102 protein-coding genes, 9 tRNA genes, 1 other RNA gene and 1 riboswitch (2 of these 113 cut by a window edge) are annotated in these 115,343 nt (G+C 43.6%); of the genes, 64 read left to right on the forward strand and 48 right to left on the reverse strand.

Features of this window, described 5'->3' with window-relative positions:
- Positions 1 to 622, reverse strand: the 5' portion of a protein-coding gene (locus H0913_RS05455) for an amino acid ABC transporter permease (protein ID WP_006662330.1). 119 nt of this gene lie to the left of the window's left edge; the window shows 622 of its 741 coding nt (coding positions 1-622); its start codon is at positions 620 to 622; its stop codon lies off the left edge, out of view.
- Positions 623 to 736: 114 nt separating this feature from the next.
- Positions 737 to 1,630, reverse strand: a complete 894-nt coding sequence (locus tag H0913_RS05460) for an amino acid ABC transporter substrate-binding protein (protein WP_154604617.1) — start codon at positions 1,628 to 1,630, stop codon at positions 737 to 739.
- A gap of 521 nt (positions 1,631 to 2,151) precedes the next feature.
- On the opposite strand from H0913_RS05460, the gene H0913_RS18970 reads away from it, so the two are divergent.
- From H0913_RS18970 to H0913_RS05475, 4 genes are read left to right on the forward strand one after another with little or no spacing between them, the layout of a single operon-like run.
- Positions 2,152 to 2,565 carry a metal resistance protein gene (locus H0913_RS18970; RefSeq protein WP_420720238.1) on the forward strand — a complete coding sequence of 138 codons (414 nt, stop codon included), beginning with the start codon at positions 2,152 to 2,154 and terminating at the stop codon, positions 2,563 to 2,565.
- Between the two features lie 47 nt (positions 2,566 to 2,612).
- Positions 2,613 to 4,691 carry a protein-disulfide reductase DsbD family protein gene (locus H0913_RS05465; protein WP_181478113.1) on the forward strand — a complete coding sequence of 693 codons (2,079 nt, stop codon included), beginning with the start codon at positions 2,613 to 2,615 and terminating at the stop codon, positions 4,689 to 4,691.
- Complete coding sequence (locus H0913_RS05470; RefSeq protein WP_154604619.1) at positions 4,688 to 5,416, forward strand: DsbA family protein; 729 nt, start codon at positions 4,688 to 4,690, stop codon at positions 5,414 to 5,416. Before H0913_RS05465 ends, H0913_RS05470 begins: the two co-directional genes overlap by 4 nt.
- Positions 5,417 to 5,423: 7 nt before the next feature.
- On the forward strand, positions 5,424 to 5,924 hold the full coding sequence (locus tag H0913_RS05475; RefSeq protein ID WP_181478114.1) for a protein disulfide oxidoreductase: 501 nt from the start codon (positions 5,424 to 5,426) through the stop codon (positions 5,922 to 5,924).
- 66 nt (positions 5,925 to 5,990) lie between these two features.
- On the opposite strand, the gene H0913_RS05480 is transcribed toward H0913_RS05475, so the two are convergent.
- Complete coding sequence (locus tag H0913_RS05480) at positions 5,991 to 6,704, reverse strand: NUDIX domain-containing protein (protein ID WP_154604621.1); 714 nt, start codon at positions 6,702 to 6,704, stop codon at positions 5,991 to 5,993.
- Between the two features lie 171 nt (positions 6,705 to 6,875).
- Here H0913_RS05480 and H0913_RS05485 point away from each other — a divergent pair, with 171 nt between their 5' ends.
- Both H0913_RS05485 and H0913_RS05490 read left to right on the forward strand, forming a co-directional pair.
- Entirely contained in the window at positions 6,876 to 7,898 is a 1,023-nt protein-coding gene (locus H0913_RS05485) for an SPFH domain-containing protein (RefSeq protein ID WP_154638172.1), read from the forward strand.
- The gene (locus tag H0913_RS05490) at positions 7,895 to 8,818 is read left to right on the forward strand and encodes a sugar kinase (protein ID WP_154638171.1); all 924 of its coding nucleotides are present in this window, start codon (positions 7,895 to 7,897) and stop codon (positions 8,816 to 8,818) included. Before H0913_RS05485 ends, H0913_RS05490 begins: the two co-directional genes overlap by 4 nt.
- A gap of 64 nt (positions 8,819 to 8,882) precedes the next feature.
- Here H0913_RS05490 and lnt read toward each other — a convergent pair whose 3' ends face one another.
- From lnt to miaB, 5 genes are all read right to left on the reverse strand, one after another.
- Positions 8,883 to 10,418, reverse strand: a complete 1,536-nt coding sequence (gene lnt, locus H0913_RS05495) for an apolipoprotein N-acyltransferase (RefSeq protein WP_154604624.1) — start codon at positions 10,416 to 10,418, stop codon at positions 8,883 to 8,885.
- Positions 10,418 to 11,302, reverse strand: coding sequence for a CNNM family magnesium/cobalt transport protein CorC (gene corC / locus H0913_RS05500; protein ID WP_036947644.1), 885 nt, complete (start codon positions 11,300 to 11,302; stop codon positions 10,418 to 10,420). Before corC ends, lnt begins: the two co-directional genes overlap by 1 nt.
- Before the next feature lie 190 nt (positions 11,303 to 11,492).
- The gene (gene ybeY / locus H0913_RS05505; protein ID WP_132494232.1) at positions 11,493 to 11,960 is read right to left on the reverse strand and encodes an rRNA maturation RNase YbeY; all 468 of its coding nucleotides are present in this window, start codon (positions 11,958 to 11,960) and stop codon (positions 11,493 to 11,495) included.
- Positions 11,961 to 12,959, reverse strand: coding sequence for a PhoH family protein (locus H0913_RS05510; protein ID WP_225577265.1), 999 nt, complete (start codon positions 12,957 to 12,959; stop codon positions 11,961 to 11,963). It abuts the gene before it with no gap.
- 86 nt (positions 12,960 to 13,045) lie between these two features.
- A complete protein-coding gene (miaB, locus tag H0913_RS05515; RefSeq protein ID WP_036947639.1) occupies positions 13,046 to 14,476 on the reverse strand; it encodes a tRNA (N6-isopentenyl adenosine(37)-C2)-methylthiotransferase MiaB in 1,431 nt (476 codons plus the stop codon).
- A 337-nt stretch (positions 14,477 to 14,813) separates the two neighbouring features.
- Between miaB and ubiF the strand changes: the two genes are divergently transcribed.
- Entirely contained in the window at positions 14,814 to 16,001 is a 1,188-nt protein-coding gene (gene ubiF, locus H0913_RS05520) for a 3-demethoxyubiquinol 3-hydroxylase (RefSeq protein ID WP_154638186.1), read from the forward strand.
- A gap of 76 nt (positions 16,002 to 16,077) precedes the next feature.
- On the opposite strand, the gene H0913_RS05525 is transcribed toward ubiF, so the two are convergent.
- The gene (locus tag H0913_RS05525) at positions 16,078 to 16,458 is read right to left on the reverse strand and encodes a winged helix-turn-helix transcriptional regulator (protein ID WP_181478115.1); all 381 of its coding nucleotides are present in this window, start codon (positions 16,456 to 16,458) and stop codon (positions 16,078 to 16,080) included.
- Positions 16,459 to 16,557: 99 nt separating this feature from the next.
- Here H0913_RS05525 and nfsB point away from each other — a divergent pair, with 99 nt between their 5' ends.
- Positions 16,558 to 17,211, forward strand: a complete 654-nt coding sequence (nfsB, locus tag H0913_RS05530) for an oxygen-insensitive NAD(P)H nitroreductase (RefSeq protein ID WP_181478116.1) — start codon at positions 16,558 to 16,560, stop codon at positions 17,209 to 17,211.
- A gap of 58 nt (positions 17,212 to 17,269) precedes the next feature.
- Here nfsB and H0913_RS05535 read toward each other — a convergent pair whose 3' ends face one another.
- The 10 genes from H0913_RS05535 to nagB all read right to left on the reverse strand — a co-directional run bounded on the left by H0913_RS05535 (position 17,270) and on the right by nagB (position 23,189).
- Positions 17,270 to 18,613: a dicarboxylate/amino acid:cation symporter gene (locus tag H0913_RS05535; RefSeq protein ID WP_154604628.1), complete on the reverse strand. Its 1,344-nt coding sequence runs from the start codon at positions 18,611 to 18,613 to the stop codon at positions 17,270 to 17,272.
- 378 nt (positions 18,614 to 18,991) lie between these two features.
- Positions 18,992 to 19,066, reverse strand: a tRNA-Gln gene (locus tag H0913_RS05540).
- Positions 19,067 to 19,081: 15 nt separating this feature from the next.
- Positions 19,082 to 19,158, reverse strand: a tRNA-Met gene (locus H0913_RS05545).
- 48 nt (positions 19,159 to 19,206) lie between these two features.
- A tRNA-Gln gene (locus H0913_RS05550) sits at positions 19,207 to 19,281 on the reverse strand.
- Positions 19,282 to 19,333: 52 nt separating this feature from the next.
- A tRNA-Gln gene (locus tag H0913_RS05555) sits at positions 19,334 to 19,408 on the reverse strand.
- A gap of 32 nt (positions 19,409 to 19,440) precedes the next feature.
- Positions 19,441 to 19,525 (reverse strand) — tRNA-Leu (locus H0913_RS05560).
- 7 nt (positions 19,526 to 19,532) lie between these two features.
- Positions 19,533 to 19,609, reverse strand: a tRNA-Met gene (locus H0913_RS05565).
- 254 nt (positions 19,610 to 19,863) lie between these two features.
- A complete protein-coding gene (gene nagC / locus H0913_RS05570) occupies positions 19,864 to 21,087 on the reverse strand; it encodes a DNA-binding transcriptional regulator NagC (RefSeq protein WP_154628697.1) in 1,224 nt (407 codons plus the stop codon).
- 7 nt (positions 21,088 to 21,094) lie between these two features.
- Positions 21,095 to 22,261 carry an N-acetylglucosamine-6-phosphate deacetylase gene (gene nagA, locus H0913_RS05575; RefSeq protein ID WP_181478117.1) on the reverse strand — a complete coding sequence of 389 codons (1,167 nt, stop codon included), beginning with the start codon at positions 22,259 to 22,261 and terminating at the stop codon, positions 21,095 to 21,097.
- 124 nt (positions 22,262 to 22,385) lie between these two features.
- Entirely contained in the window at positions 22,386 to 23,189 is an 804-nt protein-coding gene (gene nagB, locus H0913_RS05580; protein ID WP_108479370.1) for a glucosamine-6-phosphate deaminase, read from the reverse strand.
- 354 nt (positions 23,190 to 23,543) lie between these two features.
- Here nagB and nagE point away from each other — a divergent pair, with 354 nt between their 5' ends.
- The 4 genes from nagE (at position 23,544) to glnS (ending at position 29,417) form a co-directional block, all read left to right on the forward strand.
- Positions 23,544 to 25,571, forward strand: a complete 2,028-nt coding sequence (gene nagE, locus H0913_RS05585; RefSeq protein ID WP_181478118.1) for an N-acetylglucosamine-specific PTS transporter subunit IIBC — start codon at positions 23,544 to 23,546, stop codon at positions 25,569 to 25,571.
- Between the two features lie 314 nt (positions 25,572 to 25,885).
- Positions 25,886 to 26,647: a hypothetical protein gene (locus H0913_RS05590; RefSeq protein WP_154604631.1), complete on the forward strand. Its 762-nt coding sequence runs from the start codon at positions 25,886 to 25,888 to the stop codon at positions 26,645 to 26,647.
- A gap of 139 nt (positions 26,648 to 26,786) precedes the next feature.
- Positions 26,787 to 27,602, forward strand: coding sequence for a sulfite exporter TauE/SafE family protein (locus H0913_RS05595; protein ID WP_181478119.1), 816 nt, complete (start codon positions 26,787 to 26,789; stop codon positions 27,600 to 27,602).
- 147 nt (positions 27,603 to 27,749) lie between these two features.
- Positions 27,750 to 29,417, forward strand: coding sequence for a glutamine--tRNA ligase (gene glnS, locus H0913_RS05600; RefSeq protein ID WP_108479374.1), 1,668 nt, complete (start codon positions 27,750 to 27,752; stop codon positions 29,415 to 29,417).
- Positions 29,418 to 29,612: 195 nt separating this feature from the next.
- On the opposite strand, the gene H0913_RS05605 is transcribed toward glnS, so the two are convergent.
- The 9 genes from H0913_RS05605 to kdpF all read right to left on the reverse strand — a co-directional run bounded on the left by H0913_RS05605 (position 29,613) and on the right by kdpF (position 42,253).
- Positions 29,613 to 31,175: an esterase family protein gene (locus H0913_RS05605; protein WP_181478120.1), complete on the reverse strand. Its 1,563-nt coding sequence runs from the start codon at positions 31,173 to 31,175 to the stop codon at positions 29,613 to 29,615.
- Between the two features lie 90 nt (positions 31,176 to 31,265).
- Positions 31,266 to 33,380, reverse strand: coding sequence for a TonB-dependent siderophore receptor (locus H0913_RS05610; protein ID WP_181478121.1), 2,115 nt, complete (start codon positions 33,378 to 33,380; stop codon positions 31,266 to 31,268).
- Between the two features lie 478 nt (positions 33,381 to 33,858).
- Positions 33,859 to 34,254, reverse strand: a complete 396-nt coding sequence (locus tag H0913_RS05615; protein WP_181478122.1) for a DUF5329 family protein — start codon at positions 34,252 to 34,254, stop codon at positions 33,859 to 33,861.
- Between the two features lie 115 nt (positions 34,255 to 34,369).
- A complete protein-coding gene (kdpE, locus tag H0913_RS05620; protein WP_006660467.1) occupies positions 34,370 to 35,053 on the reverse strand; it encodes a two-component system response regulator KdpE in 684 nt (227 codons plus the stop codon).
- 16 nt (positions 35,054 to 35,069) lie between these two features.
- On the reverse strand, positions 35,070 to 37,769 hold the full coding sequence (kdpD, locus tag H0913_RS05625) for a two-component system sensor histidine kinase KdpD (RefSeq protein WP_181478123.1): 2,700 nt from the start codon (positions 37,767 to 37,769) through the stop codon (positions 35,070 to 35,072).
- Positions 37,770 to 37,777: 8 nt separating this feature from the next.
- On the reverse strand, positions 37,778 to 38,371 hold the full coding sequence (gene kdpC / locus H0913_RS05630) for a potassium-transporting ATPase subunit KdpC (RefSeq protein ID WP_181478124.1): 594 nt from the start codon (positions 38,369 to 38,371) through the stop codon (positions 37,778 to 37,780).
- Positions 38,372 to 38,381: 10 nt separating this feature from the next.
- Entirely contained in the window at positions 38,382 to 40,445 is a 2,064-nt protein-coding gene (gene kdpB / locus H0913_RS05635) for a potassium-transporting ATPase subunit KdpB (RefSeq protein ID WP_154638163.1), read from the reverse strand.
- Positions 40,446 to 40,458: 13 nt separating this feature from the next.
- Positions 40,459 to 42,162 carry a potassium-transporting ATPase subunit KdpA gene (gene kdpA / locus H0913_RS05640; protein WP_181478125.1) on the reverse strand — a complete coding sequence of 568 codons (1,704 nt, stop codon included), beginning with the start codon at positions 42,160 to 42,162 and terminating at the stop codon, positions 40,459 to 40,461.
- 1 nt (position 42,163) lies between these two features.
- A complete protein-coding gene (gene kdpF / locus H0913_RS18855; RefSeq protein ID WP_071524944.1) occupies positions 42,164 to 42,253 on the reverse strand; it encodes a K(+)-transporting ATPase subunit F in 90 nt (29 codons plus the stop codon).
- Between the two features lie 451 nt (positions 42,254 to 42,704).
- Here kdpF and H0913_RS05650 point away from each other — a divergent pair, with 451 nt between their 5' ends.
- The 3 genes from H0913_RS05650 (at position 42,705) to H0913_RS05660 (ending at position 45,626) form a co-directional block, all read left to right on the forward strand.
- A complete protein-coding gene (locus H0913_RS05650) occupies positions 42,705 to 42,911 on the forward strand; it encodes a YbfA family protein (RefSeq protein WP_006660462.1) in 207 nt (68 codons plus the stop codon).
- A gap of 280 nt (positions 42,912 to 43,191) precedes the next feature.
- Positions 43,192 to 44,688, forward strand: a complete 1,497-nt coding sequence (locus tag H0913_RS05655) for a C69 family dipeptidase (RefSeq protein ID WP_181478126.1) — start codon at positions 43,192 to 43,194, stop codon at positions 44,686 to 44,688.
- Positions 44,689 to 44,882: 194 nt separating this feature from the next.
- Complete coding sequence (locus H0913_RS05660) at positions 44,883 to 45,626, forward strand: type 2 GTP cyclohydrolase I (protein WP_154639008.1); 744 nt, start codon at positions 44,883 to 44,885, stop codon at positions 45,624 to 45,626.
- Between the two features lie 230 nt (positions 45,627 to 45,856).
- Here H0913_RS05660 and H0913_RS05665 read toward each other — a convergent pair whose 3' ends face one another.
- Positions 45,857 to 46,981 (reverse strand): Bcr/CflA family efflux MFS transporter, encoded by a 1,125-nt coding sequence (locus H0913_RS05665; RefSeq protein WP_181478127.1) that lies wholly within the window; start codon positions 46,979 to 46,981, stop codon positions 45,857 to 45,859.
- A gap of 110 nt (positions 46,982 to 47,091) precedes the next feature.
- Here H0913_RS05665 and H0913_RS05670 point away from each other — a divergent pair, with 110 nt between their 5' ends.
- The gene (locus H0913_RS05670) at positions 47,092 to 47,868 is read left to right on the forward strand and encodes an AraC family transcriptional regulator (protein ID WP_181478128.1); all 777 of its coding nucleotides are present in this window, start codon (positions 47,092 to 47,094) and stop codon (positions 47,866 to 47,868) included.
- Positions 47,869 to 47,936: 68 nt separating this feature from the next.
- Here the strand turns inward: H0913_RS05670 and H0913_RS05675 are convergent, their stop codons facing one another.
- Positions 47,937 to 49,223, reverse strand: a complete 1,287-nt coding sequence (locus H0913_RS05675) for a citrate synthase (protein ID WP_036947815.1) — start codon at positions 49,221 to 49,223, stop codon at positions 47,937 to 47,939.
- A gap of 652 nt (positions 49,224 to 49,875) precedes the next feature.
- Here H0913_RS05675 and sdhC point away from each other — a divergent pair.
- From sdhC to H0913_RS05790, 23 genes are all read left to right on the forward strand, one after another.
- The gene (sdhC, locus tag H0913_RS05680) at positions 49,876 to 50,265 is read left to right on the forward strand and encodes a succinate dehydrogenase cytochrome b556 subunit (RefSeq protein ID WP_004909059.1); all 390 of its coding nucleotides are present in this window, start codon (positions 49,876 to 49,878) and stop codon (positions 50,263 to 50,265) included.
- Positions 50,259 to 50,603 (forward strand): succinate dehydrogenase membrane anchor subunit, encoded by a 345-nt coding sequence (gene sdhD, locus H0913_RS05685; protein ID WP_036947812.1) that lies wholly within the window; start codon positions 50,259 to 50,261, stop codon positions 50,601 to 50,603. Before sdhC ends, sdhD begins: the two co-directional genes overlap by 7 nt.
- 1 nt (position 50,604) lies before the next feature.
- Entirely contained in the window at positions 50,605 to 52,371 is a 1,767-nt protein-coding gene (sdhA, locus tag H0913_RS05690; RefSeq protein ID WP_108479381.1) for a succinate dehydrogenase flavoprotein subunit, read from the forward strand.
- Positions 52,372 to 52,406: 35 nt separating this feature from the next.
- Positions 52,407 to 53,123 carry a succinate dehydrogenase iron-sulfur subunit gene (locus tag H0913_RS05695; RefSeq protein ID WP_036947808.1) on the forward strand — a complete coding sequence of 239 codons (717 nt, stop codon included), beginning with the start codon at positions 52,407 to 52,409 and terminating at the stop codon, positions 53,121 to 53,123.
- 378 nt (positions 53,124 to 53,501) lie between these two features.
- Positions 53,502 to 56,309 (forward strand): 2-oxoglutarate dehydrogenase E1 component, encoded by a 2,808-nt coding sequence (sucA, locus tag H0913_RS05700; RefSeq protein WP_154639005.1) that lies wholly within the window; start codon positions 53,502 to 53,504, stop codon positions 56,307 to 56,309.
- Between the two features lie 14 nt (positions 56,310 to 56,323).
- Complete coding sequence (odhB, locus tag H0913_RS05705) at positions 56,324 to 57,532, forward strand: 2-oxoglutarate dehydrogenase complex dihydrolipoyllysine-residue succinyltransferase (protein ID WP_036947796.1); 1,209 nt, start codon at positions 56,324 to 56,326, stop codon at positions 57,530 to 57,532.
- Between the two features lie 132 nt (positions 57,533 to 57,664).
- The gene (gene sucC, locus H0913_RS05710; RefSeq protein WP_154604643.1) at positions 57,665 to 58,831 is read left to right on the forward strand and encodes an ADP-forming succinate--CoA ligase subunit beta; all 1,167 of its coding nucleotides are present in this window, start codon (positions 57,665 to 57,667) and stop codon (positions 58,829 to 58,831) included.
- Positions 58,831 to 59,703, forward strand: coding sequence for a succinate--CoA ligase subunit alpha (sucD, locus tag H0913_RS05715; protein WP_036947794.1), 873 nt, complete (start codon positions 58,831 to 58,833; stop codon positions 59,701 to 59,703). Before sucC ends, sucD begins: the two co-directional genes overlap by 1 nt.
- Before the next feature lie 827 nt (positions 59,704 to 60,530).
- Entirely contained in the window at positions 60,531 to 62,099 is a 1,569-nt protein-coding gene (cydA, locus tag H0913_RS05720) for a cytochrome ubiquinol oxidase subunit I (protein ID WP_154604644.1), read from the forward strand.
- Positions 62,100 to 62,113: 14 nt separating this feature from the next.
- Positions 62,114 to 63,253 (forward strand): cytochrome d ubiquinol oxidase subunit II, encoded by a 1,140-nt coding sequence (gene cydB / locus H0913_RS05725; protein ID WP_154604645.1) that lies wholly within the window; start codon positions 62,114 to 62,116, stop codon positions 63,251 to 63,253.
- Positions 63,254 to 63,265: 12 nt separating this feature from the next.
- Positions 63,266 to 63,388, forward strand: a complete 123-nt coding sequence (gene cydX / locus H0913_RS05730) for a cytochrome bd-I oxidase subunit CydX (protein WP_006660445.1) — start codon at positions 63,266 to 63,268, stop codon at positions 63,386 to 63,388.
- A 5-nt stretch (positions 63,389 to 63,393) separates the two neighbouring features.
- Positions 63,394 to 63,681 carry a cyd operon protein YbgE gene (gene ybgE / locus H0913_RS05735; RefSeq protein ID WP_132494279.1) on the forward strand — a complete coding sequence of 96 codons (288 nt, stop codon included), beginning with the start codon at positions 63,394 to 63,396 and terminating at the stop codon, positions 63,679 to 63,681.
- Between the two features lie 135 nt (positions 63,682 to 63,816).
- Positions 63,817 to 64,212, forward strand: coding sequence for a tol-pal system-associated acyl-CoA thioesterase (gene ybgC / locus H0913_RS05740; protein WP_036947785.1), 396 nt, complete (start codon positions 63,817 to 63,819; stop codon positions 64,210 to 64,212).
- Positions 64,209 to 64,892, forward strand: a complete 684-nt coding sequence (gene tolQ, locus H0913_RS05745; RefSeq protein WP_036947783.1) for a Tol-Pal system protein TolQ — start codon at positions 64,209 to 64,211, stop codon at positions 64,890 to 64,892. Before ybgC ends, tolQ begins: the two co-directional genes overlap by 4 nt.
- Positions 64,893 to 64,910: 18 nt before the next feature.
- Complete coding sequence (gene tolR / locus H0913_RS05750; protein ID WP_154604646.1) at positions 64,911 to 65,336, forward strand: colicin uptake protein TolR; 426 nt, start codon at positions 64,911 to 64,913, stop codon at positions 65,334 to 65,336.
- A 70-nt stretch (positions 65,337 to 65,406) separates the two neighbouring features.
- Positions 65,407 to 66,549: a cell envelope integrity protein TolA gene (gene tolA / locus H0913_RS05755; RefSeq protein ID WP_181478129.1), complete on the forward strand. Its 1,143-nt coding sequence runs from the start codon at positions 65,407 to 65,409 to the stop codon at positions 66,547 to 66,549.
- Positions 66,550 to 66,693: 144 nt separating this feature from the next.
- Positions 66,694 to 67,986: a Tol-Pal system beta propeller repeat protein TolB gene (tolB, locus tag H0913_RS05760; RefSeq protein WP_036947763.1), complete on the forward strand. Its 1,293-nt coding sequence runs from the start codon at positions 66,694 to 66,696 to the stop codon at positions 67,984 to 67,986.
- Positions 67,987 to 68,029: 43 nt separating this feature from the next.
- Positions 68,030 to 68,527, forward strand: a complete 498-nt coding sequence (pal, locus tag H0913_RS05765) for a peptidoglycan-associated lipoprotein Pal (RefSeq protein ID WP_006660438.1) — start codon at positions 68,030 to 68,032, stop codon at positions 68,525 to 68,527.
- 22 nt (positions 68,528 to 68,549) lie between these two features.
- A complete protein-coding gene (gene cpoB, locus H0913_RS05770) occupies positions 68,550 to 69,332 on the forward strand; it encodes a cell division protein CpoB (RefSeq protein ID WP_154600186.1) in 783 nt (260 codons plus the stop codon).
- 205 nt (positions 69,333 to 69,537) lie between these two features.
- Positions 69,538 to 69,613 (forward strand) — tRNA-Lys (locus tag H0913_RS05775).
- 170 nt (positions 69,614 to 69,783) lie between these two features.
- Positions 69,784 to 69,859 (forward strand) — tRNA-Lys (locus H0913_RS05780).
- 34 nt (positions 69,860 to 69,893) lie between these two features.
- Positions 69,894 to 69,969, forward strand: a tRNA-Lys gene (locus H0913_RS05785).
- Positions 69,970 to 70,113: 144 nt separating this feature from the next.
- Positions 70,114 to 70,242, forward strand: a non-coding RNA gene (locus H0913_RS05790) — RtT sRNA.
- A 58-nt stretch (positions 70,243 to 70,300) separates the two neighbouring features.
- Here the strand turns inward: H0913_RS05790 and H0913_RS05795 are convergent.
- On the reverse strand, positions 70,301 to 71,176 hold the full coding sequence (locus H0913_RS05795) for an aminoglycoside 6-adenylyltransferase (RefSeq protein WP_181478130.1): 876 nt from the start codon (positions 71,174 to 71,176) through the stop codon (positions 70,301 to 70,303).
- 239 nt (positions 71,177 to 71,415) lie between these two features.
- Between H0913_RS05795 and nadA the strand changes: the two genes are divergently transcribed.
- From nadA to aroG, 3 genes are all read left to right on the forward strand, one after another.
- Positions 71,416 to 72,456, forward strand: a complete 1,041-nt coding sequence (gene nadA / locus H0913_RS05800; RefSeq protein ID WP_181478131.1) for a quinolinate synthase NadA — start codon at positions 71,416 to 71,418, stop codon at positions 72,454 to 72,456.
- A gap of 95 nt (positions 72,457 to 72,551) precedes the next feature.
- Positions 72,552 to 73,274, forward strand: coding sequence for a nicotinamide riboside transporter PnuC (gene pnuC, locus H0913_RS05805; RefSeq protein WP_154604649.1), 723 nt, complete (start codon positions 72,552 to 72,554; stop codon positions 73,272 to 73,274).
- 332 nt (positions 73,275 to 73,606) lie between these two features.
- Positions 73,607 to 74,662, forward strand: a complete 1,056-nt coding sequence (gene aroG, locus H0913_RS05810) for a 3-deoxy-7-phosphoheptulonate synthase AroG (protein WP_154628668.1) — start codon at positions 73,607 to 73,609, stop codon at positions 74,660 to 74,662.
- 69 nt (positions 74,663 to 74,731) lie between these two features.
- Here the strand turns inward: aroG and H0913_RS05815 are convergent, their stop codons facing one another.
- From H0913_RS05815 to modE, 4 genes are all read right to left on the reverse strand, one after another.
- The gene (locus H0913_RS05815; protein ID WP_181478132.1) at positions 74,732 to 75,472 is read right to left on the reverse strand and encodes a hypothetical protein; all 741 of its coding nucleotides are present in this window, start codon (positions 75,470 to 75,472) and stop codon (positions 74,732 to 74,734) included.
- A 176-nt stretch (positions 75,473 to 75,648) separates the two neighbouring features.
- A complete protein-coding gene (gpmA, locus tag H0913_RS05820; protein ID WP_036950561.1) occupies positions 75,649 to 76,401 on the reverse strand; it encodes a 2,3-diphosphoglycerate-dependent phosphoglycerate mutase in 753 nt (250 codons plus the stop codon).
- Positions 76,402 to 76,774: 373 nt separating this feature from the next.
- A complete protein-coding gene (gene modF, locus H0913_RS05825; RefSeq protein WP_181478133.1) occupies positions 76,775 to 78,253 on the reverse strand; it encodes a molybdate ABC transporter ATP-binding protein ModF in 1,479 nt (492 codons plus the stop codon).
- 133 nt (positions 78,254 to 78,386) lie between these two features.
- The gene (gene modE / locus H0913_RS05830) at positions 78,387 to 79,175 is read right to left on the reverse strand and encodes a molybdenum-dependent transcriptional regulator (RefSeq protein ID WP_154604653.1); all 789 of its coding nucleotides are present in this window, start codon (positions 79,173 to 79,175) and stop codon (positions 78,387 to 78,389) included.
- 190 nt (positions 79,176 to 79,365) lie between these two features.
- Here modE and H0913_RS05835 point away from each other — a divergent pair, with 190 nt between their 5' ends.
- The 4 genes from H0913_RS05835 (at position 79,366) to modC (ending at position 82,353) form a co-directional block, all read left to right on the forward strand.
- Positions 79,366 to 79,518: an AcrZ family multidrug efflux pump-associated protein gene (locus H0913_RS05835; RefSeq protein WP_154604654.1), complete on the forward strand. Its 153-nt coding sequence runs from the start codon at positions 79,366 to 79,368 to the stop codon at positions 79,516 to 79,518.
- 277 nt (positions 79,519 to 79,795) lie between these two features.
- Positions 79,796 to 80,572, forward strand: coding sequence for a molybdate ABC transporter substrate-binding protein (modA, locus tag H0913_RS05840; RefSeq protein ID WP_036950547.1), 777 nt, complete (start codon positions 79,796 to 79,798; stop codon positions 80,570 to 80,572).
- 22 nt (positions 80,573 to 80,594) lie between these two features.
- Positions 80,595 to 81,284, forward strand: coding sequence for a molybdate ABC transporter permease subunit (gene modB, locus H0913_RS05845; protein ID WP_036950542.1), 690 nt, complete (start codon positions 80,595 to 80,597; stop codon positions 81,282 to 81,284).
- Position 81,285: 1 nt separating this feature from the next.
- Complete coding sequence (modC, locus tag H0913_RS05850; RefSeq protein ID WP_154604655.1) at positions 81,286 to 82,353, forward strand: molybdenum ABC transporter ATP-binding protein ModC; 1,068 nt, start codon at positions 81,286 to 81,288, stop codon at positions 82,351 to 82,353.
- Positions 82,354 to 82,546: 193 nt separating this feature from the next.
- On the opposite strand, the gene H0913_RS05855 is transcribed toward modC, so the two are convergent.
- The gene (locus H0913_RS05855) at positions 82,547 to 83,365 is read right to left on the reverse strand and encodes a pyridoxal phosphatase (protein ID WP_154604656.1); all 819 of its coding nucleotides are present in this window, start codon (positions 83,363 to 83,365) and stop codon (positions 82,547 to 82,549) included.
- A 212-nt stretch (positions 83,366 to 83,577) separates the two neighbouring features.
- Between H0913_RS05855 and pgl the strand changes: the two genes are divergently transcribed.
- Positions 83,578 to 84,558 carry a 6-phosphogluconolactonase gene (gene pgl / locus H0913_RS05860; RefSeq protein ID WP_154604657.1) on the forward strand — a complete coding sequence of 327 codons (981 nt, stop codon included), beginning with the start codon at positions 83,578 to 83,580 and terminating at the stop codon, positions 84,556 to 84,558.
- A gap of 46 nt (positions 84,559 to 84,604) precedes the next feature.
- Here the strand turns inward: pgl and bioA are convergent, their stop codons facing one another.
- On the reverse strand, positions 84,605 to 85,876 hold the full coding sequence (gene bioA, locus H0913_RS05865) for an adenosylmethionine--8-amino-7-oxononanoate transaminase (protein ID WP_181478134.1): 1,272 nt from the start codon (positions 85,874 to 85,876) through the stop codon (positions 84,605 to 84,607).
- A gap of 93 nt (positions 85,877 to 85,969) precedes the next feature.
- On the opposite strand from bioA, the gene bioB reads away from it, so the two are divergent.
- The 6 genes from bioB (at position 85,970) to H0913_RS05895 (ending at position 93,473) form a co-directional block, all read left to right on the forward strand.
- Positions 85,970 to 87,007 (forward strand): biotin synthase BioB, encoded by a 1,038-nt coding sequence (gene bioB / locus H0913_RS05870; protein ID WP_181478135.1) that lies wholly within the window; start codon positions 85,970 to 85,972, stop codon positions 87,005 to 87,007.
- Entirely contained in the window at positions 87,007 to 88,164 is a 1,158-nt protein-coding gene (gene bioF, locus H0913_RS05875) for an 8-amino-7-oxononanoate synthase (protein WP_181478136.1), read from the forward strand. The genes bioB and bioF overlap by 1 nt, the downstream gene beginning before the upstream one ends.
- Complete coding sequence (gene bioC / locus H0913_RS05880) at positions 88,142 to 88,957, forward strand: malonyl-ACP O-methyltransferase BioC (protein ID WP_154604660.1); 816 nt, start codon at positions 88,142 to 88,144, stop codon at positions 88,955 to 88,957. The genes bioF and bioC overlap by 23 nt, the downstream gene beginning before the upstream one ends.
- Positions 88,950 to 89,624 carry a dethiobiotin synthase gene (gene bioD, locus H0913_RS05885; protein ID WP_181478137.1) on the forward strand — a complete coding sequence of 225 codons (675 nt, stop codon included), beginning with the start codon at positions 88,950 to 88,952 and terminating at the stop codon, positions 89,622 to 89,624. Before bioC ends, bioD begins: the two co-directional genes overlap by 8 nt.
- A gap of 624 nt (positions 89,625 to 90,248) precedes the next feature.
- Positions 90,249 to 92,267, forward strand: a complete 2,019-nt coding sequence (gene uvrB, locus H0913_RS05890) for an excinuclease ABC subunit UvrB (protein WP_154604662.1) — start codon at positions 90,249 to 90,251, stop codon at positions 92,265 to 92,267.
- 222 nt (positions 92,268 to 92,489) lie between these two features.
- Entirely contained in the window at positions 92,490 to 93,473 is a 984-nt protein-coding gene (locus tag H0913_RS05895) for an Rpn family recombination-promoting nuclease/putative transposase (RefSeq protein WP_181478138.1), read from the forward strand.
- Between the two features lie 85 nt (positions 93,474 to 93,558).
- Here H0913_RS05895 and pgtP read toward each other — a convergent pair whose 3' ends face one another.
- Positions 93,559 to 94,938, reverse strand: coding sequence for a phosphoglycerate transporter PgtP (gene pgtP / locus H0913_RS05900; RefSeq protein WP_132494322.1), 1,380 nt, complete (start codon positions 94,936 to 94,938; stop codon positions 93,559 to 93,561).
- Positions 94,939 to 95,338: 400 nt separating this feature from the next.
- On the opposite strand from pgtP, the gene H0913_RS05905 reads away from it, so the two are divergent.
- From H0913_RS05905 to pgtA, 3 genes are read left to right on the forward strand one after another with little or no spacing between them, the layout of a single operon-like run.
- Positions 95,339 to 96,568, forward strand: coding sequence for an ABC transporter substrate-binding protein (locus H0913_RS05905; protein ID WP_181478694.1), 1,230 nt, complete (start codon positions 95,339 to 95,341; stop codon positions 96,566 to 96,568).
- Entirely contained in the window at positions 96,565 to 98,571 is a 2,007-nt protein-coding gene (pgtB, locus tag H0913_RS05910; protein ID WP_181478139.1) for a two-component system sensor histidine kinase PgtB, read from the forward strand. The genes H0913_RS05905 and pgtB overlap by 4 nt, the downstream gene beginning before the upstream one ends.
- The gene (gene pgtA / locus H0913_RS05915; protein ID WP_181478140.1) at positions 98,564 to 99,811 is read left to right on the forward strand and encodes a two-component system response regulator PgtA; all 1,248 of its coding nucleotides are present in this window, start codon (positions 98,564 to 98,566) and stop codon (positions 99,809 to 99,811) included. Before pgtB ends, pgtA begins: the two co-directional genes overlap by 8 nt.
- A 63-nt stretch (positions 99,812 to 99,874) precedes the next feature.
- Here pgtA and H0913_RS05920 read toward each other — a convergent pair whose 3' ends face one another.
- A complete protein-coding gene (locus H0913_RS05920; RefSeq protein ID WP_154604381.1) occupies positions 99,875 to 100,783 on the reverse strand; it encodes a gluconeogenesis factor YvcK family protein in 909 nt (302 codons plus the stop codon).
- 481 nt (positions 100,784 to 101,264) lie between these two features.
- Positions 101,265 to 101,400: riboswitch (molybdenum cofactor riboswitch) on the forward strand.
- On the opposite strand from H0913_RS05920, the gene moaA reads away from it, so the two are divergent.
- The 5 genes from moaA to H0913_RS05945 all read left to right on the forward strand — a co-directional run bounded on the left by moaA (position 101,390) and on the right by H0913_RS05945 (position 104,434).
- Positions 101,390 to 102,370, forward strand: coding sequence for a GTP 3',8-cyclase MoaA (moaA, locus tag H0913_RS05925; protein ID WP_181478141.1), 981 nt, complete (start codon positions 101,390 to 101,392; stop codon positions 102,368 to 102,370). It overlaps the preceding riboswitch by 11 nt.
- Before the next feature lie 26 nt (positions 102,371 to 102,396).
- Entirely contained in the window at positions 102,397 to 102,876 is a 480-nt protein-coding gene (gene moaC / locus H0913_RS05930) for a cyclic pyranopterin monophosphate synthase MoaC (RefSeq protein ID WP_154604379.1), read from the forward strand.
- Positions 102,873 to 103,118: a molybdopterin synthase sulfur carrier subunit gene (gene moaD / locus H0913_RS05935; protein WP_181478142.1), complete on the forward strand. Its 246-nt coding sequence runs from the start codon at positions 102,873 to 102,875 to the stop codon at positions 103,116 to 103,118. Before moaC ends, moaD begins: the two co-directional genes overlap by 4 nt.
- Positions 103,119 to 103,120: 2 nt before the next feature.
- Positions 103,121 to 103,573: a molybdopterin synthase catalytic subunit MoaE gene (gene moaE, locus H0913_RS05940; protein ID WP_181478143.1), complete on the forward strand. Its 453-nt coding sequence runs from the start codon at positions 103,121 to 103,123 to the stop codon at positions 103,571 to 103,573.
- Between the two features lie 153 nt (positions 103,574 to 103,726).
- Entirely contained in the window at positions 103,727 to 104,434 is a 708-nt protein-coding gene (locus H0913_RS05945; protein ID WP_036949765.1) for a Bax inhibitor-1/YccA family protein, read from the forward strand.
- 81 nt (positions 104,435 to 104,515) lie between these two features.
- Here the strand turns inward: H0913_RS05945 and H0913_RS05950 are convergent, their stop codons facing one another.
- The 5 genes from H0913_RS05950 to cecR all read right to left on the reverse strand — a co-directional run bounded on the left by H0913_RS05950 (position 104,516) and on the right by cecR (position 110,290).
- Positions 104,516 to 105,622, reverse strand: a complete 1,107-nt coding sequence (locus H0913_RS05950; RefSeq protein WP_181478144.1) for an ABC transporter permease — start codon at positions 105,620 to 105,622, stop codon at positions 104,516 to 104,518.
- An 8-nt stretch (positions 105,623 to 105,630) separates the two neighbouring features.
- Complete coding sequence (locus H0913_RS05955) at positions 105,631 to 106,770, reverse strand: ABC transporter permease (RefSeq protein ID WP_181478145.1); 1,140 nt, start codon at positions 106,768 to 106,770, stop codon at positions 105,631 to 105,633.
- A complete protein-coding gene (locus H0913_RS05960) occupies positions 106,767 to 108,524 on the reverse strand; it encodes an ATP-binding cassette domain-containing protein (RefSeq protein ID WP_181478146.1) in 1,758 nt (585 codons plus the stop codon). Before H0913_RS05960 ends, H0913_RS05955 begins: the two co-directional genes overlap by 4 nt.
- 8 nt (positions 108,525 to 108,532) lie before the next feature.
- On the reverse strand, positions 108,533 to 109,525 hold the full coding sequence (gene hlyD, locus H0913_RS05965; RefSeq protein ID WP_181478147.1) for a secretion protein HlyD: 993 nt from the start codon (positions 109,523 to 109,525) through the stop codon (positions 108,533 to 108,535).
- A 66-nt stretch (positions 109,526 to 109,591) separates the two neighbouring features.
- A complete protein-coding gene (gene cecR, locus H0913_RS05970) occupies positions 109,592 to 110,290 on the reverse strand; it encodes a transcriptional regulator CecR (RefSeq protein ID WP_154604372.1) in 699 nt (232 codons plus the stop codon).
- Positions 110,291 to 110,579: 289 nt separating this feature from the next.
- On the opposite strand from cecR, the gene rhlE reads away from it, so the two are divergent.
- From rhlE to H0913_RS05985, 3 genes are all read left to right on the forward strand, one after another.
- Positions 110,580 to 111,983: an ATP-dependent RNA helicase RhlE gene (gene rhlE / locus H0913_RS05975; protein ID WP_154604371.1), complete on the forward strand. Its 1,404-nt coding sequence runs from the start codon at positions 110,580 to 110,582 to the stop codon at positions 111,981 to 111,983.
- Positions 111,983 to 112,942, forward strand: a complete 960-nt coding sequence (gene dusC, locus H0913_RS05980; RefSeq protein WP_181478148.1) for a tRNA dihydrouridine(16) synthase DusC — start codon at positions 111,983 to 111,985, stop codon at positions 112,940 to 112,942. Before rhlE ends, dusC begins: the two co-directional genes overlap by 1 nt.
- Positions 112,943 to 113,109: 167 nt before the next feature.
- Positions 113,110 to 113,358, forward strand: coding sequence for a GlsB/YeaQ/YmgE family stress response membrane protein (locus tag H0913_RS05985; protein ID WP_036949742.1), 249 nt, complete (start codon positions 113,110 to 113,112; stop codon positions 113,356 to 113,358).
- 110 nt (positions 113,359 to 113,468) lie between these two features.
- Here the strand turns inward: H0913_RS05985 and H0913_RS18860 are convergent, their stop codons facing one another.
- From H0913_RS18860 to H0913_RS06005, 4 genes are all read right to left on the reverse strand, one after another.
- Positions 113,469 to 113,837 (reverse strand): hypothetical protein, encoded by a 369-nt coding sequence (locus H0913_RS18860; protein ID WP_181478154.1) that lies wholly within the window; start codon positions 113,835 to 113,837, stop codon positions 113,469 to 113,471.
- 10 nt (positions 113,838 to 113,847) lie between these two features.
- Complete coding sequence (locus H0913_RS05995) at positions 113,848 to 114,312, reverse strand: hypothetical protein (protein WP_181478156.1); 465 nt, start codon at positions 114,310 to 114,312, stop codon at positions 113,848 to 113,850.
- A 133-nt stretch (positions 114,313 to 114,445) separates the two neighbouring features.
- Entirely contained in the window at positions 114,446 to 115,285 is an 840-nt protein-coding gene (gene sseA, locus H0913_RS06000) for a 3-mercaptopyruvate sulfurtransferase (protein WP_181478696.1), read from the reverse strand.
- A 36-nt stretch (positions 115,286 to 115,321) separates the two neighbouring features.
- A protein-coding gene (locus tag H0913_RS06005) for a hypothetical protein (RefSeq protein WP_165906914.1) crosses the window boundary here: on the reverse strand, positions 115,322 to 115,343 show its 3' end. The gene runs 140 nt beyond the window's last position; the window shows 22 of its 162 coding nt (coding positions 141-162); its start codon lies beyond the right edge, outside the window — the gene reads right to left on this strand; its stop codon occupies positions 115,322 to 115,324.

Raw genomic sequence — 115,343 nt, forward strand, 5'->3', positions numbered from 1 at the left:
CATGGGCGGAGTAATCGAGTAATTTTCCTGCTTGTGCCGCCATATCCACTAACCCGATAGTGGATGCGATAGCAGAGTTTTTTACCAAGTTCAGCATTTCCGAAGTCATCGGTGGTAAAATGACGCGATAAGCATTCGGTAGCAGTACATAGCGATAGGTTTGTGGCAGAGTTAGCCCCATCGCAAGCGCGGCATTACGTTGCCCTCTTGGTAGAGATTGAATGGCAGCACGAACTTGCTCAGTCATTCGCGCAGCCGTAAACAAGCCAAGGCATAGCATGGAAGAGAGGAAAAACTGGTAGTTAGGATCTAACTCCATTTTAAACCAATCTCCGATGGATTGTGGTAGCAGTTCAGGGATCACTAAATACCAAGTGAAGAACTGAACAATCAGCGGAACGTTACGGAATAATTCAACGTAAGCAGTCCCTAAAAAGGCTAAAAAGCGATTAGGTACTGTGCGTAAAATACCGAAAAATGAGCCAACTAGAAAGGCGATGATCCAAGCGCAGATGGATAGCGTGACAGTGACTTCTAGGCCAGATATTAGCCACCCTAAATAGGTGGTATTCCCAAATGGGGCATTCTCAAGGAATATCCCCCAGTTCCAATTAATTGACATAATATGACTTCCTGTGGGCAATTTGATTGTCCCGAATACCGCAATAAGAGAAAGCAAGGCGGGAACGACCGCCTTGCGACTCCTACTTCAGTAACACCCTGTTTGTCTTTTTTATTAGTTTAATGCTTTATCGTTTGGTGATTTGAACAGCGCTTTCATTTCATCAGATAACGTAAACTTCAGATTCAGGTTCTTCGGTGGGATTGGTTGATTAAACCAGCGGTCGAATGATTTTTCCGCTGCGCCAGATTTTTGTGCAGTTGAGATAGTTTCATCAACTAATGCTTTGAATTGTGGGTCATCTTTACGCAGCATACAGCCGTAAGCTTCTTCAGTTTGCGGTTTTGCTACGATTTCCCAGATATCCGGTTGTTTCGCTTTTGCGCGCTCACCAGCTAATAGGGCATCATCCATCATAAAGGCAACCGCACGACCAGATTCTAAAGTACGGAATGAGTCACCGTGGTCTTTAGCACTGATAATGCGCATCTTCATGTTTTTCTCATCATTTAACTTATTCAGGATCACTTCTGATGTGGTTCCTGAAGTTACAACCACATTTTTGCCAGCTAAATCAGCAAAGTCTTTGATACCGGAGTCTTTTTTCGCCAGCAGGCGAGTTCCGACCACGAAAATAGTATTAGAGAAGGCAGCTTGCTTTTGTCTCTCTAGGTTATTTGTTGTGGAGCCACATTCGAAATCAAATGTGCCGTTTTGCAGTAATGGAATACGGTTCTGCGAGGTGATAGGGATCAATTTCACCTGTAAATCAGGCATATTGAGTTTCTTTTTCACTGCATCAACAATGAGGTTGGAATAGTCTTGTGAGTAGCCAACAACTTTCTGATTATTATCATAGTAAGAGAATGGCACTGATGATTCGCGGTGACCCACGACAATCACACCGTTATCTTTGATTTTTTTCAGAGTACCGTTTAATTCTTCTGCTTGAACTGCGCAGGTTGCACCCAAAAGCATCATTGTTAAAACAAGCTTGCTAATACGCATAATTACAGCTCCTTTAGAACATCGGTGTCAATCCGCCATATTTCGAGGTGTGTGTTTTAACGATACATTGCTCGATTTATTTTGGTTTTGTGGTGTTGTGTTTGCAGATGTTTCGTGAGGTTTTCATCATGACACGATCATCGGCTGTATGTTTTATTATTGTTAAAAAGTAATTAAAAAATATGTGTTTTGAAAACAAATTGTTTTAAATTCGGGAGCTGTCTCGCATATTATTTAGGCAGCTGTGAACTGCGACACCAATAAAGAGACAAACTGCCGAAACTCGACTATCGTGCACCGAAAGTGTGCAAAATAGTTTCGTTTTGCTATTTATTAAGTAAGTAGCAAGTTCTGTGCCGCTTTTCGGATAAAATGCAAAAAATAGTGAATTTTATAGATGAGAACTGTTTGTAAAGTTAGATGATGGTGCTTGTGTTGCTTATTTGCCTGTGTAAGATGTAACCTGTTATTAACTTAATTAGCTAATTATTGTGAATTCAGGAAGATAATCTGAGACAGACATGACGAGGTCGATGAAGCTAGGTAAAGGATTAGTGCTGTTTGCCTGTCTGATGGTGTTGATTTGTATGAATCAAAGAGCCGTCGGGGAGCGTCTATTCGCCTCAATGTTGACATCTACTTCGACACAAGCTTCTGCGGTAGCGAATCAAATCCAGCTTTCCTCAGAGCATTATCTTTCTGATATAAATGAACAAAATAGCAAGCCCGTTAAACTTTCAACGTGTGAATTAAGTTCCAAATCACTCCTTACTCTTGTTCCTGCTGTGATAGAGCCTCTCTTTTTTATATTTCTTTCTTTAGCGGCATTCGCTATCTTTTGCACTAGGCTATTTATATATAGAGCAAACCGTGAAGAGAGCCATTCCCCACCTGGCGTTCGGCGTCATCTACAATTCTGTAATCTTCGGGATTAGAAAGCCGCGGCTTATTGTTCGTCGCTGTTATTTATTCTGGAGGGATCATGCGTTTTTTTATTAATGCGTTAATTGTTTTATTCACTGTATTTTCTAGCAGCTTACAGGCTGCGGATACAGGCTGGTTGCAACCTGCAAACACGGGTTTTATGACCGCAAACACACCGAGCCATGTGCAGGTTCGCTTGCTGAGCTCTGCACAAAAAGAGGGCAAGGTCGATATTTTACTGGATGTAAAACTCGATGATGGCTGGAAGACTTATTGGCGCTCACCGGGAGAAGGGGGCGTTGCTCCAGAAATAAGCTGGTCGTCACCCGTCAAAACCGTGGAGTGGCTATGGCCCACACCGGGGCGTTTTGATGTCGCTGGCGTGTCGACACAAGGTTATATGGGAGACGTGGTTTTCCCTATTACAGTCACCAGCAGTGAGCATCTTGATAAATTATCAGGCACACTGACATTATCTACGTGCAGCAATGTTTGTATTTTAACTGACTATCCTTTTGAATTAGATCTCACTGAACCGGCTCCTGCGGATTTTAGCTGGGCATTTAATCAAGCAAAAGGCAGCGTGCCTGCAGCTAGTGGGCTTGTTGAACAGGCGCAATTTGGCTTTGCTGGCAATAAATTGACGGTAGAGTTACAAAAAGCCGCCGATAATACGTGGATTGACCCACATCTGTTTACCGATGTTGTGGATGGCGCGAGCCTTGGGGTTCCATCCCTAAAATATTCTGGCAACAAATTAACCGCCACCATTGATGTTAGCGATGACTGGGGCGGCGAAGCGCCTAATCTTGTGGGTAAAACGGTTTCATTTGTCGTAGCGGACGGTGAGTTATCTCAGCAAATTCATGGCAATGTCGTGCCTTATACCGGTTCTGCATCTGGGGATGACAGTGGGCACGCGCTGGGTTTATGGCAGATAGTTCTATTTGCGCTACTTGGCGGTCTGATCCTGAACTTAATGCCGTGTGTCTTGCCTGTACTGGCGATGAAACTCGGCTCTGTCTTATTGGTTCCTCAAGGTGAACAAAATACCATTCGTCGGCAATTCTTGCTCTCTTCATCGGGGATCTTGGTCTCATTCTGGTTATTAGCCTTGTTGATGACATTCTTGCGATGGGGTCAGCAGGTTGTTGGTTGGGGAATTCAGTTCCAAAGCCCGTGGTTTATTGGCTTTATGGTGCTAATTACGGCGCTGTTTACCGCGAATTTATTTGGGTTGTTTGAAATTAACCTAGGCAGCAAAGCAAATACACGCTTAGCCACTGCTGGTGGACAGGGTAATAGTGGGCCTTTCTGGCAAGGGGTCTTCGCGACACTCTTAGCTACACCTTGTTCTGCACCCTTTTTGGGCACGGCTGTCGCCTTCGCATTGGCTGCGCCGATGTCGCAATTGTGGTTGATTTTCACTGCATTAGGTATCGGGATGAGCCTCCCATGGCTTCTGATTGCGGCATTCCCTGTGATTGCGAAAGCGTTACCAAAGCCGGGAACATGGATGCTGAAATTGCGCGCTGTACTGGGCTTAATGATGTTGGTTTCTTGTTTATGGCTAATCAGCTTATTAATTCCCCATTTTGGTGCAATGACCGCGACCGTTATCGCCGTACTGTTTTTATTAATCTTAGTGTTATTTATTCTTAAGAATCGAGGAATACGCGCGGCAATTTTCCCATTCCTATTATTCTCGGCACTGGGGGCTGGGTTTGCTTGGATGGCGATAGACCAACAGCAAGGTCACCAAACGCTAGCTTCCGATAAGGTTCAATGGCAAACACTGTCTGAAGACGCAATCACACAAGCGCTGGCAGATAATAAACGTGTGTTTATTGATGTGACCGCAGACTGGTGTGTGACGTGTAAGGCGAATAAATATAACGTCCTACTTAATGACGAAATTCAGCACTTACTGAGTGAGCCGGATGTCGTCGCGCTACGGGGTGATTGGACAAAACCTTCACCGGAAATCTCGGCATTTTTGCAACGTCGAGGACAAGTAGCAGTGCCATTTAACCAGATTTATGGCCCTAATCTGACAGAGGGGAAAATACTGTCAACAATACTTGATCGTGAAACTTTATTATCAATTATGACTGAGGCCAAAGGAGCCGAAAAATGAAAAAGACGATATTAGCTGTTTTATTTTCCTCACTAGTATTAGGGGCCACAGCACATGCAGCGCCACTGACTGCCGACCAAGAAGCACAAGTTCGTAAGCTGGTACGCGATACATTAGTTGAGAATCCAGAGATCCTTGAAGAAGCGATTGTGGCTTTACAAGCGAAGCAAGGCGAAAAACAGCAAGCGCAAATGAAACAGGTATTAAAAGATCAGCATGATGCCCTGTTTAATGACCCGACTAGCCCACGCATTGGTTCGAAAGACGCAAAATTAGTCTTGGTAAACTTTACTGACTTTAACTGCCCATACTGCAAACGTTTTGACCCACTGTTAGAAGATATTGTGAAGAAAAACCCGGATGTTGCAGTTGTCATCAAGTACCTGCCATTTAAAGGGGAAACCTCGCTGGAATCTTCGCAATTAGCGATGACTTTATGGCAAGAAAATCCAAAAGCGTTCTTAGCGCTGCACCAAAAACTGATGGCGAAACAGGGTATGTTATCTGATTCAAATATCAAAGAAGCGCTGCAAGCAACCGGCAATGGTAAGTTAAAAGCGAGTGATAAGAGCCGTGCGGCTATCCGTAAAAACCTTGAGCTGGCTAATATGCTGGGCGTGAATGGTACGCCTGCGACGTTAGTGGGTGATGAAATGATCCCAGGCGCTGTAGATGCACAAGAATTTGAACGCATCGTGAAAGAACAGCTCAGCAAAGCGAAATAATGGCGTGATGGGGAGACTCAAAAAGTGGTCGAAAGAGCTTCTCGTATTAGCGGTGATTTTGGTGATCGCTTTTACGGTGATGGACTTTTGGCGTAAACCGCAAAGCCTTGCCCCCGTGTTATTAGAACCTCTCACCCTTGCAACGGGTGAGGTGGTTTCTATTGCTGAACTCAGCCAAAAACAGCCAGTATTAGTCTATTTCTGGGCAACATGGTGCGGTGTTTGCCGATTCACATCACCAACCGTTTCTGATTTAGCAAAATCAGGGGTTCCGGTGGTGACGATAGCGCTGCGTTCGGGGGAATCTTCTCGACTTTTAGCCGGAATGGAAAAAAAGGAATTAAATTTTCCTGTCGTGAATGATACCAACGGTCAGTTGGCTGCACAGGTTGGCGTGGCAGCAACACCGACCTTTATGATTATCAATAAAGGTGAAATGGTGAGTTTTACTTCTGGCTGGACGAGTTATCTGGGGCTGAAAAGCCGTTTATGGCTCGCTTCGTTTTAATTAAATGCCCTTGGTATCAGCATCAAGGGCATTTTTCTTATCAAACTCTAATCTTAAACTCTCTCATCAAAATTCGAGATTACGAATAAACCGATAGTCAGCCGATTGTGATTTTAAGCGATAAAGATTGGCTGGGCGCCCGCGTTCTTGGCGTTTTTCCCCTGTATCAATCAGTAAATCAGCTTGGTCTAAACGGCGGCGGAAAGATTTATTCTGTATGGCTTTGCCGATTAAAACCTCATGAACATGTTGTAGCTCGGCTAAGGTGAATACTTCCGGTAGCGCAAATCCCGGCACAATGGAATAAAGGGATTTCTGGCGTAAGCGTTCACGGGCTTGTAAATAAAGCTGGTAGTGATCGAAAGCCAGTGTCATGCCTTCAATTTCTTCAATGGAGGCCCATTTAACGGAATGAACACTTTCAATGTGCGCTTCGCAGGCTTGGTGAGCAATAAGTGCGGTATAGCAGACTGTTACGGACCAGCCTCGAGGATCTCGATCTGAATTTCCTACGGTACATAACTGCTCGATATAAGGAGGAACAACCCCCGTTTTCTCTTTTAATTTGCGATATACCGTATCGTCTAACGTAGCATCACAATTTTCATCAACGAACCCACCTGGTAACCCCCATTGACCTTTCTGCGGGTAATTAGCGCGCTCCACGAGCAGCACTTTTAAGGTGTTTTCATGATAAGTGAATAATACGGTATCCACCGTGAGCAAAGGAGTTAAATAATCTCGTCGATCATAATTAGATAAAAACTCTTTTTCTGTCATGTGATTAAGATCCTTTCCCCCGTTTTTAGTCTTGCGTTAAATCATACGCGAAAATTTATTTAGTGTCATTAAGACATTTAATTGTTGACTTGTTTGTGTCTATAGGACAATAATTATTTAAGGTCATAAAGACACTAATTGATTTCACAAAGACACTAAGTGGGGTAGACCATGTTAAATTTTAAATATTTCAAATCAGATTCATCGACATTCATTATTCAATCCATTAATGGTGCAGTACGTAAGCAAGGTAAAGGATTAAGTTTTTGGTATAACGCAGATAAAACGTCCATTGCGGCATTACCTTTGAACGCTCAAGAAGCGCCATTTATTTTTAATCTACAGACGGCGGATTTCCAAAGCTTACGTATTCAAGGGCAAATTTCATTTCAAGTGAAATACCCAGAAAAAACAGCGGATGTCTTGAATTTTAACCTTGCTCAAGATGGTAAATCTTATGCGTCAGAAGACCCGTTAAAGCTGAGTGATAGGGTGGTTCGTAGTGCGCAAACTGTCATCCAAGCAAAAACGCAAAGTACCAATTTGCGAGATGCATTACTCATGGGGCAACCATTGGTGATGTTGGTTTCTCAGCAACTGTCTGAGCATCCTGCTCTTGAATCGTTAGGTATAGAAATTTTGGATGTGGCGATCTCCGCTATTACACCATCCCCTGAAACGCTAAAAGCATTGGAGGCTCAAGCTCGGGAATCGATTTTGAAAGAAGCTGATGATGCGATTTATGCGAGACGCAAATTCTCCGTTGAGCAGGAAAGAACCATTAAAGAGGCTGAATTAGAAACGGATTTATCAGTACAAGCCAAACAGCAGCAAATCGAAGAAGCTCGGTTGGATAATGAGCGCACATTGCTGCGTGAACGTGCTGAAATTGAACAAGAAGAGTTGATCGCTCAGGTTAACTTGGAAGCTAAACGCAACGAGCTGGTGGCGCTAAGTGTTGAAAACCAACGTACTCAATCAGAAGCGGATGCTTATGCCATCGAAGCTAAAATGAAAGCGTATAGCCAATTGCCAGTGGAGAATTTGAAGGCGATGGCATTGGCGAAAATGAACCCAGAGCAGTTGATGGCGATGGCGTTTGAATCCTTGGCTCAAAACGCAGGTAAAATTGGTGAAATTAACTTCTCGCCAGATTTATTTGGTCAATTGATGAAAAAAGGAGCCAAACAATGAGCCAGCATGATGATGTTCGCTTTGTGTTGGTGATGCGTAAAACGCGCATGCAGGAGTTAATTGAGCGTTTCAATACCTGGTCGCAAGCAAAATTTTACCTTGAACATAATGATGTTGAAGTGAGTGATTACCTACTTGAACATGATGTGTATCAGCGGCAGTTAATCCAAGCCGAGTCGGTGCTAAAAGGGATAGGGCGCTTTCAATTACTGGAAAGAAAACTGTTACCTAGCTACCAGTTTTCAGCACGAGATATCGTGGTGGTCATAGGGCAAGATGGTTTAGTGGCAAATACCCTAAAATACCTTAATGGGCAGCCTGTGATTGCCATAAACCCGGAACCGACACGCTGGGATGGTAAATTACTGCCCTTTGAAATTGGGCAGCTATCGGATGTGGTGACGCGTACACTAACTGGAAAAGTGAATCAAAAATCCGTTACTTTTGCGCAAGCTACAACCAACGATGGGCAAACGCTATTAGCCGTTAACGACCTATTTATAGGCCCTAAAAGCCATACATCCGCACGCTATAGAGTGAAATGGCAAGGACAGCAAGAATTTCAATCGTCATCAGGGATTATTGTCTCGACAGGGTTGGGGTCGACGGGATGGTTTCAATCTATTATTGCTGGGGCTCAGGCGATAGCAGGGACTCACTCTCATCCGTTATCGCAGGGATTTGGTTGGGATGAAAAACGGTTACAGTTCAGCGTAAGGGAACCTTTTCGCAGCCGAATGACAGGAACGGAATTAGTGTTTGGTACCATTGAGCAAACCTCGCCATTACAATTAGAGTCTTTAATGCCTGAAAATGGCGTAATTTTTTCCGATGGTATTGAAGATGATTATTTGAATTTCAACGCAGGTTGTATTGCCTCAATTGGGATAGCAGAAACACAGGGGTTATTAATTGGTTAGATTAAAAAAATCCCCGAATCATCAATCGAGATGTCGGGGATTTTTAATCGGTTTAACGCATTAATTAATGGCGTTTTTGACGACGATTAAGGGTAAATCCGACAATACCGAATATAGCGACCATACCCCACATCGGCCAGTTACTCCAACGAGCATAAGGGGTTAATCCCGTTGTTGGTGTGACTTTTTCAGCCAGTACCGCATCTTGGAACTGTGGCAGAATACCTTGAATGGAACCATCCGCACTGATGACCGCCGTTACGCCATTGTTGGTGGCACGTAACAGTGGGCGACCGAGTTCTAATGAGCGCATTCTTGCCATTTGGAAATGCTGCCAAGGACCAATCGATTCACCAAACCAAGCATCATTTGAAATTGTCAGTAAGTAGTCACTGTCAGGTTTGAAGTTATCTCTAACTTGAGTACCCAGAATAATTTCATAGCAAATGGTTGCTGTTAGATGAATATTACCAATCGCTAATTGAGGCTGTTGATAATCTCCACGGCTAAAGCCCGACATTGGTAAATTAAAGAATGGCGCAAGCGGACGAAGTAAATCTTCCAATGGGACGAACTCACCGAATGGGACTAAGTGATGTTTGTTATAGCGATTCTTAGTTGGGTAGAGATACGGTTTTCTATCACCCAGAACAATGATGGAGTTATAGAATACCGAATCGCCATTGACCGGTTTTGCATCGACAGTACCTGTAATTAACCGCGTCTTAGTTTCATTCAGTAATGTGTCCAGCGCTTTGAGCCACGGCTGATTTTCCAATTCTACCACGGGAATGGCTGATTCAGGCCAAATAATCATATCGGCTTTGCCAATATAAGGGCTGGAAAGCTTGATATAGCGATCTTTGGTTTGCTGCAAAAAGCCTGCTTCCCATTTCATCGATTGAGGGATATTTCCCTGTACCAATGCCACTTCCATGGTTTTATCATTCAGAGGCGTGAACCACTGGACGTTTTTAGCTAACAGTGGAACCAGCAACAGCGCCGCCGCACAAACCAGAGGGATAAAACGGCGACGAATGACGGTCAGGACGAGTAAGCCGCTGATGCTAAATAGCAGCAGGGTTATCATCTCAACACCAAAAATTGGCGCTAATGATTTCATCGGCCCATCAATCTGGGTATAACCAAACTGCAGCCATGGGAAGCCAGTCAGTACCCAACCCCGCAGAAACTCAGTTACTTGCCATAGCGCGGGTGCCATCAACACTAGGCGCCAAACATTGGCATTGGGGGTGAGTTTATTGAGCAGCAGACCAAATAGGCCGGGGTACAGCGACAGATAGGCAGCCAGCAAGATAACGATAAATACGTTAACGGCATCCGGCATCCCGCCAAAATCGGCGATACTGACATACACCCAGTTGACGCCGCTGCCAAATAAGCCAAATCCCCACGCGAACGCGATAGCAAAAGCTTGCTTGGCGGTTCTGTGTAGGGTTAATAGCTGGAGAAAGAAAATAGAAAGGAGAGCGGCGGGCCAGAAGTCAAAAGGCGAAAAAGCCAGTGTACCACTGGCTCCGAATAGTAAAGCCAGCAGCAGGCGTAGCCACTGGCTTTGATAAGTAGAGGATAAGTTCATTAACTCTGTTCTTCATCCAAAGTAGGCACTGGGGCATCGTCAGGAATTTTTACTTGAAGCAGTAAAATTCGACGGCTATCCGCCATGGAAACTTTAAACTGATAGTTATCGATGGTAATGGTTTCACCACGGGATGGTAAGTGACCAAAGGCTTGCATCACTAAGCCCCCAACGGTATCTACCTCATCATCACTAAAATGCGTGCCAAAGGCGTCATTAAAGTCTTCGATTTGAGTCAAGGCGCGAACAGAGTACGAATGACGGCTCAGCTGGCGGATATCCACATCATCTTGGTCGTCATACTCGTCTTCAATCTCACCGACGATCAGCTCTAAAATATCTTCAATAGTCACTAAACCAGAGACACCGCCGAACTCATCAATAACGATGGCCATGTGGTAACGCTGGGAACGGAATTCTTTGAGTAAGCGGTCTACTCGTTTACTTTCAGGAACAACAACGGCCTGACGTAACACTTTATCAATACTGAATGGTTCTGCGTCGGTACGCATAAATGGCAGTAAATCTTTTGCCATCAATAGCCCTTCAATATGATCTTTATCTTCGCTGATAACAGGGAAGCGAGAGTGGGCAGAATCGATGATGACATCGAGGCACTCATCAAGGCTTTGGTTACGTTTTAAGGTAACAATTTGAGAGCGAGGGATCATGATGTCACGTACCCGCTGATCGGCAATATCCATGACGCCTTCCAGCATTTCACGGGTATCCGGGTCAATTAAATCGTTTTGTTCAGAATCACGAATTAATTCGACCAAATCATCACGGTTTTTAGGTTCACCATGGAAAAGTTGGTTTAACAATGCAAAAAAACCTTTCTTAGGCCCAGGGGTGTCACTACTCGAAGAGTTATCGTCGCTCATGGCGTTTAATTTATTATTCCTCAGTTAATTAGAAAAATCGCTAACCCATAGAGTTAGGTATGAATTGTTTAGCTTAAAACATTTTGTTTAGCGAAACAATTTATGGGTTAGCGTTGAAGCATATTCTTTACGTTTACAGACATCGTTTTACGTCTAAAAATGCTTGTTAACGTTAAAAATTATAGAGAGCTCACTCTTTTTCCGCAAGGTACGGATCGGCATAACCCATTTCTGCGAGGATCTCGGTTTCTAATCCTTCCATTTCTTCAGCTTCATCATCTTCAATATGATCATAACCAAGTAAATGCAGGCAACCGTGAACCACCATGTGCGCCCAATGTTCTTCTTCACTTTTTTGCTGCTCGGCGGCTTCTTGCTCCACCACTTGACGGCAAATAATTAAATCCCCTAACAGTGGAAGTTCCACTTCAGGTGGTGCTTCAAATGGAAATGACAGCACGTTAGTCGGCTTATCTTTTCCACGATAAGTCAGATTTAATTCATGGCTTTCGGCTTCGTCAACAATACGAATAGTGACTTCACTTTCAGCTTGAAACTTGGGTAATACCGCATTGACCCAGCGCTGGAACATCGCTTCAGAGGGTAAGCCGTCGGTATTTTCGCTCGCTATTTGTAAATCGAGAATAACATCGCTCATTTAGTGATTTTCCTGCTTTTCAAGCTCACGTTGTTGCTCTTTTTCTTCTTTCAATTGCTGGCGACGTTTGCTGTCTTGCTCTTCCCATGCTTCATAAGCCATGACAACTTTCGCCACTACAGGGTGACGCACCACGTCTTCGCTATGGAAGAAATTAAAGCTTAAGTCATCCACGTTCGATAACACTTCGATGGCGTGTCTTAAACCGGATTTGCTGCCTCTTGGCAAGTCGACCTGAGTGATATCCCCAGTGACGACAGCTTTAGAGTTAAAACCAATACGGGTTAAAAACATTTTCATCTGTTCGATGGTGGTGTTTTGGCTCTCATCTAAAATGATAAACGCATCGTTCAGTGTGCGACCGCGCATGTAAGCCAGCGGAGCCACTTCAATCACATTACGTTCAATCAATTTTTCAACTTTTTCAAAACCGAGCATTTCAAACAGCGCGTCGTATAGCGGGCGTAAATAAGGATCCACTTTCTGGCTTAAATCACCCGGCAAGAAACCCAATTTTTCGCCGGCTTCAACCGCTGGGCGGGTGAGCAGAATTCTGCGTACTTCTTGGCGTTCTAATGCATCGACGGCTGCTGCAACAGCAAGGTAAGTTTTACCCGTTCCCGCAGGACCAATCCCAAATGTAATATCGTGATCTAAGATATTGGCAATGTACTGCGCTTGATTTGGGGTACGAGGTTTGATCACGCCGCGCTTGGTTTTGATATTCACGGCTTTACCATAGTCAGGTACGCTTTCTGCGGATTGCTCAAGCACTCGGCTATCGACAATGGCAAGGTGAATATTTTCAGGATCAATATCAGGGATCACTCCGCGGATTGGCGCGGTATCAACGTACAGCTGGCGTAAAATCTTACTGGCAGCTTGGATATTAAGTGCTTTACCCGAAAGCTTAAAACGGTTGTCTCGGCGATTAATTTCAATGCCAAGACGACGCTCTAATTGCTTAATATTGTCGTCAAATGGCCCGCAAAGGCTCATTAAACGCTGATTATCTGCGGGCTCTAAAAAAATCTCTTGTGTTGCGATTTGCAAAGGTTTGTTATCGGTCACTGAGTATCCTATCTTTAGGGTTGGAAGTTACCAACGCCAAGTTCATCTTCTTTACGGGTACGTGCAATCACGGATTCTGGGGATTCATGAACACGCAGATCCATTTGATCTTCAGTACGAATTACTTTACCGCGTAAAGAGTTGGTATAAACATCGACGATTTCGACATCAACAAATTTACCGATCATGTCCGGAGTGCCCTCAAAGTTCACTACACGGTTATTTTCGGTACGACCTGAAAGCTCCATCACATTTTTACGTGAAGTGCCTTCCACTAAAATACGTTGCACTGTTCCCAGCATGGCACGGCTGAAGCTCATTGCTTGCTGATTAATGCGCTGTTGCAGCAGATACAGACGCTGTTTTTTCTCGTCTTCGCTAACATCATCCGGTAAATCAGCGGCTGGTGTACCCGGACGAGCTGAGTAGACGAAGCTGTAGCTCATATCAAAATTCACGTCAGCAATTAGCTTCATGGTTTTTTCGAAATCATCGGTGGTTTCGCCAGGGAAGCCAACAATAAAGTCGGAGCTGATCAGAATACCTGGGCGCGCTTCACGTAATTTACGGATAATCGCCTTATATTCCAATGCAGTATGCGCACGCTTCATCATGGTGAGTACGCGGTCAGAGCCACTTTGCACTGGTAAGTGTAAGAAACTTACTAGCTCTGGGGTATCGCGATACACTTCGATGATGTCATCGGTAAATTCGATTGGGTGGCTAGTGGTGAAGCGTACGCGGTCAATACCGTCGATAGAGGCCACTAAACGTAATAATTCGGCAAATGAGCAGATTTCACCGTCGAACGTCTCGCCACGGTAGGCGTTAACGTTTTGACCCAGTAAATTCACTTCACGCACGCCTTGCGCCGCTAACTGTGCAATTTCAAACAGGATGTCGTCACAAGGGCGGCTAACTTCTTCGCCGCGTGTGTATGGCACAACGCAGAACGTACAGTATTTGTTGCAGCCTTCCATGATAGAAACGAACGCGGTTGGGCCTTCAGCGCGAGGCTCTGGTAGGCGGTCGAATTTTTCAATTTCAGGAAAGCTGATATCAATAATTGGGCTGCGGTTACCTTGAATCTGGTTAATCATTTCCGGTAAACGGTGCAGAGTTTGCGGACCGAAAACGATATCAACGCAAGGTGCGCGCTGGCGAATAAAATCACCTTCTTGGGATGCGACGCAGCCACCGACACCAATGATGATGTCAGGATTTTTGTCTTTGAAGAATTTCCAACGACCAAGCTGGTGGAACACCTTTTCTTGGGCTTTTTCGCGGATCGAACAAGTGTTTAATAACAACAGATCTGCTTCTTCAGCAATTTCAGTCAGTTGATAGCCGTGGGTGCTTTCTAATAAAGAGACCATTTTAGATGAATCGTATTCGTTCATCTGGCAGCCCCAAGTTTTCATATATAACTTTTTATTTGTCGACATGTCGTGTATCCGGTGTTTTCGAGGTCTAAAATAGGGACTTCGAAACGCGTTGTAAATCCAAAGTCCTACCCTATGATGATGGGGAAATTCACCGCATTTTGATTAAGAACAGCGTTCTGTATTGGATTAAATGCAAAAATTACCCAGTAATAACATGCTAAAATAATATCATCACCAAATACTTAAGGGCAGGCTATTTGCCTATTGTTTTAAAGATTGACGAGTATTGTATTCATTTGAGGCATCAGTGACCAGAGCCCGAGCGTAGATATTGCCTGCGGGGGTAAGAATTTTTCGGTATACTAAATAAATCAAACAGTTAATAGTAGCTATCATGATGAATAAACTAACTGAATTTTATGATGTTGTTGTGGTTGGTGCGGGAATGACCGGCGCCGCAGCGGCATTAGGCTTCGCCCAAGAAGGGATGAAAGTGGCTTTACTTGAGAAAGCCCAGCCGACCGAGTTTGATGTGAGCAGTACGCCAGATGTGCGTATCTCTGCCATCAGCAGTGCTTCTATTGAATTGCTGAAGCAATTAGGGGCATGGAAACATGTAGAAGCGATGCGCAGTGCGCCTTATCGCGAATTAGAAACCTGGGAAGAGCCGGGCAGCAATGTGATTTTTGATGCCAAAAGTTTAGGCTTGCCTGAGCTTGGCTTTATGGTGGAAAACCGCGTTTTACAGTTGGCATTGTGGCGCGAATGCGAACAGTACAGCAATCTAGAATTAGTTTGCCCAGCGACGTTGGTGAATTTACATCAACCCCATGGGCAAAAACACTGGATGGTTGAGTTGGAAGATGGGCGTATTCTGGAAACCAAACTGGTGGTTGGCGCGGATGGCGCTAATTCTCAAGTGCGTAAAATGGCAGGTATTGGTAGCCGAGGCTGGCAATATCGTCAATCTTGCATGTTGATCACTATCCAAACGGATACGCCGCAACAAGACCGTACATGGCAACAGTTTTTCCCATCAGGCCCAAGGGCATTTTTACCGCTGTATGATAACTGGGCGTCCCTCGTTTGGTATGACAGTCCTGCCAAAATTCGCCGTTTGCAAAGTATGTCTATGGAGCAGCTCACAGGCGCTATCTCGGAAGCGTTTCCTGAACGGCTTGGTGCAGTAAAAGCTATCGCATCGGGTGCATTTCCGTTAACTCGTCACCATGCAAGCCGCTATGTGATGGATGGATTAGCGCTGATTGGTGATGCGGCACATACTATCAACCCGTTAGCAGGTCAGGGGGTAAACCTCGGTTATCGTGATGTGGATGTGTTATTGAAGGTCATTTACCAAGCGCGTGAGTGTGTTGAGGCATGGGAGTCTTTGGATGTGCTTAAGCGCTATCAGCGACGCCGTTTACCCGACAATCTAGTGATGCAGGCGGGGATGGATATTTTCTATATGGCTTTCAGCGAGAATTTACCGGGCTTGAAAATGCTGAGAAACTTTGGCTTGATGACCGCGCAACGTGCGGGCGAGGCGAAAAAATTAGCGTTAAAATATGCGCTGGGGCTGTAATCTAACCCATTGATGGTATTGAACCTATTTATTGTTATTTGTTACCCAGATAAGTTTCTGGGTAACTTCTTCATAATTACTCTTCTGTATTTACATCTTGCTCTTGCATATTTAATAGCGGGATCCCATATTTTTCTCCCCACTCTTGCAGTGCATTAATCACCGCACTTAAAGATTCACCCGCAGGGGTCATTGAGTACTCAACTTTGGGCGGCACTTCGGGATAGACATGACGAGTAATTAGCCCGTCACTTTCGAGTTCTCGTAATTGCTTGGTCAGCATGCGCGGTGTAATGAAAACTAATTTCCTTTTTATTTCATTAAATCGCAGCGTTTTTCCCTGTAAATGATACAGGATCACGCCTTTCCCTTTTCCTCCCATTAGCTCTAATGAGGCTTCTACAGGGCATCCATCGTAGGTGTAGTTTGTGTAGCGTCTTTTTTTGATAGTATCCATTTGTATAGTATATGCCATTAATGTGCGTACTTGTCTGTTTGTACTTTTAACATTAGGATGTTCAAAATTCAATACAGTTTATTTAACTTAGAGGATCCAATGAACTTAATTAATGTTTTAAATACCCGTTATGCAACGAAAAGCTTTGACCCGAATAAAACGATTTCTGATAAAACTCTGACTGAGATAAAAGCGTTGCTCCAATTAAGCCCTTCGAGTGTCAACGTGCAACCTTGGCATTTCTTGATGGTAAGTAGCCCTGAAGCAAAACAAAAAATCATCAATGCGACGGCAGGCGGGTACTCATTCAATGAGGAAAAAATTCGCAATGCATCTCATGTAATTGTGATGTGTGGAAAAACAGAGTTGCCTGAGGATTATTTACTGCATCTTTTAGATCTCGAAGATGAAGAAGGGCGATATCTGAAAAGCGAATTTAAAGAGCAGAATCATATGGCTCGTTCATTTTTTGTGAATTTACATAAGAATGAATTGAAGGATTTGCCGCATTGGATAGAAAAACAAGTTTACTTGAATATGGGAGCTTTATTATTAGGTGCGGCGGTTTTAGGGGTTGATGCCCTGCCGATGGAAGGTCTCGATTTTTCAATTCTTAATGATGAGTTTGGTTTGAATGAGAAAGGGCTAAATGCGGTGACCGTAGTTGCGTTGGGCTATAAAACCGAAGACGATTTTAATTCTGCATTACCAAAAGTGCGTCGTCCATTGAATGAAGTCGTGACTGAGCTTTAATTTATTGGATAAAAAATAAGCCGCAATTGCGGCTTATTTTCATTATAGGGGTAATCAATTATTTATTATTTGCGATATCGACAGAAGTCGTTGGTTGTACTGCATCTTCTTCCGTGATGATTGAATCTAAAGATTCACCTTTGGATGAGAATGCATGAGCCAGTTTTTCGGTATCCAACTCTTTTTCCCAACGCGCAACCACGATACATGCACAAGCGTTACCGACTAAGTTGGTCAGCGCACGGCACTCAGACATAAAGCGGTCGATACCCAGAATCAGTGCCATACCTGCAACTGGAATGCTTGGCACCACCATCAGCGTTGCCGCTAAGGTAATGAAGCCTGCACCAGTTACCCCCGCCGCACCTTTAGAGCTGATCATCGCAACTAACAGCAGGGAAATTTGCTCCCAAAGTGTTAATTCAATATTGGTCGCTTGAGCAATAAACAGTGCTGCCATCGTCATATAGATATTGGTGCCGTCGAGGTTAAATGAATAACCGGTTGGAATAACCAAACCTACAACGGATTTTTCACAACCCGCATGCTCCATTTTTCTCATTAAGCTTGGTAATGCAGCTTCAGAAGAAGAGGTACCCAGCACTAACCATAATTCATCTTTGATGTATTTGATCAGTTCAATAATCGAGAAGCCGTTATATTTTGCCACCGCGCCCAGCACCACCAAAATGAACAGCAGCGAGGTGATGTAGAACGTCATGATCAGCATCATTAAGTTGCCAATAGACGAAATACCGTATTTACCAATGGTAAATGCCATCGCACCAAATGCGCCGATAGGTGCCAGTTTCATCAACATAGCAACCATTTTGAATACTGGTTCAGAGAAGTTTTGCAGCAGTTTAACGATAGGCTCACCGTGTTTACCGGTTGCCGCCAATGCTAAACCAAAAATCACCGAAATAAACAGAACCTGCAGAATATTTCCGTTCACCAATGGGCTAATCACGGTGTCAGGAATGATATTCATGAAGAAGCCAACGATGGAAGACTCGTGCGCTTTTTCGACATAACCAGCAACTTTCGCATTATCTAAGGTTGCAGGGTCGATATTCAGTCCAGAACCAGGTTGGATGACGTTAGCGACGATTAAACCAATAATCAGGGCGATAGTTGAGAATGTGATGAAGTACAGCATTGCTTTACCAGCAACGCTACCGACGGCTCTCATGTTGGTCATGCCTGAAATACCAGTCACAACCGTTAAGAAAATGACGGGAGCAATAATCATTTTCACGATTTTAATAAACGCATCACCCAACGGTTTTAATGACTCTCCGATGTCTGGGAAAAAATGCCCAAGGGCAATACCGAGAGTGATGGCGACAATGACCTGCACATATAAAATTTTATATAGTGGTTGTTTTATTATGTTTCGCATAAGTTTTCTCTGTAAAAATATTGTGTTAGAGCAATTATAATTATTGGTTTTTTTACAACTGAGTTGAGATGGATTGGAAAGTTGGACTGATAATTTAAGACGAAAGGGGGCTTACGTATTACTAATCTAATCTAACTACAATTCGTCGCAAGATTACCACTTTATTTGGTTACATGAAAATGACTGACATCACACTTCCGATACAAAGGTTGCGTAAAGGTAAATGGGATGTGTTAAATGTTTTTTAAAAGGTTAAAAGAAAATTTAAAGGCAGGATGATAGTTTTAAAAAGCATTAAATAAATAACGCATTAAGTTTATTTACTTAATTTTTTAAATTGTTTTGAGAGTGTTTTTTGATGAAGAATACAAAAGAGGATGGCTGGGGTACCAGGATTCGAACCTGGGGATGCCAGGATCAAAACCTGGTGCCTTACCGCTTGGCGATACCCCAACAACAAGAAAGAAATGGTAGCTACGACGGGATTCGAACCTGTGACCCCAACATTATGAGTGTTGTGCTCTAACCAACTGAGCTACATAGCCATTGTATTTTCTTTACTGTGTGATTTTACTACTTGGTAGGATAATAGATGGCTGGGGTACCAGGATTCGAACCTGGGGATGCCAGGATCAAAACCTGGTGCCTTACCGCTTGGCGATACCCCATCCGAGAATATCTATTATTTATTTTCACTAAGAAAATTAATTGTTTTTAAGATGGCTGGGGTACCAGGATTCGAACCTGGGAATGCCAGGATCAAAACCTGGTGCCTTACCGCTTGGCGATACCCCAATCTTAAATTCAATTTTAACCGAGAAGGAAAATGGTGCGGGAGACAAGACTTGAACTTGCACACCTTGCGGCGCCAGAACCTAAATCTGGTGCGTCTACCAATTTCGCCACTCCCGCAAAGAAATGGTGGCTATGACGGGATTCGAACCTGTGACCCCAACATTATGAGTGTTGTGCTCTAACCAGCTGAGCTACATAGCCATCTTTTTTTGCTTAACCTTCATCGGCGTTGCGGGGCGCATTATGCTAATTACAGGCAAGACAGTCAACAGCTTTTTGCACTATTTTTTAGAAAATGCGTCTGTTTGTTTGATGAATAATCATTTTGTCGATAAAGCCAGCAAAAAACAACCCCGAATTTGAAAAAATGTGATTTGTTATTATTAAGATGGTTAAAAATCACACTGGGATTTATTGCGCTATTTTGCTGTTTACCGATAAGAAAGAGCGCAAAGTTAACTTTCTAATAATCTTTGGAGCAATTCGCCGTTTAACATGGCGCGTTTTGTCAGTGCAAATGCACCAATTGCTGAATTATGAACCAGTTGCGAGGTGACAATCGGTAAGTTTTCACGGAAACCTTTTAACGCTTGGGTATCAATGCAGCTTTGAATGGCAGGTAATAGAACCTGCTCAGCTTCAGTAATGTCTCCGGCGATCACCACTTTTTCAGGATTAAACAAGTTAATGGTAATGGCGATAGCTTTACCAATTTGGCGTCCGACGTGTTGGATAACCTCGGTTGCCAGCGGGTCGCCTTTGTTTGCGGCTTGGCAAATATGGGTAATTGAACTGGTTTCAGGGGTTAATTGGCTCGTATAGCCCTGTTCTAAACGCTGCTTCACGCGAGCTTCAATGGCTTGGTTGGAGGCGATGGTTTCTAAACAACCAAAATTACCGCAATGGCAAAGCTCACCTAGTGGGTCAACTTGGATATGCCCAATCTCCCCAAGATTACCTCGATGATTAAGAAGGATCTCTTTATTAACGACTAAACCCGCTCCAGCGCCTCTGTGGATGCGTACAAGAAGCGAGTCCTCACAATCTTGGGTGGCTCCGAAATAGCTCTCAGCGAGGGCGAGGCTGCGAATATCGTGCCCAACATAACAGGTGAGATTGAAATGCTGCTGTAGGTTATCAATCAACTGCCAATTATCCACTTTAATATGTGGCATATAGTGGACAATTCCAGAGTGCGGATTGACCAACCCTGGCAATATCACCGAAATAGCAATCAATTCACGGATACGTCGCTGGTGCAGCGAGATAAAATCTTCAAGTGCTGCAATCAGTTTCTGTTCAACGATTTGCTGAGTAGGTTCTGTAATAGGGTAGTGGCCGTCTGCCAGCATTTTACCGCTAAGGTCATACAGGGCGATTGTGGCATCGTAACGGCCCAAGCGCACACCGATGGTATGGAAATGTTTGTATTCGGAGACGATGGATATAGCGCGACGGCCTCCGGTGGAGGCCTGCTGGTCTACTTCTTTAATTAAACCGCGTTCGAGTAACTGACGAGTGATTTTTGTGACACTCGCTGGCGCAAGTTGGCTCTGTTCCGCTATCTGAATTCTCGATATCGGTCCTTGTTGATCAATCAGGCTGTAAACGACAGCACTGTTGAGTTGTTTTACGAGATCAATATTACCAATTTGCTTTAGCGAGTGGCTTTGATTCATCAGCTAGTTACTCATTTTTATAGACTTCCTCTCCGTTTACATAAGTTGAAAGGACTTGGAAGTCTTGGTTAAAGGCAGTCAAGTTAGCCGTTTTGCCGGCTTCGATGGAACCTAATGTTGCCTCTACCCCAATGGCTCTTGCTGGGTAAAGGGTGGCCATTCTTAATGTTTCATCAAGAGGAATGCCAACATGTTCAACACTGTTTTTCACCGCATTAATCATGGTCAGGGAAGAGCCGCTCAGTGTGCCATTTTCATCGACACATAATCCATTGCGATAGTATATGGTTTTACCTGCGAAGATAAAATGATCCATTTCACCTGTTTGGGGATCAATTCCCGCTGGTGCTGTCGCATCGGTGACTAAAACCAGTTTATCCCCTTTGAGCTGTTTACTATTACGGATATTGGCCCATTGAACATGTAGACCGTCCGCGATAATGCCTGCATAGACTTCAGGAGTATCGTAAATGGCGCCAACCAGACCAGGGCCGCGACCAGAAATATATGGCATTGCGTTGAATAGGTGGGTCGATGCACGAATACCCGAGCGGAAGCCTTGACGCGCTTCTTCATAGGTTGCATTGGAGTGACCCGCTGAGACCACAATACCCGCTTCGGTGAGCTGCTGGATAAAACGTTGCTCAACAATTTCAGGTGCAAGCGTGATCATGCTAATCGCATCAGCATGTGCTGCTAAGTAATCCATCATCTCGACTGATGGCTTACGGATAAATTCTGGGTTATGAGTTCCTTTTTTAATCAAATTAATGTAAGGGCCTTCAATATGTAAACCAAGCGCTTGATTTTTATTGCGTTTCAGATATTCAGTCATGACATCAACGCCATGCTTCATTAATTCATCTGAACAGGTAATCAGTGTTGGTAGAAAGCTAGTACACCCCGCACGCTCATTGGCTTTTTGCATGATTTCGAGGTTTTTCAATGTGACGTTTTCTTCGTTGTCATTGAATTGCACGCCGCCACAGCCATTCACTTGGAGATCAATAAAGCCAGCCGATAGAATGGCACCTTTTAAATCTCTACGTTCGATATCGTGAGCGAGTTCGGATTCTGGGCACACCGCTTTGATGATTTCGCCATCAATAATGACTGCGTGGTTATCCAGTCTTTCGTGACCTGTAAAAATAATGCAATTAGTTAATGCGTACATAGCGTAAAACTCCTGACCGCGAGTAAAATGGGTCACCGACCCGCATCAGTATGGCGGGTCGGGTGTTCGATACTCTATCTATTTTAGGCTCTTTTAGAGAGGCTAAAATAGGACTGAGTATAAATTAATCAAACTGCTCGATATTCGAACATTCTAATTGTTTGAAATATTTGAGCGTTTTGACTTTCAATTCTAATGTTGCTGGCTCATCACAGACAATCAATGCTTTAGGATGTAGCTGCACACAGCTGATTGTCCATAAGTGGTTAACAGAACCTTCTACCGCAGCATGAACGGCATCCGCTTTGTTTGCACCCGTCGCTAACACCATCAGTTCTTTCGCATCTAATAAAGTAGCAACACCCACAGTTAATGCATATTTAGGAACTTGATTGATATCGTTATCAAAGAAACGGGAGTTAGCTTGGCGAGTTTCTGGTGTCAGCGTTTTGATACGTGTTCTCGAACTTAAAGAAGAACCTGGCTCATTAAACGCGATATGACCATCATTACCTACGCCACCCATAAATAGATTGATTTGGCCGTAGGATTTGATTTTGTCTTCATAACGTTGACATTCCGCGTCGACATCAGGGGCATTACCATTGAGTAAATTGATGTTTTCAGCTTGGATATCAATGTGATTGAAAAAGTTTTGGTGCATAAACGTGTGGTAACTTTGTGGATGATCTTTTGGAATACCAATGTATTCATCCATATTAAATGTCACGACATGTTTAAAGCTGACTTTACCTGCTTTATATAAGGCAATTAATTCTTTGTAGGTGGCAAGCGGTGTTCCGCCAGTCGGTAAGCCTAGAACGAAAGGGCGTTCAGCTGTCGGATTAAATGCGTTGATTTTATCAGCGATGTACTGTGCGGACCATACGCCAACATCATGAGCATTATTTAATGGGATAAGCCTCATGTACTTTTACCTCTAGTGTTTCTTTAAATTTATACTTGTAGGACCCCAAATCTCAATTGTGTTGAACATTTTCAACATTTTCTTATGACTGAGGTACTTGGAGTATATACAGCAAATCATATAAAAAACTTATTTTTAATCATAAAATAAGTTTTCGGGAATAGCTACTAATTTAGTCAATATTAGGTTTCTTTCGTTGACATTTATCACAGTTTCCAGCTATTTATTTTGTATCGCGAAAAAATTCATCTATTCTATGAATTGCTATAATTAAGCGACTTCGGATATATTTCCGATGCGTGAAAATAAGATCCTGAAATGGGACAAAAATAGAGCGATACAAAGGGGGAGTTTGTGAATATTCTTAGCTACTTACAGCGGATTGGTAGGGCGCTTATGGTGCCTGTCGCCGTATTACCAGCCGCCGCAATCCTAATGGGGATTGGTTATTGGATTGACCCAGATGGTTGGGGCGCCAATAGCGCAATCGCTGCGTTACTGATCAAATCCGGTGCTGCCATCATCGACAACATGTCCGTGTTGTTTGCGATTGGTGTTGCGTACGGAATGTCTAAAGATAAAGATGGTGCTGCTGCATTAACCGGTTTTGTCGGCTTCTTAGTCGTGACAACACTGTGTTCACCTGCGTCCTACTCAATGATTATGAGCGTGCCAGTGGAATCCGTTCCTGCTGCGTTCAATAAAATCAATAACCAGTTCGTGGGTATCCTTGTTGGGGTTCTCTCTGCTGAACTTTACAACCGTTACAGTGGCGTTGAGCTGCCAAAAGCGTTGTCATTCTTCAGTGGTCGTCGCCTCGTCCCGATTTTAACCTCATTCCTGATGATCATCCTGGCATTCATTCTGATGTATGTTTGGCCGGTGGTGTATAACGGATTAGTGGCGTTCGGTGAAAGCATCAAAGATATGGGATCGGTGGGTGCAGGTATCTACGCCTTCTTTAACCGTTTATTAATTCCTGTTGGCTTACACCACGCACTGAACTCCGTATTCTGGTTCGATGTGGCGGGAATTAACGATATTCCTAACTTCTTAGGTGGCGCGAAGTCCATCGAAGCAGGTCTGGCAACAGTTGGGATTACGGGTCGCTACCAAGCGGGCTTCTTCCCTATCATGATGTTTGGTCTGCCAGGTGCGGCTCTGGCTATCTATCACTGTGCACGTCCAGAAAATAAAGCCAAAGTGGCTGGTATCATGATTGCAGGTGCGTTTGCTGCATTCTTTACGGGTATCACTGAACCGCTTGAATTCTCATTTATGTTCGTTGCACCAGTACTGTATGTGATCCACGCATTACTGACCGGTATTTCTGTCTATATCGCGGCAACAATGGAATGGATTTCAGGCTTCGGCTTCAGTGCGGGGCTGGTGGATATGTTCTTACAGACACGTAACCCACTCGCAACTCACTGGTACATGCTGATTGTTCAAGGCTTAGTCTTCTTCTGCATCTACTACGTGATTTTCCGATTCATGATCCGCAAATTCAACCTGTTAACTCCAGGCCGTGAAGTCAGCGCGGGTGATGAAACTGTTGACGGTTATGACGAAAACGTTAGCGATGCACACAGCGATGAAAGCGAAATTCAAAAAGAAGCTCGTCAGTATATTGCAGCGGTAGGTGGTAGCGACAACATCGTTAACATCGACGCGTGTATCACACGTTTACGTTTAGGCGTAAAAGATTCAGGGGTAGTCAACGACCCACTTGCTAAACGTATTGGTGCATCTGGCGTGATCCGCCTGAACAAGCAAAACGTGCAAGTGATTGTAGGAACTCGCGCGGAATTAATTGCTAAAGCGATGACGGAAGTGATGGCAAAAGGCCCTATTGCGGCATCTGCGCCTGTTGCTGCTCCAGAAAAAAGCCAGAAAGCGGAACCAGAAAAAGCAAAAGGTAACGCGGTTCTGTCGTTAATCGCACCCGTTAGTGGTGAAGTTTACTCGCTGGATCAGGTTCCTGATGAAGCGTTCTCTAGCCGCATCGTCGGTGATGGTATTGCTATCAAACCAACCAGCAGTGAAGTGGTGGCGCCGGCCGCAGGGACAATTGTGAAAATTTTCCCAACTAACCATGCATTCTGCCTCGAAACCGCGAATGGCGTTGAACTGATTGTGCATATGGGGATTGATACCGTTGCATTAAATGGTGAAGGCTGTGAGCGTTTAGTTGAAGAGGGTGCGGAAGTTGAAGCGGGTACACCAATTCTGAAACTTGACCTGCCATTCCTTGAAGCGAATGCAAAATCAATGATCAGCCCTGTTATCATCAGTAATATTGATGACTTCGCTGGTGTTGATATTTTAGCGAAAGGTCAGGTTACTGCCGGTGAAACCGTTATTTATCACGTATTAAAATAATCTACGTATAGATAAAAAATACTGAGCAGTACCTAGGAAATGCCAGCTTAATCAGCTGGCATTTTTTTATCTAAATTATCCGTAGTTAATATCCAAAGCATTAATTCCCCAAGCATTAACTTCCAAGGTATTAATTCCTATATTAATCAATCATGTATTCGGTATAACCGAATTTAACTTTTTGGTACTTATTACTATTTTATTTCTCTTATGGCTTATTTTCCTTGCGATTGATTTCCCTTGTTGGCGAGGGGAAAAATTATTTAAGGAAATTGGTTGGTTAAAGGACGCTGTTTTTTAAAGGAATAAATAAGATGATGTCAAAAATAACGCTAGTGAGTGAAGCTAGTGAATATGTGTTTCAAAAAATGAACCATTTTTTTCAATGTTCAGGGAATGCGATTCGCATTCGCAGAATGAACAAAGAGAATTTAAAGTATTGCAATATCAGCTCGTTAGCAACTGAAGAGCCTTTGGATTGGCTAGAGTATCAAGAAATTGTCATGACCAAAGAGAGTTTTAGTTTCTGTTTTAAACTCATTAGCCGTAACCGAATTTTAGTTCGAATACCCGATAAAGCCGCGGGAGGCTGTGTTTGTAGCTATGATCCTCACAGCCGCCGAGCGACAATCGAAATACTGCAAAATTTTGAGAAAAACAATAAAGCATTAGATGGAAAAATGATGGTTTACTCATTGCTGAGTATTTTATTTTTTCTCATCAAGGTTGGGGGCGAGGGGGTCTATATTAACAATCCGGCTAACGAAGACCTTCTTGACTATTATATTGATGAACTAGGCTTTCAGGATGTCTTTAAAGATGGCTGTCTACTGTATAGCACCAAGCAGCAGCTGTTTAATCTCTTTGATGCGTTAAGGGAACAATGGAAACCCAAAACGGCTCGAAACATCACAGAAATACCGAATGAGAGTGAAGAGCTAATTGCGGATGAATTTATGGGTTTGATTATCAGTGTCGCTCAAGCCATTAAGCAGATGCCCAAGGCACCGAAAGGGGAATCTGTTGGGAAATTTGCTGATGAATTTGATGTATGGCGAAAAAAACTAATTGATTGAATATACTTAAGTTTGTAAATCAAAGGTTATGTTTGTTAATTAATTTGGCGAAATCTCAAAGTGAGTTGTCAAATCTGCGTAAGCACAGGACGGTTCTCAAGGATAAGATAAAAACTCAATCATCTTTGAGGATCATCCTGTGGATTTACTACTTTGTTTATTTGGTTTTATTTCGGGGATCACAACAGCGCTGTTCGGTTTCGGGGGCGGTTTTATTACGGTACCCCTGTTATACGCCTTAATTACCCTTGTTTGGGGACCCCGCCATGATGCCAGCGACGTTGCGATGCAAATCGCCGTCGCCACGTCCACATTTGTGATGATTTTCTCATCAAGTTTATCGAGCCGGGCACACTACCTGAAAGGGAATTTTAACTGGCAAATTATTAAGCCTTTTATGCTGCCTATTTCGATTGGCGGGATTTTAGGCGCTCTCATCGCGTTATCGGTAGACAGTGACTGGATCCGCTGGATATTTATCGGTTATCTCATTATCACTATTCTCGACTGCTTTATTCGCCCAGGATTTATGCAACCCCAGTCAGAAGGTAATACGTTAAGAAGAGGCAAATGCATTGAGGATACCGTCATCGGTACAGTAATTGGTACTGTCGCGGCATTTTTAGGTGTGGGGGGGAGTGTGATGACGGTGCCTCTAATGCGTCGTCGTGGAGCGGGCATGTTGCAAGCGGCGGCATTTGCTAACCCGCTGACGTTACCGATGGCAATCACGGGCTCCTTGATTTACTTCTATTTTGCGATGGAAAAGCACCTTGAATTAGGCTCCGGCTTCTTAGGGATGATTTATATTAAAGGCGCTTTAATTTTGATTGCTACCTCGTGGCTAGGTATTCGTTTTGCTTCGTTTTTGATGCCCTACTTGAGTGATAAACGCCACGCCCAAAGCTATCCCATTTTATTGATGGTGGTTCTTGGGGTCATGCTATTCGTATAAATAGCCTATTTTTTGATAAAAATCCCTCTTTGCCATTGCTTTTACCGACTAACCTTAATCAAACGGTTGTTTCTGGACGTATTATGGTAGAATATATTCGGTTACTATACGAATTTAGCGCGCTTTTGGCACTGAGGAACGATGACAATGAATGAGGCAGATGCTCGCCCAACTAACTTTATCCGTCAGATCATAGATGAAGATCTGGCGACTGGGAAACACACATCAGTACATACCCGTTTTCCACCTGAACCGAATGGCTACTTACACATTGGCCATGCGAAATCAATTTGCTTGAACTTTGGTATCGCGAAGGATTATCAAGGCCAGTGTAACTTACGCTTTGATGATACTAACCCGGTCAAAGAAGATGTTGAGTATGTAAACTCCATTCAAAATGACGTCCAATGGTTAGGTTTCCAGTGGAGCGGCAACATTCGCTACTCATCGGATTATTTTGATATTTTATATCAATACGCGATTGAGCTTATCAAGAAAGGCCTTGCCTACGTTGATGAATTAAGCGCGGATGAAATTCGTGAATACCGTGGCACATTAAAAGAGCCAGGTAAAAACAGCCCTTACCGTGAGCGCCTGATTGAAGACAACTTAGCGTTATTTGAAAAAATGCGCGAGGGTGGCTTCGAAGAAGGTAAAGCGTGTCTGCGTGCGAAAATCGACATGGCATCGCCATTTATGGTTATGCGTGACCCCGTGTTATACCGCATTAAATTTGCGGAACATCACCAATCCGGTAACAAGTGGTGCATCTACCCGATGTACGACTTCACTCACTGTATTTCTGATGCGCTGGAAGGCATTACACACTCACTGTGTACATTAGAATTCCAAGACAACCGCCGTCTGTATGATTGGGTGCTGGACAATATCACGATTGATTGCCACCCGCGTCAGTACGAGTTCTCTCGTCTGAACCTTGAATACACGGTGATGTCAAAACGTAAACTGAACCAATTAGTGACTGAAAAACACGTTGCTGGTTGGGATGACCCACGCATGCTGACCATCTCTGGTTTACGTCGTCGTGGTTATACTGCTGCATCAATTCGTGAATTCTGCCGTCGTATCGGTGTCACAAAACAAGATAACAACGTCGAAATGGCGGCATTAGAATCTTGCATCCGTGATGACCTGAATGACTCAGCACCACGTGCAATGGCGGTTATCGATCCAGTTCGCTTAGTGATTGAAAACATGCCAGCAGGCGAAGAAATTCTGAAGGCACCAAATCACCCGAACAACCCAGAAATGGGAACGCGTGAAGTGCCATTTAGCAATGAGCTGTATATTGACCGTGCAGATTTCCGCGAAGAAGCTAACCGCCAATATAAGCGTTTGGTATTAGGTAAAGAAGTGCGTCTGCGTAATGCTTACATCATCAAAGCAGAGCGCGTAGAAAAAGATGCAGAAGGCAATATTACCACTATCTTCTGTACTTACGATGCAGGCACATTGAACAAAGATCCTGCTGACGGTCGTAAAGTTAAAGGCGTTATTCACTGGGTAAGTGCAGCACATGCACTGCCAGCGGAAATTCGTCTGTATGACCGCCTGTTTACTGTACCAAACCCAGCAGCTGAAGATGATTTCTTATCCGTGTTGAACCCAGAATCTCTGGTTATCCGCCAAGGTTTCGTTGAACCAAGCCTGCGCGATGCGCCAGCAGAAAAAGCATACCAGTTTGAGCGTGAAGGTTACTTCTGCGCAGATAACAAACTGAGCAGTGCGGATAAGCTGGTGTTTAACCGTACGGTTGGGTTGCGTGATACTTGGGCTAAGATTGAGTCTAACTAAATCCTCGTCATACTTCGCGCTGTAGCGGCGTTGGCTGCATTCGCTTAGCTCATTTGCCGCCTCGCTACAACACGAATTATTTAGAGGATTGTAGGGATAGATTGCTGAAAATGGCCTAAAAAAAGACCTCCAATTACTGGGGGTCTTTTTACATCAAAATACAGTTGTGGGTGCAGCTGAACACTCACAGAAGATTCAGCGTTGGCTCGTGAAATCTTTCAACCCATAGACCAATGCTTCTATCCATGCAGCATAGTCATGGCCACTTGACCATGAATGGAAGCTGGTTTTGTAGTTTTTATCTCGTAGAACATGTTCAAGCTCTTGGCTATTAAGCCAAATGCCGCCATCAGCACCTTGGTTTTCAAATAATCCTGCTTGTATCCAGAAACTGATCGGATAATGTGGCGATTGCTGATATTGACGAGTTAACCATCCTGGCTTTTCACCTTCAGGCGCCCACCAGTACGAGCCTGATAGGCTCAGCACATGACTAAATTGGTTTGGATATCGCAATGCGACCCAGGATGATGCCAATCCGCCATAACTTGCGCCAGCCACAATCGTCTTTTTATTATTTATTTCAATACCATTTTTGCTCACCCAAGGTAGCAGTTCCAGTGCCATAAAATCAGCAAAAGCTTCATTTGGAGGGAGTTCCTTGGAGCGACGTTTACTATCCAGACTATCTATAAAGACAATATTAATAGGGGGTAATTGATGATTAGCAATCAAACCATCAATTACATTGGCGGTGTGATATTTATCCTGCCAAATTTGACCATCAAACAAAAATAATGTCCAACTAACTGGCGTTATCGCTTTTGGGCGATAAAGAATGATTTCCCGACTATTTCCAAGGAGATTACTTTTTAATGTATGCCGAGTCAAAGAACCATGACGTATAGGCTGCGTCATTGTATCGCGGGTAAAATACCGTGAGGGTTTTAAATCAAGTAAAGATGATGTGTTCCACTTATCATCATTTTCTATACTCATCGTCGTGGGATTTAAAGGATCTGCTTGTGCAGTGACCAAAATAGCACGGCGTTGTTCACGCGCATTGCCATCTACTTTAGGAACGTCAGGCGCTAATTGATATTGCATACGCGTATCTGCAGGGACCACGTAGCTGCGAAACCAAACATCGGAGTCACCCAGTTTAAACATAGGATCATGATCGCCTGCCGGAGACCCTAAAATAAACACGTTACCGCGGGCTGCGCGCCACAAAAAAGTGACTCGTTTATGAGATGTATCTATGGGTTCAACTAAAGGCGTACCGATGAGTTGCTGTTTTTCCCAAAATGCATCTGTTGTTCCTCCTGCTGCCAGTTCCTTTGCGAGTTGTTGTAAAGTAGGACTGACTGGATCAAGTTTTCGCACGCGATTGAGAGGCTGAGTTTTTGTCATTTTCCAGTCGAACTGCCATTTACTGCCGTTATTTCCATATAATACTAATGATGAAACTTGCCCCGTCGGGGATGAAAAAAGTAGCGACTTTTCTCCATCAGCGGGTCCTGCTTCCAATAAAGTGCGTAAATGACGGTTTTGCTGATCGATCAATTGTGCCCCCGTCGCCCCTTTTAGTGTGGCAACCACATAATTTTCATTAAGTGCAGGCAGAACAAAGCAAATCCTACCATCAGAATCGAATACACCTTCCTGACCCCCCTGGAGAGGTAGTTCGTTGCAAGGCGCAGCTATTGCGGGTACTGCACTCAAAGCGACCATTACGTAAAGTAAAACAGACTTCATGAGCCCTCACTTTCAAGTTAATCGTTATTATTAATGAGATAACAAAGGCTACATCTCAATTTGTCGTAGCCTTTGTTCTTACTCTTTGTTTTACCAAGCGTAATCAAACGTGACAGTACCAGTTCGACCTATACCATAAAAGCAGGCATCACTCATACCACAGGATGAAACATAATGTTTATCCATTAAGTTATTCACGTTTAACTGTATCGTTGCGCCTTTCAACGATGGGGAAATATTGTCAAGTTCATAGCCAACCATCGCATCGTAAAGTGTTACCCCAGGCACAGAAAAGCTATTATCTGCCCCTGCTTTGCTGGATCCGATATAGCGCACTCCCGCTCCGGCTTTCAGTCCATTCAGCATTCCTGAATTTTCTTCATATTGTCCCCAAACAGAGGCCATATTTTTAGGGATTCGAGGAAATTCTTTTCCTTTTTCAGCACTGTTTGCCGTTTCAAGTACTTTGGTTTTGGTATACGAATATGCCCCTGTAACGGCAAATTTGTCGGTGAGTTTACTGTTTATCTGGGCTTCCACACCTTTACTTTCACCCTTGCCGATTAGGGTCATATAGCCTAATTCAGAGTCGTATTTAGGAATATTTTTTTGCTCGATATGATAGAGAGATAAGGTCGCCAGCGTTTTTTGGTCAGGGGTGAGGTACTTAATACCGATTTCCGTTTGCTTTGCTGTTTTAGGATCAAACGGCTTACTTTCTGGCTTTCTGTTAGTTGCGAGATTTGGTTCAAAAGAGGTGCTGTAGCTAATATAAGGGGAAATACCATTATCAAATGAGTATAACACCCCAACTAAGCCTGTTAGTTTGCCATCATTTTGTTTCGAATTGTCACTGTTCGTTCTGTCTATCGTTTTTACTTCAATCCAATCATATCGGGTGCTAGCTAATAAGTTCCAGCTATTCCATTCGATTTGGTCTTGAATATAAATACCGATTTGATCGCTTTTTTGTAACTGGTCGGTGAATAGCGTCTGCTTGGATTCATCAATTTTCTGGTATTGGGGGTTACGCCAATCAATATCATAATTGCCGCTTCTGTCGCGCCAAAACTGTTTATCCTCTTTAGTCCATTTGTAATCGACGCCGACTAATAGTGTTTGATAAAGCCCCCCATTATCAATGTCGAAATTTAAATGAGTATCAACACCAAATGTATTGAGTTTTGTTTTTTCGTGCTGAGCCATTCGTTTTAGTACATAAGGATAGTTTTTAGCTTCACTTGCTAAGGTGTTAAATACTAAATAATTATATTTTTCATCAATTTCTGCGTAGCGTGCCTTTTGTACCAATGAAATTTGATCACTAAAATTATGTTCAAATTCATATCCAATACTATGTTGTTTTTGTTTGGAAATATTATAGTCAGGATTGCTTATATTGAAGTCTTGTGGAATTTTTCCTTCTGGGGTTGATTCTAGAGTGCCAACTTTAGGAAGAAAATTTCGATAACCATTTTTCGGTGAGTTCTGTAGGTAAGCCAAAAGAGTGAAAGTAGTGTCTTCATTTAGGAATGTTATTGCAGGTGCAATAGCATATTTTTCTTCCTCATAGTCTCGTACCTGAGTATCTTTCTTTTTCGCCAAGCCATTTAAACGGTAGAGGATATTTCCATCATCCGTTAGCTGGCCACCGAGATCAAAAAATCCTTCTGTTTTATTTCGATTACCGACTCGTAACTGAATTTTATTGATGCTCTGTGCAGTGGGTTTTTTACTTGTCATGGCAATAACCCCGCCAGGGCTTATTTGTCCATATTGCACAGATGCCGGTCCTTTAATCATCTCAATTCTGTCTAGAAACCAAGGCTCAGTTGTGCCCATTGACGAGGACGCATTTCCGCCAAAAGGAATGCCATCTAGAATTTTGTTCGCATAATCAAAACCGCGACTGAATACCTCATCATTGCGATTCGAATCACCACGGTATTCGGTAACCACACCGGGTGTATACCTCAGTGCATCCACAACGGTTTCTGCTGCTCTGTTTTCTATTTGGGTTTTGGTCACCACATTTACTGTCTGTGGTATTTTCATTATCTCAGTCTCATTCTTTGTTGCAGAAGATGTCGTTGTTGCGGTGTATGAATCACTTGAGCTTGGTGTAGTCACAACCAGAACGTCAGTTGCTGAAGCCGCGAATGGCGAAACTATTAACAGTGATAGCGCTGATAGCTTATTTAACATAGCAATACCTGTTCATCCCTATTTTTAACGTATGGTTCTAATATTTATTAGTAAAATCATATTGATGCATAAATTTATGCATTTGTGCTTTATGGAATATCATGTGTGTGATTTTATATGATAATAATAATCATTTAAATAATTAATGATAATAATAATCATTAAGAATACCATATGATAATTAATCAGTTTTTTATGTTTTAGAAAGTCAGGATTTCAACCAGATTGCTCTTTGCTCAATGAGGCAACTATCAACGCATTTCATCAGCGCATCTAATGCTTCGGTCTGAATAGGGTTATAAGATTCGGCTTGTGATTTTGATTGGCGGATATATTGGGTCAGGGAAATGGGGCTTCTCGATCGTGAAAAAGGTATTTTCATTTTTCGAGGAGTAAGGAGTGTAACGAAAAGAGCTCAACATAATGAAGTGCCCACTAGCTATTGGGGCGCTTCATTAATCGGGGGGGATAAAATGGGTTATTTGGCTGCTTTATCAACGTTATTTTTCAGTAAATCATGCAGATACTGATTGGCGCTGGTGACTTTACCTTGGGCATCGGTGACTTGATACTCTTCTCCGGTGATAGAGGATTTGGATGCCACATTGTCAATAAACTGCTCTGTTGTCTGTAAGCGCTTTTCGGTTTTACCTAGCTTTAAACGCAAATGGGATTCAGCTTCTGGTGCGGAATGACCGGAACCATTACGCGTGAACGTTAAATTCTGCTGTTTGCCCAATTCCGTTAACAACGCTTCAGTCCGCGTTTTCTCTTCTGGGCTTAGCGCAAGGGCTTTGGTGGTGACGAAAATAGTTAAAAAAATCACTAAGATTGAAGCAAAACGGCGAGAAGCTTGAGTCAGTAACGATTGCACAGGAAACGCTCCGATAAGTTAAGATTGGAGAGATTATAGGCAGCCGAGATGAATAAACTATCAGTAATAGTCTGAGAATCATGTTTTAAGACAAACTTAGGTTTTAAGGCATAAATTAAGGCATAAAACGGTAGCCAATACCGGTTTCAGTTAAAAGATGTTCGGGGCGAGCAGGGTCATTTTCCAACTTCTGGCGTAAATGCCCCATATAAATACGTAGATAATGATTATGTTCGACGTAACTTGGCCCCCAGACTTGTAGCAACAAATGGCGCTGAGTGAGCACTTTTCCGCTATTGGCGACGAGTTCGCTAAGTAACCGAAACTCAATGGGGGTGAGATGCAGCTCTTCGCTGCCTTTAGTCACGATACGGTTGATGAAATCCACCGTGACATCGCCAAATTGAAAAGTCGGGCTTTCTTGACCGGCTTTACCAAAGCGACGCAAAGCGACTCGGACACGGGCGAGTAATTCACTGATACCAAAAGGTTTCGTTAAATAATCATCGGCACCCGCATCAAGAGCGGCCACTTTTTGGGACTCTTCTTCACGAGCAGAAAGTACGATCAACGGAATACTGCTCCATTGGCGTAAATCACGGATCAAATCCAATCCATCACCGTCGGGTAATCCAAGATCTAAAATCACCAAATCAGGCTGACGAGTACCAGCTTCTATGAGTCCTCGTTGGTAATTTTCAGCTTCAAAAATTTTCCAGCCTTCACCCTCCAACGCTAATCGAACAAAGCGGCGGATCTCTTTTTCATCTTCAATGATCAGGATTTGATGGGAACTCACAGTCTGCTAAGTGCTCCTAAATTTCGTTTTCGCTTTCGTTTTCAATCTCGGGTAACGGCTTTAATGGCAAAATAAAATGGAAGCTGGCGCCACCTTTTTCATTATTTTCAGCCCAAATTTCCCCTTCATGGAGATGGATAATAGCACGACAGATAGCTAAACCTAAGCCAACTCCCGGAATTGCTGATTCTTTTTGTGCGCGGGAAAATTTATCGAAAATGGTTTTTTCTTGCCCGTCGGGAATGGCATTGCTGGCATCCCACACTTCGATATGGGCTTTTTGTGATTCGATAGACGCACGAATACCAATTGGGGTGTCGCTATCACTGTATTTTATGGCATTTTCGAGCAAGTTAATGATGACGCGCTCAATCAAATTGCCGTCACAATACAAGAGTAAATCGGCTGGAATATCAATATCAAGTGGGTGACTATCTAAAGTGTAGTCCAAGATGCGAACTGCGCTGCTCGTAATTTCTTGCAGAGATTCCCATTCCAAATTTGGGTGGATCCTCCCAGATTGTAAGCGAGCCATATCCAATAAATTATTCACTAATCGCGAAGTGCTTAACACCTGTTGGCGCATCTGGCTGACTTGTGCGGTGAGTGGTGAATTTTCGGCTGATAACTCCAACATCAAAATTTCACTTTGACCAAATAAAACAGTCAGTGGCGTTTTGAGATCATGGGATAAGGCTGCCAGCAATGAATTTCGTAATTGCTCCCGTTCAACATCCAGCTTGGCTCTCTCTGCTTGTTTGGTCAGTTGCAGGCGGGAAAGGCTACTGGCGATTAATCCGGTAAAGGTTTGCAACATACGCTGCTGTTCGGGGATCAATAATTGGCGAATATTACGCGGCTCAATGGCGAGCACGGCAAGGGTTTCATCCGCCGTTGTGATGGGCTGTAATTGGTACGGCACGCTGGGAAGTGTGTCCGTCCCTGCACCTGCAGGCTGGCGCTTATCGAAGCTCCATTTTGCGATCGCTTTGTCGATTTGCAACTGGCTATAACCTTCGCACTGTAATGGCGTCAGTTGGTTGTTTTCATCGGGGAGTAGCAAACAGGTTTTTGCCTGAAAGGCGTTGTTTAAAAAGTGGTAGCCAGTTTTACCGATATCTTCCGTGCTGAGGGCTTGACCTAGTTCTTTGGTCATTTCATATAAATGGCGCGTGCGTTGTTCTCGATAACGGGCAATTCTTGCCTGATAGCGCATACCTGCGGTCAAGTTCCCGACAACCACCCCCACAATCAGCATTACGGTAAAAGTCACCAGATACTGCATATCCATGATAGCCAAAGAGAAATGAGGCTGAACAAAGAATAAGTCAAAACTAATCACGTTGACTAATGCGGCGAAAACGGAAGGGCGGCGACCGTAAAATAACGCGACTAATACCACACCCAATAAATAGAGGGTGACTAAGTTGGCTTTATCCAGCGCCAATAAGAAGGTTCGAGAAAATAGGGTGATAGCTGCACACATGGCGATCGCCATTAAATAGCCATTGACATCAGAGCGCCATTTTTCGGTAAACGGCTTTCTTTCTGGCTCTTTATCCCAATCGCTTTTTTCTTCAAGGGCGACAATGATCAAATCTAAATCAGGCCCGAGTTTACCTAGCCTATCCGCAAAACCTTGGTGTAAATTGAATTTATACCATTTGCGATGTTTATCCCGTCGGCCGATCAAAATTTTACCGAGGTTATGCTCTCGTGCGTAACGCAAAATGGCTTTTTCTTCATTAGGATCAGAAAGGGTGGTGGTTTCTGCGCCTAAATCTTGCGCTAGCCTTAAGGCTTTTAAAATAGCTCGGCGCTGAGTTTCAGGAAGTTGGTGTAAGGTTGGGGTTTCTACATACACCGCATGCCAAACACTGCCGAACTTAGCGGCAAGGCGAGCGGCGGCGCGAACCAGTTTTTCATTGCCTGTATTATGCCCGATGCATAAAAGTAATCCGTCGCGGGTATGCCAAACGGGGGCTTCACCTTTACCATCACGAAACTCACGCATTTGGTCATCAACGCGATCAGCTGTGCGGCGTAGGGCTAATTCCCGTAAAGCAATTAAGTTTCCTTTACGGAAAAAATGCTCAATAGCACGTTCAGCTTGTCCCGGAATATACACTTTGCCTTCTTTTAAACGTTGGCGCAGATCATCTGGGGGTAAATCCACTAAAACCACTTCATTGGCGGCATCAAAAATATGGTCAGGCACCGTTTCGCGCACGCGGATACCGGTGATGCTGCCGACAATGTCATTTAAGCTTTCAATATGTTGAACGTTAACGGTGGTGAGAACGTCAATGCCCGCATCCAGTAATTCTTCGACATCTTGCCAGCGTTTAGGGTGGCGGCTGCCGTTTGGATTACTGAAGGCAAGTTCATCCATTAAGATAATGGCAGGATGCCTTGCCAATGCTGCATCAATATCGAAGGCGTGCAGGCGACGCCCTCGATGGCTGATTTTTAACGGAGGAAGTTGCGGGAGCCCATCCAGCAGTGCGGCGGTTTCTTCTCGTTCATGAGTTTCGACCACGCCAATCAGCACGTCTAACCCTTGTGCTCGAAGGCGTTGCGCTTCTTGCAACATGGCATAAGTTTTCCCGACACCGGCGCAAGCACCGAAGAAAATCTTAAGTTTGCCACGTCCACTTTCGTTTGCCTTTACCAACAGGTCATCTGGGTTTGGGCGGATAGGCTCCTGATTATTCATAACTGACCTCAGTGATTTTGACTGTTAGCTTCCCGTTGATAGGTATCAAGGGCAAGGTTTAACTCTAATACGTTGACGACCGGCTCTCCTAAAAATCGAAACAGAGGAGATTGCGTATTATCAGTGATCAACGATTTTACCTTGTCTATCGATAACTGTCTGTTTTTGGCAATACGTGGCGCTTGATATAACGCAGCGGCAACGGAAATATGTGGATCTAGCCCGCTGGAAGAGGCAGTCAGTAAATCCACAGGCAGAATATCACCACCATCGGGTTCATGCTGTTTCAATGCGACTGAGCGCTCAGTCAATTCCTTGGTTAACAGTGGGTTGCTGATGGCTAAGTTGCTGCCACCAGAGGCCAGTGCGTTATAAGGCATTTCAGCTGTCACAGACGGGCGACCGTAAAAATAATTGTCATTTTGGTAAGACTGCCCAATCAGTGATGACCCGATAACGCGATTATCTTGCAAGATCAGCGAGCCCATCGATTGAGTGGGAAAAATAACATTCGCAAGCCCCGTCACGAGTAGCGGATAAGCAATCCCAGTCACCAGCGTTAACAGAACTAAAATCATTAATGAAGAACGAAACATGCTCATAATAGGCTCCTTAAATACCAAACAAGCTGATGAACATATCGATAAGTTTGATCCCCACAAATGGGACAATCAAGCCACCTAACCCATACAGGCTCAAGTTACGCTGTAAAAGTGATTGAGAACTCATTGGGCGATAATTCACCCCTTTTAATGCCAGTGGAATTAAGAACACTATAATCAAGGCATTAAAAATAACCGCCGACAGCAATGCCGAAGCTGGTGAGTGCAAATGCATAATATTCAAGGCATTGAGTTGTGGCCATGTGACCGCAAAACAGGCTGGAATAATCGCGAAGTATTTGGCGATATCGTTGGCAATACTGAATGTGGTCAATGAACCGCGAGTCATCAGCATCTGTTTACCGATATGCACGACTTCAATCAGCTTGGTTGGGTTGGAATCTAAATCCACCATGTTACCGGCTTCTTTCGCCGCTTGCGTACCCGAGTTCATGGCAACTGCCACATCCGCTTGCGCTAATGCAGGGGCATCGTTGGTACCGTCTCCGGTCATGGCCACTAAGCGGCCTTCCGATTGATATTGTCGGATTAACGCAAGTTTTGCTTCAGGGGTGGCTTCAGCTAAGAAATCATCCACGCCTGCTTCTGCGGCGATTGCTGCTGCGGTCAGGTGATTATCTCCCGTGATCATCACGGTTTTGATCCCCATCGCACGCATTTGTGCAAAACGCTCTTTCATGCCGCCTTTGACGATGTCTTTGAGCGCCACGACGCCGAGCACCGTTTGGCTATCAACCACCACTAACGGTGTTCCCCCTGTCTGCGCCACTTGTTCAACAAGTTTGTCGGCTTCGATAGGAAATTTGCCGTGGTTAGCTTCAACATAACGGCGAATAGCGTCGGCAGAACCTTTACGGATCATGCGTTCGCCGACGTTGACACCGCTCATGCGAGTCATGGCGGAGAAGGGCACAAAGGTGGCGTTCATGGCGTGGATATCGCGTTCGCGTAAATTGAATTTCTGTTTTGCCAGCACCACAATACTGCGCCCTTCAGGGGTTTCATCCGCCAGAGAGGAGAGTTGAGCGGCGTCCGCTAATTGTTGCTCGGAGACACCACTTAACGGTAAAAACTCAGAGGCTTGACGGTTTCCGAGGGTAATGGTACCCGTTTTGTCCAGTAACAGGACATCAACGTCTCCCGCTGCTTCCACGGCGCGCCCGCTGGTGGCAATCACGTTGGCACCCAGCATACGGCTCATTCCGGCAACCCCAATGGAAGATAGTAGCCCGCCAATGGTGGTTGGGATCAGACAGATAAGTAACGCAATCAACACAATGATAGAGACTGCCCCACCTGCACCCGCGTATTCAGTAGCAAACAAGGTGAATGGATATAACGTTGCACAGACTAAAACAAAGATAATGGTCAGGGCGGTTAATAAGATAGTGAGCGCGATTTCATTGGGTGTTTTGCGACGTTGTGCGCCTTCCACCATGGAGATCATACGGTCTAAGAATGTTTCACCCGGGTTAACCGTACATTCGACAATCAGCCAGTCAGAGAGTACGCGAGTTCCCCCCGTGACCGATGAAAAGTCTCCACCGGATTCGCGGATCACAGGCGCGGATTCACCTGTAATGGCACTTTCATCTACGGAGGCGCCACCTTCAATCACTTCCCCATCACAAGGGATGGTTTCCCCTGCGCGGATCAGGACGATATCGCCTTTACGCAGTTGGTCTGAACTGACCATTTCTTGCGGTGCATCGAGAGAGGCAGTCGCCAGCTTGGTTGCTCGGCTTTGCTGTTTTACGCCTTTTAAACTCTGAGCTTGCGCTTTACTACGACCTTCCGCTAAAGCTTCTGCAAAGTTGGCAAATAGCACAGTAAACCATAGCCATAAAGTGACCATGCCACTAAACCAAGCGTTGCCTTCACTGTAGCCAGCGACCATCGCTATCCATAATAAAGTGGTAATAATACTGCCGATGTAAACCACGAACATAACTGGGTTACGCCATTGTGCTTGTGGTGTCAGTTTTTTAATGGCATCAATTGTCGATTGGCGAACCAGTTTGCTATCAAATAATTGTGTTTTTTGATTTTTCATTTTTTCACCCTCATTATGCCGCTAACCAAATTTGCAGATGTTCTGCGATTGGCCCTAACGCAAGCGCAGGGACAAAAGTCAGTGCACCAATGAGAAGAACAGTCATGATTAATAAACCGATAAACAGTGGACCGTGTGTCGGCAATGTTGCAAGGCTGGCGGCTTGTGGTTTTTTTACTGCCATAGAGCCTGCAATCGCTAATACTGGGAAAATCACACCGAAACGCCCAAGGAACATAGCTAATGCCAGCATCACGTTGTAATACGGCGTGTTCGCGCTTAATCCTGCAAAGGCGCTGCCGTTGTTATTAGCGGCGGATGAGAAGGCATATAGCACTTCGCTAAATCCGTGAGCACCCGGGTTAAGAATGCCGGCGCGTCCTGCTTCGGTCATCAGTGAAATAGTGGTACCGAGTAGCACTAAAGTTGGCGTGACAAGGATGGCCAGTGCCACCATTTTCATTTCACGTACTTCGATTTTTTTACCGAGGTATTCAGGGGTACGACCAATCATCAATCCCGCTAAGAATACGGCAAGTAAAACAAACAGCAACATACCGTATAAACCTGAACCGACGCCCCCAAAGACCACTTCACCTATTTGCATTAGCCACATAGGGACCATGCCACCTAATGCAGTGTAAGAATCGTGCATTGAGTTGACTGCACCACAAGATGCCGCGGTAGTGACAACGGCATACAGCGCAGATCCTAATGTACCAAAGCGGTTCTCTTTTCCTTCAAGGTTAGCGGTGCTGCTTGCGTGCAACTCGCCTAAGAATGGGTTGCCGACATATTCTTCATGGATCACAACGACGGCGGCAATCACGAAAATAATCGCCATTGCCCATAACAGGGCGTGACCTTGCTTGTTATCACAAACGGTACGACCAAAAGCAAAGCAAAGTGCCGTTGGAATAAGGAAGATAGCCAGCATTTGAACAAAGTTGCTTAATGCCGTTGGGTTTTCAAATGGGTGAGATGAGTTAGCCCCAAAGAATCCGCCACCGTTAGTTCCCAATAATTTGATGGCTTCTTGGGACGCAACAGGCCCCATTGGTAACAGTTGTGGCGCACTATCAAGGTTGTTACTCAAAACATAAGGGGAGAAGTTTTGAATAACCCCTTGGCTGACAAAGAATAAAGCAAAAATAATGGATAATGGCAGCAGGAGATACAGCGTGATACGCGCTAAATCAACCCAAGCATTACCAATAGTTTTGCTGCCGTGGCGTGAAAATGCACGAATAAGTGCAAACACGACGGCGATCCCTGTGGCTGCCGAAAGGAAGTTTTGTACGGTTAACCCGACCATTTGGCTCAGATAGCTTAGGGTATTTTCCCCGCTATAAGATTGCCAGTTAGTATTGGCCACAAAACTAATTGCTGTATTGAAAGCTAAGTCCCAGCTCATTCCAGGATAATGCTGAGGATTGAGAGGTAATGAGCCTTGGCACATTAAAATAACGAATAGTAATCCAAAACCCAGTAGGTTAAATAGCAAAATGGCGATGGCATATTGCCAGTAATTCATCTCAGGGAGATCGCGCCCCACTTGTTTGATTCCGCTTAATCGCCAGAATACCGATTCACTTTTGGCAATAGCACGCGGCATATCACCATCAATCAGATAAGCAATAAAGTTGCCGAGTGGTTTTGCTAACAGCATAAGAACCAGTAAAAAACTGGCGATCAATAAAAACGCATAGGTGGCCATATCAGAAATTCTCCGCGTTGAGCAGGGCATAAATCAGATAAACCAGCAGTACAACAACAAGAACTGCCCCAGAAATGGAAAGTAGTGACATTGTTATCTCCTTATTATTTCCATTGCGCTAGGTTAGGCATTTGCTTGTAAAGAAGCTGATAAAAAAACCAGGTGGGGTGTAAAAATAGTATAAAAATGCCCAATTAAAATCGCTTCGTGATGATGAAGAGATTATCTAAGTATAGTTTGTTAATGGAATGTGATTTATTTGTTTGTTTTGTACGGTATCTTGCTACATTTCGTAATAAAACAACGAAACTGAGTCAAAAAGTTAATTTATTTTATATTTAAGTGGTCAGATGAGTAGTTTAATTACACAAATTGCGTTATTATAGATTCCGTTAATGAAGATTAACTTTGGTGTTCGATTTTAGTGCCTCTTTGGTGATTTACGCTCAATGCGAATTGAGTTAAACGTGAATTAAGTTAAATAGAAGTAAAGAGCAAAACTGGAATCGGCAAAATTAAGTGGCTACTGAAGGAGGATATCGATGTCCACATATCAAGAATATTCCCGTAATCAGGTACTTTTACGCCGCACTGCTGCTGTAACAGCTGGCATTATTGCGTTTCCGGTTATGGTTTTTTACCCAAAAAGAGCAAGATTTTATAGCTACCTGCATAAAGTCTGGGCTAAAACGAGCGACAAGCCTGTGTGGTTGGCTAGCTCAGAAGTGACGATGGAAAGCCATCGTTAATCAGTGATTCAATTCACTAAAAAGATATCCCTGCAATAATTTAATTGTGGGGATTTTTTTATATAAAAATCATAATAATTAATTCCTATACTTCAATGTTATTTAAATTAAAGTCATGTTATTTAATTTGAAATTTAAATAAATTAACTTGTTTGACACTGAGAAGTGAATCACGGTAATTATCTTTATCTCATTGCTAATATCCATTCCCAATAAAATTAGATTTTATTTTATTAAAATTCAAAAGATATTTAATTATAAATAGCAAATGAGGAATATCATGATTCTATTTAAAAAATGTGTTATCGCATTGTCAATTAATATCGCATTAATATCATCGGGATTGGCTTGTACCACTCTGCTTGCGGGTAGTGAAGCCACGAATGATGGCTCGTTAATTATCGCGAGAAGCGCTGATAGCAGCGCATTAAAAGCTCAGCATTTTGTCATACATCCAGCAAAGAAAAATCAATCCGGAATATACAGTACAAAAGAACATAATGGTGCTAATAATTTTACCTACCCATTACCAAAAAATTCATTGCGATATACAACTGTGCCAAATTGGAAAACACAATTACATGGTGCGACAGGATTTAATGAATTAGGTGTAGGAGTCAGTGGTACTGAATCTATATTTGCTTCTCCTAAAGCATTAGCGTTCGATCCCTATGTTGAAGAAACTGGAATTACCGAAGATGATATTCCAGATGTACTTCTTTCCCGCGCAAAAACAGCCCGTGAAGCGGTGGAGATTTTAGGTAATATTATTGAAGCCCAAGGTGCTGGTGAAGGCTTTGGTGTTGCTGTCGTCGATAAAAATGAACTGTGGTATTTAGAAACGGGAACGGGTCATCAATGGATGGCTCAAAAAATTGCAAAAGATAAATACTTTGCAACGGGTAATCAGGGGCGTTTACAAGCGTTTGAGGTGAATAATCCCGATATGCTAGGCTCTAAAAATCTCGTTGAATTTGCAGTAGAAAAGGGTTTATACAATCCTGCTAAAGATGGCGCATTCAATTTTTCTAAAGCCTATACGCGTGATGATGAGCGTGATCGTGATTATAACGATCCACGAGTTTGGATCATTCAGCAGCAGTTTAATCCATCGTTAAAACAAGATATTGCAGATGGTAGAAATTTTGCTCCTTTCTTAACACCAGAGAAAAAAGTTTCTGTTGAAGAAGCGAAAGCCATGCTACGTAATCACTTTGAAGGCACGGAACATGACCCGTATACCAATGGCTTAAACGGAAAAGAGCCATGGCGACCAATCAGTGTGTTTAGAACTTATGAAGCGCATGTGATGCAAGTACGTCCAGAGTTACCGCAAGAAATTGGTGAAGTGACATATGTTGGTCTAGGAATGGCGGATTTGACCGCGTTTGTTCCTTTCTATAGTGGGTTAGAGGCTTATCCAAAACATTATGGTATTGGGACAGACAAGGCAGACAGCGATTCTATTTATTGGAAATACCGTAAATTACAAACATTAGTGATGACGGACTACCCTAAACTGGCGCCTATTGTGAAAAAAGCCTACCAAGAGTGGGAAGCAAAAACGGCGTTAGAGCAAAAAGCCATGGAAGTGAATTACTTAAAAATGGCGAAAACAGATAAAGCCGCTGCCAATAAAATGCTTAACAAGTTTAATCTGGATGTGATGGCTAGTGCTGAGAAGCTCACTGAGGATTTAACTAACCAACTTTTCACTATTCGAACTGAAGACATTCAATCTGATATTTTCTTTGCGAATAAATCGAAGAAAGACTAATAATAGTCGCAATTTTGTAAACTCAAGAAGGCTCTCAGTGGGGGAGCCTTTTTGTTTAATTATCTCTCTTTCAAATTTGACTGAGTTCTTAGCTTGTGTGAGTTTGCCAATAAATACAGCAGAAAAAAATATCATTTACGTTTATGCTAATTGAATATGAATAAGTAGGAATTCAGTAGGTAAAGGATACGATTATGCATAATTTTAAGTTAGAAGAACTGATTAACGACGAGCTGAAAGTCAGTGAAATCCAAGACTATGCCCCAAATGGATTACAAGTAGAGGGTCGCCCTCATGTTAAAAAAATCGTGACAGGCGTGACAGCTTGCCAAGCATTATTGGATGAAGCGGTCAGACTCAATGCCGATGCGGTGATTGTGCATCATGGCTACTTTTGGAAAAACGAACCGGCCATTATCAAAGGTATGAAAAGAAATCGCCTAAAAACATTGCTGGCGAATGACATTAACCTGTACGGTTATCACCTACCATTAGATGCTCACCCAGTATTAGGTAACAATGCGCAACTGGCCCATATTATGGGTGTGCAAGTCAATGGCAACATTGAGCCACTGATGCCATTTGGCTTTTTCGACCAACCCATTACCCCCGCAGAATTAACCGAGCGTTTAGAAAATCGCTTAGGGCGTAAAGTATTGCATTGTGGTGATAACGCCAAAGAAGAAATTCGTCAAATTGCATGGTGTACTGGCGGCGGCCAGGGCTTTATTATGCAAGCGGCAGAATTTGGTGTAGATGCGTTTGTGACAGGGGAAGTGTCAGAGCAAACCATTCATATTGCAAGAGAGATGGGGATCCATTTCTACAGTGCAGGGCACCACGCAACAGAGCGTTATGGGATTAAGGCGTTGACGGAGTGGTTGAATGATAATCATGAGGTAAATGCTACCTTTATCGACATCGATAACCCCGCTTAAATTTTCGTCATATTTCATGCTGTGGCTGTGTTGGTTTCACGCAGCCACTTGGGTCACATACTTATGTATGCTCCCCAAGCTGTCTTTGTTCACCGCCTTGCCACAGCATGAACTATTTAGAAAATTGCTATGTAATAGCTATGCAATAGAAATAACTGCGCAATAGAAAATAGCTATGCAATAAAGATAATTTGATTTTTTTTCCGTTAAATATCAAATTTAAGTTTGATTTAAGTTCGGTATTTTAGTGCGGTAAGGAGCAATATTAGGCTTGACGTGGTTAGCACTAACCCTAGGTTTTGAACCTCGCCGGCGGCCATTAATCCGAGAGCTAATCCTAAATAGTAAAACAAACCTAAAATTGCGCCGGCGGTGCCTTTTCTGTCTTGATAATGATCCAGAGCGTGCGCCAAAATATTCGGAATTGCGATCCCATAGCCCACCACAATGCCCATAATTGGTAGCACAAACCCAATATGACTTTGCAGCAGATAAACTAAACCACTACTGACAATAGAGAGCCCACTTGCCAGTTTAACGAGCTTTTCTGGTGACCACGTTTTCGCCAATAATGTGCGATTAATCAGTGAACCGAGACCGACACCAAACGCTAACAGAATCCCAGTCAGACCAAATTGTTGTTGGTTGAACGTTAATTGTTCAAAAATAAAGGGGCCAAGCTGGTAATAACTGAATAAATTAATGTTGAAAAATGCTATCAACATCACATTTTGGAGAATTCGTTTATCCCCTAACATGTGTAAAAACGTGGTTAAAAATGGGGTTTTGATCACGTTCTGTGGTTTGGTCTCAGGAAGCTTATAACATGACCATAACAAAAGTATGGAAGCTAACAACGCTAAACCCATAAAAACGGCTTGGTAACTACCTAACCAAACTAAGCTGGCACCGAAAATCATCCCAAGGGCGGGGCTTATTGCTAAGGCGATGCCCATCACCGAAAAAACTTTGGCTAACTTATGACCTTGGAAACTGTCTCGCATCATGGTTTGTGTGCCAATAGAGCCAACTGCAGCACCAAACGCAGATAGCATACGTAGTAACAGCAACCCATAGAAATGTGAGACAAAAAGTGCGCTTACAGAGGCTATTCCATACAGAAATAACCCAAGCAAAATAGTGGGACGACGCCCAATCACATCACACATTCTGCCCCAAAATACGACACCAAAAGCGAAAGCAAAGAAATAGAGCGACAGCGTTTGAGAGGCTTGATCGGCATTCACCTGAAATGCAGCCGCAATATCCGTTAACGCTGGACTATAAATGGTTTCGACAATTTGCGGAAACATCATTAGCGCTATTGCTAAAGATAATGAAAGTACGCGTTCCATATTGATTTACCTATTTATTTTCAAAGTATGTGGAATGGCGCAAAGTTTAGTGGCTTTTTATTTGTCTTATTACAATAATAAAGACAATAAATATCAAAAAAGAGACATTTATGGCGTGGTTATTACAGACGGATGAGTTTCAAACTCACTGGTATGATGCCCCCGTATTGGGGATTGCAGCCCAAATGGGGCAACATGATTCAGGAGCGCATACTCATGAAATGGGGCAGTTGTTATTTACACAACAAGGCTGTATTCGCATTAGCTTACAGAATGAGATTTCGTTACTACCGCCAGGGAGAGTTGCGTGGATCCCACCATTTACACAGCATCGAGTACAAATGCGTGCTTCGGTAGGGTATCGGTCTGTTTACCTAAGTCAAGAATATGCGCAGCAAATATCTGGTCAGGTGTCTATTTTAAGTATCTCTCCTTTGCTTCGAGAGTTGCTGGAACGTATCGCGGTGGCGCCTTTCGAGAGTGACTGGCGAGAAGGGCGACTAGCAAGGTTACTTCCTGTTTTTATTGATGAATTACAATGTGCAACAGCGGAGCCCACTCTGCTGTCTTTACCTCATGACAGACGTTTCAAGTCTCTAGATCTAGAACGACTTCCTCCACCTTTGAACCAATTAGCTCAAACGGTTGGTGCCAGTGAGAAGACCATTACTCGAGTTTTTCTAAAAGAGACAGGAATGAGTTATCAGGCGTGGCGACAACAATGGCGATTTATCAAAGGGATAGAGCTGTTAGCGCAGGAGAAAACCTACGGATTTATTACTCAAGAGTTAGGTTTAGCCAGTGACAGCGCATTTATTAGTTTTTTCCGCAAAATGAGCGGGATGACACCGCGAGAATACAGCGGTGAATCAAGACTGAAAAAATAGAATAAAAATAGAATGTTAGAAATTAAAAAGCCCCGAATCTTCGAGGCTTTAGTGATGAGTGAGTTAAATTATTTTTTGTCTAACTCAGAGCTGAATTCACGTCTGTCGTAGCCAGTGTACAGTTGGCGAGGACGTGCAATTTTCAGACCTTCATCGTGCATTTCGTTCCAATGTGCAATCCAACCAATGGTACGTGCAATTGCGAAGATAACGGTAAACATTGAAGATGGAATACCCATTGCTTTCAGGATGATACCTGAGTAGAAGTCAACGTTAGGGTACAGTTTCTTCTCAATGAAGTACGGGTCGTTCAGTGCGATACGTTCTAATTCCATGGCCACTTCAAGCAGGCTATCATTTAGACCCAGCTCGTTCAGGACTTCATGGCAAGTTTCACGCATAACGGTAGCGCGTGGGTCATGGTTTTTATAAACACGGTGACCGAAGCCCATTAAGCGGAAAGAGTCGTTTTTATCTTTTGCACGTTCGATAAATGCTGGGATGTGCTCAACAGTTTGAATCTCTTCAAGCATACGTAAGCAGGCTTCGTTAGCACCACCATGAGCAGGTCCCCACAGAGATGCAATACCTGCTGCAATACACGCAAATGGGTTAGCGCCGGAAGAACCTGCGGTACGGACTGTTGAGGTTGATGCGTTTTGTTCGTGGTCAGCGTGCAGGATCAAAATACGGTCCATTGCGCGTTCAAGTACTGGATTAACCACATATTCTTCACATGGTGTAGAGAACATCATGTGCAAGAAGTTACCCGCGTAAGATAAATCATTACGAGGATAAACAAAAGGTTGTCCGATAGAGTATTTATAACACATCGCTGCAACGGTCGGCATTTTGGACAGCAGACGGTAAGCGGTGATTTCACGGTGGCGAGGGTTATTAACGTCTAATGCATCGTGGTAGAACGCTGCTAGAGCACCTGTTACCCCACACAGAACTGCCATTGGGTGAGAGTCACGACGGAAACCATTAAGCATGCGAGTGATTTGCTCATGGATCATGGTGTGGCGAGTCACCGTATTTTTAAATGTATTGTACTGTTCTTGGGTTGGTGCTTCGCCGTATAACAGGATATAACAGACTTCAAGGTATGAGGCTTGAGTGGCGAGTTGATCAATTGGGAAACCACGGTGGAGTAGAACGCCTTTATCACCATCGATATAGGTAATTTTTGACTCACAGGATGCGGTAGAAGTAAAACCGGGGTCGTATGTGAAGAACCCTTTAGAACCTAAAGCTCGTACATCGATAACATCTTGGCCAATGGTCGGGCTTAGGATGTCTAGTTCGAAATCACCTTTACTTCCAGTCATTATCTTAGCTTTGTTATCAGCCATTTACGGTCTCCTTAGCGCTTGATAATCCACACTCAACAACCCAGAACTCAGCGTTATACTGCGTCTTTGAGCATTGTTCTATCGGTGTGTTGAGAAAATCAGCGGGATATCACATAAAACCTTGAAATCCGGCAACCAATATCAATACCGATAACAATGTGGTTAGGTTGTTTGCGAGTGTATAGGGCGTTATGTTCTTTTTTTGTTGTTTTCTCTACAATATCATTATTTGTGGTAAGGGAAACAACTTTCATAACTTTTGTTTATACTTGCATACTCATTCACATTACTATACGACTTTGGGTCATCCGTAACGTATTCAGATAAATCTGTCAGGCATATATGTAAGATAAATGTTGAATCATTGTCAAATAAGATAAGCACATTTATATAAAATGTTTAAATCGTGATCCTTCTCACTGTTCGGGCTAAATGTCTCCAAACCTTTTGTGTGGGAATTGTAATAGCAATGTGAAGACTTTATACTGGCGCCAGGTCTCCGGATTACCCTGAGTAGGAGTTCCCAGCGTGATCAGTATGCAACTTTATTCAAACATGATGGATTAAAGTTTGTGTTAAGTTGCATTTTGTACCCCTGTCGCTGTCTGATTTCCACCCCAGGTCCGGAGGATGGAAAATAATAAAGAGCTGTGTGGGCAAAATTGTGAAAAAACAAAGACCTGTCAACCTTGATTTGCAGACGATTCACTTTCCGATTACTGCAATATCGTCGATCTTGCACCGTGTCTCTGGCGTCATTACTCTCATCGCAGTTGGTATTCTGCTTTGGTTGCTAGGGACTTCTCTCTCCTCTCCAGAAGGTTTTCAATACGCGTCTGAAATAATGACTGGCTTTTTTGCTAAGTTCATTCTTTGGGGGATCTTAACAGCGCTGGCATACCACATTTGTGGTGGTATTCGTCATATGCTGATGGATTTCGGTTGTGTTGATGAAACCCTTGCTGCGGGCAACTCATCCGCAAAAATTACATTTGTAATTACTGTAATTCTGGCAATTCTGGCGGGGATCTTAGTATGGTAAGTAATGCATCAGCTTTAGGCCGTACTGGTATCCAGGACTGGCTGCTAATTCGTGGTTCGGCGATCGTTATCGTCCTCTACGTACTCTACATTGTTGGCTTCGTAGCAATTAATGATATTACCTATGAAGTATGGCGTGGCTTCTTTGCCTCCTCTGTGACCAAAGTATTCACTATCCTCACATTGTTCTCGATTCTTGTGCATGCCTGGATTGGTATGTGGCAAGTACTGACTGACTATGTTAAGCCGCTGGCGATTCGCTTAGTGCTGCAACTGGCCATTGTGGTTGGTTTGCTGGCTTACTTAATTTACGGAACAATTGTTGTGTGGGGTGCATAAAATGAATCTGCCAATCAGAGAGTTTGACGCTATCGTTATCGGTGCGGGCGGTGCAGGTATGCGCGCAGCACTACAAATTTCTCAACAAGGCCTATCTTGTGCTTTGTTATCTAAAGTATTTCCAACTCGTTCTCATACTGTGTCAGCGCAAGGTGGTATCACTGTTGCACTCGGTAACACACACCCTGACAACTGGGAATGGCATATGTACGATACTGTTAAAGGTTCCGATTATATCGGTGACCAAGACGCTATCGAGTACATGTGTAAAACAGGGCCGGAAGCTATCCTTGAATTAGAACATATGGGATTGCCTTTCTCTCGTCTTGATGATGGTCGTATTTATCAACGTCCATTCGGTGGTCAGTCTAAGAATTTCGGTGGCGAGCAAGCGGCACGTACTGCTGCTGCAGCGGACCGTACTGGTCACGCGCTGTTACATACTCTGTATCAGCAAAACTTAAAAAATCACACTACGATTTTCTCTGAATGGTATGCACTGGATTTAGTGAAAAACCAAGATGGCGATATCGTAGGCTGTACTGCAATCTGCATGGAAACGGGCGAGCTGGTTTACTTCAAAGCGAAAGCAACCATCTTAGCAACGGGTGGTGCAGGTCGTATTTACCAATCCACCACTAACGCACACATCAATACGGGTGACGGTGTGGGTATGGCTGTGCGTGCTGGTGTTCCATTACAAGATATGGAAATGTGGCAGTTCCACCCAACGGGTATCGCTGGCGCAGGTGTTCTGGTCACAGAAGGCTGTCGTGGTGAAGGCGGTTATCTGCTGAACAAAGATGGCGAGCGCTTCATGGAACGTTATGCACCAAACGCAAAAGACCTTGCTGGTCGTGACGTTGTTGCACGTTCAATCATGATTGAAATCCGTGAAGGTCGTGGTTGTGATGGCCCATGGGGTCCACACGCGAAACTGAAACTGGATCACTTAGGAAAAGACGTTCTGGAATCTCGCTTACCGGGTATCCTTGAATTATCTCGTACCTTTGCCCACGTTGACCCAGTTAAAGAGCCAATCCCAGTTATCCCAACGTGTCACTATATGATGGGTGGTATTCCAACTAAAGTGACGGGTCAAGCGATTCGCTATAACGAAAAAGGCGAAGACGAAGTGATTCCGGGTCTGTTTGCTGTGGGTGAGATTGCTTGTGTATCTGTACACGGCGCTAACCGTTTAGGCGGTAACTCCCTGCTTGACCTCGTGGTATTTGGTCGTTCTGCTGGTTTACACTTGAATGAATCCATCATGGAACAAGGCCCAATGCGTGATGCATCTGAATCAGACATCGATGCAGCAATGGCTCGTTTCAATCGTTGGGAAAATGCGCGTACGGGTGAAGATCCAACTGATATCCGTAAAGCACTGCAATCTTGTATGCAGAACAACTTCTCCGTATTCCGTGAAGGGGATGCAATGGCGAAGGGCTTAGAAGAGCTGAAAGAAATCCGTGAACGTCTGAAAAATGCGCGTCTGGATGACACTTCAACTGAGTTCAATACCCAACGTATCGAATGTTTAGAGCTGGATAACCTGATGGAAACTGCTTATGCAACGGCACAAGCTGCAAACTTCCGTACAGAGAGCCGTGGTGCTCACAGCCGCTTTGACTTCCCAGATCGTGATGATGCAAATTGGTTATGTCACTCATTATATCTACCGCAATCTGAAACGATGACTCGTCGTGAAGTGAACATGCAACCTAAGTTGCGTGAAGCCTTCCCACCGAAGATTCGTACCTATTAATGCGTGGTGTTAATCCAGTTGCGGAGAAATAAACTATGAAACTAGAATTTTCGATTTATCGCTACAATCCTGATGTAGACAATGCGCCACGCATGCAAGATTACACCCTTGAAGTGAAAGAAGGGCGTGACATGATGCTGCTGGATGCGTTAATTCAGTTAAAAGAACAAGATCCAACACTCTCATTTCGTCGTTCTTGCCGTGAAGGTGTGTGTGGTTCTGATGGTCTGAACATGAACGGTAAAAACGGACTGGCTTGTATCACGCCATTGTCTGCTTTAACCCGTAGTGGTAAAAAAATTGTGATCCGTCCATTACCAGGTCTGCCAGTGATTCGTGACCTGATCATCGACATGACACAATTTTATACTCAATACGAAAAAATTCGTCCGTATCTTCTTAATGATAATAAGAATCCGCCGGCGCGTGAAAACTTACAGCTACCAGAACAACGTGAAAAACTTGATGGTCTTTACGAGTGTATTCTGTGTGCATGCTGTTCAACTTCATGCCCATCTTTCTGGTGGAATCCGGACAAATTTATCGGTCCAGCAGGTCTATTAGCTGCATATAGATTCTTAATTGATAGTCGCGATACTGAAACAGATTCACGATTAGATGATCTGAACGACGCTTTTAGTGTTTTCCGCTGTCATAGCATCATGAATTGTGTCAATGTATGCCCTAAAGGACTAAATCCAACGAAAGCTATCGGTCACATTAAGTCTATGTTATTGAAACATAGCGCCTAAATCGATACAGCCTGCGGCGCTTAGGTGCCGTAGGCTAAATTTGGATAGCACAAAATACGTACTTAAAGTAAAAAATAAGCGTAAAGTAAGTATAAGTCTTAAATTGAATCACTGAAACGTAAAGTAAAAAGTCAAAAAGTGAAAGTAAAAAGCCAACTGCAAAACCAGATGAAGACACTTGCGAAAGCAAGGAACCTTTAAAAACCGTAGACAGTTTTTAAAGGTTCCTTAAAAGGGAAACCCTTAATTGATAAGAGGGACTCCCAAAGTGAGAACATGCAAAAAGCACGTCCAAGAGAACCTTTATCGAGGTCGCTTAAATGCGGCGATTAGTTAACCACGGCGAAAACTAAAGCTTATAAAGCTTAAGGGATCACAATGCAGAACGGCGTAATGAAGGACTGGCTGGATTCAAGCTTTCTGGCAGGCGCGAACCAGTCTTATATAGAACAGCTCTATGAAGATTATCTGACTGACCCTAATTCCGTAGATGTCGAATGGAGAGAAATCTTCCAGCAACTACCTGGAGCGGGTAATAGCGGTGAGCAATTACACTCGCAAGCACGAGAATACTTCCGTCGCTTAGCAAAAGATTCTACCCGTTACCACACCTCTGTTAGCGATCCAACGATCGACGCAAAACAAGTTAAAGTTTTGCAGCTTATCAATGCCTTCCGCTTCCGCGGACATCAAAATGCAAATCTCGACCCGTTAGGACTTTGGAAACGCGAAGCCGTTCCAGATCTGGACCCTACATTCCATAACCTAACCAAAGAAGATTTCGACGAAACTTTCAACGTGGGTTCATTTGCAATTGGCAAAGAAACCATGAAACTCAGCGAGCTATATGACCACCTGAAACGCATCTATTGCGGCTCCATTGGTGCGGAATATATGCACATTACTAACACAGAAGAAAAACGTTGGATTCAACAACGTTTAGAATCTGTGAATGTTGCGCAGCAATTCTCTAAAGAAGAAAAGCGTCGCTTCTTAGCTGAATTAACAGCAGCGGAAGGTCTTGAGCGTTACCTTGGTGCAAAATTCCCAGGTGCAAAACGTTTCTCTTTAGAAGGTGGTGATGCACTGATCCCTATGCTGAAGGATCTTATCCATCATGCAGGCAAACAAGACACCCGTGAAGTGGTGCTTGGTATGGCGCACCGTGGCCGCCTAAACGTCCTGATCAACATTCTGGGTAAAAAACCGGCTGAATTATTTGATGAATTTGCTGGTAAGCATAAAGACCATTCAAGTGCTGGTGACGTTAAATATCACCAAGGTTTCTCTTCTGATTTCGAAACTGCGGGTTCCCGTGTTCACTTAGCACTGGCATTTAACCCATCACACTTAGAAATCGTAAGCCCTGTAGTTATCGGTTCTGTACGTGCTCGCCGTGACCGTCTGGACGAAGGTCGCAGCAACATGGTTCTGCCAATCACCATTCACGGTGACTCAGCAGTAACCGGTCAAGGTGTTGTACAAGAAACTCTGAACATGTCTCAGGCTCGTGGTTATGAAGTTGGCGGTACCATGCGTATCGTTATCAACAACCAAGTTGGTTTCACAACCTCCAACCCGAAAGACACACGTTCAACAGAATACTGTACTGATATCGTGAAAATGGTGCAGGCACCTATTTTCCACGTTAATGCTGATGACCCTGAAGCCGTCGCATTCGTGACTCGCTTAGCCTTAGATTTCCGTAACACCTTTAAGCGCGATGTGATGATCGACTTAGTGTGTTACCGCCGTCATGGTCATAACGAAGCTGATGAGCCAAGTGCAACTCAGCCAATCATGTACCAAAAAATCAAACAGCATCCAACTCCACGTAAAATCTACGCAGACCGTTTAATCGAAGCTGGCGTGGTTTCTGCGAATGAAGTCACTGAAATGGTTAACCTGTATCGTGACGCATTAGACCGTGGTGATTGTGTTGTTGAAGAATATCGTGAAATGGGTCTGCATTCTTATACATGGGAACCGTACTTAAACCATGAGTGGAATGAGCAATACAAATCTAACTACGATATTAAACGTTTAACTGAGTTAGCAACTAAGCTGAGCACGATCCCTGAAGGCATCGTTGCGCAATCTCGTGTTGAGAAAATTTATTCTGACCGCGCTGAAATGGCGAAAGGCGAAAAATTACTCGACTGGGGTGCTGCAGAAACTCTGGCTTACGGTACGTTAGTCGATGAAGGTATTCCAATCCGTTTATCTGGTGAAGATGCGGGTCGTGGTACGTTCTTCCACCGTCATGCCGTTGTTCACAACCAAACTAATGGTTCTGTGTACGTGCCTCTGCAAAATGTTCATAGTGGTCAAGGCGTATTCAACGTTTGGGATTCTGTTCTGACTGAAAACGCAGTATTGGCATTTGAGTATGGCTATGCGACAACTGAACCGCGCGCACTGACTATTTGGGAAGCTCAGTTCGGTGACTTTGCTAACTGTGCGCAAGTTGTTATCGACCAATTCATTAGCTCAGGTGAGCAAAAATGGGGTCGTATGTGTGGTCTGGTCATGTTACTGCCTCATGGTTATGAAGGTCAGGGCCCAGAGCACTCATCTGCACGTTTAGAGCGTTACCTGCAACTGTGTGCGGATCAAAACATGCAAGTGTGTGTGCCATCAACACCAGCTCAGGTTTATCACATGTTACGCCGTCAAGCACTGCGCGATATGCGTCGACCTCTGATTGTTATGTCACCTAAGTCACTGTTACGTCATCCATTAGCAGTTTCTAGCATGGATGAGCTGGCAAATGGTTCATTCCAACCAGTTATCGGTGAAATTGACGAAATTAATCCGAAAGATGTGAAACGCGTCGTTATGTGTTCCGGTAAAGTTTATTACGATTTATTAGAACAACGTCGTAAGAAAGAGCAAAAAGATGTGGCTATCGTGCGTATTGAACAGCTGTATCCGTTCCCACGTGAAGATATCCAAAAAGTATTCGCTCAGTATGCTCATGTGAAAGATTTCGTTTGGTGCCAAGAAGAGCCACTGAACCAAGGTGCTTGGTATTGCAGCCAGCACAATTTCCATGAAGCTATCCCAGCAGGCGCAACTTTACGCTATGCGGGTCGAGCAGCTTCTTCTTCTCCAGCAGTTGGTTATACCTCCGTTCACCAGGAACAACAAGCGGCCCTGGTTAATGACGCTTTGAACATTGCATAATTAAAGGATAGAAAATGAGTAGCGTAGAAATTCTTGTTCCCGATCTTCCTGAATCCGTCGCTGATGCAGCGGTTGCCACATGGCATAAAAAACCAGGTGACAGTGTTCAGCGTGATGAAGTTCTGGTTGAGATCGAAACAGACAAAGTTGTTCTTGAAGTTCCTGCAAGTGAAGCAGGTGTTCTGGAAGCCATTATTGAAGAAGAAGGCGCAACTGTTTTATCTAAACAGTTACTGGGTCGCATTCGTTTAGGCGATAGCACCGGTATTCCTGCTGAAGTTAAAGAAGCAGCACCTGCACCAGCAGCACGCCAAACAGCGAGCTTAGAAGAAGAAAGCAACGATGCACTGAGCCCAGCGATTCGTCGTCTGGTCGCTGAGCACAACCTGAACCCTGCGGATATCAAGGGAACTGGTGTTGGCGGTCGTCTGACTCGTGAAGATGTTGAAAAACATTTAGCAGCTAAACCAGCAGCGGCACCTGCGGCTCAAGCACCAGCTGCAGCTCAAGCACCATTAGCTCACCGTAGTGAAAAACGTGTTCCGATGACTCGCCTGCGTAAACGTATTGCAGAGCGTCTGTTGGAAGCGAAAAACAGCACGGCGATGTTAACAACCTTCAACGAAATCAACATGCAGCCTATTAAAGACCTGCGTGCGCAGTACGGTGAAGCATTCGAAAAACGTCACGGTGTACGTTTAGGCTTTATGTCTTTCTACATTAAGGCGGCGGTTGAAGCACTGAAACGCTATCCAGAAGTGAACGCTTCTATCGATGGTTCTGACGTGGTTTACCATAACTATTTCGACATCAGTATTGCGGTGTCAACACCGCGTGGCCTGGTAACACCAGTTCTGCGTGATGTGGATGCAATGAGCATGGCTGATATTGAGAAAAATATTAAAGAGCTGGCTGTCAAAGGTCGCGACGGTAAATTAACTGTTGAAGATTTAAGTGGCGGTAACTTCACTATCACTAACGGTGGTGTGTTCGGTTCTCTGATGTCTACTCCAATCATTAACCCACCACAAAGCGCAATCTTAGGCATGCATGCCATCAAAGACCGCCCAATGGCTGTTAATGGTAAGGTAGAAATTCTTCCAATGATGTATTTAGCGCTGTCTTATGACCACCGTTTAATCGATGGTCGTGAATCAGTTGGCTTCTTAGTGGCTATCAAAGATATGTTGGAAGATCCAACTCGTTTACTGCTAGACGTATAGAAACATAACAGGGCAGGGGGACAACCTGTCCGGTCTGAGGTAACCGATGCAGCCAGTTCGCTGGCTGCTAAATCTGTAACAATTGCAAGGGGCGATAAACGCTCCTCCAGACTCAATTATGGATAGAACATCATGAATTTACACGAGTATCAGGCAAAACAGCTTTTTACACGCTATGGTTTACCAGCACCAACTGGTTATGCCTGTTCATCAGTAGAAGAAGCAGTAGCTGCGGCGAAAAAAATCGGTAATGGTCCATGGGTTATCAAATGCCAAGTTCACGCAGGTGGACGTGGTAAAGCTGGCGGCGTAAAAGTTACAAAAGATATCAATGACATCCGTGAATTTGCTGAAAAATGGTTAGGTAAGAATCTGGTTACTTACCAAACTGATGCAAATGGTCAGCCGGTTAACCAAATTTTGGTTGAAAGCGCGACTGACATCGCTAAAGAACTGTATTTAGGTGCAGTCGTTGACCGTGGTACACGTCGTGTTGTATTCATGGCTTCAACGGAAGGCGGCGTTGAAATTGAAAAAGTTGCTGAAGAAACACCAGATCTGATCCACAAAGCAGTTATCGATCCACTGACTGGCCCAATGCCATATCAAGGTCGTGAACTGGCATTCAAATTAGGCTTAACTGGCAAACAAGTTAGCCAATTCGCTAAAATCTTCATGGGCTTAGCGACCATGTTCTTAGAGCGCGATTTAGCGCTGATCGAAGTTAACCCATTAGTTATCAATACTGAAGGCGATTTAGTTTGCTTAGACGGTAAATTAGGCGTGGATAGCAACGCTCTGTATCGTCAAGCTGAAATGCGTGAAATGCACGATCCATCTCAAGAAGATGCGCGTGAAGCTCAAGCAGCTAAATGGGAACTTAACTACGTTGCTCTGGATGGTAACATCGGTTGTATGGTTAACGGTGCGGGCCTTGCAATGGGTACCATGGACATCGTTAAACTGCACGGCGGTGCGCCAGCTAACTTCCTTGACGTTGGTGGCGGTGCAACCAAAGAGCGCGTAACTGAAGCATTTAAAATCATTCTTTCGGATAAGAGCGTTAAAGCTGTATTCGTAAACATTTTTGGTGGTATCGTTCGCTGTGACCTGATTGCAGACGGCATCATTGGTGCAGTAGAAGAAGTTGGCGTGAATGTACCAGTAGTTGTACGTTTAGAAGGTAACAATGCAGAGTTAGGTGCGAAAAAACTGGCAGACAGCGGCTTAAATATTATCGCTGCAAACAGCCTGACAGATGCAGCTAAGAAAGCAGTAGCAGCGGCGGAGGCTAAATAATGTCTATTTTAATCGATAAAAACACCAAAGTAATTTGCCAAGGATTCACTGGCGGTCAAGGTACTTTCCACTCCGAACAAGCTATTGCTTACGGTACAAAAATGGTTGGCGGTGTAACGCCAGGTAAAGGTGGTACAACTCACCTAGGTTTACCGGTATTTAACACTGTGCGTGAAGCAGTAGAAGCAACGGGTGCAACGGCATCTGTTATCTACGTACCAGCACCATTTTGTAAGGATTCTATCCTTGAAGCGATTGATGCAGGTATCAAACTGATCATCACTATCACAGAAGGTATCCCAACACTGGATATGCTGACTGTTAAAGTGAAATTAGATGAAGCTGGCGTTCGTATGATTGGCCCTAACTGCCCAGGTGTTATCACTCCGGGCGAGTGCAAAATCGGTATCCAACCTGGCCACATTCATATGCCAGGTAAAGTTGGTATTGTTTCACGTTCAGGTACACTGACTTATGAAGCGGTAAAACAAACAACGGATGCAGGTTTAGGCCAATCTACTTGTGTTGGTATCGGTGGTGACCCAATTCCTGGTTCAAACTTTATCGATATCCTGAAATTATTCCAAGAAGACCCACAAACTGAAGCGATCGTGATGATCGGTGAAATCGGTGGTAACGCGGAAGAAGAAGCGGCTGCATACATCAAAGAGCACGTTACTAAGCCTGTTGTTGGCTATATCGCGGGTGTGACTGCACCTAAAGGTAAGCGTATGGGACATGCTGGTGCAATTATCGCTGGTGGTAAAGGTACTGCCGACGAGAAATTTGCTGCTTTAGAAGCAGCTGGCGTGAAAACTGTACGTAGCTTGGCTGATATCGGCGATGCAGTGAAGTCTATGCTAAACAAATAAGCGCAATATGAGCTTATAGCTCGTATAACGTAAGAGACGAAGCCCGTGCTTTCTAGGAAGCACGGGTTTTTTTATGGCTAATGATTGTACTTATTTCATGTAATTCCTACTAAAAGCTTAAAAGGTAGGATTTTTAATGAGTAATACCAAAATAAATCAGCATAAATAGTAAGTTTTGAGTAAGTTTATTATTGAATATGAAATAGCACAAAATGGGAAATAGCCTAATTTGATATTAGATCAATTTTTTATTTTGAAATTATTTTGATTAACTGAATATAGGGCTTTTTCTACGATAATTATCTTTATTAATAAATAAAGTAATAATTTAGAAATGGGCTGCTATTATAAATAAACATTCTTTTTTAGATTGAGAAAAACAAAAGTTATCATTTTGTTTTAATCTTATTAAAAAAGTAAAAAAACCTATATCAATTAAAATAACAGATAGTTAACAACTGGCTAACTATTATTTGAATCGGGTCGAAAACAATTAACAAGTGAGAAAAAATTGACGTAAATCAATTTATTACCACTAGCTTTATTTGCCCAAATTGCTTAAATTGGTGCTCGATCAAATACTCATTTTTCTATTAAAGGGTATAATTATTGATATAACTTCAGAATTCAAATCTGAATCACGTAAAAGAAGTTTATTGTATGTGAAGATAGGCGTACTATTATTATGGTAGGTTTTTTCTTTTACTTTTGTTAATTATTTGTTGTTTTGAGGCATTTTTTGCTGGTAGTTAAGAGGCTTTCCTGTTTAACACTGGAAGCTGGGTTGCCGCAAGTCGGTGTCTTCCTGCTAGGAGCAAGGAGTCAAGATGTTTGATATTGTCGAACTGTCACGATTACAGTTTGCCTTAACTGCGATGTATCACTTCCTGTTCGTTCCATTAACGCTCGGTATGGCGTTTTTGCTTGCGATTATGGAGACGGTATATGTGCTGTCTGGTAAACAAATTTATAAAGATATGACTAAGTTCTGGGGCAAGTTATTTGGTATTAACTTCGCTCTGGGTGTTGCGACTGGTCTGACTATGGAGTTCCAATTCGGGACTAACTGGTCATACTACGCCCACTATGTTGGAGATATCTTCGGTGCGCCTCTGGCAATCGAAGGTCTGATGGCATTCTTCTTAGAATCTACCTTTGTTGGTTTATTCTTCTTCGGTTGGGATCGTTTAAGCAAAACTCAGCACCTTGCGGTGACTTGGTTAGTTGCTTTAGGTTCTAACTTCTCTGCGCTGTGGATTCTGGTTGCGAACGGTTGGATGCAAAACCCTATCGCTGCAGACTTCAACTACGAAACAATGCGTATGGAAATGGTTAGCTTCTCTGAGCTAGTCCTGAACCCAGTTGCGCAAGTTAAATTCGTTCACACAGTTGCTGCTGGTTATTGTACTGGTGCCATGTTCATTCTGGGTATCAGCTCTTACTATATGCTTAAAGGTCGTGACTTGGCATTCGCTAAGCGCTCTTTTGCAATTGCTGCAAGCTTTGGTATGGCTGCCGTTCTTTCTGTTATCGTTCTTGGTGATGAATCAGGTTACGAAATGGGTGACGTGCAGAAAACGAAGCTGGCCGCTGTTGAAGCAGAGTGGGAAACCCATGCGCCTCCAGCTGCATTTAACCTAATCGCATTCCCAAGCAATGAGAAACAAGAGAATACATTCTCTATCTCAATTCCATGGGCGATGGGTATTATTGCAACGCGTTCTATCGACACGCCAGTATTAGGTCTGAAAGATCTGATGAAGCAACACGAAGTCCGTATCCGTAACGGTATGGTTTCTTATGGTCAATTACAACAGCTGTTAGCTGGTGATAAGAGCCCAGAACTGCGTGCTGCGTTCGAAGCAAGTAAAAAAGACCTTGGCTATGGCCTTCTGTTAAAACAATACACACCAAACGTTGTTGATGCGACAGAAGAACAAATTCAGAAAGCGGTTAAAGACAGTATTCCTAATGTTGCACCACTGTTCTGGGCATTCCGTATCATGGTTGCAGTCGGCTTCGCGTTACTGTTAATCATCGGTTGGTCATTCCTGTCAGTTGTTCGTAACCGTATTGGTAAGAGCAAACTGCTGCTTCGTCTGGCTCTGTTTGGTATTCCATTACCATGGATTGCTATTGAATCAGGCTGGTTCGTGGCGGAGTATGGTCGTCAACCGTGGGCAATTGGTGAAGTGTTACCGGTTTCGGTCGCACACTCTAACTTAACCCCACAAGACCTGATCTTCTCTATGGCTCTGATCTGTGGTCTGTATACACTGTTCTTGATTGCCGAAATGTTCTTAATGTTCAAATTCGCTCGCAAAGGGCCTAGCAGCCTGAAAACCGGTCGTTACCATTTTGAACAGAAAAATAGTTCAGCACACGACGTTCAGTAAACAGGAGTCCACTTATGTTTGATTATGAAGTTCTTCGATTTGTGTGGTGGATCCTTATCGGCGTACTGCTGATTGGATTTGCCGTCACGGATGGCTTTGACATGGGCGTAGGCTTCTTATTACCTATCTTAGGTAAAACAGATACTGAACGCCGCGTTATGATTAACTCAGTCGCACCGCACTGGGATGGTAACCAAGTTTGGTTAATCACAGCGGGTGGTGCAATGTTTGCTGCATGGCCTCAGGTTTATGCTGCTTCATTCTCTGGCTTCTATGTCGCTATGATTTTGGTATTAGCTGCATTGTTCTTCCGTCCGGTTGGTTTCGACTACCGTTCTAAACTGGAGAACCCAAAATGGCGTAGCATGTGGGACTGGGGTCTGTTCATCGGTGGTTTCGTGCCTCCGTTAGTTATCGGTGTTGCGTTTGGTAACCTGTTACTGGGTGTTCCACTGCAAATCGATAACCAACAGTATCTGACTTATACAGGTAACCTGTTTGGTCTGCTGAACCCATACGGTCTGTTAGCTGGTGTTGTCGGTTTAATGATGATTGTTACCCAAGGTGCAACTTATCTGCAAATGCGTACAACGGGCGAACTGCACTTACGTACCCGTAAAGCAACTTACATCTGTGCGTTTATCACTTTAGCTGCTTTTGCTGGTGCTGGCGTATGGTTAGTGATGGGTATCGATGGTTATGTTGTGACTTCAACGATTGATACATTAAGCCCGTCTAACCCACTGAACAAAACTGTAGAAGTTGTTTCTGGTGCATGGTTAACTAACTTTAATACGTATCCAATCCTGTGGGCTTTACCTGGCCTGGGTCTGGCATTACCACTGTTAACGATGATTGCAACTAAAGCAGATAAAAATGGTTGGGCGTTCCTGTTCTCCTCATTGACTATCGCGTGCATTATCTTGACATGTGGTGTTGCAATGTTCCCATTCGTCATGCCTTCAAGCATCATGCCAAATGCAAGTTTGACCATGTGGGATGCGACATCTAGCCTGTTCACTCTGCAAGTTATGACTGTTGTTGCTATCATTTTTGTTCCAATCATCCTGTGCTACACCGCGTGGTGTTACTACAAAATGTTTGGTCGTTTGGACAAAAACTTCATCGAAAGCAACAAGCATTCACTGTATTAAGGAGCATAACATATGTGGTATTTCGCCTGGATCCTCGGCACTCTGTTAGCTTGTAGTTTTGCAGTGATTGCAGCATTAGCCCTTGAGCACTCTGAAAGTGCAAAAGAAGCTAAAACAGCTAAAGATGGTGAGTAAATAGTATGCTGATGGATAAATCCTATCAGCTATTAGGAAAGGGCCCGATAAGGGCCCTTATCCTTATATTAGCTTTAGTAACCGCTGGTGCAGTAATGTGGGATCCTTCCCTGTTTGCAGCAAATACCAGTGCATTTCCAATCTGGCAAGGTCTTCTCATGATATGGGCAACTTGCAGCGCCATCATTTTTGGAGTGGGTTTTCTACCCAATAAATTGACGTGGCGAGTGCTGTTCCACCCATTACCTGCAGCCATCATTCTTATCTGGGGACTTGTAAAAGTCTTTAGTTAATCTAAATTCAGATTGTGGGTCATGCGACCCGCAATTATTTTTGATATCTTTACCTGCAAAGTGATTCCAAAGCGGCACTGTCTTGCGTATAGTGACACCGTTAATTAATTTAACCTAAGACGGAGTGGTTTTTTTATGTTATTTCGCTGGCCTGTTCGCGTGTATTATGAAGATACAGATGCGGGCGGAGTTGTATATCATGCACGTTATCTGGCTTTTTTTGAGCGAGCAAGAACGGAAATGTTGCGGAATAAAGGTATTAACCAACAAAGTTTACTCGCTGAGAACCTTGGCTTTGTCGTCCGTAGTATGACAATCGATTTTATTAAGGGCGCTCGGTTAGATGACCTGCTGGAAGTGGAAACGGAAGTTGTTGAAATTAAACGTGCTTCTTTACTCTTTCAGCAAAGGTTAGTTGATTTGCAAGGTAACTTGCTTTGTGGGGCAACAGCCCTAATTGCTTGTGTGGACACATCTAAAATGAAGCCGAAAGCGCTTCCTAAGTCTATTGTCGCGGAGTTTAAGCAGTGACTGACATGAATATCTTGGATTTATTCCTAAAAGCGAGCCTATTGGTTCAGCTGATTATGTTCGTTTTGATCGGTTTTTCTATTGCATCGTGGGCGATTATTATCCAGAGAACGAAAGTTTTAAATGCCGCCACGCGCGAAGCGGAAGCATTTGAAGATAAATTCTGGTCAGGTATCGAGCTGTCCCGCTTATATAAAGAAAGCCAAGCTCGTCGTGATGCACTAGGTGGCGCTGAGCAAATTTTTTACTCTGGCTTCAAAGAATTTGTTCGCTTACATCAAGCAAATATTCATGCGCCAGATGCAGTTGTGACTGGTGCATCTCGTGCTATGCGCATTTCCATGAACCGTGAGTTGGAATCCGTTGAATCGCATATCCCATTTTTAGGTACTGTAGGGTCAATTAGCCCTTATATCGGTCTGTTTGGTACCGTTTGGGGGATCATGCACGCATTTATCGCACTGGGTGCGGTAAAACAAGCAACACTACAAATGGTTGCTCCGGGTATTGCGGAAGCTCTGATTGCAACAGCAATCGGTCTATTCGCTGCAATCCCAGCTGTTATGGCATACAACCGTTTAAACTTACGTGTGAATAAACTTGAGCAAAGCTACGATAACTTTATGGAAGAATTCCTCGCTATCTTGCATCGTCAAGCATTCTCGGCTGATAAGAAATAAGACGAGGGAGAAAAGCGAATGGCGCGCAATAGTAGACGCAGACGTGAGCTAAAATCCGAAATCAACATTGTTCCATTACTGGACGTATTGTTGGTGCTTTTGCTGATTTTCATGGCAACGGCACCCATTATCTCTCAGAGCGTGGAAGTTGACTTGCCGGATGCAACAGATACCCAAACCGTCTCATCCAGTGATAATCCCCCCGTCATTTTAGAAGTGGCGGGTGTTGATCAATATAATTTATTGGTCGATGGTGAGCGCATGGAATTACTACCACCTGAACAAATTTCAGCGGTCGCAAAAGAACAGTTAGAAAAAAATCCGAAAACGATTTTCCTAATTGGTGGTGCGAAAGAAGTTCCTTATGACGAAGTCATTAAGGCGCTGAATATGTTACACAGTGCCGGGATCAAATCTGTTGGTTTGATGACTCAACCTCTTTAATTTGCTGATGCCACTTTGAGAGTGGCGCAGATATAATTGAAAAGAATCGATTCTTTTTTTGGAAACCAGAGTGGGAAAGACAAAAGAGAAACAGGATGACTTGAAGCGCTCATTAATGATGTCAATTGGATTGCACATCTTACTGGTCGCTTTAATTGTTATAGGCTCTTTAGTGACTGTCGTCCAACTTGGCGGCGGTGGGGAAGAGGGGACTGTCATTGATGCAGTGATGGTCGACCCTGGTGCAGTTGTTGAGCAATATAATCAATCTCAACAGCAGCAAAAAAGTTCCCAGCAAGCAGCTAAAGAGCGTAAAGAACAGCAACAAAAACAAGATGCTGAGCTAAGAGAAAAGCAAGAGCAGGAACAAAAACGTCTGCAAAAACTTGAAGAAGAACGGATTCAAACTCAGCGAGAAACGGAACAACAGCAGAAACAAGCTGAAGAGCAGAAAAAGCAAGCCTTAGACGCAGCTAAAAAAGCGAAGGAAGAGCAAAAAATAGCGGAAGAAGCCGCTGCTCAAGCCAAAGCTGAAAAAGAAAAACTCGTGAAAGAACAAGCGGCAGCGAAAGAAAAAGCTGACGCACAAGCTAAGAAAGAAGCTGAAGCTGCTAAGGCTAAGGCAGAAAAAGAAGCTAAAGAAAAAGCGGAAGCGGACGCTAAAGCTAAAGCAGACAAAGAAGCTAAAGCCAAAGCGGATGCTGATGCTAAAGCAAAAGCTGAAAAAGAAGCTAAAGCTAAGGCAGATAAAGAAGCTAAAGAAAAAGCAGACAAAGAAGCGAAAGCAAAAGCTGCGAAAGCCAAAGCTGAAGCTGCGAAAAGCGCATCATCGGTTGATGATTTGCTGGGTGATTTAACTGCATCAGGACCAAGCAAGCAAGGTGGACAAACGGCTGCGGGTAGCGGTGGTGGTAAAAAATCAGGCGCATCGAATGCTGATGTTGATAGTTATGCCGGTAAAATTAAGGCTGCAGTTCAAAGTAAATTCTATGATTCAGAAAGTTATCGTGGACGTACTTGTGAATTGCAATTGAAGTTAGCACCAGATGGATTATTGGTGAATATTTCACCAAAAAATAATCCAGCAAATGATCCTGCGTTATGTGAGGCGGCAATGAGAGCAGCAAAACTTGCGACTATGCCAAAACCACCTAGCAGAGAGGTCTATGATACGTTTAATAAATCGGGTAGCACATTGGTATTTAAGCCTTGATTTTCAATAACTCAGAGCAGTCTGTATTGTAAATTTTGAGGCAATGTAATAAATAGTTTGTGTGCTATCTAGTTTTGTTAGTATACCTTTGTTAAAATTCAGCGAATTATTGCGGTGGTGAATATCGCAGTAAGGGAGATTAGGATGAAGCATGCGTTTAAAATAGTTCTCGGGTTCTTAATGCTATGGGCTACCGTTGCTCAGGCAGAGATCCGTATTGAGATTACTGAAGGTGTTAACTCAGCTCAGCCAATCGGCGTTGTCCCATTTAAATGGGCTGGCGCAGGTGCACCACCACAAGAAGTGGGCGGAATTGTTGGTGCTGATTTACGCAATAGCGGTAAATTTAACCCTATTGAACCAAGTCGCATGCCTCAGCAACCAGGCACGGCTTCAGAAGTGACGCCAGAGGCTTGGACTGCGTTAGGTATTAACGCGGTTGTTGTTGGTCAAGTTCAACCAGCAGCTGATGGTAGCTTTGTTGTTAGCTATCAGTTAGTGGATGTTGCCGCTAACCCAGGTGCAGTTTTAGCGCAAAACCAATTTAAAGTGACCAAAGATTGGTTACGCTATGCGGCGCATACTGCAAGTGATGAAGTATTTGAGAAATTGACTGGTATCCGTGGTGCTTTCCGTACGCGTATTGCTTACGTGGTGAAGACCAACGGCGGTCAATATCCGTTTGAATTACGAGTTTCTGACTATGACGGTTTTAACCAATTTACGGTTCACCGTTCACCAGAACCTTTAATGTCGCCAGCTTGGTCACCAGATGGCCAAAAGATTGCGTACGTAACGTTTGAAAGTGGTAGTTCTGCGCTAGTTATCCAGACTCTATCAAGTGGTGCCGTTCGCCAGGTTGCATCATTCCCACGTCATAATGGGGCACCTGCATTCTCACCAGATGGGACTAAACTAGCTTTTGCTCTGTCTAAGACAGGCAGCCTGAATTTATATGTGATGGACTTAGGTAGTGGTCAAATTCGTCAAGTAACAGATGGTCGTAGTAATAATACTGAACCAAGCTGGATGCCGGATAGCCAAACTTTAGTTTATACCTCTGATCAGGCAGGACGTCCGCAGATTTATAAAATGAATATTAATGGTGGTAGTCCTGTGCGTGTTTCCTATGAAGGATCGCAAAATCAGGATGCTGATGTAAGCCCGGATGGAACTTTCTTAGTGATGGTCAGCTCCGGGGGCGGTCAGCAGCATATCGCCAAACAGGATCTGGCAACGGGTAACGTTGAATATTTAACGTCAACGTTTCTAGATGAAACGCCGAGTATCGCACCTAACGGCACTATGGTAATTTATAGCTCCTCTCAAGGCTTGGGGACTATATTGCAGCTAGTTTCGACCGACGGGCGTTTCAAAGCGCGTCTTCCGGCAACCGATGGACAGGTTAAATTCCCTGCCTGGTCGCCGTATCTGTGATGCATAATAATAATGTGTGGCAAAAATATTAAGGATCAAAACGATGCAACTGAATAAAGTGCTTAAAGGGCTGATGATCGCATTACCAATCATGGCAGTCGCAGCTTGTAGCTCTAACAAAAACAACGACCAAACTGGTGACGATTCTTCTATGAATCAAACTAACACTGGTCTGTCTGCGGAAGAGCTGGCACGTCAGCAAATGGAACAACTGCAACAGAACAACACTGTTTACTTTGGTTTCGATAAATACAACGTATCTCCAGAGTACGCTGAAATGTTAGATGCACACGCAGCATTCCTGCGTAGCAACCCATCTGTACGTGTTGTTGTTGAAGGCCATGCGGATGAGCGCGGTACTCCAGAATACAACATCGCACTGGGCGAGCGTCGTGCTAACGCAGTTAAAATGTATCTGCAAAGCAAAGGCGTTTCAGGTGACCAAGTTTCACTGGTTTCTTACGGTAAAGAAAAACCAGCTGTGTTAGGTCACACTGAAGCAGACTACGCGAAAAACCGTCGTGCAGTCATTGCATACTAATAGATAAGCGAAATTATCTATTATGAACAGTAACTTCAGACAATTACTAGTTGGTCTGTCGTTATTGGTTGGCGTAGCGGCCCCTTGGGCCGCTATTGCCCAAGCGCCAATCAACAATGTCGGATCGGGTTCTTCCGCAGACCGCCTCACTCAACTTGAGACAGCTGTTAGCTCTCAAGGTCAAATGATTTATCAAATCCAGCAGCAATTAGCCGATAACCAACGTGATATTGATATGTTACGTGGACAGATTCAAGAAAGTGAATACAAATTGAATCAGGTTGTTGAGCGCCAAAAAGATTTGTATATGCAATTAGACAAAGCGAGTGGTGGTGATTCTTCAAGCTCTTCAGATGCAACTGATACTAGTGCATCAAATGCGCAATCATCTTCTTCAGATACGCCAGCTGCAAGCTCCGGCGGTAATGAAAAAGATGATTACAATGCAGCTGTTAAACTGGCGATGGAAAGTAAGTCCAAAGCACAGATTGACGAAGCGATTGGTGCATTGCAAGGGTTTATCAAAGCATATCCAAAATCTGGATATCAATCGAATGCCAACTATTGGCTAGGACAGTTAAACTACAACAAAGGTAGCAAGGATGACGCCGCATTCTACTTTGCGACTGTAGTTAAGCAGTATCCGAAGTCTCAAAAAAGCAGTGAAGCCTTATTTAAAGTGGGCTTGATCATGCAAGATAAGGGACAGAAAGATAAAGCGAAGGCTGTTTACCAGCAGGTATTACAACAATACCCAAATAGTTCTGGTGCAAAACTTGCAGAGAAGAAGCTCAGTACACTGTAATTGATAACCCCGAAGCGATGTAGCCGAATATTTCGGGGTTATCCGTATGTTTAGTGTGCACTTAATCTTTTTTTTTAAAAAAACCATTGCACCCTCGTCAGAAATCAGTAATATAAGCCGCCGTTGATACGAGAAAGCGCGGGTTGATAAATCCGAGTCATATCAGCAAGAATCGATTAAACATTGATTCTAAAAACATTTAGATGGGTCGTTAGCTCAGTTGGTAGAGCAGTTGACTTTTAATCAATTGGTCGCAGGTTCGAATCCTGCACGACCCACCATCTAAAAGCAGTAAATAGTTCAAGCAGTTCAGATGGGCCGTTAGCTCAGTTGGTAGAATTGTTAACTGTTAATAAGATGGTTGCAGGTTCAGCCCGTAGGGTGAGACCGAAGGTCGAAGAATCCTGTACGTTCTCGACATTATATTAGTACAGAAAATCAAAAATTAGATGGGTCGTTAGCTCAGTTGGTAGAGCAGTTGACTTTTAATCAATTGGTCGCAGGTTCGAATCCTGCACGACCCACCATCTAAAAGTAGTAAACAATTCAAGTATTTCAGATGGGTCGTTAGCTCAGTTGGTAGAGCAGTTGACTTTTAATCAATTGGTCGCAGGTTCGAATCCTGCACGACCCACCATCTCAAGTAAAACTCCAGTGATTGAATCATACCTCGACAAGATGGTTGCAGGTTCAACACGAAGTGTCAGTTCGAAGAACTGAAATCCTGCACGACCCACCATCTCAAGAAAACTCCTCAATCACAAACAACTCTGTCATTTGCATATTGTACGTTGAGTGCGGGTGAGAAGCTGCGTTCAGGTTCGAGCCGAGCGAAGCGAGACAGCGTTGCGCTTGCCGCAACGACCCGAAGGGCGAGGGCAAAGCCCGAGTAATCCTGCACGACTATCTCTTTCTGTACTCTTAGAAAATCCCAAAAAACCAGCATTCCCTCGCCAGCCTAATACCATTTATTCCAGATTTTCAGGAATTAACCCATTATCCTTTAAGATCCCGATAACGATTTCTTGCACTTTTAAACCCACCGCACGGTTATCTTGATAACCAAACAGTTCAATGGCCTCAGTCATCGCTTCCATAAAATGACCCATCAAGCAATGTAGAGATAATGCAGCTTTTTGCGCAGTACCGCAGTCAAAAATCGTTTCAGTGGCTTGGATAACATGCTCTGGCATCCATTGTTGGTAATGTTTACCGTTATACCAAACATCGTGTTGTGTATTTCCATGAGCAACAGTTTGCTCAAGTAAACTGAGAAAGAAACGTTTCATGTCAGTACTTCTTGACCAAGCGCTCCATAGCTCATTACGCGTTAATGCAATTGCCACTTGGTGAGCTTCAAACCAAAAATCCGTAATCAGCTCATTAAACTGATGCCCACTCAACGGCGCGGGCTTTAATGCGCTAGGGTTGGGTGACGGTAGTGCATCTGTGATCCCAGTTTTATCTAATAGCACCATAAAACCACGTGAGTAAGTACTATCTAACCCTTGTTGCTGCATTTTGAGTAATCGAGAAGGTTCTGCAAATGTAAAATCAACTTTGCGTTCTTCTTCATAAATCACTAAACAGGTGGGATTTTCTGGCTCATTTTCACCACCATTTTCTAAATGTAATGCGATTAATGGATTGGCAATAAGGCTAACCCATTGCTTATCATTGAAAAGTGCAGTCACACCATGACCAATAAGTTCAATATCAATGTCTGAATAGCCATCGATGTCTAATTCTCGTCCTCTAGAGCCCGTCAGTATGACGGCTTCAATTCTAGGTTCGAGTAATGAAATAGAAATTATTTTATTTAATAGCGTTGCAGGTGATTCCATAACTAACCTATTGGAGTTAACAGAAGCCGCTAAGATACCGACAAATGAGGAGAAAAGCGAAAAACAAATCGTGAAAAAGGGCGCTACGGTAAAATCATTCGCTCATTGATGAAAAGGTTGGAGACATCTTAGCCAAATAAGCGTATCGTGTTTAGTATATAAAACAAAAATATGCAGAATTAGGGGTTTTATGAATATTTTTAAGCATAAAATAACTTTCTGCTAAACAGAGGCAAGAAATGAGCGAGTTTATCGATTTTGACCATGCTGTTTATCCTTTTCCTCCTAAACCAGCACCGTTAAATACCGATCAGAAAGCGTTTTACCGTGAGCGCATTAAACAATTATTGGTCGAAAAAAATGCGGTGATTGTCGCGCATTACTATACCGATCCTGAAATACAAGCATTAGCGGAAGAAACCGGCGGCTGTGTTGCTGATTCTCTTGAAATGGCGCGCTTTGGCGCTCGGCATGATGCATCAACCCTGGTTGTTGCTGGCGTACGATTTATGGGGGAAACAGCCAAAATCCTAAGCCCAGAAAAAAATGTCTTGATGCCAACACTCGACGCACAATGCTCGTTGGATATTGGCTGTCCAGATGAAGAATTTACCCGCTTTTGTGATGCTCACCCAGATAGAACGGTGGTGGTTTATGCGAATACCTCCGCAGCGGTAAAAGCCCGTGCAGACTGGGTTGTGACATCCAGTATTGCAGTAGAGCTGATTGAGCACTTAGACAGCCTCGGAGAAAAGATTATTTGGGCGCCGGATAAGCACTTAGGGCGCTATGTTCAGCAACAAACGGGCGCGGATATTCTGTGCTGGCAAGGGGCCTGTATCGTTCACGATGAATTTAAGACCCAATCATTAGAGAAAATGAAAGCCATGTACCCTGAAGCGGCGGTACTGGTTCACCCTGAGTCACCCCAAGCTGTTGTTGATTTGGCGGATGCGGTTGGTTCCACGAGCCAACTAATTAAAGCTGCACAAACATTACCGAATCCATCCATGATAGTGGCGACTGATAAGGGCATTTTTTATAAAATGCAGCAAGCATGCCCAGATAAGTCACTGTATATCGCTCCAACGGCAGGTGAGGGGGCCACATGCCGTACTTGTGCTCATTGTCCTTGGATGGCGATGAATGGCTTACAGGCAATTACAGAGGCCTTAGAAGGCAATGGTATCGAGCATCAAATACATGTAGATGCACAGTTGCGTGAAAAAGCCCTATTACCATTGGATAAAATGTTAAAGTTTGCAGAAAGTCTAAAATAACAACCAAGAATACGCGGTTTAATTTCAAATAAGTTAACTGTGTGATATTGATGAGCAATGCTATTTTAACTATGAATGATAAATAGGATTTAAAAATGGAGTTTTTTAGCACCGCAAATACGTTAGTGCAGATCCCTGTATGGGGTTCTGTGTATGATCTGTCTTATATTGAAGCCGTAGGGACGATCGCGGGTTTATTGTGTATTTTATTGGCAAGCTTCGAAAAAACCATTAACTACTTATTTGGTCTGATTAACGTGACCTTATTCGCAGTGATTTTCTTTCAAATTCAGTTATATGCTAATTTGCTTTTACAGGTGTTTTTCTTTGGTGCCAATATTTATGGTTGGTATGCTTGGAGTCGAGTATCAAACTCTCAAGAAGCCGAGTTGAAAATCCGCTGGCTAAGCCTTCCTAAAGCGTTAACAACGCTAGTCATCTCTGTGTTAGCTATCATTTTCCTCACCTTTAATATTGATGCGGTATTTGGACGCCTTGCGACTTGGGCCGTTGAATTATTAAACCTCTTTGGTGCTAATTTAACCTTACCAACAATAGACCCAGATGCTTTCCCATTCTGGGATTCCACGATGACGGTGTTATCTGTGGTTGCGATGATTTTAATGACCCGCAAGTATGTCGAAAACTGGCTACTCTGGGTGGTGATTAACGTTATTAGCATTGTGATTTTCTTTATCCAAGGCGTGTATGCAATGTCACTGGAATATTTAATTCTGCTTGGCATTGCATTGAATGGTTCTCGGTTGTGGATCAAATCCGCGAAAGAAAATGGCTCAACGGCGTTATCTCGTGACTAAGCCTCTTGTTGGGTCAGTTACTCAATAGGAAAAAATGCAAAAAACGGCTAAAGTAACATCATCGTTATTTAGCCGTTTCTTTATATTTTTACTCTGTATTATCCCTCAACTGTTTAGCTATTGTGCTAGATATCACAGTTTCACCTCATTTTATAATTGGAAGCGGAATAATGAGTGATTATCTCGCCATTTTGGCTGTTTACAGATGACTGGGGAACAGTTAGATTGAAATTTCGATACCTGTCGCATTTTAAGTTAATTGTTAGCTATTGAGACTCAAAAAGGTATGTAACTCAACTTTAGGAAAAATAATAAACATTGGATATACCAGTATGAACTATCAGAACGATGACGTCAGAGTAAAACAAATAAAAGAATTATTACCCCCTATTGCACTGCTTGAAAAATTTCCAGCAACCGATAAAGCGGCGTTTACCGTTCATGAAGCTCGTCATGCTATTCATAATATCCTAGTAGGGAAAGATGACCGTCTTGTGGTTGTTATTGGCCCTTGTTCGATTCACGATACAAAAGCGGCTTTAGAGTATGCCGAGCGCTTGAAAAAATTACGCGAAGAGCTAAAAGGTTCTTTAGAAATCGTGATGCGAGTTTATTTTGAAAAACCGCGTACTACCGTCGGTTGGAAAGGGTTAATTAACGATCCTCATATGGATCACAGCTTTGATATTAACGAAGGCTTACGTATTGCGCGTGAATTGCTGTTAACAATCAATGACCAGGGTTTACCAACGGCAGGTGAATTCCTTGATGTGATCAGCCCACAATATGTGGCCGACTTAATGAGTTGGGGCGCTATTGGTGCGCGTACGACTGAATCGCAAATCCACCGTGAATTAGCTTCTGGCTTGTCTTGCCCGGTTGGGTTTAAAAACGGAACTGATGGCACGATTAAAATTGCGATTGATGCCATTAACTCAGCACGCTCGGCGCACAGTTTCTTATCGGTCACTAAATGGGGGCACTCTGCTATTGTGAATACCAGCGGAAACCCTGACTGCCATATTATTTTGCGTGGTGGTAAAACGCCAAATTACAGTGCTGAACATGTTAAAGAAGTGCGTGAAGGACTGACGAATGCAGGGCTTATCCCAAGCATTATGATCGACTTTAGCCATGCTAACAGCAGCAAAAAGTTTGAAAAACAGATGGAAGTTGCAACGGATGTCAGTGCACAGCTGAGCAATGGTGACCGTTCAATTACGGGCGTTATGATTGAAAGCCATTTAGTTGAAGGTAATCAGAATTTAGAATCTGGCGAGCCTTTGGTTTACGGCAAAAGTGTCACGGATGCATGTATTGGCTGGGATGATACGGAAAAAGTTTTACGACAGTTATCCGATGCAGTAATTGCACGTCGCCAGAAGTAATTAATAAAAAACGCGTTTAAAATCTGAAAAAAGCCAGTTCGTTAATTTAGGAACTGGCTTTTTTTGTGATTATTTCTGCACTCGGCTTAATAATTTTTCAATGCTTGCTTGATCTTCAGGCGCCATATTTGCAGGATTAGCAGAGAGCTGAATATCTGAACCATCCACTTTGGCTATGAAAAATAATTTTCCTTTTTCACTTTTTACGTAGAACACATCTTTGAGTGGAATACGGTAGCAATAAGCAAAGATATTCGGGCGAATATAAAAATGCGCATCTTTAATTGCTAAGTAGGTACTAGTGCTGGCTTTTTTACCAAAGAAACCTAAGAAAACGGCCAGTACGAATACAAACATACCTAGGCTTTGGCTTAATATAATCAATACAATACCTAAAATCGCAATCGGGAATACCATCATTGTATTGCTGCGTTTATTCATCGGGATACTGACGTCGAAAGGGACATTGATGGTGGTATCAAATGGCGTGAGTTGGTGGTAGCGCCAGCGAATGGCAGAAAAGACCATCCCCATCGCAAATACAATAGTAATTGGCATGAGTGCGACGCTGCTGATCACGGCAAGAACAATGGCGAATGTAGGTTTATAATTGAGTACCATCATACTGACGATTTGCAGTGGGAAGCTGACACACGCAATAATCATCAATGTTTTCATCAGCTCAGGGTTTGCACTCCCCGCAGGTCCTTCAAGGGTCATTTCCCCCGTTTGTAACATATACAGTAGCGCACCTAAAATACTGGCGCTGAGGATTAACCCCACCCAGACATAAAGATTAAACTTATTCATTTTCTTGATTTATCAACCTTTCAGTGAATTTTTCCCTATGATAGTCGGTTATCGGTATTTTCGACACTCCGAGGTGATGGATTTTATAATCAAACTCGAAAAATAAAGAAAAATGCCAATAAAAAAGGGCTAAGCCATTGGCTTAACCCTCAATAGGCATAAAGAAAAGTTAGTAATTACTTCGCTTTACCTTGGTTTGCAACCGCGGCTTGTTTTGCTGCGATTTCATCTTGGTTACCCAGATAGTAGCGTTTGATTGGTTTCATGTTCTCATCGAACTCATAAACCAGTGGCACTGCTGTTGGGATGTTCAGGTTCAGAATCTCTTCTTCACCCATGTTGTCCAAGTATTTAACCAGTGCACGCAGTGAGTTACCGTGAGCTGCGATGATCACTTTCTCGCCTTTTTCAACACGTGGTTTAATCACTTCTTCCCAGTAAGGAACAACACGGTCGATAGTGGTTGCTAAGCTTTCAGTGACTGGCAGTTCAGATGGTTTCAAGTTTGCGTAACGTGGGTCATGACCAGGGAAACGCTCATCATCTTTAGTCAGGTCTGGTGGAGTGATAGCAAAACCGCGACGCCACAGTTTTACTTGCTCATCACCGTATTTTGCAGCAGTTTCTGATTTATCTAAACCTTGCAGTGCACCGTAGTGACGCTCGTTTAGTTTCCAGCTTTTTTCAACTGGCAGCCATTGCTGTTCAACTTGATCCAGAATGTTCCATAAGGTGTGGATAGCACGTTTTAGAACGGAGGTATAAGCGAAATCAAAAACAAAGCCTTCTTTTTTCAGCAGTTGACCTGCATTTTTGGCTTCTTCACGACCTTTTTCTGACAGTTCTACATCAGTCCAACCGGTGAAGCGGTTTTCTTTGTTCCACTCACTCTCACCGTGTCTTACTAAAACCAGTTTAGTTACAGCCATAGCTAAAACTCCTATCAGTACATTCAAATTAGAAATGAATTATTGCTGACCTACATTATAGGGATAGTCGCCCCGAACGCTAGTGACAACATGACGTTTTCTCAGTTTTAAGCCAAAAAAATCAATAATATCTAGGGATTAGTGATTTTAATTTAACTTAAGGTTAGGCGAAACGATTTAGTTTATTAGGTGTTTTAGCACCGTGTCACTGACTCAGTAAATCAGAAGGTATGGCATAGATTTAACCCTAAGTGAATCGATACAGCAAGTGAAAAATTTAATAATAATATGTGCTGGATTAATTTATTGGGGAATTTGATAAGCGGTAATAAATGATGCTGGTAAGTAAATACTTACCAGCAAGATAACGGGGTTATAGTTCTGAGACGACTTCAATATCGTAGTGGTATTTATCCCCATCAGGAACAAATTTCAGTCGATGGGTAATACACGATGGAGCATCTTCTTGGTGATGTGAAACAAACAATAGCTGAGTATTTCCTCGGCTAAGCATAATATCGATAAAACGCAGAACCAGCAGGCGATTTAGCCCATCAAGCCCTTGAAGAGGTTCATCCAAAATAAGCATGGTAGGGTGTTTAACCAAAGCGCGAGCAATCAGAATTAATCGCTGTTGGCCCCACGATAAGCTATGAAATGGTTGTTGAGCCGTTTGTGGCGCAAATCCAAGTAGTGCTAGCCATTCATAAGCTAATTGAACTTGGCGGTCTGAAGGTGTTTGATACAGACCAATGGAGTCATGGAAACCGGAAATAATGACGTTGAGTACACTGGTTGCCACACGATATTCTTGATGAATACTGTTACTGACATAGCCAATATGGCGCTTAATATCCCAAATCGTTTCTCCACTGCCGCGACGGCGTCCAAACAAGGTTAAATCATTACTATAACCTTGAGGATGGTCACCAGTGATCAGGCTTAATAGCGTGGATTTACCTGCACCATTTTCACCAATGATCTGCCAGTGTTCTCCGGGATTAACTTGCCAGCTTAGCCCATGCAAAATGGGTTTATCGTTGTAGCTAACGACGCCATTATTTAAAACAATACGTGGTGTCTCTTTATCAAGCGTATCTTCAAGAGTTGGGTCTTCTTGTTCAGGAATAGTAAGTTGCTTGATTTTTTCGCTGTGCTGTAGCTGGTGGATCAGCGTGTTAGCAAGCACTGACTCTCTCTCGCCACTTAGAGTGAGTTTACAGTCAGCGACAACACCAATGTGCTCAACAAAATCGGGGATCTCATCAAAGCGGTTGAGCACCAATACGACAGTGAGTCCTTTATCATGCAGGCTAAAGAGCAGTTCGCTAAGGTTGCCTCGTGAATAAATATCTAAGCCATCAAAGGGTTCATCGAGGATCAGTAAGTCTGGAGAACCCATCAACGTTTGGCACAGTAGGACTTTGCGAGTTTCCCCCGTAGACAGGTATTTAAAGCGACGTGATAGCAAATCGCTGATACCAAATCTAGCCGCAAGCTCTAAGCACAATTCATTATCTTTATGATGAAGTTGAATAATCTCCGCGGCAGTAAAGCCAGTATCTTCTTCATCGTCACTGAGTAAGTCGGTATTATTACGTTGCCACTCTTCTGCGATGATTTTTTGTAGCTGCTCAAAAGAGAGGCGAATAGGGGATTTGAAGCCGCTTTGGGTGATACCGGAAAGGGATTGCAACTCCCCAGAGAGTACGCGTGCTAGCGATGACTTTCCGCTACCATTGGCACCAATAAAAGCCCAGCTTTCACCCGAATGAATTTCGAGATGAGGAATATCGAGCGTTTGGGTTTCGCTCAGTTTAAAGCACCCATTTTGTATTGTTATCGAGCTCATTTAGCTTCCTTATCATTGACCTGCCTGCTATCACAAATAATCAGGTTTACAAGTAAAGTCAATAAGTCGACATGAGAGGAAGCTAAAAAATAGTGAATCAGGGACAATATTAGGGGCATTAACCCCTAAAAATCTAGCAAAGTGTAGCGATAATCACTTGATCAGCATTAAATAGCGCTGTAATTGGATCGTTAATCGCCAGCTTTAACGCATCAACTTCTTGATTTGATAAGGTGGAGCAGAGTGTTTCTCCACCCGCTAAAGTGACAAGGATTTCGCTGTTTTCAGGGCCTCTTTCGAGGGTTGAAACGGTGCCTGAGAGTTGATTATCAAAATGGGTTTCGCTTGGTTTCTTGGTCAGTTTGACCCACGGCGCTTTAATCAGGGCGAGGACTTCTTTTCCTTCAACTAAGCCAAGGCGGTTAGCGCTAGATTCGGTGAGTGCGGCGTTAATGACGGTTTTCTTGTCGGCCAGTTTCACTTGAACGTGCTGTAAAACATGGTTGTGATCTCGTGCAATCAGAGTGCCGAAAAACTGGTTGCGGGCACTGGTTTGTAATGAAAAGCGAGAAATTGCAGCGAGCAGGCTATCAAGAGGAAGGCTATCATCTTTGAGCACATCAAAAGCTTTTTGTTGAATTTGCCCCAGTAAATCATAGAGCTGGATTAATCTTTCCCCATACTGGGTGAGCGTGGTTCCGCCACCACCTTTGCCTCCGGTTGATCTATCCAACAGAATGTCATCAGTGAGTTGGTTCATTTCATTGATGGCATCCCACGCACTTTTATAGCTGATCCCTGCAAGTTTAGCACCTTGGCTAATTGATCCTGTCGCTTTTATTTGTTTTAGTAAAGCAATTCGGCGAGGGTCGGCAAATAAACTTCCCTGTAGCTTCAATGTAAGTAAGATTTCGGCCTGCATTGTTAAGATCTCCCTGCTAGGATTGTGGCGGCAAAGGCAAAAAGCACGTTTCGTATCTTGCTAGTATAATAATTTGTCTAAAATAGTATGCAATATAATGCTATTGTGCGTTATTATTTTCATTGTATCGATTTTTCCCTCGTCAGCGTATCAGAATGCTGGTGAGCACAGTATCACTGAAGAGGCTTAGATGTTAGAACTTATCAAAAGTTTGGGCTTTGCCCTGTTAATGGTTCCGGTTGTAATGGTAATGATCATGGGTCTGATCTATGGCTTAGGTTCATTCTTTAACCTATTGTCTAAAGCGCATGTCCCGCATCACCATCATGAAGAAAGAAAATAACCTTTTAAAGGTTTATTTTCGTGCTAATTATTGCCCTCTGGCTATTCCATAGTCGGGGGGCAAGTCATTTTTATCCCCTAAAAATCTGCCTGTTAACACCTTGTCATACTAGTCAACTTAAAACACTAATGTTGTCTATCCTCCTGTCGATATTATTGTTATGAGTTCGTAAATTCATCAATTATTGAGCTAGCACACCTTTATGCATTGTTTGACTTTAAGTTAACGCTATATCTTGATATATATAGCGTGTTAAATAATACAATGGTGGATTAACATGAAAAAAGGTTTGATATCTCTGGTTGCGGGTGCCACGTTAACACTGACTATGGCGGGTAATAGCTTCGCGGCTGAAAAAATTACCGTGTTTGCAGCAGCGTCACTGACTAACGCACTGAATGAAATTTCAGAGCAATATAAGAAAGAAACGAATGTTGAAGTGGTGGCTTCTTATGCTTCTTCTTCAACGCTGGCTCGCCAGATTGAGCAAGGTGCACCGGCAAATATGTTTATCTCTGCTGATCAGCAGTGGATGGACTTTGCGATTGATAAAAATCTGATGGTTAAAGACACCCGTTATACTTTATTAGGTAATGAGTTAGTGTTGATTGCACCGAAAGATTCAAAAATCGATAAAGTGGAAATTAACAAACAGACAGATTGGAAAAAACTGTTAGATGGCGGCCGCTTAGCAGTCGGCGACCCTGACCACGTTCCTGTTGGGATCTATGCGAAAGAAGCATTAACCTATTTAGGGGCTTGGGAAACGGTTGACCCATTATTAGCGCGTACTAACAACGTACGTAGCGGCATGGCGCTAGTTGAGCGTCAAGAAGCACCATTAGGTATTGTGTACGGCTCCGATGCTGTTGCAAGCCAAAAAGTAAAAGTAGTGGGTATTTTCCCTGCTGACACTCATAAACCTGTTGAATATCCAATGGGAATTGTGAAAGATCAGGATAATAAAGCGACCCGTGACTACTATGAATACCTGAAAACCCCTGCGGCTTCAGAAATATTCAAGCGTTACGGCTTCACTCCAAATCAAAAATAATTAAGAGATCATATCGTTGCAGATGTTAAGTCCTTATGAATGGGAAGCGATTTACCTCAGTTTAAAAGTTTCCAGCGTGGCGGTGCTATTTAGCTTACCGTTTGGTATTTTGATGGCTTGGGTATTAGTCCGCTGCCATTTTCCTGGCAAAACATTGCTCGACAGTATTATCCACTTACCACTGGTGCTGCCACCAGTGGTAGTGGGATATTTGCTACTCGTCAGTATGGGAAAGCGAGGGTTCATTGGCGAATGGCTGTATGACTGGTTTGGTTTCAGTTTTACATTCAGTTGGCGAGGAGCCGCATTAGCATCGGCGGTGGTTGCATTTCCATTAATGGTGAGAGCGATACGCTTAGCGTTAGAAGCCGTAGATAAAAAGCTGGAACAAGCAGCACGAACCCTTGGTGCGAGCCCATTAAGAGTTTTTTTCACGATCACCATCCCATTATCGTTACCGGGAATTATCGTCGGTACGGTTTTAGCGTTTGCACGTTCTCTTGGCGAATTTGGGGCAACCATTACGTTTGTGTCTAATATTCCAGGGGAAACTCAGACAATCCCACTTGCTATGTATACGTTGATAGAAACGCCAGGAGCAGAAACCGATGCGGCGCGTTTGTGTATTATTGCGATTGTCTTAGCCTTAATTTCGTTATTAATTTCAGAATGGCTGACCCGTTGGGGCAAGAAGCGTCTGGGGGTAGCCTAATATGTTAGAACTAAATTTCGCTCAAAGATTGGGTGATTTACAAATGGAAGTGAATACCCAGTTACCCACGGAGAGCATCACGGCAGTTTTTGGATTATCCGGTGCGGGAAAAACATCACTAATCAATGTGATAGGCGGATTAACTAAGCCAAATAAAGGGCGGATAGTCCTAAATGGACGTACGCTGGTGGATATCGAAAAAGGCATCTGTCTACCCCCAGAAAAGCGCCATATTGGCTATGTTTTCCAAGATGCTCGGTTATTTCCTCACTACCGCGTAAAAAGTAATTTACGTTACGGTATGGCGCCGCAAATGAAAGAGCGATTCGACGATATCGTTGAATTGCTGGGAATTGAAAAATTACTAAATCGCTTTCCAATGACCCTCTCCGGTGGGGAAAAACAGCGGGTGGCGATTGGGCGCGCATTATTAACAGCGCCTGAAATTCTGTTGATGGACGAGCCATTAGCCTCCCTTGATCTCCCACGTAAGCGTGAATTATTGCCTTACTTAGAAAAGCTCTCCCAAGACGTTAAAATCCCAATTTTGTATGTCAGTCATAGCCTCGATGAAATCCTGCGTTTGGCTGATAAAGTTATCGTCATGGCGCAAGGTAAAGTGAAGGCATTTGGCCCCCTAGAAGAGGTGTGGGCAAGTAGCGCTCTGCGACCTTGGTTGCAGCAAGAAACCTTGAGTAGCGTGCTGAGTGTGGAAGTGCATAGCCAGCACCCAGATTATCAGATGACGGCGGTGATGGTTGGCAATCAAAAATTGTGGATCCCCCGCATCGATGTAGATAAAAACAGTGCGTTGCGGTTACGCATTGATGCGTCTGATGTCTCTTTAGTGCTTGAAAAACCGCAAGTTAGTAGTATCCGAAATATTCTATCTGCGGAAGTGGTGGAGTGGATAGAAGATGGCGAGCAAGTGGATGTGAAGTTAGATTTGGGTGATGAACACTATCTGTGGGCGAGGATCACGCGCTGGGCTAGGGATGAACTTTCGATCCGTAAGGGGCGGAAGGTGTTTGCGCAGGTTAAGTCGGCATCTCTTTCTAAAACATTCTAAAGGATTGTCGTTCTTCATACCGCCATGTTAAGGCCCGTCGTTCTTCACACCGCAGCGTTGTTGCCTTCATTAACTCACCCTAGTCACATACTTGTGTATGCTCCTAGGGATGAGTGAATTCGTCGCCTAGCTGCAATGCGAATAACTTAGAGCCTTGCTCCGAGTTATGCATTTATCTATGCGACAGTACTTCTTACAAAACATATTTGCGGATCACTTCGGCGATACCCGGTTCGGTATTCACGCGAGTGACAAGCTTCGCTTGCTGCTTGATTTCATCAACAGCATTGCCCATAGCAACTCCTAGGCCTGCAGTCGTTAGCATACTTAAATCATTGAAATTATCGCCGAAAGCAACCACATCATTCATGCTCATGCCTTGGGATTCGACCCATTCTTTCAGGCGCTGGCCTTTGCTATTGCCTTTGCGACCCACATCCACTTGATCTTCCCACGACCATTCGCAATCTAAGTCTAATTCTGACTCAATTTCACGAACAACATCGTGCAGGCGTTGATGGTCTGGGGAGGTGACAGCAAATTTCCAAATATACTCATATTGATTGAGCGCATGAGCGAAGTCTTCGATAAATTCGAAAGTTGGACGCTGGTGTTGAGGTAAAGATTGCGCCCAATTTAATGTCCGCGTCACACCTTCAGTTTTCGTGTGATATAGCATCGCATTATCAACATACATTAAATGTTGAATATCAGAGCCGCGCAGTTTTTCAATCAGTAAAGCAGCTGAATCCACCGTCATTGGGTTAGACTCTAAGACTTTTTTACCTAAATAGTCATACAGATAGGTACCGTTACAGCAAATTGCAGGGGTATCTAAGTCAAGTGTCTGATAAAACGGATGAATGGCCACATGGTGGCGACCTGTCACAATGATGACTTTTACCCCTTGTCGACGGGCTTCATTCAGGACTTCTAAAGATTCGGGCAGAATTTTTTTCTGGTGATCAAGTAGCGTTCCATCGAGATCAAGGGCAATAACACGGTATGACATAAACGACTCCATATGATTTTTTCGGATTCATTTTAGGGCTTTATGATAACTGAAGTTGATTAGTGTTTATACACTAAACTGTGCTGCGTAGGTTTTTAGTGGTGATTGGGTTTTTAAGCGTAATTTGGTTTTTTAGCGGCAATTTGATTTTTTTTCGGTATAGTCAGTCCATCATTTCATTCGATGATTTTACTATCAATCAAGGAGTCAGGATGGATCAGGTTGTTTATGTTGCCAGCCCAGAAACCCAACAAATTCACGTTTGGGCGATGAATCAAGTGGGTGAACTCTCACTGTTGCAAACCGTGAATACGCCGGGGCAAGTGCAGCCAATGGTGGTGAGCCACGATAAAAAGCATCTGTATATCGGGATCGGGCCTCACCTGAGTGTTGTGACCTATAATATTGAACCTCAAGGTACATTACGTTTTAAAGCACAAACCTGCGTGCCAGGAAAACCTGTGCATTTATCGCTGGATAATAGCGGTAAATTTCTATTTGTTCCTTCTTACCACCAGCATAATTTAACGGTATTACCGATTGGTAGTGACGGCGTTGCAGGGGCACCAATTCAAGTTATCGAAGGATTACGCCATCCGCATTCATCCCATATGGACGCTGATAATCAGCAGCTGTGGGTGCCATGTTTAGGCGAAGATCATATTCGTTTATTTGATCTGGCAAACAATGGTTATTTAACCGAAGCTACAGCGGATCAAATTACAACGGCACCAAAAGCAGGTCCTCGCCATTTAGCGCTACACCCTCAAGAAAAAGTGATTTACTGCTTGAATGAACTAGATTCCACGATCAACGTTTATCATAAATTTACGCGTTACCGTGAAATGCAGAATGTCGCGTTGTACCCTGCGGGTAATCTGAGCCAGCGTTGGGCAGCGGATATTCATATCACGCCAAATGGTCGTCATTTATATGCGAGTGAACGCTCAGAAAGTTACTTAGCTCACTATCAAGTGTCTGAGAATGGGCGCGAGTTAAGTTTAGTTGGACGCTACCCAACGCAAGCGCAGCCTCGTGGTTTTAATATTGACCCATCAGGGCGTTTCTTGGTGTCGAGTGGACAAAAATCTGATCATATTTCAGTGTCAGAGATTGATTCTATCACTGGAAAATTGACTGAATTAGCGCGTTATAAAGCCTCTGCGGGCTGTATGTGGGTGACATTCCGTTAAAGGTTGAGCAAATGTCGCTGAGTGGATAGCTCAGCGACATTTTACGTTAAGCGGCGAGCACTTTTTCCATTACTTGAGTTATTTTACTCAGCTGCTCAGGGGTAATAATATACGGCGGCATCACATAAATAAGCTTACCAAATGGGCGTACCCATACCCCTTCAGCCACAAAAACTTTCTGCAATTCGGCCGTATTGACCGGCTGCTTCATCTCAATCACACCAATAGTGCCTAACACCCGAACATCCTGAACACTTGAATAACGGGCAAGGGGAAGTAACTCTGTTCTTAGTTGCAGTTCAATGTTGGCAACAGTTTCTTGCCATGGGCTTTCTAGCAATAATTTCAAACTGGCATTGGCAACGGCGCAGGCCAATGGGTTCCCCATAAAGGTCGGTCCGTGCATAAAGCAGCCAGCTTCCCCATTACTGATGGTTTCCGCGACATGGCGAGTGGCAATGGTGGCCGAGAGTGTCATATAGCCTCCCGTCAAACCTTTTCCTAGGCACATGATATCAGGAGAAATTTCCGCATGCTGGCAAGCAAATAACTTTCCGGTACGACCAAATCCTGTGGCGATCTCATCCGCAATTAGCAGTAATCCGTAATGGTCGCAAAGCTCACGAACGCCTTTAAGGTAATTAGGATGATAGAAACGCATTCCGCCCGCACCTTGAACGACAGGTTCGAGGATGATCGCAGCAATATCTTGATGGTTTTCGGCAAGTTGATGCTTGAGTGGCTGAAGATCATTTTCATTCCATTCATCATGGAAACCACATTGAGGCGCGTCGACAAAAATATGAGGCGGCAAATAACCTTTGTATAAACCGTGCATGGAATTGTCAGGATCACACACCGCCATCGCACCAAAAGTATCCCCATGATAACCATGACGTAACGTGAGAATTCGCTGGCGCTTTTCACCACGAGCTTGCCAGTATTGCAGCGCCATTTTTAAGGAAACTTCCACGGCGACGGAGCCTGAATCGGCAAGGAAAACACACTCTAATGGCTCAGGGGTGATGGCAACCAGTTGCTTGCACAATGCAATGGCAGGTGGATGGGTAATACCCCCGAACATCACGTGAGACATTTTCGCCAGTTGGTCGGTGACTGCTTGATTGAGTACCGGGTGATTATAGCCATGAATGGTTGCCCACCATGATGACATTCCATCCACCAGCCTTCTACCATCTTCCATAATCAGCTCCGCACCTTCTGCGGCAACGATTGGGTAGGCAGGAATAGGGTGGCTCATTGAGGTGTAAGGATGCCAAATGTGCTTGGCATCAAAAGCAATATCACAGATGTCCATAATCATTTTTCGTCAACTTTTTTTAGATCATTTAGTTGACATGATAATCGCAATATTTAAACTGGCAACAACTTTTTCAACTGGAGAGTTCCCGTGAGCCAACTAAAACAGTGGACAATAAAACAAGCTAACGAACTGTTTTCAATGCCGTTTTTTGAATTATTATTTCAAGCACAGCAAGTACATCGCCAACATTTTGACCCGCAACAAGTGCAAGTGAGCACGCTGCTATCTATCAAAACAGGGGCATGTCCTGAAGATTGTAAGTATTGCGCTCAGAGTGCGCGGTATAAAACGGGCTTAGAAACTGAGCGCTTGATGGAAGTCCAGCAAGTGGTTGAATCGGCGAAGAAAGCGAAAAATGCCGGTTCTACGCGTTTTTGTATGGGGGCTGCGTGGCGTAACCCGAAAGAGCGTGATATGCCTTACCTTGAAATGATGGTCAAGGAAGTGAAAGCGCTAGGCATGGAAACGTGCATGACGCTGGGGATGATTGATGATTCGCAAGCAGGTCGCTTAGCGGATGCGGGTTTGGATTACTATAACCATAACCTTGATACCTCACCGGAATATTACGGCAATATTATCACCACGCGAACTTACCAAGACCGTTTAGATACGCTGGATAACGTGCGTAATGCGGGAATTAAAGTCTGTTCAGGTGGCATTTTGGGACTAGGTGAAAAAGTCAGTGACCGTGCGGCATTACTCGTGCAGCTGGCGAACTTACCAAAGCCACCAGAAAGTGTGCCTATCAATATGTTGATGAAGGTTGAAGGCACGCCAATGGCAGATAACGACGATGTCGATCCATTTGATTTTATTCGTACTATTGCTGTGGCGCGGATTATGATGCCAAGCTCCTACGTGCGTTTATCCGCAGGGCGTGAGCATATGAACGAGCAAACCCAAGCGTTGTGCTTTATGGCGGGTGCGAACTCTGTTTTCTATGGCTGCAAACTGTTAACCACACCAAACCCGGATGAAAATAAAGATATTGCGCTGTTTAAAAAGCTGAATATCAACCCTGAACGTATCGAAATGGAAGACGGGGAAGACCTACAAGCAGCGAAACTGGCAGAAACACTGTTAACCGCTGACAATCCGCAATTCTATAATGCGGCCGTCTGATGGTCTGGACATCGTTTATCGATAGCCAATTGCAGAAGCGCAAAGACGCTTCTGCATGGCGTGAGCGCAGATGTATTGAAAAAAGCTCTGGGCGGGAACTCCATTTTCAAGGCAAAAGCTACCTGAATTTTTCGTCGAATGATTATTTAGGGCTGAGCCAACATTCTGAAATTATCCGTGCTTGGCAGCAAGGTGCGCATGAATATGGGGTAGGAAGTGGTGGCTCTGGGCATATCACGGGGTTCACTCACGCTCATTACCAAGCGGAGCAGAAGCTAGCGGATTGGCTAGGTTATCCACGTGCCATTTTGTTTATCTCTGGCTTTGCCGCTAACCATGCTTTGATCACCGCGTTAATGACGGCGGAAGACCGTATTTTGGCTGATAAACTCAGCCATGCTTCTTTGTTAGAAGGGGCGATGCATTCCCAAGCCCAGTTACGACGCTTTAGCCACAATCGTGTTGATTCCTTAAAAAAACTAATCAGCAAACCCCATACAGCGAAAACGTTAGTGGTGACGGAAGGGGTGTTCAGCATGGATGGGGACAGTGCACCACTTGATGAACTGCAAACACTGGCTCACGCTCACAATGCATGGTTGATGGTGGATGATGCTCATGGACTTGGGATCTGGGGCAAGCAAGGGCGTGGTAGTTGTGATGAATATGGTATTAAGCCCGATATTCTCGTGGCCACCTTTGGTAAAGCCGTTGGCGTTAGCGGGGCAGCGGTGTTGTGTGATGAACGCACTGCGGACTTTTTAATTCAAGCGGCTCGCCACCTTATTTACAGCACCTCAATGCCTCCGGCTCAAGCCGTTGCTATCTCGGCGGCGGTAGGAGAAATTCAACAAGCGGACGAGCAGCGAGCTCAATTACAGCGCAATATTCACTATTTTAAGCGCCAGCTTAATTTACCGGATATGCATCTAGTGGATTCGAATACGGCTATCCAACCGCTGATTGTCGGGGATAACGAAAAGAGTTTGCAGTTATCACAATTTTTGCGCGAGAAAGGCATTTGGGTTCAAGCAATTAGACCACCGACGGTTCCACCGGGTAGTGCTAGATTACGCATGACATTAAGCGCTGCTCATCAGCAAGACGATATCGACAAATTATTGGAGGCACTCAATGAGTTTGTCTTTGTATCATGATGAGGCGAGTTTATCGCGAAATACTCGAGAAAAAGCCAAGATAGCGTCGGCATTTGGGCGTGCAGCTTCCCGTTATGATTCTCTGGCTAGCTATCAACAAAATAGCGGTAAGCAGCTGCTTAGCTTGTTAGAAAGCCACGGGGCAATAGAGACTTCTATGTTTTCTCAACAGGTATTAGATGCAGGTTGTGGAACAGGATTTTTTAGCCAAATTATCAAACAGATGGGAGCGCATGTGACGGCGCTTGACCTCTCCGCGGGCATGCTGGATGTCGCGCGAAGCAAGCAAGCGGCGCACCGTTATGTGTGTGGGGATATGGACACACTTCCTTTTGAGGATGCCAGTTTTGATTGGGTATTTTCGAATTTAGCCATTCAGTGGTGCGATGATCTATCTCATGCTCTAAGCGAGTTATATCGTGTGACCAAGCCTGGTGGCATTATCGGGTTCACCACATTAGCGGAGCACTCCCTTGGTGAACTCTCGACGGCTTGGAAAGCGTTAGATGACTCCCCTCATGTTAACCGTTTTTTACCCTACTCAAAGATTATTAAGAGCTGTCAGGCGTGGCGTAGCCAACTTTATCAACAAGCGGATACGCTCTATTTTTCTAACCTCATTGAATTGCTTAATTCGGTGAAGGGGATCGGCGCAACTCACTTAACTGCGGGTCGCCAAGCGGGGCTGATGACACGTCAGCGTTTGCAGCAACTCATCGAGGTATACCCAAATACCGAGAAAGGGCTGCCATTAACCTATCAAACTGTATTTGGAATTATTTATCGTGACTAAAACGTATTTTGTAACCGGAACCGATACTGAAATCGGCAAAACGATGTCGAGTTGTGCATTGTTGCAAGCGGCTAATCTGCAAGGGCTGAAAACCGTAGGGTATAAGCCAGTTGCTTCAGGTAGCGAAATGACGGCTCAAGGTTTGCGTAATAGCGATGCACTACAACTGCAAGCTAATAGCCGCGTTACAGTGCCTTATGAGCAAATCAATCCTATCATTTTTGAAGTGCCGACATCACCACACATTGTTAGTGAAAAAACAGGTCAGCCCATTGAATTTTCTGTGATGACTCAAGGGCTAAAACAGTTACAGAAGCAGGCTGAATGGGTACTAGTGGAAGGTGCTGGCGGCTGGTATACCCCATTATCTGCCGAACAAACCTACGCAGATTGGGTGGTTGAGCAGCAGTTACCCGTGATTTTGGTGGTTGGTGTGAAGCTTGGATGTATTAACCATGCGGTATTAACCGCGCAAGCTGTGAAAGCCTCTGGGTTATCTTTAGTTGGCTGGGTTGCGAATGAAGTGGAGCCTGCGGGCACATATCAACAAGAATATCTCACTGCATTGAAGCGTATGATCGATGCGCCATGCTTAGGGATCATCCCGCATATCGAAAGCCAATCTACCGATTGTTTAGGGCAATATTTAGACCTTCCCTTCCTTTAAGATCCCTTAAAAATCGTCATAAACCCGCTATACAATTAGCTATGGCGGGAATACGCCTTTGACTTGTTTTCGCCGATCTTTTTTAACGTTAATGATCCTTTTTTTGTCAAGTTTCATCGGGAAAATACTAAGTAGTTTCCGTAAAAAAACAGAATATTTTTCTTTTGTCGCGAATGGAGAGTAAAAACACTTTCACCATTTCGCCATATTTCTGTCATTTTATTGTCAAACCGTAAAATGAGCATGTTACGGGAGTGCATGAGGCGGAAGGGCTTCCAGAGTTATCCACTATTTCTGTGGATAACCTTGTGAATTAACATTCAAAAACCATTCTGATGCTAGGTGACAAGCGGCTTTGCCTTTATTTGATGTGATTCTGGGCTTTTGTATAATTTTATTTAAATACAATTAGTTAAATAAAAGCAAGCGTTCTATTTAGATTTGCGTTAAAGCCAAAAAGTCTAAAAGCATAAAATATCCACTTTCGAAAAGGTCAAGTTTTATTTTGGGGATAACATTTTCGTAAACAGATTTCAACCTCATAAAAAGGAAATTTATCGCCAGCACTTGAAGCTGGTTTTTTATCCAGTATCATAGGCGAGAGATTATTAAAGAGGCATAACTATGAGCAAGGATTTTAAACTGTATTCTGATTTTCAGCCGGGAGGCGATCAGCCTGAGGCGATTCGTAAATTAAGAGAAGGGTTAGAAGATGGTCTTGCTCATCAAACCTTGTTAGGGGTTACGGGGTCGGGTAAAACTTTTACAATTGCCAACGTTATCGCGCAAGAAAATCGCCCAACGATGTTGATGGCACATAACAAAACTTTGGCGGCGCAACTCTACAGCGAAATGAAAGCCTTCTTTCCTGAGAACGCAGTGGAGTATTTCGTTTCTTACTACGACTATTATCAGCCTGAAGCGTATGTCCCCAGCTCGGATACCTTTATTGAGAAAGATGCCTCGGTAAACGAACATATCGAGCAGATGCGTTTGTCTGCAACCAAAGCTTTACTTGAGCGCCGTGATGTCATTGTAGTGGCATCGGTCTCTGCAATTTATGGGTTGGGTGATCCAGATAGCTACTTAAAAATGATGCTGCACTTGACTGACGGCATGATCATTGACCAGCGCTCTATTTTGCGCCGCCTTGCAGACTTGCAGTATACCCGTAATGACCAAGCATTCACGCGAGGAACTTTCCGCGTTCGTGGCGAAGTGATTGATATTTTCCCAGCAGAATCCGATGAATATGCATTAAGAGTTGAACTTTTTGATGATGAAGTGGAGCGATTATCGTTGTTCGACCCGTTAACCGGAGCTATTCAACATCGCGTACCACGTTTTACCGTCTACCCAAAAACTCACTACGTGACGCCAAGAGAACGGATCCTTGAGGCGATGGAAAATATCAAAGTCGAGTTAGCCGATAGGCGAAAAGTGTTGTTAGAGAATCATAAGCTACTGGAAGAGCAGCGGATCACTCAGCGCACCCAATTTGATTTGGAAATGATGAATGAGCTGGGCTACTGCTCAGGGATTGAAAACTATTCACGTTATCTTTCGGGTCGCGCACCGGGCGAGCCACCGCCAACCTTATTTGATTATTTGCCCGCTGATGGATTGCTGGTTGTGGATGAGTCTCACGTCACCATCCCTCAAATTGGTGCGATGTATAAAGGTGACCGTTCTCGTAAAGAGACTCTCGTCGAGTATGGTTTCCGGCTGCCTTCTGCCCTCGATAACCGCCCAATGCGGTTTGAAGAATTTGAAGCTTTAGCGCCTCAAACTATCTATGTCTCTGCGACACCGGGTAATTACGAGTTGGATAAATCAGGGCAGGAAGTGATTGAGCAGGTAGTTAGACCTACTGGGCTGCTTGATCCACTGATTGAGGTACGTCCGGTGGCAACGCAGGTGGATGATTTGCTATCCGAAATTCGTATTCGCGTCCAGAAGCAGGAGCGTGTGCTGGTCACCACCTTAACCAAACGCATGGCGGAAGATCTCACCGAATATTTAGAAGAGCATGGGGAGCGTGTGCGTTATTTGCACTCGGATATTGATACGGTTGAGCGTGTCGAAATTATTCGTGATTTACGCCTCGGCGAGTTTGATGTACTGGTTGGGATCAACTTATTGCGAGAAGGTTTGGATATGCCAGAGGTTTCGCTGGTGGCTATCCTTGATGCTGATAAAGAAGGTTTCTTACGTTCAGAACGTTCACTGATCCAAACCATCGGTCGTGCAGCGCGTAACTTGAACGGTAAAGCCATTTTGTATGGGGATAGGATCACTAACTCCATGGAAAAAGCCATTGCTGAGACAGAACGACGTCGTGCCAAACAGATGGCGTTTAACGAAGCCCATGGCATCACGCCTAAAGGCTTGAACAAGAAAGTGGGGGATATCCTCCAGATTGGTCACAAAGTGGGTGGCAAAGGGAAAGGGCGCAGCAAAGAGAGCATCAAAGATGAATCTCTGCTTAATGTTCAATCCATGTCAACGAAAGAGCTGGAGCAGCGTATTTCTCAATTGGAAGCACAGATGTACAAACATGCTCAAGATCTGGAATTTGAAGCCGCTGCTCGAGTACGTGACGAATTACAAACATTACGAAACCAATTTATCGCCAATTCGTAATTCACGATAATCGTTAAAAACGTAGTAATTTATTAAGCGCCTCTTAGCACTGCAATATGCAGGTTAAGGGGCTTTTTTTATGAATGAAATAAGTAAATAATTCGATTAAAAGCAAAGAGTTAACCTGTCAAGGAATTATCGTAAATTAGGACTAACTTTTTCTCACTCTCCCAAAAATATTGGTTAGTATCTCGTCATCTTATGAACCAAGACGAGACCGAGATGGTGACCCAATCAATTGTAGCTCCTCATGATTCAACCTTTAAAGGCTTTATGAGCAAAGTGGATAATGCGCGGGATTTTTTTGAAGTCCATCTTCCTAATCGCATTAAGCACCTCTGCAATTTTGATACCTTGAAGTTAGCCAGTGCTTCATTTGTGGATAAAACATTGCGCTCTCGTTTCTCGGACATGCTCTATTCCGTTCAAACACTCAAGGGTAAGGGGTATTTTTATTTCTTGGTGGAGCACCAGTCTTCCCCCGATAAGCTTATGGGCTGGCGGCTGATGCATTACGCATTTTGCGCGATGAATCAGCATTTGCAGCAAGGGCATCAAACTTTGCCGCTGGTGGTTCCCATCCTGTTTTATCATGGAAATCAATCCCCTTATCCTTATTCCCAATCATGGACGGATTGCTTTGAGTGGTCTGATTTAGCTCATAGTTTGTATTGTAATCCACTGCCGTTAGTGGATGTCACGGTGGCAAGTGACGATGAACTGGTGAATCACCGAAAAGTCGCGGCGATGGAGTTAGTTCTCAAACATGCTTCTGTGAAAGATGACCTTATGGTGCTGTCAAAGCGCTTAGCGCAGGTGATCCATGAGAATGAAAACCACCGTGATGACGTTATTTTAATCATCAACTATCTGTTTAGTGTGATGGATACGCCGACATACAAGAAGATAGTCAAAACATTAATAGAAAAAACCGAAGGATATCAGGAGACCGTTATGACCATTGCCGATCGTTTAAGAATTGAAGGGTTAAAAAAAGGGTTTAGGCAAGGAAGAAGAGAGGGCAGAGAAGAAGGAAGAGAAGAAGGCAGAGAAGAAGGTCGTGAAGAGGCTAGACAAGAGGAGCAGGAGAAGGCCAAACAACGTATTTATGCCCAAGTTTTGACCAGCTTAAGTTTAGGTTTAAACATTGAGGTCATTAGTCAAATTACAGGCTTATCCCCGACAGAAATCGAAGCAATTCATTGATACATCATTCATTGAGACATAAAGAAGGCGGAGTTCAGTGAGAAGCCGAACTCCGCCATATTTTTAGTCAAATTTTTTAGCGTGATTACGCGTTCGCTAATTGACCTTTTGCTATTACCGATTGACGGTTACGCTCAAGTTCTAATGCGCCTAAGTGAGACAGCACACAGAAGATAATGCAGCAAACAATTCCCCCTAAGAGCAGATAGAAACCGGCATGCCAGCCCATACGGTCAACCACGAAACCAAATAAGCTAGTACCTAAAGTTGCGCCAAGGATATAGCTCATAAAACCACGTAGGCCGACGGCTGAACCAACTGCGAAGCTTGGCACGATTTCCATTGTTTGTACTGACGCTAAGAACTGAGGCACATAGATTAAGCAACCAACTACTGCAGCAAAGAAGGTGACGACAGCTAATGATTGGCTTTGCCAGTAACCGATGAGGCAGAAGAAAATCAGTGTCATACAGACAATAGCTAACGGCATTCTACGACCTTTAAACAGTTTGTCTGTTAACCAACCCGCTAATAAAGTGGATGGAATCGCTGCCCATTCGAAGAATAAAAATGCCACGCTCATTTGATCTTTAGAGAAGTTTTTCTCTGTCAGTAGGTAGATTGGTAGCCAGCTGATCACACCGAAACGCACCATATACACAAAGACATCAACAAAAGAGATATACCACGCATTTTTGTTTTTCAGTACATAGGTACAGAAAATCTGGAAGGCGCTCATGTTCTCTGGTGATTGCTCTTTTTGCGCCGAAGTCAGGATCACTTTTTCTTCTGGCATCATTTGGTCAAGTGCAGGTAAACCTTCTTGTTTTGGGGAACCTTTACCTAATACCAACACAACCCCTGCAAATAAAATCGCAATACAAGCGGGAACCATGTAACTCGCACTTTGCCAGTGCTCAGTGCCTAATACAGCGAAAGCAGCACCGACGATTGGGGCAACAATACCACCGCCCACGTTATGAGAAATATTCCAAAATGCACCGATACGACCACGTTCACGACGCGGGAACCAGTTTGCAATGGTGATAAATGACGGACCCACACCCATGCCTTGGAACATACCATTAAGCACTACAAAACCAACGAATAACCAGAATGCGTTACTAAACCCCATTCCGAAGTTGACGATGGCACAGAGGATCAAACCAAATGCCATAAATGCTTTTGGGCTAGCTTTATCGGCAAGGCTACTCATCACGCCTTTGCTGATCCCGTAAGCAATCAGCATACAGCTGGTTAATAGACCAATTTGAGTCGTACTTAAATCTAAGTTTTCTTTCAAATATGGGGTAGAGAGCGTGAAGTTGTTACGAACAATATAGTAAGCCAAATAGCCTAAGAAAACGCTGAGCAGTGCTTGAACACGATAGCGTTTATAGGCGGCAGGAACTTTTTCTGGTGCAATTTGTTTTTTTGCCGTGGCTGGCGTTAAAAATGACAGCATAGGTTCACCTGTGAAATAGAGTAAAAAGAAATTCCCTGATGTTTTTTGTCGTTTTATTTCTGACAGGCTCATCATGTTCTTGTTGAAAAAATATCGCAATATGAAGGGTTTGGGTCAAAATTGACCCAATTTTGTATAGTGACGAGTCAAATTGACCCATTCATAAATTAACGGGAATGGATTTCAAAAAATGAACAACTAAGGGTTGATTTAATCGCGTAACAATGAGAATAAAGCGGGTAAGTTTTGTCGTATGCCCATAAATCCGAAAAGGGTAAAATTTGTCTCAAATGCACTTTTTGACAAACTCACACTATTGTTACTTTCTTTGATATGAATCACATCTACCCAGGGGATGACTACGCTTATGAGACTAATAACACCAATTCGTCCACTGATAATGCAGCTCTGTTTTTTTATTATCTTTCTAAACAGCGTGGGAATTAGTCATGCGAAAAATGATGAGTTGGTGATAGCGACAACATTCTCACCCGAAGCGACACAGGCGATAGTCACGAATTGGAATGCGCGAGAGGATGGGATGCCTATCCGCACGATTAACCGAACCAGTGCATCATTAGAACGCTTGTTAGATACCGATGCTTTGGAAAATGTTGATTTAATTCTGACCTCCTCGCCGATGCTGATGCACCATCTGCAGCAGCATAATCGGTTGAGTGCATTGCCGGATATTCCTGAGTATTCCCAGCGCTTAATTCCTGAATCTTTAAAAGGTTCCATTGCTGCGGTGGCATTTTCTGGATATGGCATTTTGACTAACCGAAAATGGATGGAACAAAACAAATTACCCATTCCAAAGACATGGGATGACCTGACAAATAGCCAATATCAAGGCTCGTTACTGATAAGCAGTCCATCTCGCTCTGATACCTATCATTTAATGATTGAGTCGCTATTACAGCAGCGAGGATGGGAAGATGGATGGCGTATTTTACTGGGAATGTCGGGGAATTTAGCGACTGTTTCATCCCGCAGTTTTGGGGTTGCCGATAAAATCAAAGTGGGGTTAGGTGGGGCTGCACCGATTATTGATAACTATGCAAATGTGCTATTAACCGACCCTGAACTCGAGTTTCACTATCTGCCGGATTCAGCCACATCTCCAACATTTATTGCGATCACTCGCCATAGTTTAGCGCCAGAAAAAGCGCGAAAACTGATTGATTTTTTACTCAGTGAACAAGGGCAACAAGTGTTTGCAGACAGCAGCACAGGAAAATACCCAGTTACCCCTCTTGAGGATGATAACCCTCGAAAAGCGCAGCAAAGCCAACTATTAGATTCCCCTAAACCGCTGGATGTCCATTTGGTATTACAGCGTCAACGATTAGTTCAGCAACTGTTTGATGCGGCTATCACGTTTCGTTTAACGGAATCGAAAGATGCTTGGCGTGCGGTGTATATGGCGGAAGCTAAGTTAAAACATCCTTTACCAGAAGTTCGAGCACTACTGACGGCGATGCCAGTCAGTGCGAAAGAAAGTGAGGATCCTGCTTACTATTCGCGCTTTGAAGATAATCGCAAAGCGGAAGAGGAATATATGCGCTGGCAGCATTTCTTTCAGGAGCAGCAGCGCCAAGCCATCAGTGTATTGGAAGCGATTAAATGAAAACATCGATAGTGAAATTGATGGGGCGCTTTAGTATTACGGCTATTTTACGTGGAGCATTTATCGCGGGTGCATTGATGACATTGATCGTCAGCTGCGTCAGTTTGTATGCATGGCAAGAGCAAAATAAGCAGATCCGCTACGCACTTGGGGACTATTTTCCCAAAATGCAGGCTTCATTTTTGATTGAAGGACAGCTAAATACCTTAGTTAATGAGTTGAACGAATTTTTAAAAGCGCCAAATACAGCAACAAGATTACAACTACGCAACAAGATCACGGCACATTTGGCGCAAATCGCCGCGTTTAACCAACAATTAAATGGGGAGGATCAACAGCAGATTTCCTTGATTTTGTTGCAAAGTCAGGATCTTTTGCAGCGTCTGGATAAAGCGCTGTATGCCTTGTTTTTAGCACGGGAAAAAATTAATACGCTCTCTTCTCGGATCAATTGGCTACATGACGACTTTAGTACGGAGCTCAACTCGTTATCGCAAGATATCAGCCTGCAGCAAGGCTCTTTGCTGGACAAAATTGAGCAAGATCCTCGTCAAGCCAAAGGGCTACAAAGTCGGTTACGTAACGTCCAAGGGGAGTTGCAGTTAATTTATACACTGGCGCGTTTGGAAGAGCAGATCACCAATATTTTGACGGGACGCTTGAAGGATATTCAAGGGGATAATGCTTTTGATGATCCCATCGATGTTGGCGGTTATGCCCGCTATTTAGGGTATTTAAAAACGAATTTGGCAGCCAATGAAGAGGCGTTGAATTTATACCCAAGTTCAGTAACGCTGCGTCAAACCATCGATGAGTTATTAGATATTGGCCTTTCTGATAACCAAATGCTTGAAGTCCTACAAAATTATCAAACAGCAAAAAGAGCCTTGAATGAAGCGACAACCGAAAAGGAGCGAATTTTGGCTGATTTTCGCTCTCAGCTTGATTTGCAACTTGGGAGTAGCCACTTTCAGCTACAAACACTAAACCAGCGTTTAGCGAACATTATGTCGTGGAGTGGCACAATTATTATTATTACCGCAGGGTTGGCGTTACTGTTGGTATTACTGTTCAATATGCTGTTTATTCGCCCTCGCTTGGTCAAGCGCTTTACCGCATTAAATCAAGCAGTGGCTCGGATCAGTATTGGGGATTTGACGACCCATATTCCTGTCGAAGGTCGCGATGAGTTAGGACGAATTGGCACACTGTTACAGCGCAGTATTGCTCAAATTAATCAACAGAAAACTCAGTTAGAACAAGAAATTGCAGAGCGTAAGGCAATAGAAGAAAACTTAAGAACCACGCAAAATGAGCTGATCCAAACGGCAAAACTCGCCGTCGTGGGGCAGACGATGACCACCTTAGCTCACGAAATTAACCAACCGCTAAATGCGCTCTCGATGCACCTGTTTATGGCGAAAAAAGGGTTGCCAGAGCAAGATAATGACACCTCGTTGATGGCGATAAATAAGTCAGAGCAACTTGTGGCTCGAATGGATGGCATTGTGCGTTCACTTCGCCAATTCGCTCGCAAACGTGATGATAATGAGCAATTACAACCTGTGAATTTACGCCAATCAATTCAAAGCGCTTGGGATGTTCTGAAGCTTCAACATAAAACCCGCAAAGTGATATTAAGTTATCCAGATATATTGCCTAAGGTGCTGGGGGATGAAATTGGTATTCAGCAGGTGTTGGTTAACTTGCTCTCTAACGCGCTTGATGCCAGCCCCACAGAGGCAGAAATCACCGTTGATTACAGCGAAACCGCGGATAAGTTGTTGTTGACCTTGTGCGATAACGGAACGGGTTGGCCACTGCATTTGGCGGATACATTAATGAAACCCTTTACGACAAGTAAAGAGATTGGGCTGGGTGTTGGGTTATCCATTAGCCAATCGATTATGCAGCAAATTGGTGGTGAGTTAAGAATCGCTTCTACACTGCGTGGAAATGGGTGTGTAATTTTAGAATTTAAAAAGGTACTTGAAGATGCTTGATGACAACCATGACATATTGCTGATTGATGATGATAAAGATGTATTGGAAGCGTATTGTCTATTACTCGAACAAGCGGGATACCGAGTTCATGCGTGTGATAACCCATTGACAGCAAAAGAGTTAGTCCACCGCGATTGGTGTGGTATTGTTCTTAGTGATGTGTGTATGCCGGAATGTTCGGGCATTGAGCTAATGACACTCTTTCTCGCCAAAGACAAACATCTCCCTGTGGTATTGATCACTGGGCATGGGGATGTGCCAATGGCGGTGGAAGCGGTCAAAATGGGGGCATGGGATTTTCTACAAAAACCCATTAACCCAGAATATCTCTTAGAGCAAGTCGCTAAAGCGTTGGCAGCGCGTAAACAGCGTGTATTGCAGCGCCGGTGGGGTAAAAACCAATTGATGCTCAATTTTGTGGGGAGCAGTGAATGGTCACAGCAAGTTCGCGGGCAGCTTCAAGGGTTATCGGAAACTCTTGCCGCCGTGTTTTTACAAGGAGAGTTAGGTAGCGGCCGCACTTATTTAGCTCGCTATCTACATCAAATTAGCACACCGCAGCACGCGCCATTGGTGATCAAAACATTATTAAATGAGCAAGAAGTGCCTGTTGAAACATGGGTCTCAGAGGCTCACTCAGGCACATTGGTGATTAAGAATATTGAGTTACTCCCTGTGAACCAACAGCGTTATTTGGTTCAGCATTTACAACAAGACCAACGGGGATTTCGCTTGATTGGGATTTCGGATCAGCCGCTGCTTACTTTGACTAAACAGCAGCAAATCATTGCGGAACTCTATTATTATTTCTCATTAACCCAAGTGAATTGCTTGCCACTATCTCAGCGTAAGGCGGATATTCCGGTTTTGTTCCAGTATTATTTAGAGCTGGCTTGTACTCGATTGAATCAGAAACTACCTGAACTGGATGAGTCTTTTGTCAAAAAATTGAGTCGGCGTCATTGGCCTGGAAATGTAACGGAGCTAGCCAACGCAGCGGAGCTATATGCGGTTGGCATTATGCCGATGGGGGAAACGGCGAATCCGTTATTAACGTCGGTAGCGCCAACGGCATTAGATCAACAAATTGAAAATTATGAACGGCAGATTATTACTGAAGCGCTGAATATTCATCAAGGGCGAATTAACGATGTGTCGGAATATCTGCAAATGCCGCGGAAAAAACTCTATTTGCGCATGAAAAAGTATGGATTAGATAAGCACCATTATCGGACATAAATTATTGGAGATAAATAGAGAGAAAGTTGCAGGGATTGACCTGCAACTTGAAATTTCAGGGAATTACAGAAGAGGAATGGTCTCTTCGATGGCTTTTAACAGTAAGTTTCTATCATGGCGATAAGGAATATCATCCGCCTCTAATACTCGCTGAGTCACTTTGCGTTCTTGGCGGATTGTTGTGACATCGGTACGCGGTCCAACAATCACCGCATCGATTTTTTTGCGGCCAATATAACGCTCCATCATCACTAATTTTTCAGGAAGTGTAAGGCTGGCAGCGGAGGTGCTGATTTCTTTGCCTAAATTACCGATATACACCATCGGCGCTTGGCTCTCTTTCAGGGCGCAGGCGATATCATCGAGTAATAACAGGGGCATTAAGCTGGTAAAAAAACTACCAGGGCCGATTAAAATCAAATCAGCTCGATGGATAGCATCAAGGGCTTCAGTGGTCGCTTTAACGGGCGGGTATAAACGCAGTTCTTGCGGTAACTCCTGTAAAGCATCCACATTGACTTCACCGTAGACTTCATTACCCATATCATCGATCGCCATCAGGTCTACCGGCGATTCAGACATCGGGATTAATTGCGCATCCACTTTCAGCATATTGCGGATTAAATTGATAGCTTCAAGTGGGCGAACACTTAAATGATCAAGGGATTTCAGCATTAGGTTACCGAGATTATGCCCTGATAATTCCCCTGTACCTGCAAATCGGTATTCAAACATCTTAGAGGCAATGGATGGCTCAGTAATCAACTGATTCAAGCAATTACGCATATCACCCCAAGCAATCCCTCCTTCAGAACGACGAATTCGTCCTGTAGAGCCACCATTATCCGTGGTGGTGACAATGCCAGTTAGACGGGAGCCTAAAGATGAGAGAGAAGACATCACTCGACCAAGTCCATGTCCACCCCCAAGGGCGACGACGTGATTAAGATTTGTCAAACTACGGTTTGGCATAGTGTTCCTATTTAAACAATCAATCTATTTAAACTGTCAATCTAGCTAAATTATCAATCTAGAATCAGTGCTAAAACAAAATTGGCGCTAATCTATCATAAAACACGATTCGAAGTTTACTTGCTGTGATAAAAAACAATAAAAGAGAATATTCTCGATCGGTATCACAAATTTCTTGATTATGTTCTGAATAAAAGTACGAGATAAAACTGATCTACAACAAACAATGTGCACAGAGTTAACCTCATTTTGACGAGATTTTGACAGATAGGCGTTTGTCATCACATGGAAATAGCAAAAAATTATCCATAATAATAAGGACTTCTGAATCTAGCGGCTATTTTCTGTAAGTCGTTGTATATTAAGTTATATATCGTTTTTGGATTCGCTTTTTCATCTGCAATGGGCTAAAATCCTTACAGAAAATAAGTGAACCCAGTGATGATCGTCTTAACTCTCTAGGCTTAATCAACTCACAGGGTTCCAGATAAAACTCCTAGCCTTTGTGTCTAAGTTCTCCTGAATATGATGCTCTGGCCGTGACCTTGAGTCACCAGGGTGCAAGATAGAAATGTCTGCATCTCCCGTATTTGGAAAGGTGTGAATATGCAGCAACTTGTCGATCAATTTGACCGAAAATTTTACTATCTTCGTTTATCTATCACTGATGTTTGCAACTTCCGTTGCACATATTGCCTGCCTGATGGTTACAAACCGAGTGGCCGCCATGAATTTCTGACACTTGATGAAATCCGTCGAGTGAGCCGCGCTTTTGCTGAGTTAGGGACTGAAAAAGTCCGTATCACTGGCGGCGAGCCAACGATGCGTAAAGATTTCACCGATATCATCGCCGCTATCAAAGAAAATAATTCCATCAAAAAAATTGCCGTAACAACCAATGGTTATCGTATGGCGCGTGATGTACAAGCATGGCGAGATGCAGGTTTGAATGCCGTGAACGTGAGTGTGGATAGCCTTGATCCTCGACAATTTGCCGCGATCACAGGGCAAGATAAATTTTTCCAAGTCATGAAAGGGATCGATGCGGCATTTGATGCAGGCTTCGAAAAAGTCAAAGTCAACGCGGTCTTGATGAAAAACGTCAATGATATCGCTCTTAAATCTTTCCTCAATTGGATCAAACACCGTCCAATTCAACTGCGTTTTATTGAACTGATGGAAACAGGGGAAGGCAGCAACCTATTCCAACGTTACCATGTGTCTGGTGAAACCGTTCGTGATCGCCTCATCGCAGAAGGCTGGTATATGCAGTCACGTTCTCGTAGCGATGGACCAGCTCAAGTCTTTAGTCACCCTGATTACCAAGGGGAAATTGGGCTGATCATGCCGTACGAAAAGGACTTTTGCCAAAGCTGTAACCGTCTCAGGGTCTCTTCTTTAGGCAATCTGCATTTGTGTTTATTTGGTGAAAATGGCATTCCACTGCGTGATTTACTGGGTGATGAAAACCAGAATGAAGCCCTAAAAGCACGTATCCAAAGTGGGTTAATGTCTAAGCGAGAAACCCATTTCCTTCACCAAGGCGACAGCGGGATCACCCCGAATCTTTCCGTTATCGGCGGTTAATAACTTTTTGATTTTCAGGAGTAATTATGTCCCAACTGACCCACCTCAATGCGTCGGGCGAGGCGCACATGGTTGATGTATCAGCCAAAGCAGAAACTGTCCGTGAAGCACGCGCAGAAGCGTTTGTGACGATGAACCCAGAAACTTTAGCCATGATTGTAGATGGCAGTCACCATAAAGGGGATGTTTTTGCGACGGCACGTATCGCGGGGATCCAAGCGGCAAAAAATACGTGGCAGTTGATCCCGCTGTGCCATCCTTTACTACTGACCAAAGTGGAAGTCATTCTTGAAGCTGAGCAAGCCCATAACCGTGTGCGCATCGAAACTTGTTGCCGATTGACAGGGAAAACGGGCGTCGAAATGGAAGCGTTAACGGCGGCTTCTGTCGCGGCATTAACTATCTACGACATGTGCAAAGCGGTACAAAAAGATATGGTTATTGGTCCTGTGCGTTTATTAGAAAAAACGGGCGGAAAGTCCGGTCATTTTAAGGTGGAAGCATGATCACTGTCCTCTTTTTTGCTCAAGTTCGTGAGTTAGTTGGCATTGAGCGCTTAGAGTTAGTGGCACAGTACCCAACAGTAGAATCTTTGCGCCAAGCATTGGCACAAAAAGGGGATCGTTGGGCGCTGGCCTTGGAAGATGGCAAATTATTAGCTGCTGTTAATCAATCGTTTGTTTCAGCTGACCATCCCCTGAATGCGGGTGATGAAGTGGCTTTCTTCCCACCAGTTACCGGGGGATGATTATGGACAATACCCATATTGCGGTACAAACCGAGAATTTCAGTGTCGGCGAGCAGTATACGTGGCTCGCTGAATGTGACAGTGATGGCGCCGTAGTGACATTCACAGGTAAAGTTCGTAATCATAATTTAGGGGACAGCGTAGCGGCGCTGACTCTTGAACACTATCCCGGAATGACAGAAAAAGCCTTAGCGGACATTGTGATGCAATCTCGCGAACGCTGGCCGCTGCAACGCGTGAGTGTGATCCACCGTATCGGTACTTTACAACCCGGTGAAGAGATTGTATTCGTGGGTGTGACCAGCGCACATCGTAATGCCGCATTCCAATCCGCTGAATTTATAATGGATTACCTGAAAACCAAAGCACCATTCTGGAAAAAAGAGTCTCTTCCTGATAATGAGCGTTGGGTGGAAGCCAAAGAGAGTGATGAAGCCTCTGCAAACCGTTGGTAGTCTTAAATTGTTACGCGGAAAATGCGAATAAGCCGAATGGTAATGTCAAAATATTGTGATAAACTTTGGAACAAATTTGTCCGATCACAGTAAGGATTACTCTGTTGGTGGTTTTGCTGGGTCGATTTTTCTTAAAATGGAAGGGTAACCATCATGGGTCAATTTGATCAACGTAATGATTCTCTTGTCCAGAATGCCAGTACTGGTGTTCAGGCATTTATGTCGCAAGTCTACGGTTGGATGACCGTCGGGTTATTACTGACAGCTTTTGTTGCTTGGTATTCCTTAAGCAGCGGTCTGTTTTTCACTATCGCAACGAACAAAGTTCTGTTCTTTGGAATGATCATCGCTGAACTCGGTTTAGTGATGGGCCTGTCTTTCTTACTGCCTAAAATGAGCGGCGCGATTGCAACTGGGATGTTTATGCTATACGCATTACTGACTGGTTTAACTATCTCCGTTATTTTAGCGGTTTATACGGGTGAGTCTGTTGTTGGAACGTTCATCATTACCGCAGTTATGTTTGGTGCGTTAAGCTTCTACGGCTACACCACTAAGCGTAGCTTAACAGGAATGGGTAACTTCCTGTTTATGGCGCTGATTGGTCTGGTTGTGGCTTCTCTAGTTAACATCTGGCTGCAAAGCTCCATGATGTACTGGGTGATTACTTACGGTGGTGTGTTACTGTTTGCTGCATTAACTGCCTATGACACTCAAAAACTGAAAGAAATGGGTGAGCAAATCAACCAAGATGACAGAGAAAATATGCGTAAATACTCCATTATGGGCGCGTTATCTCTGTACTTAGACTTCATCAACCTGTTCCTGATGTTACTGCGTATTTTCGGTGATCGCCGTTAATTGCTAATCAAGCAGATTGAAAATATGAAACCCCGCAATCAGTTAATGGTTGCGGGGTTTTTTATGATATCAATCTGATTGCTAGGCTATCTTTTTGCGAAATAAGTAATAAGCCAGAGAGCTGGTTATCAGGAAGATAATCAGAAGAGGCCATAAGCTATGAAATACCACGGAAAAATCGGCATCTTTGAGGTAAATCTGCTTAGTGATATCTGTGAAGTGGCGGATGGGATTTACCCACGTAATATCCTGTAGCCAAACGGGCATATTCTCGACGGGGGAGATATAACCGGATAGTAACACCGCGGGCATCATAAACACGAACACACCAATAAACGCTTGCTGCTGGGTTGAGCACAATGCGGAGATAAGTAAACCAAATCCCACGAGTGATAAACCATAAAAAATCATCGTGCCATAGAACAGTAATAGTGAACCCGCGAACGGAATTTTGTAGCAAAAAATCCCAATCACTAACACCAATGTGGCTTGTGCAGTGGCAACGACTAAGGCAGGAATCGCTTTTCCAATAAAGATTTGCCATGTGGTGAGTGGCGAAACTAACAGTTGGTCGAGTGTCCCTTGCTCACGTTCCCTTGCAATAGACAACGAGGTGACGATAAGTACCCCAATCGTTGTAATCAATGCGACTAATGACGGCACAATAAACCATTTATAATCTAAATTTGGGTTGTACCAGTTGCGGACAATCAACTCACTGTTATTGGGCTGCGCTTGGGTTTGAGTGAGTTCCTGCTGATACTGCATGACAATTTGTTCGATATAGTTAGCCGCTATTTGGGAGCTATTCGAGTTTCGCCCATCCAGCAGCAACATCATATTCGCCGTATGATGGCTAGCGATATCGGCACTGAAATTTTGATTAAAGCGGACGACTAACAAGGCGTTACGGTTATCTAATGTCTCTCGAATCTCAGGTTCATTTTTCAGTAACAGCACATGGGAAAATGCGCTGGCTTTCGCTAAGCGTTGAGTGAGTTCAATGGAATGCTCACCATTATCTTGGTCAAAAATGGCAATGGTGGTGTTAGTGACTTCTAAAGTCGCCGCCAGTGGGAAGAGGATCATTTGGAAAATGACGGGCATGATCAAAATAATTCGCGTCTGTTTTTCCTGCAATAGTGATTGCAACTCTTTCATAATTAAGGTGTAAAGACGATAAAACATATTTCACCTCAATCCAAACGGCGACGCGTTTTCAGCGCCGTTAAGCCAATGAATAATACCGCTGAAGCAATCAGCAATAAGAAATCGGTGAGTAACACCAAATAGATATCTCCCGCTAAAAATAAGGTTTGTAAGCTGCTGACAAAGTAGCGAGCGGGAATGAAGTAAGTCACAACTTGAATAAATACTGGCATGCTATCAATTTCAAAAATAAACCCAGAAAGCATAATAGCAGGCAAAAAGGCTGCATTTAGCGCCACCATCGCCGCATTGAACTGATTGCGGGTAATGGTTGAAATCAGTAATCCCATCCCTAATGCGGTGGCTAAATAGAGGCTGGTTATCACAAATAAAATCAATAAAGAGCCTCGATAAGGAATATCGAGCACGAATGTCGTCACCAACATACACAGCACCATGACGAACGACCCAAGAATTTGATAGGGCAATAATTTGGAAAGCAGTAATTCAGTACGAGTTATTTGGGTGGAAAGTAGAGCTTCCATGGTGCCTCGTTCCCATTCTCGGGCTATCACCAGCGAGGTCAAAATCGCGCCCACAACGGTCATAATGATGCTAATGGCGCCGGGAATAATAAAATGTTGGCTGAGTGCCGCTTCGTTAAACCAATAGCGCATATTGAGTTCGATAAGCGGGTCGGTGGGATAACCTTGGTTTTCACCTTGTTGGATAAGCCATGTATGCCAAACTCCTTTGGTGTAGGCTTGCACAAAATTGGCGGTATTGGGTTCACTTCCATCGGTGATCACTTGGATCGCCGCATGTCCATCAGGGCGAGAAAGTTGCTCAGCAAAATTGACGGGGATCACCACAATGCCGCGAATTTCTCCCGCTTGCATTTTATTAATCAATAAATTGCGATTATCGCTAATGGTGGCATTAATAAAGGGGGAACCGGTAAACGTATCGACCAATTCACGAGCTGGTTGGCTTTGTTGATCCATTAGGATGCCGACCCGTAATTTACTGGAGTCCAGATTGATCCCATAACCGAAAATAAACAGCAGCATCAGAGGAATAACAATGGCAATTAAGGCGCTGCTAGGGTCGCGAATTATTTGCTTACTTTCTTTCCAGCAGAGGGCTTTAAGTCTGCGCCATGAAAAACCAGAGGCGGTTGTCTTCATTGTGCCTCCCGCTGTTTATCGTAGTTGAAAATTAATTCAATAAAGGCATCTTCCATCGATGGGTTTGGATTTTCTGTGCTGGAGACCTGTTTTTTAAGCTCATCTGGAGTGCCTGCAGCAATAATTTTTCCGTGGTAAACCAACCCGATACGATCGCAATATTCAGCTTCATCCATAAAGTGGGTAGTAACCATAACGGTGACCCCCTTGTCTACCATGCCATTAATATGTAGCCAAAATTCTCGCCGAGTTAGTGGGTCAACCCCTGAAGTGGGTTCATCCAAAAACAGGATATCCGGTTCATGCATCAGTGAGCAGGCGAGGGCAAGGCGCTGCTTATAACCCAGCGGGAGTGAGTCAGTAATCTGGCTGATAATGGGCGTAAAATTAAACGCGTTAATCATCTCCTGCATTTTGGTAGCTTGCTGTTTATGATGCAAACCGTATACGCCGGAGAAAAATTTTAAGTTTTGCCCAACTTTGAGGTTGCCATAGAGGGAAAATTTTTGTGCCATATACCCAAGGTGCTGGCGGGCTTTGTTTGAACTGGTTTTTAAATCCATACCAAGCACCAGAGCTTGTCCATCCGTGGGTTTCATTAATCCACACATCATTTTAAAGGTAGTGGATTTGCCTGCACCGTTAGGCCCTAATAATCCAAAAATTTCCCCCCGTTTTACTTGAAAGTTGACGGTATCCGTCGCAGCAAAATCCCCAAATTTTTTGGTCAGATTGCGGGCTTCAATGACGGTTTCATTGGGAGCGGGGGGAATTTGTGGCACGATAGCGGCGAGTTCAGAACGATGGGATGGTCCACCACCTAAAAGGTCAATAAACGCATCTTCAAAGCGCGGCTGGGCTTCAATCAGCGTTTGGTTTCCCATATTTAAGGCATTAAGTAAATTCTCTTGGGATGCGTGAGGCTTTAAAATTAAGCGAATATAGCGACCTTGGATCACGCCATCAGTGGTTTCAGGTAACACTAAGGCATTTTGCAGAATGGTACGTTTTTGCGTTGCGGGAACATCGAGTAAAAATGAGCGTCCCACCATCTTTTCGGTGAGCAGCTCGGGTTTGCCGCTGTACAGTAACTTGCCTTCATTGAGTAGCAGCACCTCTTTGCACTGCTCAGCCTCATCCAGATACGATGTGCTCCAGAGGATCAACATGCCATCGTCAGCAAGGGTGTGTACCATTTGCCATAGTTCTCGTCTGGCAATAGGATCCACGCCGACACCCGGCTCATCCAGCAGTAAAACTTTCGGTTTACCTAATAGGGTGCAGGCGAGCCCCAATTTCTGTTTCATTCCCCCAGAAAGCTTACCGGCAAGGCGAGCGGTAAAGGGGGCTAGGCTAGTAAAGGCGAGTAATTGTTTATAGGTTTGTTGGCGCTCTTCGCCAATAACGCCGCGCAGATCGGCATATAAATCAAGGTTTTCTTGAACCGTTAAATCTTCATATAGGCCGAATTTTTGCGGCATATAACCGAGGTTTGCCCGCACTTCGATACTGTCTTTAATTGGGTCTAATCCCATTAAGCAGATTTGCCCTGAATCGGGTTTGAGTAGCCCAGCCAGCATGCGCATCAGCGTCGTTTTCCCTGCACCATCGGGACCGACTAGCCCCGTCACGGAGCCGCCGTGAATTTCGGTAGTTAGGCTTTCAACCGCAGGGTTATCCAGTCCAATAAAGCGTTTTTCGACGCTGTTTAACGAAATAACGCTGTTTAATGCGTGAGTATCTTGCTGAGCCATAATGCACCCTATTGCTGAGGTGCCGCAAACTGAACGGTGACGGGCATTCCTTGACGCAGCTTATCATTAGGATCATCGACAATAATTCGTAATCGATAGACTAAGTCGGTGCGTAAATCCGGTGTTTGTACACTTTTAGGGGTAAATTCGGCAGTGGGGGAGACAAAACCAATCGTGCCATGATAAGGGGTATTGGGCTGGCTATCCGTAAAGAGTAAGACTTTACTTCCGGGAACTGCATCACCTAAGTGAGCCTCACTCACATAGGCACGTACCCAAACAGGGTGAGTTAATGTCACACTAAAAACGGTATTGCCCGCACCAATGATGGTGCCAGGTTCGATGGCGCGAGTCAGGATTGTGCCGTCAGATGGGGCGATAAGCTGTGTGTCTGAGAGGTCAAGCTTCGCTTGAGCAACGGCGGCTTCTGCTTGTAGCCATTCCCCTCGGGCTGCTGCTATCTCTTCTTGGCGAAATCCGCTCTGATATTGATTTAGTTTATCTTGGGACGCTTTTAGCGCCGCAAGAGTTTGATTGCGATTGTTTTTGGCATTATCTAAATCATTGGCAGAAATCAGTTTTTGAGCGGCTAAGCCTTGCTGACGTTTATAAAAGTTATCTGCATATTGCCAAGCAGCTTGGCGCTGAGCCACTTCAGATTCGACTTGCGCAATTTCTTGTGTTCGGTAGCCTTTTTCTTTGAGGGCTAACTGGGCTTTGGCGCTATCACGCAATCCTTTGGCTTTATTTAATGCGTTGATGTAAGGCGCATCATCCAATTTCCCGAGTAATTGTCCCGCAGTGACTTTCGCCCCTTCATCAACATCTAAAGAGGCGAGTTTACCATTGACTCGAAAACTAAGGTTAACGGTGCGCACATCCACATTCCCGTATAAGGCGAATGTTTTATCTTTAAGTGACTGATAATAGTAGCCCCCTGCAATGGCGGCAATCAGCATGATAATCAGTAAAATAACCAGTGCACGGCGTTTTGTGTTCATAGCTAACCTTAGTGACGGATAAAAACATTACTCAGGATTATGATTCAATTTTATCCATATATCATATCACTTTTCTGCTAGTTGGCGATGACGTAACCCCAATAATAAAATGTCGATATGCTCAATAAGAACCTGATTAATAATTTTAAATTCGTTTTCGTTGATGTGTTTCCAACCGGTTTGTCTGAGTAATGTTTCTCGCGCAATGCGGAAAGAGAGGGTTTCCCCCAAAATGGCATGCGTGTGGATCAAGGTCGCTAGATTATTGGGATCCGCGCCAATATAGATGGAAATTAAGCGATTAAGCCGTGAGTGAATAGGTCCTAACGCTTGTTCGTGGATCAATCCGTATGCTTCAGTTGGGTTCAGTTGTTCGCGAGCTAGAATGCGTGAAAAGCTTAAGTTTTCTTTTTTAAGTTGAAAAAAATTGTACGAAATAATGGTTTCTTTGAATAATTCGAGCGCTTCTTCAGAATTTTGTAACTCTGCAGGTTGATTAATAAAGTTATCTATTTGAGTGATACTCTCAGCGAAACTCTCTTTGATATTGTTAGCAATTTGCTGAGCAACGGCGAGATATAAACCTTCTTTAGATCCAAAATAATAAGAAATTGCTGCGATGTTTTGCCCTGAGGCTTGGGCAATTTGGCGGGTGGTAGCCCCGTCGATGCCTTGTTCTCCATAAACATCGGCAGCGGCGAGAAGAAGTTGGAGTTTGGCGCTCTCTCCGCGTAATGTTGGCGACGAATTTGTGTTCATAAACATTCCTTTTTATTCAGAATTAAATAATTTTTAGCATGCTCTTAGTTGGCATTTATTCATTGTGCAGGATGAAAACGGATGTATCTTTAGTTTTGTGTACGTATATATACTATATAAAGCAGATTTTGTATTAGTTTATTCATCAATCTAAATTAATATATTTATCACGGTCAAATGATGGTAGAATTTTTGCGTATCGCATGGCAGTTTGCGCTTTTCTTCTATTGAATATCGAATCTTCCCCCCTAGAGCTGCCCAGTAAATTGAAGCGGTGGAGCCCGGAGTAATTAATTTGACTAGTTTTTCTGACCTCGCGTTAAACGAGGAAATCTTGCGTGCCATTAATGAATTAGGCTATGAAAGCCCTACGCCTATTCAACAACAAGCTATTCCTGCTGTTTTAGCGGGCAAAGACCTATTAGCCAGCGCTCAAACAGGTACGGGTAAAACTGCTGGTTTTACTTTACCTATTTTACAAAAGCTGGTGGACAATCCACGCGGTAATAACCGTCGCCCTATTCGCGCATTGATTTTAACCCCGACCCGTGAACTTGCGGCTCAAGTGGCTGAAAATGTAAAAGAATATAGCCGTCATTTGAGAATTCGTTCATTTGTTGTGTTTGGTGGTGTCAGTATTAACCCGCAGATGATGAAATTGCGCGGCGGTGTAGATGTGTTGATCGCAACACCCGGTCGTTTACTGGACTTGGAACATCAAAACGCGGTGGATTTATCGCAGGTTGAAGTTTTCGTCTTGGATGAAGCTGACCGAATGTTAGATATGGGCTTTATTCACGATATTCGCCGTGTAATCACGAAATTACCTAAAAAGCGCCAAAATCTTCTGTTCTCAGCGACGTTCTCTGATGAGATCAAACAGTTGGCGAGCAAGTTATTGAACAATCCAGTTTCCATTGAAGTGGCTCCGCGTAACTCAGCTTCTGAGCAAGTGACGCAATATGTTCATTTAGTGGATAAAAAACGTAAAGCCGAATTACTGTCGTTTATGATTGGGCGTGAAAACTGGCAGCAAGTACTGGTGTTTACGCGTACCAAACATGGCGCTAACCGCTTAGCTGAGCATTTAAACAAAGATGGTGTTAAAGCGGCGGCGATTCATGGTAATAAGAGCCAAGGTGCGCGTACCCGTGCTTTAGCTGATTTTAAATCCGGGGATATCCGTGTATTAGTGGCGACAGATATTGCGGCTCGTGGCTTAGATATCGAACAGCTTCCTTATGTCGTTAACTTTGAGCTACCGAATGTGGCGGAAGATTACGTTCACCGTATTGGTCGTACTGGACGTGCGGAAGCCACGGGTATGGCGGTATCTTTAGTGTGTATCGATGAAGCTAAACTGCTTAAAGATATCGAGAAATTATTGAAAAAATCCATCCCACAGATGGAGATTGAAGGCTACGAGCCAGACCCATCAATCAAAGCTGAGCCGATTCAAAAGCCTTCTCAGCGTAATGATCGTCGTGGTTCTGATAGCCGCCGTGGGTCTGATAACCGTCGTGGTTCGGATAATCGCCGTAGCTCTGAGGATAGCCGCGGTGAGCGCAGCAGCAATAAAGGTCCAAGCCGTCCTCGTCGCCAAAATGCAAATTCCGAGAAAGGTCAATCTGAATCGACTTCAGGTTCACCATGGAAAAATGCACAGAAGCGCGTTAGACAAGGGCGTAATGATAGCTAATGCGTGTACTACTCGCCCCAATGGAGGGCGTACTCGATTCTCTGGTTCGCCGTTTATTGAGTGAGGTGAACGACTACGACTTGTGCATTACTGAGTTTGTGCGAGTTGTCGATACCCTGTTGCCAGCAAAAACGTTTTATCGGTTATGTCCGGAGTTGCAACAGGGTAGTCGAACACCATCGGGAACACTGGTTCGAGTACAGCTCTTAGGGCAGCATCCTGAGTGGTTGGCTGAAAATGCCAACCGCGCGGTTGAATTAGGCTCTTGGGGTGTCGATCTCAACTGCGGTTGTCCATCAAAAACGGTAAATGGCAGCGGTGGCGGCGCAACGCTATTGAAGCAGCCAGAGCTTATTTATCATGCTGCTAAAGCAATGCGAGCGGCGGTACCGAAAGATTTACCCGTTTCTGTGAAAGTCCGTTTGGGTTGGGATAGCAGCCAGTTTGCTCACGAAATTGCGGATGCTGTACAGCAAGCGGGAGCAACCGAATTGACCGTTCACGGGCGCACAAAGGAAGATGGCTATAAAGCGGAATGTATTAACTGGCAGGCGATTGGTGAGCTTCGTCAGAAACTGTCGATTCCCGTGATTGCCAATGGCGAAATCTGGGATTATGAAAGTGCTAAACGCTGTATGGAAATCACTGGGTGCGATTCGATTATGATCGGTCGAGGTGCTTTAAATACGCCGAATTTGAGCCGTGTGATCAAACATAATGTCGCGAAGATGCCTTGGGAACAGGTCGGGAAAATACTCTTTAAATATACGGAGCTAGAAAAACTGGGCGATACAGGGCATTACCATGCGGCTCGTATCAAACAGTGGCTGAGTTATTTACGTAAAGAGTACCAGCAGGCGGATGAACTGTTTTCTCAAGTGAGAGCGTTGAAAACAGCGGAACAAATCGCCGATGTTATTGCACTGCATGTGGAGCAGCTTTCTGTCGCATCACCTTAACATGATGAAATTTGGCAAAATTTGAGATTAGGTCTTTAATTACAATGTACGGTGGTGATTAATTCAAAATACTGTCATCACCGTATGTAATGATTAAAGAGTCTATATCGTGTAACAAAGTTATCGTGCTAGGAAATTTAGAGCAACAGAGATATTGGAGGCCTCAAATGGGCGTTATCGCTTGGATTATCTTTGGTTTAATCGCAGGTGTTTTAGCTAAATGGTTAATGCCTGGAACCTATCAAATGGGTTTTATCATGACGACCGTATTGGGGATCGTCGGGGCGGTTGTCGGGGGATACATCAGCACATTCTTTGGTAAAGGCAAGGTGGATGGCTTTAACTTCGGTAGTTTTGTTGTTGCCGTGATCGGCGCCATTGTCGTGTTATTCCTTGCGGGAATGTTTATTAAGTAGTGTTTTTCAAATAGCTACTTTGCGGAAAAAAAGACTTTTAACCGCACAATCAAATATTTATTAAAGCCACCTATTATGATGTTCGCTAAATAATGAGTGGCTTTAACTTTTTAGTTTTCACATGATTCCATGAAGTTATGTATTGATGATTTATCAAATGCAGTAATTTCAAATAGCTGAGTTAATAGTCTATCATCATGAAATGTATTCCAAGTGATGCAGTTATTTTCAATTAATGTAAGAGAAAATTTCACTACAGAATTATGTGTCTCAGTGTAATGATTAAAATCAATAGTACGATATGAGTATAAGTAGAAAGCCATGTTATCTAAGTTTGTTGTATTATAACATCCGAGAATGCAAAAATTTGGAGACTGGTTAATGGCTGGATGGATATCTTTTGTTTGCTCCCATTCTATTTGGCGCTTTAGGCTTTTTAAAAATACGTTAGATATGACTTTGCGTTCTGTTGGACTCATTAGTTTTTCCTCATATTTTTCTAGCTGAAATATCAATGATATTATCAAGATAATTAAGTAGAAGATTTACTTCATCTAACATATCAAAACATAGGTTAATATCTAAATCATGATGATCTTTTATTGATGTTATTTTTGTGGTTTTTCTTTTATATTGTTTTATTGATGATATTAGTTTTTTATCTTTAGAGTCAATGAATAGAATATAATGGTGTAATGATTGTATTCTACTATGTAACTTCCTTCTATGCATTTCTTCATGAAAGGTGTTTTTATTATGAACTTCTGATAAGTGTTTATAATAATCATTAAGTAGCTTAGATAGCTTTTCTTTATGAAAATAAATAGATGCCTTTCGATTAAATTTAATCGTTAATCTTGATGTTTGTAATAGAACCCATAATGTTGCTGCGGTACCTAAAAAGGTAGATAAAGTTCCTAGGTTTATTACCCAGAGTTCCCATGATGTATTCATTATTTATTAGCTCCATAAAAATAGAGTAATAGAAATTCTAATTAGTTTAATTAACTTTTTATAATATTCTATTTAAATAGAATAAATAAATCCCCTCATAATTAACGTTTATTTATGAGGGAATAAAAAATGATTAAGGTTCGATTGGTAACCCGTTGTCTTGCCCCCATTGCGCCCATGAACCATCATAGAGGCGCACATGTGGATTACCTAATAATACCAATGCCATTAAAACAACGGCAGCCGTCATGCCGGAACCACAGGTTGTGACTGTTGGTGCGAGAATATCGACACCTTGCGCTGTAAAAATAGCTTTGAGCTGTTCGGGGGATTTATATTCCCCATTATCGACTAATAAATCCCAAGGCACATTTTTACTGCCGGGAATATGGCCCATTCTTAAACCCGGACGAGGTTCAGGGGCTTGAGCCAGAAAACGGGCAGCTGCACGCGCATCAATAATTTGAATTTTACCTTCAGTGGCAACCTCTAACATTTGCTGTTGATTCAGCGCATTAGCATCTTGTCTATCTGCAATAAAGGTTTGAGCCTCGGGTGGGGTGACTTTGCCAGATTGGGTTGCGAAACCCGTTGCTTTCCAGGCGTTAATTCCGCCTGCTAAAATTTTAACCTGTTTACAGCCTAAAGTACGGAAAGTCCACCATGCACGCGGGGATGAAAATAAGTTATTTTGTGCGTAAATAATGACTTGGGTTTGATTATTAATCCCCATCGCTCCAACAGCTTGACTGAATGTGGCGGCGTCAGGGAGCATATGAGGTAAGTCGCAGCTCTTATCGGCGACTTCATCTTGATTAAAAAATTGAGCTTGGGGAATATGCTCATCAAGGTAGCTTTGGTAGCAATCATAAGGGGCGGTAGGTGGTGGCGTAGAGACATCAAGCACAATAATATTACTGTCTGAAAGGTGTGAATTTAACCACTCTGGTGTTACAAAATAATCGTTGTACATCATAACTCACCGTCCCGTTTGATTAATAATGGATGATTACTGGATCTGATTAGGTGCA

This window comes from Providencia rettgeri, assembly GCF_013702265.1.
GTDB lineage: Bacteria > Pseudomonadota > Gammaproteobacteria > Enterobacterales > Enterobacteriaceae > Providencia > Providencia zhijiangensis.

Bases quoted from the DNA above. Each gene is read 5' to 3' on its own strand.
- H0913_RS05460 (WP_154604617.1), bottom strand. From the start codon at position 1,630: ATGCGTATTAGCAAGCTTGTTTTAACAATGATGCTTTTGGGTGCAACC.
- H0913_RS18970 (WP_420720238.1), top strand. From the start codon at position 2,152: ATGACGAGGTCGATGAAGCTAGGTAAAGGATTAGTGCTGTTTGCCTGT.
- H0913_RS05465 (WP_181478113.1), top strand. From the start codon at position 2,613: ATGCGTTTTTTTATTAATGCGTTAATTGTTTTATTCACTGTATTTTCT.
- H0913_RS05470 (WP_154604619.1), top strand. From the start codon at position 4,688: ATGAAAAAGACGATATTAGCTGTTTTATTTTCCTCACTAGTATTAGGG.
- H0913_RS05475 (WP_181478114.1), top strand. From the start codon at position 5,424: ATGGGGAGACTCAAAAAGTGGTCGAAAGAGCTTCTCGTATTAGCGGTG.
- H0913_RS05480 (WP_154604621.1), bottom strand. From the start codon at position 6,704: ATGACAGAAAAAGAGTTTTTATCTAATTATGATCGACGAGATTATTTA.
- H0913_RS05485 (WP_154638172.1), top strand. From the start codon at position 6,876: ATGTTAAATTTTAAATATTTCAAATCAGATTCATCGACATTCATTATT.
- H0913_RS05490 (WP_154638171.1), top strand. From the start codon at position 7,895: ATGAGCCAGCATGATGATGTTCGCTTTGTGTTGGTGATGCGTAAAACG.
- lnt (WP_154604624.1), bottom strand. From the start codon at position 10,418: ATGAACTTATCCTCTACTTATCAAAGCCAGTGGCTACGCCTGCTGCTG.
- corC (WP_036947644.1), bottom strand. From the start codon at position 11,302: ATGAGCGACGATAACTCTTCGAGTAGTGACACCCCTGGGCCTAAGAAA.
- ybeY (WP_132494232.1), bottom strand. From the start codon at position 11,960: ATGAGCGATGTTATTCTCGATTTACAAATAGCGAGCGAAAATACCGAC.
- H0913_RS05510 (WP_225577265.1), bottom strand. From the start codon at position 12,959: ATGAGCCTTTGCGGGCCATTTGACGACAATATTAAGCAATTAGAGCGT.
- miaB (WP_036947639.1), bottom strand. From the start codon at position 14,476: ATGTCGACAAATAAAAAGTTATATATGAAAACTTGGGGCTGCCAGATG.
- ubiF (WP_154638186.1), top strand. From the start codon at position 14,814: ATGAATAAACTAACTGAATTTTATGATGTTGTTGTGGTTGGTGCGGGA.
- H0913_RS05525 (WP_181478115.1), bottom strand. From the start codon at position 16,458: ATGGATACTATCAAAAAAAGACGCTACACAAACTACACCTACGATGGA.
- nfsB (WP_181478116.1), top strand. From the start codon at position 16,558: ATGAACTTAATTAATGTTTTAAATACCCGTTATGCAACGAAAAGCTTT.
- H0913_RS05535 (WP_154604628.1), bottom strand. From the start codon at position 18,613: ATGCGAAACATAATAAAACAACCACTATATAAAATTTTATATGTGCAG.
- nagC (WP_154628697.1), bottom strand. From the start codon at position 21,087: ATGAATCAAAGCCACTCGCTAAAGCAAATTGGTAATATTGATCTCGTA.
- nagA (WP_181478117.1), bottom strand. From the start codon at position 22,261: ATGTACGCATTAACTAATTGCATTATTTTTACAGGTCACGAAAGACTG.
- nagB (WP_108479370.1), bottom strand. From the start codon at position 23,189: ATGAGGCTTATCCCATTAAATAATGCTCATGATGTTGGCGTATGGTCC.
- H0913_RS05590 (WP_154604631.1), top strand. From the start codon at position 25,886: ATGATGTCAAAAATAACGCTAGTGAGTGAAGCTAGTGAATATGTGTTT.
- glnS (WP_108479374.1), top strand. From the start codon at position 27,750: ATGAATGAGGCAGATGCTCGCCCAACTAACTTTATCCGTCAGATCATA.
- H0913_RS05605 (WP_181478120.1), bottom strand. From the start codon at position 31,175: ATGAAGTCTGTTTTACTTTACGTAATGGTCGCTTTGAGTGCAGTACCC.
- H0913_RS05610 (WP_181478121.1), bottom strand. From the start codon at position 33,380: ATGTTAAATAAGCTATCAGCGCTATCACTGTTAATAGTTTCGCCATTC.
- kdpD (WP_181478123.1), bottom strand. From the start codon at position 37,769: ATGAATAATCAGGAGCCTATCCGCCCAAACCCAGATGACCTGTTGGTA.
- kdpC (WP_181478124.1), bottom strand. From the start codon at position 38,371: ATGAGCATGTTTCGTTCTTCATTAATGATTTTAGTTCTGTTAACGCTG.
- kdpB (WP_154638163.1), bottom strand. From the start codon at position 40,445: ATGAAAAATCAAAAAACACAATTATTTGATAGCAAACTGGTTCGCCAA.
- kdpA (WP_181478125.1), bottom strand. From the start codon at position 42,162: ATGGCCACCTATGCGTTTTTATTGATCGCCAGTTTTTTACTGGTTCTT.
- kdpF (WP_071524944.1), bottom strand. From the start codon at position 42,253: ATGTCACTACTTTCCATTTCTGGGGCAGTTCTTGTTGTTGTACTGCTG.
- H0913_RS05650 (WP_006660462.1), top strand. From the start codon at position 42,705: ATGTCCACATATCAAGAATATTCCCGTAATCAGGTACTTTTACGCCGC.
- H0913_RS05655 (WP_181478126.1), top strand. From the start codon at position 43,192: ATGATTCTATTTAAAAAATGTGTTATCGCATTGTCAATTAATATCGCA.
- H0913_RS05660 (WP_154639008.1), top strand. From the start codon at position 44,883: ATGCATAATTTTAAGTTAGAAGAACTGATTAACGACGAGCTGAAAGTC.
- H0913_RS05665 (WP_181478127.1), bottom strand. From the start codon at position 46,981: ATGGAACGCGTACTTTCATTATCTTTAGCAATAGCGCTAATGATGTTT.
- H0913_RS05670 (WP_181478128.1), top strand. From the start codon at position 47,092: ATGGCGTGGTTATTACAGACGGATGAGTTTCAAACTCACTGGTATGAT.
- H0913_RS05675 (WP_036947815.1), bottom strand. From the start codon at position 49,223: ATGGCTGATAACAAAGCTAAGATAATGACTGGAAGTAAAGGTGATTTC.
- sdhD (WP_036947812.1), top strand. From the start codon at position 50,259: ATGGTAAGTAATGCATCAGCTTTAGGCCGTACTGGTATCCAGGACTGG.
- sdhA (WP_108479381.1), top strand. From the start codon at position 50,605: ATGAATCTGCCAATCAGAGAGTTTGACGCTATCGTTATCGGTGCGGGC.
- H0913_RS05695 (WP_036947808.1), top strand. From the start codon at position 52,407: ATGAAACTAGAATTTTCGATTTATCGCTACAATCCTGATGTAGACAAT.
- sucA (WP_154639005.1), top strand. From the start codon at position 53,502: ATGCAGAACGGCGTAATGAAGGACTGGCTGGATTCAAGCTTTCTGGCA.
- odhB (WP_036947796.1), top strand. From the start codon at position 56,324: ATGAGTAGCGTAGAAATTCTTGTTCCCGATCTTCCTGAATCCGTCGCT.
- sucC (WP_154604643.1), top strand. From the start codon at position 57,665: ATGAATTTACACGAGTATCAGGCAAAACAGCTTTTTACACGCTATGGT.
- sucD (WP_036947794.1), top strand. From the start codon at position 58,831: ATGTCTATTTTAATCGATAAAAACACCAAAGTAATTTGCCAAGGATTC.
- cydA (WP_154604644.1), top strand. From the start codon at position 60,531: ATGTTTGATATTGTCGAACTGTCACGATTACAGTTTGCCTTAACTGCG.
- cydB (WP_154604645.1), top strand. From the start codon at position 62,114: ATGTTTGATTATGAAGTTCTTCGATTTGTGTGGTGGATCCTTATCGGC.
- cydX (WP_006660445.1), top strand. From the start codon at position 63,266: ATGTGGTATTTCGCCTGGATCCTCGGCACTCTGTTAGCTTGTAGTTTT.
- ybgE (WP_132494279.1), top strand. From the start codon at position 63,394: ATGCTGATGGATAAATCCTATCAGCTATTAGGAAAGGGCCCGATAAGG.
- ybgC (WP_036947785.1), top strand. From the start codon at position 63,817: ATGTTATTTCGCTGGCCTGTTCGCGTGTATTATGAAGATACAGATGCG.
- tolR (WP_154604646.1), top strand. From the start codon at position 64,911: ATGGCGCGCAATAGTAGACGCAGACGTGAGCTAAAATCCGAAATCAAC.
- tolB (WP_036947763.1), top strand. From the start codon at position 66,694: ATGAAGCATGCGTTTAAAATAGTTCTCGGGTTCTTAATGCTATGGGCT.
- pal (WP_006660438.1), top strand. From the start codon at position 68,030: ATGCAACTGAATAAAGTGCTTAAAGGGCTGATGATCGCATTACCAATC.
- cpoB (WP_154600186.1), top strand. From the start codon at position 68,550: ATGAACAGTAACTTCAGACAATTACTAGTTGGTCTGTCGTTATTGGTT.
- H0913_RS05795 (WP_181478130.1), bottom strand. From the start codon at position 71,176: ATGGAATCACCTGCAACGCTATTAAATAAAATAATTTCTATTTCATTA.
- nadA (WP_181478131.1), top strand. From the start codon at position 71,416: ATGAGCGAGTTTATCGATTTTGACCATGCTGTTTATCCTTTTCCTCCT.
- pnuC (WP_154604649.1), top strand. From the start codon at position 72,552: ATGGAGTTTTTTAGCACCGCAAATACGTTAGTGCAGATCCCTGTATGG.
- aroG (WP_154628668.1), top strand. From the start codon at position 73,607: ATGAACTATCAGAACGATGACGTCAGAGTAAAACAAATAAAAGAATTA.
- H0913_RS05815 (WP_181478132.1), bottom strand. From the start codon at position 75,472: ATGAATAAGTTTAATCTTTATGTCTGGGTGGGGTTAATCCTCAGCGCC.
- gpmA (WP_036950561.1), bottom strand. From the start codon at position 76,401: ATGGCTGTAACTAAACTGGTTTTAGTAAGACACGGTGAGAGTGAGTGG.
- modF (WP_181478133.1), bottom strand. From the start codon at position 78,253: ATGAGCTCGATAACAATACAAAATGGGTGCTTTAAACTGAGCGAAACC.
- modE (WP_154604653.1), bottom strand. From the start codon at position 79,175: ATGCAGGCCGAAATCTTACTTACATTGAAGCTACAGGGAAGTTTATTT.
- H0913_RS05835 (WP_154604654.1), top strand. From the start codon at position 79,366: ATGTTAGAACTTATCAAAAGTTTGGGCTTTGCCCTGTTAATGGTTCCG.
- modA (WP_036950547.1), top strand. From the start codon at position 79,796: ATGAAAAAAGGTTTGATATCTCTGGTTGCGGGTGCCACGTTAACACTG.
- modB (WP_036950542.1), top strand. From the start codon at position 80,595: ATGTTAAGTCCTTATGAATGGGAAGCGATTTACCTCAGTTTAAAAGTT.
- modC (WP_154604655.1), top strand. From the start codon at position 81,286: ATGTTAGAACTAAATTTCGCTCAAAGATTGGGTGATTTACAAATGGAA.
- H0913_RS05855 (WP_154604656.1), bottom strand. From the start codon at position 83,365: ATGTCATACCGTGTTATTGCCCTTGATCTCGATGGAACGCTACTTGAT.
- pgl (WP_154604657.1), top strand. From the start codon at position 83,578: ATGGATCAGGTTGTTTATGTTGCCAGCCCAGAAACCCAACAAATTCAC.
- bioA (WP_181478134.1), bottom strand. From the start codon at position 85,876: ATGGACATCTGTGATATTGCTTTTGATGCCAAGCACATTTGGCATCCT.
- bioF (WP_181478136.1), top strand. From the start codon at position 87,007: ATGGTCTGGACATCGTTTATCGATAGCCAATTGCAGAAGCGCAAAGAC.
- bioC (WP_154604660.1), top strand. From the start codon at position 88,142: ATGAGTTTGTCTTTGTATCATGATGAGGCGAGTTTATCGCGAAATACT.
- uvrB (WP_154604662.1), top strand. From the start codon at position 90,249: ATGAGCAAGGATTTTAAACTGTATTCTGATTTTCAGCCGGGAGGCGAT.
- H0913_RS05895 (WP_181478138.1), top strand. From the start codon at position 92,490: ATGGTGACCCAATCAATTGTAGCTCCTCATGATTCAACCTTTAAAGGC.
- pgtP (WP_132494322.1), bottom strand. From the start codon at position 94,938: ATGCTGTCATTTTTAACGCCAGCCACGGCAAAAAAACAAATTGCACCA.
- H0913_RS05905 (WP_181478694.1), top strand. From the start codon at position 95,339: ATGCAGCTCTGTTTTTTTATTATCTTTCTAAACAGCGTGGGAATTAGT.
- pgtB (WP_181478139.1), top strand. From the start codon at position 96,565: ATGAAAACATCGATAGTGAAATTGATGGGGCGCTTTAGTATTACGGCT.
- pgtA (WP_181478140.1), top strand. From the start codon at position 98,564: ATGCTTGATGACAACCATGACATATTGCTGATTGATGATGATAAAGAT.
- H0913_RS05920 (WP_154604381.1), bottom strand. From the start codon at position 100,783: ATGCCAAACCGTAGTTTGACAAATCTTAATCACGTCGTCGCCCTTGGG.
- moaA (WP_181478141.1), top strand. From the start codon at position 101,390: ATGCAGCAACTTGTCGATCAATTTGACCGAAAATTTTACTATCTTCGT.
- moaC (WP_154604379.1), top strand. From the start codon at position 102,397: ATGTCCCAACTGACCCACCTCAATGCGTCGGGCGAGGCGCACATGGTT.
- moaD (WP_181478142.1), top strand. From the start codon at position 102,873: ATGATCACTGTCCTCTTTTTTGCTCAAGTTCGTGAGTTAGTTGGCATT.
- moaE (WP_181478143.1), top strand. From the start codon at position 103,121: ATGGACAATACCCATATTGCGGTACAAACCGAGAATTTCAGTGTCGGC.
- H0913_RS05945 (WP_036949765.1), top strand. From the start codon at position 103,727: ATGGGTCAATTTGATCAACGTAATGATTCTCTTGTCCAGAATGCCAGT.
- H0913_RS05950 (WP_181478144.1), bottom strand. From the start codon at position 105,622: ATGTTTTATCGTCTTTACACCTTAATTATGAAAGAGTTGCAATCACTA.
- H0913_RS05955 (WP_181478145.1), bottom strand. From the start codon at position 106,770: ATGAAGACAACCGCCTCTGGTTTTTCATGGCGCAGACTTAAAGCCCTC.
- H0913_RS05960 (WP_181478146.1), bottom strand. From the start codon at position 108,524: ATGGCTCAGCAAGATACTCACGCATTAAACAGCGTTATTTCGTTAAAC.
- hlyD (WP_181478147.1), bottom strand. From the start codon at position 109,525: ATGAACACAAAACGCCGTGCACTGGTTATTTTACTGATTATCATGCTG.
- cecR (WP_154604372.1), bottom strand. From the start codon at position 110,290: ATGTTTATGAACACAAATTCGTCGCCAACATTACGCGGAGAGAGCGCC.
- dusC (WP_181478148.1), top strand. From the start codon at position 111,983: ATGCGTGTACTACTCGCCCCAATGGAGGGCGTACTCGATTCTCTGGTT.
- H0913_RS05985 (WP_036949742.1), top strand. From the start codon at position 113,110: ATGGGCGTTATCGCTTGGATTATCTTTGGTTTAATCGCAGGTGTTTTA.
- H0913_RS18860 (WP_181478154.1), bottom strand. From the start codon at position 113,837: ATGAGTCCAACAGAACGCAAAGTCATATCTAACGTATTTTTAAAAAGC.
- H0913_RS05995 (WP_181478156.1), bottom strand. From the start codon at position 114,312: ATGAATACATCATGGGAACTCTGGGTAATAAACCTAGGAACTTTATCT.
- sseA (WP_181478696.1), bottom strand. From the start codon at position 115,285: ATGTACAACGATTATTTTGTAACACCAGAGTGGTTAAATTCACACCTT.